This window comes from Halopseudomonas sp. MFKK-1, from assembly GCF_027474385.1.
GTDB lineage: Bacteria > Pseudomonadota > Gammaproteobacteria > Pseudomonadales > Pseudomonadaceae > Halopseudomonas > Halopseudomonas aestusnigri.
Genome location: NZ_CP114836.1, coordinates 3,546,152 through 3,660,033 on the forward strand (window position 1 = coordinate 3,546,152; position 113,882 = coordinate 3,660,033).

Below are 113,882 nucleotides of genomic sequence, written 5' to 3' on the forward strand. Positions count from 1 at the left end.
TCTGCTGGCACCGGTAACCAGTGCAACCTTTCCTTCCAGACTCATGCCCTGCTCCTCAAGCAAACTGCGCGCGGAACGCATCAAAACCCGCCACGCTTTCCAGACTGTGGTTGTTGACACCTTTGGCGCAACGCTTGTTCAGACCACCCAACACCTTGCCCGGTCCACACTCGACCAGATCGGTTACGCCCTGCTCGGCCATGTAAACAACCGACTCTACCCAGCGAACCGGACTGTACAGCTGCTCGACCAGCAACTGACGCAGCGCGGTCACATCCGACGCCGGCCGCGCAGTAACGTTCTGCACCAGGGTAATCTCCGGCGCGCGCCAGCTCAGCGCCGCAAAGTCCTCAGCCAGCTGCTCTGCAGCTGGCTGCATCAGCGCGCAATGCGACGGCACACTGACCGGCAACGGCAGCGCACGCTTGGCACCAGCCGCCTTGCAGCCATCAATCGCCCGAGCGACGGCGTCGACCTGCCCGGCAATCACAACCTGACCCGGCGCATTGAAGTTGACCGCACTGACTACCTCACCCTGAGATGCCGCAGCGCAGATATCAATGATCTGCTGATCCTCCAGCCCCAGAATAGCAGCCATGCTGCCCTGCCCTTCGGGCACAGCCTGCTGCATCAACTGGCCGCGACGTTCAACCAGACGCACCGCATCGGCAAAATCAAGCACATTGGCCGCAACCAGCGCCGAATATTCACCCAGGCTGTGCCCGGCAACAAAGCCAGGACGCACGCCGGATTCGGCACACCAGAGTCGCCACAGGGCAACAGACGCAGTCAGAATCGCAGGCTGGGTGCGATCGGTGCGATTCAGATCCGCTTCGGGACCGTTCTGGCTCAGCGCCCAGAGATCGTAACCCAGAGCACTGGATGCTTCGGCAAACGTCTCAGTGATAATCGCGTGCTGCTGGGCCAGTTCGCTCAGCATGCCGACGGACTGGGAGCCCTGACCGGGAAAGACAAAGCCAAGGGTGTTAGTCATAACATCATCCTGTTATCAAAAGATTGCAGAGAGTCTAGACACCTGCGTGTGACATCGGAATTTGGATGCCGGCAATGCGCCCGGGGTCACAGCACGGCCCCGCATTCACGCACCCGACCGGCAATACGCTCCGGCAAGCGGGCCTGACACGCCTTGAGCGTATGCCCTATGGCAGCCAGAATCGCCTCCTCATCTGCCGAACCGTGGCTTTTCATCACCACGCCGCGCAGACCAAGCAGGCTAGCCCCGTTATAACGTGCCGGGTCGTGGCGCTCGCGCGTGCTCCGGGTGGCATGCAGCACCAGCGGTGCCAGCCAGCGCAGCAGCCAGCTATCCGCCACCGCACTGCGAAGCTCCGCCTGCAGGTAGCCCGCGACCCCTTCGCTGGCTTTCAGCAGCACATTACCGACAAAGCCATCACAGACCACTACGTCCGCCTCACCCCGAAACAGGCCATCACCCTCGACCGAACCAACGTAATTGATCGCCGGGCAGACCTGCAGCAACGCAGCCGCCTGACGTACCTGGCGATTGCCCTTATGGGTTTCGCTGCCGATATTCAGCAGTCCAACCCGCGGCGCCGGGTTACCGCTCAGCTCAGCGGCCGCGGCAGCGCCCATGATCGCAAACTCGACCAACTGTTCGGCCGGGCAATCCACGTTCGCGCCCAGATCAAGGACATGACACAGGCGCCCCGATACCGGCAACGCGGCCATGATTGCAGGCCGACGAATACCCTCAAGGGTGCCCAGCACCGCACGCGCAAGCACCATCAGCGCACCGGTATTGCCCGCACTCAGACAGCCATCAACCTGCCCGTCCCGGACCAGCTCAAGAGCAACACGCATGGAGGCATCGCGCTTACCGCGCAGCACGCTGGCAGGCGGATCATCAGCGAGAATCTGTTCACGGGCAGGACGAAATGACAGACGATCAGAATCAACAGCAGCACTACTCAGCAGGGGCTCGACGATGTCGGCAGCACCAACCAGAGTAATATGCAGGAAGGGGTACAGCGAGAGACTGCGCAGCGCAGCAGGGACAATGCAGCGGGGACCGCGGTCCCCGCCCATCACATCAATCGCAATGCGGATTGACGTGGACAAGACTTATTCGTCGTTGTCCTTGTTGATCACCTGACGACCACGGTAGAAACCGTCAGGGGAAACGTGGTGGCGCAGGTGGGTTTCACCAGTGGTCTTGTCGACGGACAAGGCGGAGGCGGACAGGGCATCATGCGAACGACGCATGCCGCGTGCGGAACGGGACTTTTTGTTCTGCTGAACAGCCATGACTAATAAGCTCCTAAGCTCAGGTATCGCGTTTTAATTTGGCCAGCACGCTGAAAGGATTAGGCTTCTCAGACTTTTCCTCCAGCTCCGCCGTCTCAGGGCGATACCCTGGCGGATGCTGACATGTTTGTTGCGGATGCATCGGAACTGCAGGCAAAGCCAGGAGCAGCTCGTCCTCGATCAGCGCATGCAGATCGAGCGGTTCATCACCCACAATAACCGGTTCATAGTGACGCGGAAGCTGTTTTGCCGCCTCGTCGCTCGTTACAAACCCCACATCACACTCGCTGTCGATCGGCACGACAACCTGCTCAAGACAACGCTGACACAACAACGGCGCATCGACCTGATAATGACCATGCATGGTTGCTATGCGCTGCTCGTCCCGGGAAAAGTACAGTTCAACCTGAACTTCTCCAGTCGCGGCCTGCAACACCGCCGAAAAGCGCTCAAGACTGCTCACCTTCACTACGCCTTTCAGCGTAATTCTGCGGTCAACCAGTCGAGCCGGTTCGATGTGCGGGGGTATGGTTCCAGACATAAGCGCGCAATTCTAGGGGCACAAACCCCGCCTGTCAAAACTATTTAAGCCCTTGGGCATGCCGTTCGGCAGCTCGCACAACAATCATCCCAGCCGCTACCATAAGCACCTCAACCCAGCGGAGATACAACATGCAAAAACTGGTTCTTGCTTCCAGCTCACCCTACCGCAAGAGCCTGCTTGAACGCCTTCGACAGCCGTTCGAGTGCGCCTCGCCGGATATCGACGAAACCCCGCAGCCGGGCGAAACCGCCGAGCAACTCACCCAGCGCCTGGCCCGAACCAAAGCGCAGACACTGCGTAGCCGATTCAGCGATCATCTCATCATCGGCTCGGATCAGGTCCTGCTGCTCGATGGGGAACCCGTCAGCAAGCCATTGAGCCACGCCGCCGCAGTCGACCAACTGACCCGCAGCAGCGGCCGCACACTCACCTTTTCAACAGCCCTGTGCGTCCTGAACAGCGCAAACGGTCACGAACAAACCTGCATCGAGCCCGTGCACGTCACCTTTCGCGACCTGAGCCCCGAGGAGATCGAGCGCTACCTGCAACTTGAGCAACCCTACGATTGCGCGGGCAGTTTCAAGTCGGAGGGACTCGGCATCACCCTGATTGCACGCATGCAGGGGAATGACCCGACCAGCCTGATCGGCCTGCCACTCATCCGCCTGCGCGCCATGCTCGCGAACGAAGGCCTCAACCTGCCCTGAACTCAGCGCAGCGACGGACCTTGCAACCCGAGGCGCGTCGCCAGCTCCGCTCCGACACTGGTGCCCAGCTGGCGAGTAAAGCGTTGCAGCGGCGACTCCTGACGGGTGAAATCGACCAGATCCTCAGCACCGATCACATCACGCGCAACGGCAGACGTACTCGCCAAACCATCAACCAGACCAAGCTCCAGCGCCTGCTCACCCGACCAGACCAGACCGCTGAACATATCCGGCGTTTCTTTCAGACGATCTCCACGCCCCTCACGCACACTGCGAATAAACTGCTCATGGGTGGTGTTCAGCACCTGCTGCCAGAAGGCACGCTCATCGGGCTTTTCCGGCTGAAACGGATCCAGGAACGCCTTGTGCTCGCCGGCGGTATAGGTACGCCGCTCGACACCCAGCTTGTCCATGGTGCCGACAAATCCGAAGCCGGCAGCAGTCACCCCGATCGAACCCACAAGACTGGCCTTATCGGCATAGATTTCATCTGCAGCGGAGGCAATGTAATAGGCACCCGAGGCGCCAATATCGGTAATAACCGCATACACCTTCACATCCGGATGCAGTGCGCGCAGCCGCTTGATTTCGTCATAGACGTAACCGGACTGCACTGGACTTCCACCTGGACTGTTGATTCGCAGCACAATGCCCTTGGTGTTTTCATCTTCAAACGCCTCGCGCAAGGCTCCGACCAGGTTGTCGGCACTCGCCTCCTCCTGATCGGCAATCACGCCGCGCACCTCAATAACCGCCGTATGCGGTCCTACCGCGGCAGAGGACCCCAACTGCCCAAGGGGCGACAACAGCGCCAGCGCCACAAACAGATAGGTAAAGGTCAGCAGCTTGAAGAAAATCCCCCAACGGCGTGACCGCCGCTGCTCCTGCAGCGAGGCATTCAGCGTGCCCTCCAGCAAAGCCCACGCCTTGGCGTCCTCAACAGCACCCTTGGAGTCAGCCGTAGACACCATTTCACCTTCAGTCCAGCGATCACGATCCATTACAGCCTCTCAGTCCGATTACCTGCCAATCAGCACGCTGAGCACGCAGCCACAACGGCAACTCGGCAAACACATCAATACAATGCAAGGGCGCACAAGCCAGCAGCTGCGCCCGCGATTGAGCGCCATAGCTGACGGCGACCGAACGCATCCCGGCATTATGTGCCATCTCAATATCAAAACTGCTGTCGCCAACCATCAGCGAGCGCGCGGCAGAGGTCTCAAGCATATCAACCAACTGGTGCAGCATGGCAGGATCCGGCTTGCTCACCGCCTCGTCAGCACAGCGCGTTGCATCGAAATAATCGAGCATATCGTGCTGCTCGAGAATTCGAGCCAGGCCCTTACGCCCCTTGCCTGTGGCCACCGCCAACCTGAACCCCTGCTCACGCCAGGTATCAAGCGCCTCACGCACACCAGGGAACAATGACACGCTTGCCTGATCCTCAGACAGATAGATATCTCGGTAGGCCTCGACCACAACGACATGCAGATGAGACTGCTGCGGAAACAGCCTGGCCGCCGCCTCGGACAGACTCAGACCGATAATCCCGCGCACCGCATCCGAAGCAGGCACATCGAGCCCGACCGCTGCCGCTGCGCGTTGCATGACACTGACGATATGACCAACCGAATCAGCCAACGTGCCATCCCAATCAAAAATCAGCGTATCAATTGCCGACATTGGCCAGCCTGCGCAGCGTTTCATCCCACATCGGACCCGGCTCGGCCTCAACTTCCAGCATGCTGCCATCAGCCATTTCCACCGACAGCGAGCGCGCATGCAGAAACAAGCGCTTGCCGCCCAGCTCTCGCAACTCGCGGGAAAAGTCATCATCACCGTACTTGGGGTCGCCACCAATTGGATGCCCCGCATACTTGGCATGCACTCGAATCTGATGAGTGCGACCGGTAATGGGCCTTGCCTCGACCAGGGTCGCGTAATCGGCAAACCGCTGCAGCACCTTGAACTCGGTCAAACTCTCCTTGCCGGCCGGATCCACCTCAACCATACGCTCGCCGGAGCGCAGATTATTTTTCTGCAAAGGCGCATGCACCTTTTTTGTCGACCCGGGCCAGCGCCCGCGCACCAGAGCCCAATACCGCTTATTGACACCATCACCCCGCAGCGCCGCATGAAGATGCCGAAGCACACTGCGCTTTTTGGCAATCATCAGGCAGCCGGAGGTATCACGGTCAAGCCGATGAACCAGCTCCATTTGCGGACAATCCGGACGCAACTGGCGCATTGCCTCAATAACGCCGAAATGCAGACCGCTACCCCCATGAACCGCCAGGCCAGCCGGCTTGTTCACCACAATAATTCCCTTGTCTTCAAACAGGATATTCTGCTCGAGCGCATTGAGAATGCCCTGCCCGACCAGCACCGGCTCGTCAGGCGCCGGCAGACGCACCGGCGGGATGCGCAACTGGTCGCCCGCCTGCAGGCGGTAGTCCGGCTTGACCCGACCCTTGTTCACTCGCACCTCGCCCTTGCGCAAAATGCGATAGACAAGCGTCTTGGGAGCCCCCTTGAGGCGCGTAATCAGATAATTATCGATGCGCTGCCCCGCCTGATCGGCAGAGATATCATCGAATTGGACTTGGGCAGGCAGTTCTGGAGAGGTGTTTTTCATCGGCGCATCATACAATTTTTCATTCAATTGAAGCACTTAAAAAATACTGCTATAGTCCGGCGAGCTGCCGATTCTGCAGCCGGGGATCTCAGGTCAAAACCACCTGCCAAACCCCAGAAACAACCACATGCAGCCCGGTCGCAGCAGGCAACACCCGCCGCCGACAGGACTCATGCTTACACCCTGGCCATCGTGATGAAGGCCAGAACATTAACCCGCTACCGACCAACAACGGAGCGGCACCCGATTCAGATGGGTACGTGTTTAGGTGGAGATGCACAGCTTCAGGATGATGTGACGAGCGTAGACACTTGCCAAACAGCGTGTCCCCGTCCCCAGTCCAGCTGATTCCTCCCCAAGGATTCCCGGCAGCCGCGCAAGGTGCGACGGCTGTATGGCTCGAAGGCCCCCGCAGACAATGCGCTGACACCCTAGAGCCCCTTCCGGCAGCCACCCGCTGCCGCGCCCGCCAGAACCGTTCTGCCGGGGGTCCAGAAGCAGTTTCTCTGTATGCAGTAGCTGTAACAGATTGAACTGTCGCCATAACCTGGCGATGTGAACTCTGCATCTCGGCCGAGTGCCGATGACAGAAACACACCTGACACCGAACCAGAGAGTCGCAGGTGCCGTGCCCGTGTAGACCGGAAAGCATCGGAAACACAACGGTACTTCATGAAAAGAATGCTCATTAACGCAACTCAACCCGAAGAGTTGCGTGTCGCCCTGGTAGATGGTCAACGCCTCTACGATCTGGATATCGAATCCGGCGCTCGCGAGCAGAAAAAGGCTAACATCTACAAAGGCCGTATCACCCGCGTCGAACCCAGCCTGGAAGCCGCCTTTGTCGACTTCGGCTCCGAACGTCACGGCTTTCTCCCGCTCAAGGAAATCTCCCGCGAATACTTCTCCAAACAGGTTGAAGGTCGCGTCAACATCAAAGACGTTCTGAAAGAAGGCCAGGAAGTCATCGTCCAGGTCGACAAGGAAGAACGCGGCAACAAGGGCGCAGCCCTGACCACCTTCATCAGCCTCGCTGGCCGCTATCTGGTGCTGATGCCGAACAACCCGCGTGCCGGCGGCATTTCCCGACGCATCGAGGGTGAAGAGCGCAATGAACTGCGCGAAGCCCTGAACAGCCTCAACGTCCCTGCCGATATGGGCATGATCGTGCGCACCGCAGGCCTTGGCCGCAGCGCCGAAGAACTGCAATGGGACCTTGACTACCTCCTGCAGCTCTGGGAAGCCATCAAGGGTGCCTCCGAAGAACGCAAGAGCCCGTTCCTGATCTATCAGGAAAGCAATGTCATCATCCGCGCCATTCGTGACTATCTGCGCCAGGACATCGGTGAAGTGCTGATTGACAGCCCAGAGGTCAAGGAAGAGGCCCTCAACTTCATCAGCCAGGTCATGCCGCAGTACGCGAGCAAGGTCAAGCTGTATGAAGACCCCGTGCCGCTGTTCAATCGCTTCCAGATCGAAAGCCAGATCGAGACCGCATTCGAGCGCGAAGTGAAGCTGCCGTCCGGCGGCTCTATCGTAATCGACCATACCGAAGCCCTGGTCTCCATCGACATCAACTCCGCCCGCGCAACCAAGGGTGGCGATATCGAGGAAACCGCACTGCAGACCAACCTGGAAGCGGCTGAAGAGATAGCCCGCCAGCTGCGCCTGCGCGACATTGGCGGCCTAATTGTTATCGACTTCATCGATATGACGCCGGCCAAAAACCAGCGCGCCGTTGAGGAACGCGTTCGCGAGAGCCTGGAAGCCGATCGCGCCCGCGTTCAGGTTGGCCGCATCTCTCGCTTTGGCCTGCTGGAAATGTCTCGTCAGCGCCTGCGTCCGTCGCTGGGTGAAACCAGCGGTATCGTCTGCCCTCGCTGTAATGGCCGCGGCACCATTCGCGATGTCGAATCCCTGTCGCTGTCGGTTCTGCGCCTGATCGAAGAAGAAGCCCTGAAGGAACGCACCGCTGAAGTCCGCGCCCACGTGCCGGTACCTGTTGCCACCTTCCTGCTGAACGAGAAGCGCGACGCCCTGGCCAAAACCGAAGCCCGCACCCGCGTGCGCGTACTGGTGCTGCCAAACCCGCACATGGACACCCCGCATTTCGATGTCCAGCGCCTGCGCGACGACCACGAATCTGTCCTGAACGGTGAAACCAGCTACAACGCCACCAGCACGGTTGAAGTGGAAGAGCCGGCTCCGGTTAGCCAGACCCGCGCCATCGTACGCCAGGAAGCCGCCGTCAAGGCACTCTCCCCTGCACGCCCCGCGCCGACTCCGCCGGCTGCCGTTGAAGCGGTTCAGGCAGCCCAGCCGAACCTGTTCAAGGGCCTGATCAAGAGCTTGGTCGGCCTGTTTGCCAGCGAGCAGCCTGCGGCCGAGCCGGCCAAACAGGAAGAGCAAGCCAGCAGCGAACCGAAGCGTGAACGCAGCAGCCGTAATTCTGACGAGCGCCGCAACAACCGCAACCGTCGTCAGCGTGGCGAACGCGGGGAGCGCGGGGAGCGCGGGGAGCGTGCCGAACGGGGTGAGCGTAACGAACGCAACGAGCGCGGCAACCGTCAGGACACTGAGCGCAAACAACAGCCGCGCACCGAGCGCAGCAACGAAGCAGAAAGCACAGAAGCGCGCAACGAGGGTGGCAATCAGCAGCGCCGCCGTCGTCGTCCGGCTCCTGCTGCTGCGCCACAGGCGGATACAGAGCAGCAGAGCAGCCGCGAGGACAGCCCCGTCCAGGAGCGTCCGCAGCGCGAGCGTCGGCCGCAACCGCCGCGCCCCGAGCAGACTGAGCCGGCCGAGCAGATCGAAGATCAGGTCAGCGCCGCCGATGTGGCCGACGAAAGCGTCAGCGCGGAAACCGACGCCGGCGAAGGTGAACGCCCCAAACGTCGCTCTCGCAGCAGCCAGCGCCGCCGCAACAACCGTCGTCGTCCGCAAGCCGAAGGGACCGATACCGAGAGCCAGGGCGATAACGCAGACGCAGCAACCTCAGCCTCAGCTGACAGCAACCCGGACGCAGCCAGCATTGCAGCAGTAGCGACAGCAACCGCCAATACCGGGGACGCACCGGCCGAGGGCAAGGCTGATGACGAGCAGCAGGCCGAGGTTACCGACCTGCAATCACCGGTCGAAGCCAGCCTGAGTGAAGCGGCAAGCAAGGCAGAGGCCTCCATCGAGACAGCCGTTGAAGCCTTCAGCCAGGCTCAGCCGCAGGAAGCCAGCATCGAAGCTGAAGCCAAAGTCGAAGCTGAGGCCAAGACCGAGAGCCCGGAGAGCGAAGCACCGGTAGAAAGCACCGAGGCAGCGGTCTCCAGCGAGCCGGCAGCGGTCGAACAGCCAGCCGAAGAGCCAGCGCCTGTCGCGCAGGTAACTGCAGAGGTGGAACCCAAGGTAGAAGCCAGCCAGCAGCCGGCAGCAGAAGTACCTGCAGAAGCGCCCAAGGTCGAAGCCGTCGCCGAGCAGCCGGTTCAGGCCGAAAGCAGCATCCCCGCCCTGACAGAGAGCGGCCGCGCCTACAACGACCCACGCGAGATTCGCAAGCGCCAGCTTGAAGCCAAGCGTCAGGCCGAGGAAGAAGCGGCCAGGGCCGCACAGGTACAGCCTGAGCAACCTGCCGCGCAGGAAGCCGTTGTCGATCAGCCTGAAGCGCCGGCAGAGGCTGTCGAGCAAAAGGCTGCAGAGGTAGAGCCGAGCCAGCCTCAACAGGTTGATCTGCTCACCGATGCTGCTGCCGAGCAACCTGCAGATGCTGCAGCTGCCGACGAAGCCGTGCAGGCCGACGCTCAGGTAGAGCCATCGCCAGAACAGGCCGAGACGGAACAAGCGCCGCGCAAGCCTGAGCCGACAGGGGGCGACAAGCCCTGATAGTCGGCAACGAAAAAGGGGATGCATTGCATCCCCTTTTTTATGCGCCCAATATCTTCACCACCAAGGTTATAGACCGACCACCGGCGGCTCCTGCTCGAGCATTACACCGTAACGCTGCAACACGTCCTGCCTGATTTTCTCGGCCAGCCCGAGTACCTCGGCACCACTACCTCCGCCCGGATTGACCAGTACCAGCGCCTGCTCACTGTGCACGCCGACCGGCCCCTCTCGATAGCCTTTCCAGCCCGCCTGATCAATCAACCAGCCCGCCGCCAGCTTTACCTGTCCGTCAGCCTGCGGAAATTGCGGCATCGCCGGGAACCGGGTGGCGAGCTGATCTGCCGCCAAGCCCGGGACCAGTGGATTCTTGAAAAAACTTCCCGCATTGGGCACGACGGCCGGGTCCGGCAGCTTGCTTCGCCGAATCGACATGACCAGCTCGGCGACAACCCTTGCATCCGGCCGACTCAGGCCCGTCGACGCCCAGGCCGCAGCGAGCGGCGCGTAATCCACTCGCAACTGGGCACGCGTGTGCAAACGCAGGCGAACACGGAGAATGACAAAACGCCCGGCGGCACGCTTGAACACGCTGTCACGATAGGCAAAATCGCACGCATCACGGGTAAAGCAGCGAATTTCGCCGGTCTCGCGATCAAGGGCATCCAGGCTGTCAAACAGATCACGCACTTCGACACCGTAGGCGCCAATGTTCTGCACTGGCGCAGCGCCCACCGTACCCGGAATCAGCGCCAGGTTCTCCAGCCCGCTCAAGCCAAGATCCAGCGACCAGCCCACGAGACGATGCCAGTTCTCCCCTGCCTCGGCCTCGATCAGCACGTCACTGCCCCGGCGCTGCAAAATCCGCCGCCCCCGACTGCACATCACTACGACGAGCCCCGAAACAGGACCCGCCACCACGATGTTGCTACCACCTCCCAACAGGGTAACCGGCCAGCCACGCGCGTCAGCCTGCGCGAGCGCTTCGCGCAGCTCGACGTCAGATTCCACCCGCACCAGATACTCGGCGCGTTCGCGAATAGCCATCGTGTTGAACGGTTGCAGCTCAGCGTTGGTCTCCAGCGTCAGCATCCGTTGTGCGCCTCATCCAATAGCCCGGCGGAGGCCGCCTCCAGCATGTCCAGCACCTGCTCAAAGCCTTCATCACCACCGAAATACGGATCGGGTACCTCTGCGGGCAAGGACGGCGCATAACTCATGAACAGCCGAATTCGGGCAGCACAGTTGGCTGGCGCGACCCGCAACAGGTTCTCCAGGTTGCTGCGATCCATCGCCAGTATCAGATCGAACTGTTCAAAGTCGTCTGCGCACACGGCGCGGGCACGCTGGGCACTGAGATCGTAACCGCGGCGGCGGGCTGCCAGCTGGGCCCTGCGATCAGGCGCCTCTCCGGCGTGATAGCCGCCGGTACCGGCCGAATCCACCGTGTAGTGCGCCTGCAGCCCGCGTTCGGCGAGCATGGCCTCGAACACACCCTGCGCAGTAGGCGAGCGACAGATATTGCCCAGACAAACAAACAGAACTCGAGTCATGCCGACCCCAGCAGTGCCCGCACCCGCTCGAGATCCTCGGCGGTATCGACACCAGCCGGCAATGTCTGGCAGGCATCAGCGACGTGAATACGGGTACCGAACCAGAGCGCACGCAATTGCTCAAGTGACTCGGCCGTTTCCAGCGGACTGGCAGGCCAGCCAACGTAGGCATGAAGGAAGCTGACCTTGTAGGCATAGATACCCACGTGGCGACGGAACGGAATGGCATCCGGCAACGCCGCCGGGCCGTTTGCAAACTGATCACGACACCAGGGCATGGGCGCTCGACTGAAGTACAGCGCGTAGCCCTGATGATCACAGACCACCTTGACCGCATTGGGATTGAACAGGGTCTCGCTGTCGTGAATCGGCTCAGCAAGGGTAGCGATACCTGCGTCCTGCGCCGCGATCAGGTTGGCCGCCACCTGATCAATGACCGCAGGCGGAATCATCGGCTCATCACCCTGCACATTGACCACACAGGCGTCGTCCGGCAGACCCAACTGACTCACTACTTCCTGCAGGCGATCAGTCCCGGTCGGATGGTCCGCCCGGGTCATGATTGCCCTGGCGCCAAAACCAGCACAGGCATCCATGATGCGCTGATCATCGGTGGCCACAATCACCGAGGCCGCACCGCTCTTGCACGCCTGCTGCCAGACATGCTGGACCATCGGCTTGCGGTCAATCAGCTGCAATGGCTTGCCCGGTAATCGGGTGGAGGCATAACGTGCCGGGATGATGACGTGGAACATGTTCAGTCACCCAACTTTTCATCGGCATCCAGAGCCCGCGCTTCGGTTTCCAGCATCACCGGAATACCATCGCGCACGGGGAACGCCAGGCCGTCGGCGCGGCACCACAATTCCTGCTTGTCGTTACTCAGCACCAGCGGCCCCTTGCACAGGGGACAAGCCAGTACATCCAGCAATTTAGGGTCCATCAGTTACTCCTGCTTGATTTCATCGGAAGGAGAAGGCAACAGGCGGTACAGCGCCGCCGCGAAAGCCTCACTCAATTGAGCCTCAACACTCAGATACCACCAGTTTTCTTGCGCCTGCGGCGCGCACTTCACCGCATCCTTCTCGGTCATCACCACCGGGCGGTCCGTCGGAAGAACCGACAGTATGGACGCGTCGTAATGCGCGTGGTCGGGAAAGATACGGGTATCAAAATCAAAGGCCAGGTCATCGAGGGTGCGAAAAAAGCGCTGCGGATTGCCGATGCCGGCCATGGCTGTCACCTGACGTGGCCCGGACCAGCGCGCCGCGGCAACCCGCTCCCCGGTTACCAGATTGACCAGTGCCCGAGGCAACAGTTGCATGCCAAAGCCATCGACCGCATCGCCGGCGGCACCATTTCTGACCACCAGATCAACCGACTCCAGTCGCTCGGCCGGCTCACGCAGTGGCCCCTCAGGCAGACAGCGCGCGTTACCCAGCCCACGCTGCTGATCCAGCATGACCAGCTCGACAGTGCGCCCCAGCGCGTAATGCTGCAAACCATCGTCGCTGATAATCAGGTTTACATCCGTGGTGGCGAGCAGATGACGCGCAGCGGCGGGCCGATCAGGGTCAATCACCACCGGCACGCCACAGCGGCGGACCAGCAAGGCTGGCTCGTCACCACAGACCGCAGGATCATCGGTGGCAGACACGCTCCACGGATAGCTCGGTGGCCTGGCCCCATAGCCACGGCTGACCACCCCAACCCGATAGCCACGCGCACGCAGATACTCGACCAGCCACACCACCATCGGCGTCTTGCCAGTGCCGCCTACCGTGATATTGCCAACCACGATCAGCGGCACTGGCGGCTGCCACTGCGCGCGCGCACCGGTCAGATAAGCCTGTCTGCGACGCACCGCCAGACAGCGATACAGGGCAGAAAGAGGCCGCAGCAGAGCCAGCCAGGCAGCCTTGTCATACCAGGCACGCAGCAGTCGCTGCTCCAGCGAGGGCACGCTCACTGCTGCGCGTCCGCCTCGGCTTCACTGGTGGTCAGGCGCAGGCGATTGAAACCGAGCTGACCGGCGGCGTCCATGGCGGTAATGACATATTGGTGCGGGGTCTGGGCGTCTGCACTGATCACCAGAGGGATCTGGCTGTCACCTGCGGACTCTTTTTGCAGCGCCGCCATCAGGGTCTTGAGGTCGGAGCTGATCAGGGTGCGTTCATTCAACGCCATCTCACCTGCCGCGTTGATGGTAAGTTCCAGCTGTTTGACGGTGCGGTCTTCCACCCGCTCACCCGATACGGCCTCCGGCAGATCAAGCTTCAGCTGGGTTTCGCGGGTAAAGGTGGTGGACACCATGAAGAAGATCAGCAGCAGAAACACCACGTCGATCAGCGGTGTCAGGTTGACGCTGACCTCTTCTATCTTCTGCCGGCGAAAGTTCACGCTCAGGCCCCCTTTGCGCCGCTGGCAACCTTCCGGCCGTTGCCGTTGCCGTTGCCGTTAAAGTCGACCTCGCGGTTACCCTGCATGACTTCGACCAGCTTGGTCGCTTCCTGCTCCATGGCAACGACCAGCTCGTCCACCCGGCGCACGAAGAAGCGGTGGAAGAACACGGCAGGAATGGCGACCGTCAGGCCGGCTGCCGTTGTAATCAGCGCCTTGGAGATGCCACCCGCCAGCACGCCGGTGTTGCCCGTGCCCTGGATCATGATCGCACTGAACACGTCAATCATGCCGATCACGGTACCCAGCAAGCCGAGTAGCGGCGTAATGGCTGCAATAGTCCCCAGGGTATTGAGGTAGCGTTCCAGTTCGTGCACCACCTTGCCGGCGGCTTCCTGAATACACTCTTTCATGATCTCGCGACCATGACGCGAGTTGGCCAGCCCCGCAGCCAGAATCTCACCCAGTGGAGAGTCGGCGCGCAGCGTCTTGAGTTTTGTCGAGTCCAGTTGACCATCCTTGACCCATCGCCAGACCTGTCCAAGCAGATTGGCCGGCGCCACTCTGCCGCTGCGCAGCGTCCATAGACGCTCGATAACAATGGCCACCGCGATGACTGACGACAGGATGATGGGCAACATCAACCATCCGCCAGAACTGATCAATTCCCACACAAGCGATCCCTCCCCCAAAAACGTTGCCTACTCTAGCACAGCGAGCCGGCTCAAAGGCCCGCGCAAGCAGCGCACTACTGTTTGTTATTCATGCCAGAAACGCCGCGCCCTGTCGCGCCAGCGCCACTCCGGAACAAGCGGCCGATCCGGGCTCAGGATAAAGCTGACCGCACCGGCGCTGCCAGTATAAATTGCTTCACTGCCCAATTCGCGGTACCGATCCACAACCTGCTGATGGGGGTGTCCGAAGGGGTTGTGATAGGCCGCGCTGAAGACAACCCAGTGTGGCTCAAGACGCCTGATGAAGGCATAGCTGGAAGAGCTGCGGCTGCCATGATGGGGCGCCAGCAGCACATCAGCGGGCGCCAGCTGCGCCAGCAATTGCAGCTCGTCCGCCTTGCCGATATCACCTGGCAAGAGCACAGAGCGCTGGCCTGCCCATATCTGCAGAACGCAGGAGCGCGCATTGCCGTCCTCCCCTTCGTTCTGCGCCTGCAACAGGCGAAAGCGCACATCGTCCCAGACCCACTCCTGCCCGTTAGTACAGGGCACAGCCGCCAGCGCCGCAGGCAGCTGCTCGGCCTCACCGCTGATCACCCGGTGCGGTTGCAGCCGCTGCATGACGGCAACCGCACCGCCGGCATGATCGGTATCAGCATGACTCAACAGCAGCAGATCCAGCTGACGGACACCCAGACCAAGCAAGCCCGGGGCGACAACCGCCTCGCCCAGATCGAATCCGCTGGCATGCCGTGCGGCGGCGTCGTACAACAGATCGTGGCGGGCGGTCTTCACCAGAACCGCCAGCCCCTGCCCCACGTCCAGCACGACCACACGCGCCTCGCCCGCCAGCGGACGCTCGTGCTGGGGCAGCAACAAGGGGAGAACACACAACACCCCCAGCGGACGCAACAGCCCAACCGGCAACAGCCAGATCAGCACACCCAGCAGGCCTATCATCCAAGCCAGCCAGCCGGGGAACGGCAGATGCAGCACAGCGCCCCACTGTGCCACCCAGTCCAACGCAAGCATCAGCAGATTGAGCAGGCGGGCCGCCAGCAGAAGCAGCAGATCCACCCCGAAAAGCAGGTCAAGCACAGCGCCAAGCAAAGCTGCAGGCACAATCAGCAGACTGACCCAGGGGATTGCCAGCAGATTGACGCCCATGGCGACGGTACTGGCCGGCATCCCCCACAGCAGCAACCAGGGCCAAAGGCCTGCGAAGGCAATCCATTGCGAGCGTCCCCAGCGCCACCATGGGGCACGGACGTGCAGCCGCCCTCCCATCCCCAGCAACAGCAGCCCCACCGCCATAAACGACAGCCAATAACCCGCCCGCAGCGGTGCAGCAGGATTGACCAGGGTGACAATGACCATCGCCGCCAGCCACAGCTCAATGGCCGGCAACTGACGCCGCCAAAGCTTCAGCAGCAACACCAGCGAGCACATCAGCAGTGCACGCTGAACCGGTACCTCCATACCGGCAAGCCCGGCATATCCGGCCGCTGCCAGCAAGGCAACAGGTGCGCTCAACCACAGCTGAGGGCGTGACCAGCGTAGCGGAAGGTAACGCAGGACAAGGGCTGTAAGGGCAAACACCGCTGCCGCCAGCATGCCGACATGCAGGCCGGAGATAACCAGCAGATGGGTTGTACCGGTTGCCTGCAGTCGATCCCAATCCGCCTGGTCAAGCGCCTGACGGTCCCCCGTCAGCAAGGCCAGCAGCCGCCGCCCGCCCTCAACAGCCTCGAGCGTGCCGGCCAGGCGGGCCTGCAATCGATCGCGCCACTGCCCCCAGCCCGGAGCAGGTTCAATGCGCTGGCCGGCTGTCACACTGCCGACTGCACCAATGCCCTGGGCATACAACCAGGCTTCGTAATCGAACGTGCCGGGATTACGCATACCGCGAGGCCGCCGCAGGCGTACCTCAAACCGCCAGTGTTCCCCCGCCGCCAGCGGCTCACCATCCCACCAGTGCAGGCGCATGCTCGGCAAAGCCTGCCCACTCGTATCGCGTACATCGCGCAGCAGAAAACGCCAGCCTGTTTGCGTCTGTGCGGGTAACGAGTCGATGCGACCACTGAGCTGAATACGCTGATTATCCAGTGCCTCGGGCAAACGCCGATCAAGCAGCAGTTGATGACCGAACAGGGCCCAGCAAAAGGCCAGCAGGAACGCCATAACAGGCCGGACTGCCGCCGCTGGCCGGAGATAGCAGAACACCAGCAAAAGCACGAAGCCGAATGCAAACGGCTGCCAGGGCGGCAGAGCCGAGAACAGCAGCGGACAGAGCAGCCCTGCCAGCAGGCTGAACAGCAGCAGGCGCATTTCATTCACGCAAACATCCTGTTTTGCTTTAGCCGTCAGGCAGTAGTGCCCGCCCGACATTCCATGCATAATTGGCCCACGCCAGCCAGACCGAACCCTGCGATGCCGCGCCGTTTCCTCAAACGCATGATGCCCCACCCCGACCGTATCAAGGGCAGCAAATCCCTGCAGTTCATGGGTAATTTGCTGCATGATCCGAATCTGTGGCATCTCAACCGACACAGCGTCTCACGCGCCATGGCGGTTGGCCTGTTCGTAGCCTTGATGCCAATACCGATGCAAATGGCCGTTGCCGCTGCCATCGCCATTATCGCGCGCTCCAACCTGCCAATTTCGGTCAGCCTGGTCTGGCTGACCAACCCGGTCACCATGCCGCCGATTTTCTTCGCCCAGTATCAGGTCGGCGTATTGCTGCTTGGCGCATCCGAGCGCAGCATGCCGATGGAGCTGTCAGTGAACTGGCTGATGGCTGAACTGCATCACATTTGGCAACCCCTGCTGCTGGGGTCGCTGGTGGTCGGCACCGTCGTCGCAGCACTGGGTTACGTGCTGACGCTGTTGTATTGGCGCATGTGGGTGTCACGCAACTGGCAACGACGCAAATTGCGACGTCGTCGCCAATCGCAGGAGTGAAGCCTCAGGCCGACAGCAACTGGCCCTGACGCAGGGTGAGGGTACGATCCATCTGCGCAGCCAGCGCAAGATCGTGAGTTACCACCAGAAAGGCCGTTTGCAGGGTCTGACTCAGTTCCAGCATCAATTGCTGGACACTCTCGGCAGTATCCTGATCCAGATTACCGGTCGGCTCGTCGAGCAGTACACAGGCAGGCTTATTGATCAAGGCACGGGCAATGGCAACCCGCTGCCGCTCCCCACCTGACAGCTCCGCCGGCTTGTGCCCGATGCGCTTGCCCAAACCGACACGCTCCAGCATGGCTGTGGCACGCTCACGCGCCTCGGCAATCGGCGTGCGACCGATCAGCAGCGGCATGCAGACATTCTCCAGCGCACTGAACTCCGGCAGCAGATGATGAAACTGATAGACGAACCCGAGCTCCTCATTGCGCAGCCGGCCCCTCTCCACCTCTTTCAGGGCGGACAGCTGTCGCCCGGCCAGCCGCACCTCGCCTGATGTCGGTGTATCCAGGCCGCCAAGCATATTGAGCAGCGTCGTCTTGCCGGAACCGGAGCTGCCGACAATCGCCACCCGCTCACCACGCTGGAGTTGAAGCTGAACATTATTCAGCACCCGCAAATTCTGCGGCCCGACGGCGTAGTCCTTGCACAGATCCCGACATTCGAGAACCAGATCAGTCATAGCGCAGCGCCTCCGCAGGCTCGGTTCGTGAGGCCCGCCAGGCGGGATAGAGGGTAGCAAGGAAGCTGAGACTCAGTGCCGTCACACAGATGACGACCACATCACTCCAGATCAGCTGGGATGGCAGGTAGCTGATGAAATACACATCCGAGCTGAGGAACTGAATACCCAGCACGCGCTCAAGCCAGGCCACCATCTCGGAGACATTCAGCGCGGCAAGCACACCCAGAATACCGCCACTGAGGGTGCCCACCACACCGATCAGCGAGCCCTGCACCATAAATATCCCCATGATCGCCCCTGGCGTGGCGCCCAGGGTCCGCAAAATCGCGATATCCGCCTTCTTGTCGGTCACCACCATAACCAGGGTGGAAATGATATTGAACGCAGCGACTGCGACGATCAGCATCAGCAGAAGACCAATCATGGTCTTTTCCATCTTGATCGCGGCAAACAGGTTACCGTGCGTACGGGTCCAGTCCTGGGCGTAGTAGTCACCCGGCAGTTCACGCACCAGATCCCAGGCCACCTGCGGAGCCTCAAACAGGTTCTTCAATTTCAGCCGAACGCCCTGGACCTGGCCCGGTTCCCAGCGACTGAGCCGGGCAGCGTCATCAACGTGAATCATGGCCAGCGAGCTGTCCAGCTCGGCACCCACCTTGAAAACGCCGGTCACGGTGAAGCGCTTGAGTCGCGGAAAGACCCCCGCCGGAGTAACCGAGGCCTCAGGCAGTACGAATGTCAGCTTGTCACCCACCGCCACGTTGAAGCGCTTGGCTATCAGCTCGCCGATCACGATGCCGAACTCTCCTGCCGACAGATTATCCAGCGAGCCCGATTGCATGTGGTTTTCCAGAATCGAGACGCGCTTCTCTGCCTGCGGCTCGATACCGTTGACCAGCACCGGCGCAACGCTGCCGTTGTGCGTCAACATGCCCTGAAGCTGAATAAAGGGTGCAGTGCCAACCACCTTCGGATTCTGCTCGAAGCGCTCGGCCAGCGATTGCCAGTCACTGATCGGCTGGTAACCGTTGATTGTGGCGTGTGGCACCATACCGAGAATCCGTGTGCGCAACTCCCGATCAAAGCCGTTCATCACCGACAGCACCAGGATCATGACCATAACGCCCAGCGTCAGCCCGAGCATGGAAATCAGCGAGATGAAGGAAATGAAATGATTTCGCCGCTTGGCGCGGGTATAGCGCAGGCCGATAAAAAAGGGTAAAGGTCTGAACATGAAAAGCGGTTTACCTTATGCTCCAGCCGCAGCCGGTGGATTTTGAGCGACATGTTACACTGAACATCACAGTCTGGTCAGCGCCTGCCGACGGCGCGAATAGAGAATCGCCATGCACACAGACCACGAAGACAGCCGCGAGTTCTTTCGTATTCAGGATCACATCCACCTGGACTGCAAGCCCATTGCCGGACCGGAAGATGACCTGGGGGCCAGGCAAAGCGCCCTGTTCAATCTGCTTGCCGATCTGCACATGCTCGACTACGAGTCGCAGCATCTGCTGCGGCAGATCAGTGAGCGTGACAGGGCTCTGGCCCAATACCTCAAGATCATCAACAAACGCATCGATCTGCTTGGCAAGACGCTGGCCCTTGAGCTGGGCGATGACCTGGGCGAGCCGCAAGGCGTTACCCTGAGCGAAGGCGGTGTCGATTTCGAAAGCAGTGTGGCCTACCCGGCCGACAGCTGGGTAGCTGCGCGCCTGGTCCTGCTGCCTGCACCACTGGGCCTGGCCATTCCGGCCCGGGTCGTGCGCTGCGAACCAGCTGGCTCACCCGGCCGCTGGCATGTCGCACTGAACTTTGACCTGATCAATGACGCCCAGCGTCAGCTGCTGGCGCGGCATATTCTGCAGAAGCAGGCACAGGACATACGCGCCGCCAAATCCACCTGAAAGGACCTCCGAGATGAAAGCTACCCCTTCATTGCTGTTATGCGCCTGCCTGGCTCTGGCCGGCGCCGCCCAGGCAGATACCCTGCGCATTCCCGTCGGCGAGCAGGCCGGCAGCCAGCACACGCCCCTGCCGCAGCGTGGCGCCAGTTTTGACAGCGTCACTGCGCGCTGGGGCGAGCCGAGCAAGCGCCACGCCGCGGTCGGCCAACCGCCAATTACCCGCTGGGACTATCCGGGCTTCAGTGTCTACTTCGAGTATGACAAGGTCATCGACAGCGTGCGTCAGCATACGCCAAAGGCCCCCTGATCCGACATGACACTGATTTACGGCCACCGCGGTGCACGGGCAGAAGCTCCGGAAAACACCCTGCCCAGCTTTCGCAAGGCGCTCGAGGCGGGCGTTACCCGGGTCGAGCTGGACCTGCATCTTTCCGCCGATCAGCAGCTGGTTGTCATCCACGACCCGACCCTGAAGCGGACCACCGGCCTGCGCGGCAAGGTTGCCCAGCATACCGCCGCGGAGCTGTCGCGCATCGACGCGCGTTTCGGTCTGCCCGGCTGGAAGACGCCCTGTGCTATTCCCACCCTTGCCCAACTCCTGCAGCAATGCCCGGAAATCGAGCATTACCAGCTTGAGGTAAAGAGCGGTTCAGAGCGTCAGTCACGGATCGTGCTGGATGCCATCGCCACGCTGACCGAACGATACAACATGCACAACAAGGCCGTCGTCACCTCTTCCAGCCGAACATTGCTGCGCTATGCCAGGCGAAGCAACTTCATGCTGCCAACCGGGCTGGTCGAAGAATACGGACTGCTGGATCCGGTAAAAAGCGCTCGCCGCTACGGTTGCGACTATCTGATTCTGAACTGGAAACTATGCAGCCAACAGCGCCTGCGTGCAGCGCAGGCGGCCGGACTTCACGTGTCGGTATGGACAGTCAACGACGCTGCGCTCATGCAGCGACTTGCCGAAATGGGGGTCGACAGCCTGATTACCGACCTGCCGTCACTGGCGGTGAAGGTAATCAATCAGGGGCGCGCATAGCGCCCCGAACACTCAGAACAGCCTGTTCAGGCCATCCAGCGCAGCTACCCGGTAGGCTTCGGCCATGGTCGGATAGTTGAACGTAGTATTGACGAAGTAGTTGATGGTGTTGGCGCCATCTTTCTGGTTCATGATCGCCTGACCGATGTGCACGATCTCAGCGGCCTGGTCGCCAAAGCAATGGATACCCAGTACCTCGAGCGTCTCGCGGTGGAACAGGATCTTCAGCAGGCCGACCGGCTCACCACTGATCTGCGCACGCGCAATACTCTTGAAAAAGGCCTGGCCAATCTCATATGGCACACATGCATCGGTCAGCTCGCGTTCAGTTTTACCCAGCGAGCTGATTTCAGGAATCGTGTAAATGCCTGTCGGCACGTCATCGACAAAGCGCCAGCCGTCGTTGCTGACAATATTGCCCGCCGCTGAACGCCCCTGGTCAAAGGCTGCACTGGCCAGGCTTGGCCAGCCGATCACATCACCAACCGCGTAGATATTCGGCACGCTGGTGCGGTAGTTTTCATCCACTTCCAGCTGACCACGGCCATTGGGATGCAGAGCCACGTTCTCAAGGCCCAGTCCATCGGTATTGCCGGTACGCCCGTTACACCACAGCAATGCATCGGCCTTCAGCCGCTTGCCGGACTTGAGCTGCAGGACAACGCCTCGGTTGTCCAGCCCTTCGATCTTTTCATACTCCTCGTTATGGCGAATCAGCACACTGCTGTTGCGCAGGTGATAACTCAGCGCATCGGAGATCTCATCGTCGAGGAAGCTGAGCAGCCGATCACGGGTATCGATCAGGTCAACCTTGACCCCAAGACCACAGAAAATCGAAGCGTACTCGCAACCAATGACACCGGCACCATAGATGATCAGCGTGCGCGGTGTATGGTTGAGCTTGAGAATGGTGTCACTGTCATAGATACGCGGATGACTGAAATTAACGTCAGCCGGACGATATGGACGCGAGCCGGTGGCAATGATCACCTCCTTGGCGATCAGCTTTTCCACCGCGCCGGAGCCGTCTACCACCTCGATGGTATGTTCGTCGGCAAAGCTGCCCTTGCCAAAGAACACGTCAACCCGGTTGCGGGCGTAGTAGCTGGTGCGCGAAGCCACCTGCTTGTTCATCACCTTCTCGGCACTGCGCAGAACGTCCGGAAACGAGAACCAGCGCGGTTCACCAATCTGCCGGAACATCGGATTGGTATTGAACTGAATGATCTGCTTGACTGAATAACGCAACGCCTTCGACGGGATGGTGCCAAGATGGGTGCAATTACCGCCCACTTCACGACGTTCTTCAACCACAGCCACCTTGCGACCATGCTTGGCGGCATTCATCGCCGCGCCCTCACCCGCCGGGCCGGAGCCCAGCACCACTACGTCGTAGTTGTATACGGCCATTCAGTCTGTTCCTTGTATCTCGCAAAAAGAGGGTGCCACGCGTCACCAACAGCGACTAGTCGACCTTGGTCGCGTCGCGGGCAAGATCAGCATTAAGCGGACGCTGCGGCGCACCGGCGTTGGCACTGGCCTCCTCACACTTGGTGACATCACCACCACAAATGCCGCAGGCCTTGTCGACACCTACCGCACCGATCCCACCGCAGGAGCCGGCAATCGGCTTGCGGCCCATCATGACACCCACAGCCATGCCGGCCACACACAACAGCATCACTACAAAGGCCATTAACCAAACCATGTTTTACTCCTTGCCCGGGGTCAGGGCATCAAAGCGGGGCGTCACCCTGGACTCGAACGTGTCACCCTCGCGAACAACAAAAAACGCGGCGATATCATGCGCCAGCGCATATTTCCATCCTGCCTCTTCGCCCATGATCATGAGCACGGTAGATAGCCCGTCAGCCTTCGCGGCAGAAGGATCAAGCACGGTTACCGACGCCAGGCGATGCATCACCGGACGCCCGTTACGCGCATCGAAGGTATGCGAAAACCGCTGTCCGTCGAGCTCGAAATAATTGCGGTAATCTCCAGAGGTCGAGACCCCCTCGCCGTCAAGCGAGACAATGATCTGGGCAACACGGTTGTCGTCGCGCGGCTCTTCAATGGCAATACGCCAAGGCCGATCACCGGGCTTGCGGCCAACGGCCTTGAGCTCACCGGTCAACTCCACCATATAGCTTTTGATACCGAACTGCTCAAGTCGTTCAGCTACCCGGTCAACCATGTAGCCAGCTCCCACGCTGCTCAGGTCGACGGTTAACGCACGATCCTTGCAGAGCTGGGTGCCCTGCAGGTGCAGATGCTGCTGGCCAACCGATTGCATTGTCTCGGCAAGTGCCTGCGGGTCTGGCACGCTCTGTAACTGAGGGTCGCCGTGGAAGCCCCAAAGCTGGAGCAATGGCGCCACTGTAATATCGAATGCTCCGCCACTCTCCTTATGCAGCTGGTCTGTCAGAGCAACCAGTGTCAGAACCGACTCCGGCATATCCATACAGGTCCCGGCCGGTGCCGCATTGAAACGCGCCAGGTCGGAATCGGAGCGCCAGGTCGATACTTCATCGTCAAAACGCGCCAGCATGGCGTCAATATCGGCCTGCAGGGTCTCGACATCCGGCGAGTCATCAACCGGCACCCACTTGATCGAATAGGTACTGCCCATGGTTGCACCATATATTTCCGCAACCGGGTCCACAGAATTGAAACAGCCCGTTAGGGCTGTTGCCAGGGCAACAGCAATAACGGGCCGGATAACGCTCAGCCGCATACTAGCCGCCGAAGTCGTCGAGCAGGATATTCTCGGGTTCGACACCCAGGTCCTGCAGCATCTTGATCACGGATGCGTTCATCATCGGCGGTCCACACATGTAGAACTCGCAATCCTCGGGCGCCGGATGGTCCTTCAGATAGTTCTCGAACAGGACATTGTGGATAAAGCCGGTCGGGCCTTCCCAGTTGTCTTCAGGCAGCGGATCGGACAAAGCCAGATGCCACTCGAAGTTGTCGTTCTCGGCCGCCAGTTGATCGTACTCTTCGACATAGAACGCCTCGCGCAGCGAGCGCGCGCCGTACCAGAAGCTCATCTTGCGCGTGGAGTGCAGGCGCTTGAGCTGGTCGAAGATGTGCGAACGCATCGGAGCCATGCCGGCACCGCCACCGATAAACACCATCTCGGCGTCGGTATCACGCGCAAAGAACTCACCAAAGGGACCGTACACGGTAACCTTGTCACCCGGTTTCAGCGAGAACACCCAGGAGGACATCTTGCCGGGCGGCAGGTCATCACGACCGGGCGGCGGCGAAGCCACACGGATGTTGAACTTCACCAGACCCTTTTCTTCCGGATAGTTCGCCATGGAATAGGCACGAATAGTCGTCTCATCGACCTTCGATACGTACTTCCACAGGTTGAACTTGTCCCAGTCACCACGGAATTCCGGCTGAATGTCGAAATCCTTGTAGTGGACGGTGTGCGGCGGACATTCCAGCTGCACATAACCACCGGCACGGAAGTCAACGTTCTCACCTTCGGGCAGCTTCAGGGTCAGTTCCTTGATGAAGGTTGCGACGTTCGGGTTGGAAGCGACAGTGCACTCCCACTTCTTCACGCCGAAGACTTCTTCAGGCACTTCAATTTCCATATCCTGCTTGACCGGAGTCTGGCAGGACAGGCGCCAGCCTTCCTTCGCTTCGCGCTTGGTGAAATGCGACTCCTCGGTCGGCAGCATCTCGCCGCCACCGCTTTTCACAATGCACTTGCACTGGGCACAGGTACCGCCACCGCCACAGGCAGAGGACAGGAACACGCCATTGCTGGCGAGGGTATTGAGCAGCTTGGAGCCGGCAGCCACAGTGACCTTGCGCTCACCGTTGATGTCGATGGTGACATCGCCGCTGCTGACCAGCTTGGAACGGGCGATCAGAATGATGGCCACCAGCGACAGCACGATCGCGGTAAACATTCCGACGCCCAGATAGATTTCCATGTTCATCAGTTACAGCTCCTCTTACAGTTGAACGCCGGAGAAGGACATGAAGCCCAGCGACATCAGACCAACAGTAATGAAGGTGATGCCCAGGCCACGAAGCCCGTCCGGTACATCGCTGTACTTGAGCTTTTCACGGATGCCCGCCAGGGCAACGATGGCCAGCGCCCAGCCGATACCGGCACCGGCGCCATACACCACGCTTTCACCGAAGGCGTAGTCACGTTCAACCATGAACAGGGAGGCACCCATGATCGCGCAGTTAACGGTAATCAGCGGCAGGAACACACCCAGCGCGTTGTAGAGCGCAGGCACGAACTTGTCGAGCAGCATCTCGAGGATCTGCACGATCGCCGCGATGACACCGATATAGCTGAGCAGACCCAGGAAGCTCAGATCAACGTTCGGCATGCCGGCCCAGGCCAGCGCGCCATCCTTGAGCAAGTAGGTGTAGATCAGGTTGTTGGCCGGAACCGTGATAGTCAGTACCACAACCACCGCAATACCCAGACCCAGCGCGGTCTGAACCTTCTTGGAGATGGCGATAAAGGTACACATCCCCAGGAAGAAGGCCAGCGCCATGTTTTCGACGAAAATCGCCCGCACCAGCAGGCTGATGTAATGTTCAATCATGGCTTACATGGCCTCCTTCATGGCACGGCTTTGCGGCGCCATCTTGAACTCTGCAGCTTCCACCTGATCCTTCTTCCAGGAGCGCAGCGCCCAGATGATCAGACCAATGATGAAGAACGCAGACGGCGGCAGCAGCAGCAGGCCGTTGGGCTGATACCAGCCACCGGCACTGACCAGCGGCAGAACTTCGATGCCGAACAGCTTGCCGGCACCGAACAGCTCGCGGATGACCGCAACGCAGATCAGAATGAAGCTGTAGCCCAGACCGTTACCCACACCGTCAAGGAAACTCATGTGCGGGGGATTCTGCATCGCAAAGGCTTCGGCGCGACCCATCACGATACAGTTGGTGATGATCAGACCAACGAAGACCGACAGCTGCTTGCTGATGCTGTAGGCGTAGGCCTTGAGCACCTGGTCTACCACGATTACCAGCGACGCGATGATCACCATTTGCACGATCATACGAATCGAGCTGGGGATCTGGTTACGCACAATCGAGATAAAGAAGTTCGACAGTGCCGTTACCGAGGTCAGCGCGATACACATGACCAGGGTCACGCTCAGGCTGGTGGTAACCGCCAGTGCCGAGCAGATCCCGAGGATCTGCAGGGCAATCGGGTTGTTGCTGAAAATAGGCTCGAACAGAACCTGTTTTGCAGTGGCCTTAGCCATGATTATGCCTCCCCTGCACGAAGATGTTCGAGGAACGGACCAAAGCCGTCTTCACCCAGCCAGAAACGCACCAGGTTTTCTACGCCCCGGCTGGTCAGTGTGGCGCCAGCCAGACCGTCCACCTGGTGTTCGGCATTGGGGTTACTCGGATCAACCGAACCCTTGACTACGCTAATCGCAGGCTTGCCGGACTCGTCAAAGACAACCTTGCCGGTCCATTGCGCCTTCCAGTTCGGGTTATCCACCTCACCGCCCAGACCGGGGGTTTCGGCATGCTGATAGAAGCCCAGACCCACGACGGTTTTCAGATCGCTTTCCAGCGCCATAAAGCCGTAGAGGGTGGACCACAGGCCATAACCGTGGATCGGCAGAATCAGGGTCTTGATACTGCCATCGGGGTTTTCCACTACATACACAGTGGAGTAGTCAGCGCGGCGACGGATGCTGGCAATGTCCTGTTCGCCATCCAGCTGCTGGGACATGGCCGGATCTTTCGACGCTTTCTGCTGATCGAAGGTCAGCGCATCAAAGGCGTCACTGAACTCGCCGGTACGCAGATCAACCAGACGCGGAGTAATCAGGGAAAACTGCTCCTGGATACTGCGGCCCTCATCATACAGACCGGCGATCTGCAGAATGTTGCGCTGCTTGTCCTGCAGTTTGTTGGTCGTCTGTACCGGTTTGAGCGCAACCGCGGCGGCGGATACCACAACGGAGCAGACCAGACAGACAAGCAGCGCGACCGTCAGCGTGCGGGCAACGGATTCTTTCTTAGCGGACATTACGTGCAAGCCTCCGTTTGATGTTGGCCTGAACCACGAAGTGGTCGATGAGCGGAGCAAACAGGTTGGCGAACAGAATCGCCAGCATCATGCCCTCGGGGAACGCCGGGTTGACGACACGGATCAAGATAACCATCAGACCGATCAGGGCACCAAAGAACCACTTGCCGGTGTTGGTCATCGACGCCGATACCGGATCGGTCGCCATGAAGATCATCCCGAAAGCGAACCCGCCCACAACCATGTGCCAGTACCAGGGCATGGCGAACATCGGGTTGGTGTCGGAGCCAATCATGTTGAACAGCAGGCTGGTGGCGACCATACCGAGCATCACGCCGGCAACGATGCGCCAGTTGGCGATCTTGGTCAGCAGCAGCACCGCACCACCGATGAAGATGGCCAGGGTAGACACTTCGCCCATGGAACCCTGCATGTTGCCGTAGAAGGCGTCCAGCCAGGTCAGGCCGCTGGCAACGATCTGCTCAACGCCGCCGGAGGCAGCCATGCTCAGCGCTGTAGCACCCGCGAAGCCGTCGACAGCAGTCCAGACCGCGTCACCAGACATCTGCGCCGGGTAGGCGAAGAACAGAAACGCACGACCGGTCAGCGCCGGGTTGAGGAAGTTTTTACCGGTACCGCCGAACACTTCCTTGCCGATCACAACACCAAAGCTGATACCCAGCGCGACCTGCCACAGCGGAATGCTCGGCGGCACGATCAGAGCAAACAGGATGGAGGTCACGAAGAAGCCTTCGTTGACTTCATGCTTGCGGATGGAGGCGAATACCACTTCCCAGAAACCGCCGACCAGGAAGGTCACGGCATAGACCGGGAGGAAGTAGGCTGCACCGTGGATCAGGTTGTCCCACAGGCTGGCCGGATCAAATCCGGCGAACATGGCGATCAGCGCCAGACGCCAGTTGTCCTGGGCAGCCAGCAGATCCGGGTTGCCGGCATAGATGCTGTTGGCCTGAAAACCGATGTTGTACATCCCGTAGAAAATCACCGGGAACGTGCACAGCCATACGGTAATCATCATGCGCTTGAGGTCGAGACCGTCGCGCACGTGGGCAGTGGTCTTGGTGACGCTGCCCGGGCGGTAGAAGAAGGTGTCGATGGCTTCGTAGAGGGCATACCACTTCTCGTGCTTGCCGCCCTTCTCGAAGTTATGCTCGATCTTGTCGAGGAATGAACGCAGGCTCATGTCAGCCCTCCTTCTCGATGCGAGTCAGGTTATCCCGAAGAATCGGGCCGTACTCGTACTTGCCGGCGCAGACGTAGCTGCACAGCGCCAGATCTTCTTCATCCAGCTCCAGTGCACCCAGCTTCTGGGCCATATCGGTGTCACCGACTACCAGATAACGCAGCAACTGGGTCGGCAGGATATCCAGCGGCATCACCAGTTCGTAGTTGCCTACCGGGACCATGGCACGCGGACTGCCGTTGGTGCTGGTATCAAAATTGAACAGGCGCGACGGCGCCAGCTTGGAAACGAAGATATTCAGAACAGAGTGCTTGTTCACGCCAGCACGCAGATAGTGCAGCATCTGGCGCTCGTTGCCTTCCTTGAGAACCGACACCTGGGAGTGAAAGCGTCCCAGGTAAGCGATCGGACCACGAACGGCGCGACCACCGAACACCGAGCCGGAAATCACCCGGTTATTGCCGGCTTTCAGCTCGCCAGCGGTCAGCTCGTCCAGATTGGCACCTAGGCGAGTTTTCAGCAGACGGGGTTTCTCTACCTGCGGGCCAGCGAGGGCGACATAGCGATCAGTCCAGATACGACCCTGGGTGAACAGCACACCGAAGGCGATCACGTCCTGGTAGTTGATCTGCCAGACGCTCTTGCTCTCGTTAACCGGATCAAGGAAATGGATATGGGTACCGGGCAGGCCTGCAGGGTGCGGACCGGCAAAGCTCTCGGTACTGACACCACTGACCCCTTCGCCCGGCAGGCTGACACCATCAGCCTTGCACAGCCATACCTTGGCCAGCCGTGCCAGAACCTTCAGACCGTTTTCGAAGTCTGCAGCGTGCTCCTTGATGATGACAGCCGGATCGGCCGCCAGCGGATTGGAGTCCATTGCGGTGACAAAAATCGAACTGGGCTCAGCATCGACAGCCGGGGTCTTGCTGTAGGGGCGGGTGCGCAGCGCAGTCCACAGACCCGAGCCGATCAGCTGCTCGCGAATCTGCTGGGGCGCCAGGCCATCCAGCGCTTTGGCGTCATGGGCAGGAAAGGTCTCGGCGTCATCGCCGTCGATCTCGATAACGACCGACTGCAAAACACGCTTGTCACCACGATTGATTGCGCTGACGACACCAGCGGCAGGCGCGGTAAAGACCACACCAGGAGTTTTCTTGTCGCTGAACAGAACCTGTCCAAGTTTGACCCGATCTCCCTCACGCACTTCCATGGTCGGCTTCATGCCGTGGTAGTCGAAGCCGACGACGGCAACACTACGCACCGCACGAGCGTCTTCAATGCGCTGTTCGGGAGAACCGGTGATTGGCAGATCCAAGCCCCGTTTGATTTTTATCATACGAATAGCCTAATCACTGTTTGAAATCTTCACGGGCGGGGCTGCCAAAGCGAACGCAAATGCGTTGTCCCATCCGTGCTGACAGCCAACGCAGGCACGAATCGGAGCAGCCTCAAACCCCCATAAAAAATCCCGCCAAGTATAAAGAGCATGACTACTCAATGCTACCGAGCCCCGGGATTTTTCGGTTTTTAAATTGCCCCCATTGATGAAATCGATAACACCGGCAGCCCTTTCGGGGCGATCCTGAAATACGCGGAAACACTGATCTTCAGACCCAGCGATCAGTTTGTCCGAAAAGCGGTCCAAACAACATGAACTGATCACAAATCATCCAACCAGGGAGATTCACATGTCACTGCCGAGCATCTTCCTCAGCGCTTTGCTGCTGCTCGCTTCAACCAGCGCCGCAGCAACCACCGAGACGACGCTGACTACCCGCAATCAGCACCTGTTTCGCTACCTGTTCGTGGATGTCTACACCGCCACACTGTACGCCCCGAGCAACGGCAACCTGACCGGTATTCTCGACAGCGGTCAACCGGTTCGACTAACCCTGCAGTATCACCGCTCGATAGACCGGGATGACATGATCAAGGCCGCGCAGGTCACACTGGAGCGCCAGCACCCGGCATCCCGACTTGCCCAACTGCAAGCCGACATCGACCAGTTGCACACCCATTTCGTCGACGTCAGCGAGGGAGACACCTACAGCCTGGATCGCACTGCCGACGGAGAACTCCAGCTGTACCATAACAATCAGCTCAGTTTCAGCAGCAAGACGCCGGGGCTGGCCGATGCGTACCTTGGCATCTGGCTTGGCCAGAACGGGCTGTCTGACGACCTGCGCAGCGCCCTGCTGCGCTAGCAACACAGCAAAAGCAGAAACCAAGCAACAAAAAAGGCGCCGAAGCGCCTTTTTTGTTGCTGACATATCCGATAATCAGACCGGGAACGCCGGCGGATTGACGTGAGCCATATCTTCCAGAATGCGCACAACCTGGCAGCTGTAACCGAACTCGTTGTCGTACCACACATACAGAATCACGCGATTGTCGTTGCAGATCGTTGCTTCGGCATCGACCACACCGGCGTGACGCGACCCCACGAAGTCCGTGGAAACCACTTCCTGCGAGTTGGTGAAATCGATCTGCTTGTGCAGCTCGGAGTGCAGCGCCATGTGACGCAGGTAATCGTTGACCTCGTCGCGATTGGTCGACTTTTCCAGGTTCAGGTTCAGAATCGCCATGGAGACGTTCGGCGTCGGAACACGAATGGCGTTACCGCTCAGCTTGCCAGCCAGCTCCGGCAGCGCCTTGGCAACCGCCTTGGCTGCACCGGTCTCGGTGATAACCATGTTCAGCGCGGCACTGCGACCACGACGGTTGCCCTTGTGGAAGTTGTCGATCAGGTTCTGGTCATTGGTGTACGAGTGCACAGTCTCAACGTGACCATTGGCGATGCCGAACTTGTCGTTGATCGCCTTCAATACCGGCACGATAGCGTTGGTGGTACAGGACGCCGCAGAAATGATCTTGTCTTCGGGCGTGATGGCAGCGTGGTTGATGCCGTGAACGATGTTCTTCAGGTCGCCCTTGCCCGGCGCGGTCAGCACTACCTGGGACGCGCCCTTGCATTGCAGGTGCTGGGACAGGCCGGCCTCGTCGCGCCATACACCGGTGTTGTCCACAACGATGGCATCTTCAATGCCGTACGCGGTGTAATCGATGCTGGTCGGATCGCTGGCGTAGATAACCTGAATCAGGTTGCCGTTGGCCGTGATGGTGTTGTTCTCTTCATCAATGGTGATGGTGCCCTGGAAGGAGCCGTGAACCGAATCACGACGCAGCAGGCTGGCACGCTTGGACAGATCGTTGGCTGCGCCCTTGCGGACAACGATGGCGCGCAGGCGCAGGCCATCACCGGCACCGGCCTTCTCGATCATGATGCGCGCCAGCAGCCGACCGATGCGACCGAAGCCGTACAACACCACATCACGACCCTGACGGCGCTCGCCGGTCTTGCCGATAACACTGGCCAGCTCGACCCGCAGGAAGGCATTCAGGTCGTCGCTGCCGGAGGCACGGAACTTGTTGACCAGACGGGCAAGATCGATGGAGGCCGGGCCCAGGTTCAGGTCCAGCAGCTCCTTCAGAACCGGGAAGGTGTCATGAACCGACAGCTCATTGTCATCGATCTGACGAGCGAAACGGTGGGATTTCAGCAGGCTGATGACCGAGCGATTGACCAGGCCACGACCGTAGACGGAGGTGACAACGTTATGCTCACGGTACAGACGGCCAATCAGAGGAATCATCGCCTCAGCGGTGGCTTCACGGTCCGTCCAGTTTTCCAGACACTGCTCAAATTGGGCTTGAGTCACGGCTTTACCTTCCAAGTCTTGATAACTAAAGGGCGCATATTATGCTTTCAGCGCGCGCCATAGGCAATCTTCCGGACAAAATCCAGCCGGCGCGGGCACAAACGCAACGAGCACGGTAAACTGCCTGCCGTTGCCAGCCTAGCATCGGCCAGCACGCCACCGAACCGACCTCAAGAGTTATCGCATGCCCGCATCAAAGCTGCTGCTATCTCCTCCATTGACGGCCGCCACCGGCAACCGCCTGTACTGGTCCGGCCTGCAGGGCGCCGCTCGCGCCCTGGCCATCGCCGAAGGTGCCCAGCAGCACGACGGCCTGAGCCTGGTGATCACACCCGACACCGCTGCCGCCGACAGTCTCGAGCAGGAGCTGCGCTTTTTCGCACCACAGCTCCCCGTCATCAGCTTCCCCGACTGGGAAACCCTGCCGTACGACCGTTTCTCTCCGCACCAGGACATCATCTCCCAGCGCCTTAAAACGCTGTTCCAGCTGCCTCGCATCGGCCAGGGCATCCTTGTTGTACCCATGACCACGGTGCTGCACCGGCTGCCGCCGCGTGAGTTTCTGGGCGGCTCGGTCCTGCTGCTGGAGATTGGCCAGCAACTGGACATCGACCGGATGCGCATCAACCTCGACGCGGCCGGCTACCGCTGCGTCGACACGGTCTACGAACACGGAGACTACGCGGTACGCGGAGCGCTGCTGGATCTCTATCCAATGGGTAGTGCACTGCCCTACCGCATCGACCTGCTGGACGACGAGATCGAGACGCTGCGCACCTTTGATCCGGAAACCCAGCGCTCGATCGACAAGGTAGACCGCATCCACCTGCTGCCGGCCAAGGAGTTCCCGCTCGACAAGTCTGCGCTGACTGGCTTTCGCGCGCGCTTTCGCGAACGCTTTGAAGTGGATCATCGGCGTTGCCCGCTGTACATGGACCTCAGCGAAGGCCTTGTTCCACCAGGCATTGAGTACTATCTGCCGCTGTTCTTCGACGAACTGGCCAGCCTGTTCGACTACCTGCCGAACAATACCCGGCTGTTCACCCTGCCCGGCATCGAGCAGAACGCCGAGCACTTCTGGCAGGACGTACGCACCCGCCACAGCGAACAGGGCGTAGACCCAACTCGCCCGCTGCTGCCGCCAGGCGAATTGTTTCTGCCGGTAGAGGAAGCCTTTGCGCTGCTCAAACAGCATCCGCGCATTGTCTGCCATCAGGATCGTCCTGACGAATCGCAGGCCAGCGTATTTGATTGCCCGCTGCCGCCCGACCTGGCGATCGACAACAAGCTGGAAAACCCGCTGTCGGCTCTGCAGCGCTTCCTGCAGCAACATCCGGGGCGCACCCTGTTCGTCGCCGAAACCGCTGGCCGCCGCGAAGCACTGACCGAGCTGCTGGCCCGCATCCGGATCAAACCGGATGACGTCGACAGCTGGCCGGCCTTCAGCACCGGCAGCAGCGCCGTCGCCATCACTATCGCGCCGCTCGACCAAGGCATGCTGATCAACAGTGCCGCCGTTGCCCTGATTGCCGAAAGCCAGCTGTTCGGCCAGCGTGTCATGCAGCGCCGCCGCCGTGGCAAGGCGACCGATCTGGGCGACGCGGTCATCCGAAACCTGACCGAGCTGCGCGAAGGCGCGCCGGTGGTTCATATCGACCACGGCGTCGGCCGCTATCGGGGTCTTACCAACCTGACCGTTGAAGATCAGCAGGCCGAGTTTCTGGTACTGGAGTACGCCGACGAGGCGACGCTGTACGTGCCAGTCGCCAACCTGCACCTGATTGCCCGCTATTCCGGCAGCGATGACGACAGTGCGCCACTGCACCGCCTGGGCTCTGATCAATGGCAGAAGGCGCGTCGCAAGGCCGCCGAGAAAGTTCGCGACGTCGCTGCCGAACTGCTCGACGTATATGCCCGCCGCGCCGCGCGCCAGGGCTTCAGCTTCGCCGACCCGGAACAGGACTACCAGAGCTTTGCCGACGACTTCCCGTTTGAGGAAACCGCCGACCAGTTGGCCGCCATTGAGGCGGTATTCAAGGACATGACCAGCCCGCAGCCGATGGACCGCCTGGTCTGCGGCGATGTCGGCTTCGGCAAGACCGAGGTCGCCATGCGCGCGGCCTTCCTCGCAGTGCACAGCGGCAAGCAGGTTGCGGTGCTGGTGCCGACCACCCTGCTCGCCCAGCAACACTACAACAGCTTCAAGGACCGCTTCGCCAACTGGCCGGTGCGCGTGGAAGTCATGTCGCGCTTCAAATCCGCCAAGGAAGTCAAAGCCGCGGCCGCCGAACTGGCCGAGGGCAAGGTCGACATCATGATCGGCACCCACAAGCTGCTGCAGGGCGACGTCCAGTTCCAGGATCTCGGCCTGGTGATCATCGACGAAGAGCACCGCTTTGGCGTGCGCCAGAAGGAGGCACTGAAAGCACTGCGCAGCGAAGTCGATGTGCTGACCCTGACCGCCACCCCAATCCCGCGCACCCTGAACATGTCGTTTTCCGGCATGCGCGACCTGTCGATCATCGCCACACCGCCCGCACGCCGCCTGTCGGTCAAGACCTTTGTCATGGTCCAACAGAAGCCCGTGGTCAAGGAAGCGATCCTGCGTGAGCTGCTGCGCGGCGGCCAGGTCTACTATCTGCACAACGACGTCGAGACCATCGAAAAATGCGCTGCCGATCTGGCCGAACTGGTGCCGGAAGCGCGCATTGGCATCAGCCACGGCCAGATGCCCGAGCGTGCACTGGAACAGGTGATGCGCGATTTCTACCATCGCCGCTTCAATATTCTGGTTACCAGCACCATCATCGAAACCGGCATCGACGTACCCAGCGCCAACACCATCATCATTGAGCGCGCCGACAAGTTCGGCCTGGCCCAATTGCATCAGCTGCGCGGGCGCGTTGGCCGCAGCCACCACCAGGCCTATGCCTACCTGCTTACTCCGGAAGGCCGAAAGATAACCAGCGACGCAGAGAAACGCCTGGAAGCCATCGCCGCCGCCCAGGATCTGGGCGCCGGTTTCACTCTGGCCACCCACGACCTCGAAATTCGCGGCGCCGGCGAGCTGCTGGGCGAAGGCCAGAGCGGCCAGATTCAGGCGGTCGGCTTTACCCTGTACATGGAAATGCTCGAACGCGCCGTCAAGGCGATCAAGCAAGGCAAGCAGCCTGAGCTGGAACAACCACTGGGCGGCGGAACCGATATCAATCTGCGCCTGCCGGCGCTGATTCCCGAAGACTACCTGCCCGACGTGCACGCCCGCCTGATCCTTTACAAGCGCATCGCCAACGCCGCAGACGAGGATGCTCTGAAGGATCTTCAGGTTGAAATGATCGACCGCTTCGGCTTGCTGCCGGAACCGGTAAAAACCCTGTTCCGGATCACCTCGCTGAAACTGCGTTGCGAGCCGCTGGGCATTACCAAGATTGACGTGGGTGCCGAGCATGGCCGTATCGAGTTTGCTGCAGATACCCGCATCGATCCGATGGTGCTGGTGCGTATGATTCAGGACAACCCGCAGCGCTATCGACTTGAAGGCGCTACGGTATTTCGCTTCAATTCGCCCATGGGCAATGCCGAGCTGCGCCTGAACACGGTCGAAGCCCTGTTCGAGCGCCTCGCCAACATCCCGAAAGACACCCCTCAAGGCAAAGGAAAACGCCCATGAAACTGCTGAGCAAACTGCTCTCGATTGCCCTGCTGTCCACCCTGGCCGGCTTCTCGCTGGTGGCCAGCGCCGAAGAGTATCTGGTCGAAGTCGTCTTTTTCGGTCAGCCGTCGGCACCGTTGGTACAGGGCAGCAATCCGGAGCTTGATTGGGAAGTAGACGCGGTAGATCTGGAAAACACTGCGCGAACCGATGTTCGCGCCATCGACCAGACCCGCTACCGCCTCAGTGACCAGGCCCGCAAGCTGGAGCAGAACGGCTATCAGATCTACCTGCATCAGGCATGGTCACAACCACTGGATAACGACCTGGTCGTCGCCCTGCACCGCGGCAATCCAGAAAACGGGGTTTATCCGATTCAGGGGCTGGTTAACCTGCGCCAGGCAACCCTGACCGAACTGAAGGTAGCGTTCTGGCGCAACCGCTCAGCGGCGGAACTGCAACTGCAGTCCGAGACGCCACTGATTTCCGAGTTCCTGCATCAAACCCGCGCATTGCGCCCGGGTGAAGTTCATTACCTGGACCATCAGAGCCTTGGCATGCTGGTCACCATCAGCCGCTGATCACCTCAGCCCGCCGCACGCTCAGGCGTGTGGCGGGCCCTGCAATAGCCGCTGCAGCACAGCCTTGACCTGCTGCATGCCTGCCACGACAACCGCCTCGATAGCTTCCATGGTAATCACCTCGGTCGCCTTGCCGGCCGCCGGATTGACCACCAGCGCCAGACAGGCGTAGGCGAGCCCCAGCTCTCGGGCCAGCGCCGCCTCGGGCATACCGGTCATGCCGACCAGATCCGCGCCATCGCGCTCCAACCTTCGAATCTCGGCCGCAGTTTCCAGCCGCGGCCCCTGGGTTGCCGCGTAGACGCCAAACGGCAGACAACCGATATTCTGCGCCTTGAGGGCGGCCAGCAGCTGCTCGCGCACTGGCTCGTCGTACGGCGAGGTGAAATCAATGTGGGTGACGCTTTGCAGATCATCCTCGAAGTAAGTCGAGGCACGCCCCCACGTATAGTCGATCAGCTGATCCGGCACGCAGAACGTGCCGGTCTGCAACTGCGGGTGAATACCGCCGACCGCATTGACCGCAACGATGCGATCAACTCCGGCTTCCCGCAGCGCCCAGAGGTTTGCCCGGTAATTGACCCGATGCGGCGGTATCCGATGCGGATGACCATGCCGCGCCAGAAAACAGACCGCCTGCCCGTCAATACGGCCACGGACAACCGGCGCAGAAGGCGCACCCCAAGGAGTCTGAATCAGCTCTTCACTCTCGATTTCCAGACCGTCCAGGGCACTGAGGCCGGTACCACCGATAACACCCCAAATCCCGCTCACGCGTCATTCTCCTGCAGCTCACGCACAGAATCGCGCGGCCGCCCGTCGGCAAGCTGAGCGCCGCGCAACTCAAGCGCATCCGGCAAATGAATGGTCGACGTCGGAAATGCGACCTGGGCCTCATGCTTCTCGACGATCGCCAGAATCTTCAACAGCACATCCTCCTTCACCCGGTGGAACTCGGCCCATACCGGCGTCGTGAAGCAGTAGATAAAGAAATCCACCGACGACGGCGAGCAACGATCAAAGAACACCATCAGAGTCTGTTCCTGATCGATATCCTCATGCGCCTGCAGCATCTTGCGCACGTCCGCCACAATCGGCTCCATGCGCTTGATATCGTCATAGCGAATACCGATATGCTCGTAGATTCGCCGATGGGTCATGCGTGAGGGGTTTTCCACCACAATATTGGCGAACACCGCGTTGGGGATGTATAGCGGGCGCTTGTCGAAGGTGCGAATCCGGGTCAAACGCCAGCCGATATCCTCGACGGTACCTTCAATGTTGCGATCCGGCGAGCGTATCCAGTTGCCCACCACAAAGGGGCGATCCAGATAGATCATCAGCCCGCCGAAGAAGTTCGCAAGCAGATCCTTGGCAGCAAAGCCGACGGCAATACCACCAATACCACCAAATGCCAGCACCCCGGAAATGCTGTATCCGAGCGACTGCAACACGACCAGCGCCGCAGTGATGACCACAGAAGCCCTGAGCAACTTGCCAATCGCACCAACCGTCGTTTTGTCGGCCGGTATTTCCCGGTAGGCCGGATCAACAAGCCGCTGCTCAACCTGCTGCATCATGCGCAGGACAAACCAGGTCAGCAGCCCAATCAGCAGCAGCCGCTGCACCTGATCCAGCACCGCGGCCAGATCGTCATCCATCTGCAGCGCAGTGATCCGTGCGGCCCACAGCAGCCCCATACTCCAGATCAGCACCCAGGCCGGGCGCCGCGCCGCATCGACCAGCGCATCGTCCCAGATATTGCGGGTTTTCTCGGCGCGTGCCTGAACGTGATCCAGCACGCGCTTGGCAATGTAGGCGCAGACCAGCGACGCCAGCACTACCGCGAATACGTGGTAGATCCAGGCCTCGCCAATCAACGGAAGCTGTTCAAGCTGCAGCTGCTCCGGCAGCTGTTGGATTAAATCATTCAAACCAGATCAAACTCCCTCAACAAGGAAACAGCCTGACGCCATTCGGGCGTCGCACGGTAGTCTGCACCAGCAGGGGCGCCTGTCAGCATGCGAGCGATGCGGGGCGGGCTTTGCAACCCTTGTTTCTGCGCGTGTACCAGGCCTTCTTCCGCCGCCGCACGGTCATTGCAGATCAGCAGCATGTCGCACCCCGCCGCCTGCGCCGCGTCAATCCGCTCGGCCATACCGCCGACCGCATGCGCACCAGCCATGGTCAGGTCATCACTGAAAATGACGCCATCAAAACCCAGCTCTGCGCGCAGGATGTCCTGCAGCCAGCGGGTCGAGAATCCGGCGGGCAACGCATCAACCTGCGAATACACCACGTGGGCCGGCATGATGCCGTCCAGCTTGCCGGCCAGCCTCGCAAACGGTACGAGATCGGTACGCCGAATACCGTCCAGCGAGCGCTCATCCACCGGCAGCGCAAAGTGCGAATCCGCCTCGGCCCAGCCGTGGCCAGGGAAGTGCTTGCCGGTGGCCGCCATACCCGCCGCGTGCAGACCATCAATATAGGCACTGGCGAGACGTGCCACCCGATCAGGATCGCCGCCCAGCGAGCGATTACCGATCACCTGACTACGACCGTAATCAAGATCAAGAACCGGCGCAAAGCTGATATCGATACCACAGGCCAGCATCTCGGTCGCCATTACCCAGGCAGCAGCCCGGGCCACCGCGTCAGCCTGCGCGTCAGCCACCGCAGCGACGTCGGCCAGCGCGGGCAGCCTGAGTACGTCACGGCGCAGGCGCTGAACGCGCCCGCCTTCCTGGTCTATCGCTATCAGCATGTCCGGGCGCTCCTTGCGGATGGCCCTTACCAGCTCGGCGACCTGGCGCGGCGATTCTGTATTGCGCGCAAACAAGATCAAGCCGGCGACTTCCGGCTGACGCAACAACTGCCTGTCCTCTGCTTCCAGCCAAAGGCCAGGCAGATCCAGCATCAAGGCACCCTGTTTCAATATTGCTTCTCCTGAAAACGACAGCGCATCATCACTGCGCGTCAATCTGAACGCTACAACCGACCGGCGTGCGCTCGAACAGTTCCAGCATGTCGGCATTACGCAGACGAATGCAGCCATGGGACAGCGGCGCACCCATCGGCTGATCGTCGCCGGTACCATGCAGATAGATATAGCGGCGCTGAGAATCAACCCGGCCACCGCGGTTGAATCCGACCTGCTCACCGCAGAGCCAGAGAATTCGGGTCAAAATCCAGTCACGCTCGGGAAATTGCTCCGCCAGCGCCCGGGTCCATACCTCCCCGGTGGGACGCCGGCCGATGAACACGGCACCCAGCGGCTGACCATCGCCGATTCGAGCGCGCACCCGATGGGCGCCGCGCGGCGTGCAGCCAGACCCTTCCTGCTCGCCAGGGCCATTAAGCGCTGTGGATACGGCATAACGACAGACAACCTCGCCAGCGCAGAAGCCAACCAGGGTCTGATCGTTCAGGGAAATATGAATATGATCGAGCTGCATGTCACCTCCAGCGCTGCGCACACCTTAGCGGACAGCGCAGCGGAGGTAAATGCAGGTTACAGCGCCATCGCCTCGGGCCGGCTCAACGTCGCGCTCTCGGCGCGCATTCCGGCTGCCAGGAACGGAACCATCAGCCGCAACACATCGTCGACCGGACGCGGCTCGCCCAGCTCCGCCTCCGCAATCGCACGCAGCGCCTTCATGCTGGACATGGTGAAGGCCGCGCTGCCGAGCATAAAGTGAACGCGCCAGAACAGCTCCTGCGGAGGGATGCCCGGCACAGCACTGACCAGAAGCTGCATATAACGCTGAAATACCTTGCCATACACCTCGCTGAGGTATTTGCGCAGATGGCCCTGGCTCTGGTTGAATGCGAGCCCTAGCAACCGCATGAAGGTTGAGAGGTCATGGCCGTTGCGCGGCTTCACTGCCAGCGCCTGCTGAACCAGCATTTCGAGCAGAACCTCAAGACTGGGTGGCGCGCCCTTGTCACGCGACTCGCGCAGATCCAGTTCCTTCTCAAGGCTGCTGACGAAGGGGTCCAAGAACCGGACGAACACGGCCTGAATCAATGCCTTCTTTGAGCCAAAATGGTAGTTGACCGCGGCCAGATTGACGCCTGCCTTGCTGGTGATCAGACGTAGAGAGGTTTCCGCGAAACCCTTTTCGGCAAAAAGCTGTTCTGCGGCGTCAAGTATTCGCTTGACCGTGTCGGACTGCGCCATGCGCTCCCCCAAGTGAGGCAAACATTCGTTTCAAACATACGTTTAAAACGATTTTAGTGTCAACCCCAGACTACCTCCCCGCCCACGTAAATCCCATCCTCCCTTTGGCAAACCGGTGAACAGCGACACGAAAATTAGGGGTTGCCGGAGCAAAACAACTGTATATAATCTCAGTTACTGGATAAAAACACAGGCAACCCGCCATGCAGAAACTTACCGCGCGACAACAGCAGGTTCTGGCGTTCATCAAGGAATACATGGACAGCAACGGCTACCCGCCGACGCGCGTCGATATTGCCAAGACTCTGGGCTTCAAGTCGCCCAACGCAGCCGAAGACCATCTGCGCGCCCTGGCCCGCAAGGGCGCTATCGAGATGATCCCCGGCGCCTCGCGCGGTATTCGCCTGCCGGAATCGGATAGCGAAGCCAGTGATGACCAGCTTCCGGTGATCGGTCAAGTGGCAGCCGGTGCGCCGATTCTGGCGCTTGAAAATATCGAAGACCATTGCCGTATCTCCCCCGACTTTTTCACCCCCCGCGCCGACTACCTTCTGCGGGTCCATGGGGAAAGCATGAAAGACATCGGCATCATGGACGGCGACCTGCTGGCAGTACACCGTACCAGCGAAGTCCGTAACGGGCAGGTCGTAGTGGCCCGCATAGGAGAAGAAGTCACGGTAAAACGCTTTCAGCGCCAGGGCCGCAAGGTCTCGCTGATTGCAGAAAACCCGGACTTCAGGCCGATTGAGATCGACCTTGCAGAACAGGAACTTACCATTGAAGGTTTAAGCGTCGGAGTTATCCGCCGCTGAGGAGCTGATCATGCAGTACGCCCGCACCGAGCAACAGACCCTGACCCAGACCGACCTGTTTCACAACGCCCTGATGGCAACACGCCTGAAGCACCGTGCCTTTGCGCAGCCAGCACAGGCACTGCCGCAGGATGATGAACAGGATGGCAGTTACAGCGAGATGACCCTGCATGGCAGCGCCCGCCAGTGCCTGCAGTGGCTGGCCCCGGTGCTGCGCGAACTGAGCCAGAAAGACAGCCGGCGCTGGCTTACCCTGATCGACCCGCCCGCTGCACTCAGCCAGCAATGGCTTCGCGGCGCCAACCTCGACCCTCAACGCATCATGATCGTGCGCTCCAAGGCCGGCATGGACAGCCTCAAACTCTGCTGCGACCTGCTCAGGATGGGCGGCAGCCATACCGTTGTCAGCTGGCTTGATCACGACAGCTGCATTGCCCCGCGCCTGGAACGAGCGGCCCAGGCCGGCCGCTGCCACAGCCTGAACGTCCATCTGGGCTGAAAACAGATACAAAAAAGGCCAGCTCAATGCTGGCCTTTGAACTATCGCGGTGTCGATTAATGCAGGACACGGCTTTCAGGGATGGCGTCGCCGTCGTCATCCTCATCCATCATCTGGCCAGCGGCCTGCATACCGGCACTGATCATCGCCTTGGCAACTTCAATATAGCTTTCCTGCAGATATTCCCGCGCATCGCGGGAAAACTCGATCACCACCAACGGCTCACCCTCTTCGTCGGAACGGCGCAGAGCAACCTTGCCATTGGCGAGCTCGACGATTTCAAGGAAGGGTGAAGGCATTGCGGATATCTCCTGTCTGAACTGCGCGCAGTGTAACACAGCGCCGTACTCACGGCATCCGCGATACCGCCTTCACCATTCCTGCATGCCGTCGCGATAGGCACGTACGCGACGGGAAACCTCCTGCAGGGCTTCCTCGGCTTGCACACTGGTCCACTCGGTGACCGGCGTGGCACTGGTGGCAATCAGCGAGTTGGTCGAGTTGTCGACCGGCTGCGGCGGTGCCTGCAATCGCTGCCAGGCGGCAATGACACCGGCCAACCAGGTACCAGCGCTGTCAGCCAGCTCGGTGAGTTCCGCCAGCTCGGGACCGGGAAACCGACTGACTACCGCGGGTACCAGCACCGATTCGACCTGACGCGCATCAACCAGCGGCCAGCGGTACCGGTCTGCCACCTCATGAATCAGCGCCAATACGCCCCGGTAGAGATGAAAGACCGCATGCTCACGATGATACTGCGCCTGCGTCAGTGCATCGATCGCGTCGCTCTGCTCTGCCTGCTGCCAGGACTCGATCGCACGGCGGGCAAAATACAACGCCTGATTGGTGCGGGTATAGACTTCATTAGCCATAGTTGCCTGCCTTACCGCTTGGCCTTCTTGCTGCGGCCGTCATCCACCGACCACTGCTTGCCATCATGGAAAGCCCGCCATCCTGTGGGCTTACCCTCAACTTCGGTCTGCACGTACTGCTCCTTGGTCTTGCGGCTGTAGCGCACGACAGTCGGATTGCCGTCAGGATCAGCCACCGGCGCATCCAGCAGGAAGTGGTATTTCGGATCAATCTCCGCCTTGTGCGGAATCAGCTCCTTGACCAGAGGCGCCCGGGTTTCCCGGTTTTTCGGGAACTGGCTTGCAGCCAGGAACAGGCCGGAAGCACCGTCGCGCAGTACGTATACATCATCAACCTTTTCACACTTGAGTTCCGGCATCGGCACCGGATCCGCTTTCGGCGGCGCGGCCTCACCGTTACGCAGCAGCTTGCGGGTGTTCTTGCACTCGCTGTTGGTACAGCCGAAATACTTGCCGAAACGGCCGGTCTTGAGCTGCATTTCGCTGCCGCACTTGTCGCACTCAAGGGTTGGACCGTCATAGCCCTTGATCTTGAACTGACCTGTCTCGATCTCGAAACCCGAGCAATCCGGGTTGTTACCACAGACATGCAACTTGCGCCGCTCGTCGATCAGATAACTGTCCATCGCGGTGCCGCAGATAGCGCAACGATGCTTGCCACGCAGCACGCGAGACTCGCCTTCTTCGTCATCTGCCGCCACTTCATTGCCCGGCACCAGGTTAATGGTCGCCTTGCAACGCTCTTTCGGTGGCAGGGCATAACCGGAACAGCCGAGGAACACACCCGTCGAGGCCGTACGAATCATCATCGGTCGACCACAATCCTGACACGGGATATCGGTCATCGTCGGCTGATTCGCGCGCATCCCCTTATCTTCACCAGACGCAGAGGCGGCACTCAACTTGGCACTGAAATCGGCATAGAAATTATTCAGCACCTGCTTCCACAGCACTTCACCGTGAGCGACGTCATCCAGTGACTCCTCCATCTTCGCGGTAAAGCCATAGTCCATCAGGTTCGGGAAGCTCTCGTTCAGGCGCTCGGTAACGATATCGCCCATCTTCTCGGCGTAGAACCGGCGGTTATTCAGGGTCACGTAGCCACGATCCTGAATCGTGGAAATAATCGACGCATAGGTCGAAGGGCGGCCAATGCCACGCTTTTCCAGCTCCTTGACCAGGCTGGCTTCGGCGTAGCGCGCCGGCGGCTTGGTGAAGTGCTGCTTGGGGTCCAGGCCCTGCAGCGCCAGCACATCATCAACCTTGATCTCCGGCAACACCTCGTCTTCGCCGCCCTTGCCCTGCTGCGGCATCACCCGGGTATAGCCGTCAAACTTGAGAATGCGGCCCTTGGCACGCAACTCAAACTCGCCAGCGGCTACCTGGATACTGGTCGACAGGTACTTGGCCGGCGTCATCTGACACGCCACAAATTGACGCCAGATCAACTCATACAGACGTTCAGCATCGCGCTCCATGCCTTTGAGATCGGTCTGCTTGAGCTTGACGTCGGAAGGACGGATGGCTTCGTGTGCTTCCTGCGCGCCTTCCTTGCTGCTGTACAGGTTCGGCTTTTCCGGCAGGTAGGCGTCGCCAAAGTTGCTTTCGATATAGCTGCGCGCCATCGCAATGGCATCCGCCGACAGATTGGTCGAGTCGGTACGCATATAGGTGATGTAACCCGCCTCGTAGAGACGCTGGGCCATCATCATGGTTTTCTTCACACTGAAACCCAGGCGCGTACTGGCAGCCTGCTGCAGTGTGGAGGTAATAAAGGGCGCATTCGGACGCGAGCTGGTCGGCTTGTCCTCACGCTTGACCGCCTTGTAGGCCGCCTTTTCAAGCACCGCCAGCGCGGCATCGGTCTGCGCCTTGTTGGTCGGGCGGAAGGTCTCACCGTTCTGCTTGACCACCTCGAAGCGGACACTTTCTGCCTTGGGCGTGTTCAGGCGCGCATGCACCTCCCAGAACTCCTCAGGCACAAAGGCACGGATTTCGCGCTCACGATCAACGATCAGCTTGACCGCCACCGACTGCACGCGGCCAGCAGAAAGCCCGCGAGCAATCTTCTGCCACAACAGCGGCGAAACCATATAACCCACCACGCGATCAAGGAAACGACGCGCCTGCTGGGCATTGACCCGGTTCATATCCAGCTCACCAGGCTGCGAGAACGCCTCCTGGATAGCCTTTTTGGTGATTTCGTTGAACACCACGCGCTTGTAGCGTGAATCGTCGCCACCGATGCTCTCGCGCAGGTGCCAGGCAATGGCTTCCCCTTCGCGGTCCAAGTCCGTTGCGAGATAGACGGTGTCGGCATCCTTGGCCAAACGACGCAGCTCGTCGACGACCTTTTCCTTGCCGGGCAGAATTTCGTAGTGGGCCTTCCAGTCGTTCTCCGGATCGACACCCATGCGCTTGACCAGTTGCGCCCTGGCTTTCTGCTGCTTTTCCTGCTCGCTGGCAGCGGTCTTGCGCCCACCCCTGGGTTTGCTTTCGGTCTTGCCACTGCCGCTGGTGGGCAGGTCGCGAATATGGCCGATACTCGACTTCACCACATACTCGTTACCGAGATACTTGTTGATTGTCTTGGCCTTGGCTGGCGACTCCACAATGACCAGTGCTTTTCCCATGGATACTTTTTTTCCTGACCCGAACTGAACTCGAAACTGGCGACTCAGCCACATCACACGGCAAACTGCCGGATGGGCTGGAAGGGCCAGAGCCTACACGTCTTCGCTGATAAAGGTAAAGCGCGGATGTGACTCGCCGTCAACCTCGACCACTTCGTTGAACATGGCCAGCGGTCTTACCCAGAGGTCGAAGTCGCCGTACAGGGTTCGATACACGACGAGCGGCTCCTCGGTCTCCGAGTGCCGCGCCAGACCGATGACCTGATAGTCCTTTCCTTTATAGTGCCGATAACGTCCCGGACGCATTACTGCCCTCCTCTGTATCCAGTGTCAGCATCAATAAAAAAGCCGAGGCACAAGGCCTCGGCTTTCGCTACCACCTGCAGACTTCAGACACGCTCGAAGACTGTGGTGATACCCTGACCCAGACCAACGCACATGGTAGAGATACCGATAGTGCCGCCGTTCTGTTTCATGACGTTCAACAGAGTACCGGAGATACGTGCACCGGAGCAGCCAAACGGGTGACCCAGGGCGATCGCACCGCCGTGCAGGTTCACTTTCTCGTCCATCTTGTCCAGCAGCTTCAGGTCTTTCAGGACCGGCAGTGCCTGGGCAGCGAAGGCTTCGTTCAGTTCAACGAAGTCGACGTCATCCATGGTCAGGCCGGCGCGCTGCAGTGCCTTCTTGGTGGACGGTACCGGACCGTAACCCATGATCGCCGGATCAACACCGGCAACCGCCATGGAGCGAATGACCGCCAGCGGCTCAAGACCCAGGGCCTGGGCGCGCTCGGCAGACATCACGATCATGCAGGAAGCGCCGTCAGTGATCTGCGAGGAGGTACCCGCAGTGACGGTACCGCCTTTCGGGTTGAACGCCGGGCGCAGGGCAGCCAGGCTCTCGATGGTGGTTTCCGGGCGAATGGTTTCGTCCTCGGTGAACACCCGCAGGAAGCCGTTCTCGTCGTGGCCTTCCATCGGGATGATTTCATCCTTGAAGTTACCTTCGACGGTGGCCTTGTGCGCCAGACGGTGAGAACGCTCACCGAAGGCGTCCTGCTGCTCGCGGGTGATGCCATGCATCTTGCCCAGCATTTCAGCAGTCAGACCCATCATGCCGGACGCCTTGGCAGCGTACAGCGACAGTGCCGGGTTCGGATCAACACCGTGCATCATGCCAACGTGACCCATGTGCTCGACGCCACCGACGACGAACACATCACCGTTACCGGTCATGATCGCCTGAGCAGCGGTGTGCAGCGCACTCATGGACGAACCACACAGACGGCTGACGGTTTGCGCGGCACTGGTGTGCGGAATCGGGGTCATCAGCGACGCCATGCGTGCGATGTTCCAACCCTGCTCCAGGGTCTGGTTTACACAGCCCCAGATCACATCTTCGACTTCTGCCGGATCGATCTTCGGGTTACGTGCCAGTACGCCGGTAATCAGGTTGGCGGACAGGGTTTCAGCACGCACGTTGCGATACATGCCGCCCTTGGAACGGCCCATCGGGGTGCGGCCGAAATCGACAATTACGACGTCTCTCGGATTCAGGCTCATAGATTTACTCTCGCTCTGTACGTTCCGCGGTTAACCGAAGAATTTCTGACCGTTCTTCGCCATTTCACGCAGCTTTTCAGTCGGTGCGTACATGGCGCCGAACTCGGCGTATTTATCAGCAATGGCAACAAACTCGGCCACGCCGATGGTGTCGATGTAACGCAGGGCGCCACCACGGAAGGGCGGGAAGCCGATACCGTAGACCAGACCCATATCTGCGTCAGCCGCGGATTCGACGATGCCATCTTCCAGGCAGCGTACGGTTTCCAGGCACAGCGGAACCATCATGATTTCGATGATTTCCTCGTCGGTGAACTCGCGCTGCTCCAGAACCACTTCTTTCAGCAGTTCATAAGCCTTGGCGTCGACAACCTTCTTCGGCTTGCCCTTCTTGTCCATCTCGTAGGCATAGAAGCCGCTGCCGGTCTTCTGACCCAGACGGCCGGCGTCGTACATGACGTCAACAGCGGTGCGGGTCTTGTCGGCCATACGGTCCGGGTAGCCTTCAGCCATGACGTCACGGCCGTGGTGACCGGTGTCCATGCCGACAACGTCCATCAGGTAAGCCGGGCCCATCGGCCAGCCAAACTTTTCCATGACCTTGTCAACGCGCTGGAAGTCGGCACCCATGCCGATCAGGCGAGCAAAGCCACCGAAATACGGGAACAGGATACGATTGACCAGGAAGCCGGGGCAGTCGTTGACCACAACCGGGGTCTTGCCCATCTTCTTGGCGTAGGCAACGGTAGTAGCAACCGCTTTGTCGCTGGACTTCGCGCCACGGATAACCTCAACCAGCGGCATCATGTGTACCGGGTTGAAGAAGTGCATGCCGCAGAAGTTCTCCGGACGCTTGAGCGCCTCGGCCAGATAGGTGATGGAGATAGTCGAGGTATTGGAAGTGATGATGGTGTCTTCCGTTACCTGACCTTCCACTTCTGCCAGCACCGCGTGCTTGACCTTCGGATTCTCGACAACCGCTTCAACCACCAGGTCAACTTCCTTGAAGTCGCCGTAAGACATGGTCGGACGGATGGCGTTCAGCGCCTTGGCCATTTGCTCAGGCTTCATGCGGCCTTTGGCAACACGCTTGCCCAGCAGCTTGGAGGCTTCGTCCAGACCCAGCTGGATGCCTTCCTCGCGGATATCCTTCATCAGGATCGGAGTGCCCTTGACGGCAGACTGGTAGGCGATACCGCCACCCATGATGCCTGCGCCCAGTACGGCAGCCAGCTTCACATCACCAGCCTGCTTGTCGTACTTCTTGGCTTTGTGCTTGAGCACCTGATCGTTCAGGAACAGACCAACGAGGCTGGCAGCAACAGAGGTCTTGGCCAGCTTGGCAAAACCGGCAGCTTCAATTTCCAGCGCCTTTTCACGGCCGTGGTTGGCGGCCTTCTGGATGGTCTTGATCGCTTCAACCGGTGCCGGGTAGTTCGGGCCAGCCTGACCGGCGACGAAACCCTTGGAGGTTTCAAACGCCATCATCTGCTCGATGGTGTTCAGCTTGACCTTTTCCAGTTTGGGCTGACGCTTGGCCTTGTAGTCGAGCTCGCCGGCGATGGCACGCTTGATCACGTCAATGGCAGCCGCCTTGAGCTGGTCATCGGCAACAACCGCATCAACTGCACCGGCTTTCAGCGCCTTGTCGGCACGCTGCTCGGTACCGCCGCAGATCCACTCGATGGCGTTGTCCACGCCGATCAGGCGCGGCAGGCGAACGGTGCCACCGAAGCCCGGGTAGATACCCAGCTTGACTTCCGGCAGACCGATCTTGGCGCTGGCGGCCATGACACGGAAATCGGCAGCCAGACACATTTCCAGACCACCACCCAGCGCGATGCCATTGATGGCAGCAACGGTGGGAACGTTCAGGTCTTCAAATGCGTTGAAGATCTTGTTGGCTTCCAGGTTTCCGGCAACCAGATCTTCTTCCGGCAGCTTGAACGTACCAACGAACTCGGTGATGTCGGCGCCGACGATGAAAACGTCCTTGCCGCTGGTGACAACAACGCCGGTGACATCGGCATTGTTCTGGATGGCCTCTACCGCCGCCTGCAGCTCGGACAGAGTGGCGCTGTTGAACTTGTTGACCGACTCGCCCTGCAGATCAAATCTGAGCTCGACGATGCCGTCTTCAAGGCCTTGAACCGTGATGGCTTTACCTTCGTAAATCATCAACTGATCTCCACGCTATGAAAAGCACATGAGAAACACCGGCCAGCCACGTCTCTTTGCCGACACGTCGCCTGCCAGTGTCATGAACGATCCCGATAATCGGGGGACACGCTGAATCAAAAAATTCATACGACCGTTTGATTCGGGTGCGCACACCTTCTTTGAATTCAGCCCTGTTGTCAATTGGGGGACGGCATCAGCGCCGCCAAAACAGCTGTCTTCCCCCAACAAAAACAACAAATAAATTCTTTAAAAACAATTAGATAAAAAGAACACCCAATTCCAAACCAGACCATCAACTTTCTCTTCAAGCAATGCAGCCTGCAGCAAAAAACCCGTCTCCACAGCAGTCGCGGCTGCCGCCAGGCCATGAAAAAACGGACGGAAACAGTCTGCATCAACGCCCTGATCGGCGCTATGCTGAGAATAGACGAGGTTCGCCAGGCAGCCGCGGAAGCCCTCGAAGAAACGGGCTGCACCTTGCTCGACAAGACTGCTAGTATCGCTGCAAAAAAGGAGAAAGAGCCGATGCTGTACAAACATGTGCTGGTCGCGGTTGACCTGATCGAAGAGTGCCGCGCTGTCGCTGACCACGCCCTGCAGCTGGCCAAAGCCCTGGATGCAAAGCTGTCATTGCTGCACGTGGTAGAACCGCTGGCAATGGCATACGGCGGAGATGTACCCATGGACCTGTCGATGCTGCAGCAACAGCAGTTCGAGCAGGCAAAGGAGCGCATGCAGCTGTTTGCTGCGGATTACGGCCTGCCTGAAGAACAGCTGCAGATTGCCTTCGGCCATCCGCGCCAGGAAATCCACCGGGTCGCCACCGAGCAGGATTGCGACCTTATCGTCGTAGGCAGCCACGGCCGCCACGGCCTGGCGCTGCTGCTGGGTTCAACCGCCAACGACGTACTGCACGGCGCGCCCTGCGACGTGATCGCAGTGCGGCTGGGGAAGAAGGGCTAGCGCCCCTGCGGGAGCTGCAAGCCACAAGCCTCAAGCTGCAGGAGAAACCCGGAAGACAGCCTTCCCTCGCTTGTAGCTTGTAGCTTGTAGCTAGAGCGAGATGGCTTAGCCGCCCGCCATATCCTCCAGCTCCGCCCAGCGCTCCATGGCGGCGTCCAGTTCGGCCTGTTTGGCTTCCACTGCCGCCAGCACCGGGGCAGTCACCTCATGGGACTGCAGGTAGAAATCGGGATCACCGACCTGCACCTGCAAGGCTTCCAGCTCCGCTTCCAGCTTTTCCAGCACCGCAGGCAAGCCATCCAGTTCGCGCTGCAACTTGTAGCTGAGTTTGGGCTTGGCGGCTGCTGCCGGTGCTGCCGGAACCGGCTCAGGGGTCGGCTCGGCAACAGGCGCACTCTGGGGCTGCGCCTTTTCACCCCACTCCGCGAGTTGGTCAACACTGCCGCCCTGCCGCAGCCAGTCGGCATAGCCGCCGACATACTCACGCACCCTGCCCTGACCTTCAAACACCAGACTGCTGGTGACCACGTTATCCAGAAACGCCCGGTCGTGGCTGACGATCAGCACGGTGCCGTCGAAACCGGCGAGCACTTCTTCCAGCAGTTCCAGGGTTTCCACGTCGAGATCGTTGGTCGGCTCATCGAGCACCAGCAGGTTGGCGGGTTTGCTGAACAAGCGCGCCAGCAGCAGCCTTGCGCGTTCGCCACCGGACAGTGCCTTGACCGGCGTACGGGCGCGCTCGGCAGAGAACAGAAAGTCCCCGAGATAGCTGATGATGTGGCGGCGATCGCCATTGATCTCGATGAAGTCGCGCCCCTCGGAAATATTGTCGATCACGGTCTTTTCCGGATCGAGCTGATCACGTAACTGATCGAAGTAGGCGACCTCCAGCCGCGTGCCGCTATGAATGCGGCCACTGGTTGGCTGCAACTGCCCCAGCAGCAGCTTGAGCAGGGTACTTTTGCCGGAACCGTTGTTGCCGATCAGACCGATCCGATCCCCGCGAATCACATTAAGCGACAGGTCACGCACCAGCGGCGCGCGGCCAGGCCAGGCAAAGCTGACATTCTCGACCTCAATAACCCGCTTGCCGGACGCCTCGGCAGTTTCCAGCTGAAAGCTCGCCTTGCCCTGACGCTCAATACGCTGGGCACGCTCTTCGCGCATCGCCTTGAGCGCGCGCACACGGCCTTCGTTACGGGTACGGCGGGCCTTGATGCCCTGACGAATCCAGACCTCTTCCTGCGCCAGCTTCTTGTCGAACAACGCATTGGCTGTCGCTTCGGCTGCCAGCTGCTGCTCCTTGTGCTCCAGGAAGCTGCGATAGTCACCCTGCCAATCAATCAGCTGACCGCGATCCAGCTCAAGAATGCGGGTCGCCAAGGCCTGCAGGAATGCCCGGTCGTGGGTGATAAACAGCACCGCACCACGGAACTCCAGCAGCACGCTTTCCAGCCAGGCGATGGTATGAATATCCAGGTGGTTGGTCGGTTCGTCCAGCAGCAGCACGTCCGGCTCTGCCACCAGCGCCTGCGCCAGCAGCACCCGGCGGCGCCAGCCACCGGAGAGCTCCGACATCTGCTTGTCGGCCGGCAATCCGAGCCGGGTCAGGGTGGTATCGACCAGTTGATCAAGACGCCAACCGTCCTTCGCCTCCAACTGCCCCTGCACCTTCTCCAGCCGCGCCAGCTCGGCGTCACCCATATCACCGGAGATCAGATGATGATACTCGGCAAGCAGCTCACCGACACCAGCCAGACCGGACGCCACCACGTCATAGACGGTCTTGTCATCGGCCGCCGGCAGCTCCTGCGGCAACTGCCCCACCTTCAATCCCGGGGCAAACCAGATCTCGCCTTCGTCGGCTGTCTGCTCACCGGTCACCAGGCGAAACAGGCTGGATTTACCCGCACCGTTGCGACCAATCAGGCAGACCCGCTCGCCACGATCGAGCTGAAAGCCCACTTTATCCAGCAGCGGATTGAGCCCGTAGGCCAGAGATACATCGGAAAACGAAAGCAGCGGCATAACTCACCTGTTGGCTATCAAGCCGGACATTCTACCCTGTGCGGCGGCAACACATAACCGCCACCCGGCGATTGATTAAGGAAGCACTGATTAATTCCACATGCCCGCTGCGAGCGGAACCGAGCAAGTGCCCGCTTCCCCCTATGCCGATATCAGGCAAACCGCTAAGCTGTAGCAACAGCCTTGTCGTCCGTCGCACTCGCGACGAGCAGCTGACGTTCAATCGCGCTACACCGCCCTGCGGCAGGATCATCATGCGTTACCAAACCCGCTTCGCTCTTCGTCACACCCTTATCGTCATCAGCGCTCTGCTGCTGCCCGCGCTGTCGCACGCCGACGGTCGCATCGAAAGTCAGCGACTGGCCTATGACCGGGCCCTCGTCAGCATAGAAAAGCAGCAGTGGGCCGTGTTCCAGCAGCTCGAACCCGGTCTGCGCAGCTACATTCTTTACCCCTATGTGCGCCAGGCCTATCTGAATCAGACCTTTGCCAGCGCATCAGACGAAGATCTGGCCCGATTCGTTACCGGGCACAGCGACCTGCCGTTTGTCGCACGACTCAAGGACCGCTGGCTGACCCGGCTGGCCAGTGAGGGCAAGTGGGCACTGTTCGATCAGCACTACCTGCCCGGCGACAGAAACGCCAGCCAGGACTGTCGACGCGCCATGCACCAATGGGACCTGGGCGACCGCGCCGGCGCCATGCAGCAGGCCCGCACGCTTTGGACGGTTGGCCGCTCTCAGCCCAATGCCTGCGACCCCCTGTTTGAGCGCTGGCGCGCCGCTGGCGGCCTGACGGACGAGATCGTCTGGCAGCGTATTCGACTCGCCCTGCTCTACCGACAGGACGCGCTGGCGCGCTATCTGACCAAACTGATGCAACAGAATCAGGCACTGGCGACCCTGTTTGTCGACACTGCTACCCAACCGGCCAAACTGGCCGATGCCGACCGCTACCGGGGCCTGCCGGCCAGCAAGATGGCAGATATCGCCACAGTCTCGCTGCGCCGCATGGGCCGTGACGACGCCAGTGGGGCCCTCGCCCTGTGGCCACATTACCGCGACCTGCCGTACAGCGACGAAGACCGCCTGGCCATCACCCGTGACATTGGCGTGCGTCTGGCCAAGAAGATCGACCCGGCGGCGCTGCCGTTCATGGCCGCCAACGATCCACGCATGCAGGACGACGATGTCAGCGAATGGCGTGTGCGACTGGCCTTGCGCACCCGCCAATGGGATACCGCCCGACAGCTGACTGAACAGCTGCCGGCGTCACTGGCCGAACAGAGCCGCTGGCGCTACTGGCGCCTGCGCAGCACTCAGCTGTCCTCCAGCTCCGCCGGTGAGCTGGTCAGCGAATACAAGTCACTCGCCCAGGAACGGGACTTTTACGGATTCCTGGCCGCCGAGCGTGCCCGCCAGCCCTACGCCCTCAATCACCAGCGCGCCAGTGTCGCCGACGAGGTAATGCGCAGCGTGCAACAGGATCCGGGCATCCTGCGTGCCCGCGAGTTCCTTGATCGCAACGACGTTATCAGCGCCCGGCGGGAGTGGTATCACGCCGGCGAACGCTTCAATCGCGAGCAACTGATTGCCCAGGCGGTGCTGGCAAACGACATGGCCTGGTACTTTCCGGCCATCCGTGGAGTCAGCCAGGCGCAGTACTGGGACGATCTGGATATCCGCTTCCCGATGGCCTACCAGCAACCGATTCAGGATCAGGCCCGTGCACGCCAGATCAACTCCACCTGGGTCTACGCCATCACCCGTCAGGAAAGCGCCTTCATGGCCGACGCCCGCTCGCATGCCGGCGCCATGGGCTTGATGCAACTGATGCCCGCTACTGCACGGGAAACTGCGCGTCGCTACGCCATTCCCTATTCAGGCAACCACGACGCGCTGATCCCGGAACGCAATATCGCACTGGGCGCCGCCTATCTGTCCGGCCTCAGCCAGCAGTTCCGTGGCAATCGCGTCCTCGCGTCTGCCGCCTACAATGCCGGCCCGGGTCGCGTGCGGCAGTGGACACGAGGCATGGGCAGCCTGCCCGCCGATGTCTGGATCGAATCCATCCCGTTTGATGAAACCCGCAAGTATGTGCAGAGCGTGCTGAGCTACGCGGTGATCTACGGCCAGAAACTCGGCATTCAGCAACCAGTGATGGAGCAGCACGAGCGCTATCTGGAACCGTAAGGATGCCAAAGGGTTGGGGGCGCTACGCCCCCATGATGCGTGGGGTGGCCTAAGCCAAAGGCGTGTCCACCGCAATGGCTCAGGCGTCGAGAAGCTGCAGGCGCGTGCGCACGGTTTCTACCAGTTGATCAGGTTGGAACTTGGACAGAAATCCGTCACAGCCCACCTTCTCGACCATCGCCTTGTTGAAATTGCCAGACAGGGAGGTGTGCAGCACCACGTAGAGGTTCTTCAGGCGCGGATCCTGGCGAATCTCGGTGGTCAGGCGGTAGCCGTCCATCTCCGGCATTTCCGCGTCGGTAATCACCATCAGCAGCCGCTCGTTGATGTCTTCACCCGCATCAACCCAGGCTTTGAGCATCTTCAGGGCTTTCAGACCATCCGTTGCCACATGCAGTTTCAGGTCCAGCTGGGCCAGCGTGTCGCGCACCTGATTTACCCCGGTCGGCGAGTCATCCACTACCAGCACCTCACGTCCGCGGGCACGCTCAAGCAGCGGATCCTCCAGCAGCGCATCACTGACACGGGTATTGAACGGCACGATCTCGGCCAGCACTTTTTCCACGTCGATGATTTCAACCAGCCGCATATTCTCCAGACGGGTAATGGCGGTCAGATAATGCGCGCGACCTGCACCCCGCGGCGGGGGCTGCACGGCATCCCAGTTGAGATTGAGAATACGGTCCACCGTGCGCACCAGGAAAGCCTGAACCGACAGGTTGTACTCGGTCACGATGATGGTGCTGTCGGGTTCGGCCTTCTGCGGCTGAAGGCCTATGGCTCCGGAGAGATCAATGACCGGAATGGTCTGTCCACGCAGGTGAATCACACCAACGACGTGCGGATGGCGCTGCGGCATCTGAGTCAGAGCCGGCAGCGTGAGCACTTCGCGAATCTTGAACACGTTGAGGGCAAACAGCTGGGGGCCGGCCAGCTGAAACAGCAATATTTCCAGCCGGTTCTCGCCTACCAGGCGAGTCCGCTGATCGACCGTATCCAGTACCCCTGCCATAACTCGCCTCGCCAAACCGTAAACTCAGGGACTGGCAGGATGCCAGCCCGGTTCAGGCAGTATAGCGCCAGTCAGGCGAGGAAAGACAAGTCGTGCTCAGTAGTAGGCGTTTTCGGTTACCGAGTGGTCGGTAGCGTCACGCACCCCGTTAATCTCCGGAATCCGCGCGATCATGGTTTTCTCAATGCCTTCCTTGAGGGTCACGTCCACCATGCCGCAGCCCTGACAACCGCCGCCAAACTGCAGAATGGCAATACCGCCCTCGACAACATCGATCAGCTTGACCTCACCACCGTGGCTGGCCAGCCCCGGATTGATTTCAGTCTGCAGCAGATAGTTGATTCGGTCGTTCAACGGGCTGTCATCGTTGACCATCGGCACCTTGGCGTTTGGTGCCTTGATGGTCAGTTGACCGCCCATGCGGTCGGTGGCGAAGTCAACGAGTGCCTCCTCCAGAAAAGGCTCACTGACCGCATCGATCCAGACACGGAAGGACTCCAGCGCCAGCAGGCGGTCCTCGGGCTTCTCTTCACCAGGTTTGCAGTAGGCGATACAGGTCTCCGCGTAGGGCGTGCCCGGCTGCGTGATAAACACCCGGATGCCGACACCCTCGGTGTCCTGCTTTGACAGCAGATCAGCCAAATACTCTTCCGCTGCCTTGGTAAAGATAATGCCTGCCATGAAATGCCTCTTGCTCAATGACCAGAGGGTGCAAGTGTAAGGGATGCGGCTGCACGAATAAAGCCCTACCTTTTTGCTTGGTTATTACCGTCAGCGCACAGAGATTCAGCCTGCCCGCGCTCCGTGGTATGCTTTGCGGCTTTTCAGCGCGCCATTTCGGAGTACCCATGTCTGACCGTAGCACCCGCCTGACCGCCCTGCGTACAGCACTGCAGCAGCGCATTCTGATCCTTGATGGCGGCATGGGGACAATGATCCAGAGCTACAAGCTGGAGGAACAGGACTACCGGGGCGCGCGTTTTGCGGACTGGCCAAGCGACGTCAAGGGCAACAATGACCTGCTGCTGCTGAGCAAACCGGAGGTCATTGCCGAGATCGAAAAGGCGTATCTGGACGCAGGCGCCGATATCATCGAAACCAATACTTTCAACGCCACCCGCATTTCCCAGGCTGATTACGGCATGCAGGAACTGGCGTACGAACTGAACGTCGCCGGCGCACGTGTTGCCCGCCAGGTTTGCGATGCCAAGACAGCAGAAACGCCGGATCGCCCGCGCTTTGTCGCCGGCGTACTCGGCCCGACCAGCCGCACCTGCTCCATTTCACCGGACGTCAACGACCCCGGTTATCGTAACGTCACCTTTGACGAGCTGGTCGAGAATTACACCGAGGCTACCCGCGGCCTGATCGAGGGCGGCGCCGACCTGATCCTGATCGAGACCATCTTCGACACCCTGAACGCCAAGGCTGCGATCTTTGCGGTCCAGCAGGTGTTCGAGGAAGATGGCGTCGAACTGCCGATCATGATTTCCGGCACTATCACCGACGCCTCCGGCCGCACCCTGTCCGGCCAGACCACCGAGGCCTTCTGGAACTCGGTGCGCCACGCCAACCCGATCTCCGTTGGTCTTAACTGCGCCCTTGGCGCCAAAGAACTGCGCCCCTATCTGGAAGAGTTGTCGAACAAGGCCGGCACCCACGTATCCGCGCACCCCAATGCCGGCCTGCCGAACGAGTTTGGTGAATACGACGAAACTCCGGCACAGATGGCCGTCGTGGTCGAGGAATTTGCCGCTGCAGGCTTCCTGAACATTATCGGCGGCTGCTGCGGCACAACCCCCGGCCACATCCAGGCCATCGCCGAAGCGGTTGCGAAGTATCCACCACGCGCGATCCCCGAGATTCCGCGCGCCTGCCGCCTGTCCGGCCTCGAGCCGTTCACCATCGATCGCAACTCGCTGTTCGTTAACGTCGGCGAACGCACCAACATTACCGGCAGCGCCAAATTCGCCCGCCTGATCCGCGAAGAGAACTACGCCGAAGCGCTGGAAGTGGCCCAGCAGCAGGTCGAAGCCGGCGCCCAGATCATCGACATCAACATGGACGAGGGCATGCTCGACTCCAAGGCGGCGATGGTACGGTTCCTGAACCTGATCGCCTCCGAGCCGGACATCTCCCGTGTGCCGATCATGATCGACTCCTCAAAATGGGAAGTCATCGAAGCGGGCCTCAAGTGCATCCAGGGCAAGGGCATCGTCAACTCCATTTCCATGAAGGAGGGTGTTGAACAATTCAAGCAGCACGCTCGCCTGTGCAAGCGCTACGGCGCTGCGGTCGTGGTGATGGCCTTCGACGAAAAGGGCCAGGCAGACACAGAAGCACGCAAAACCGAAATATGTCAGCGCAGCTACGACATTCTGGTCAACGAAGTCGGCTTCCCGCCGGAAGACATCATCTTCGACCCGAACATCTTCGCCGTGGCCACCGGCATCGAAGAGCACAACAACTACGCCGTCGATTTCATCAACGCCTGTGCCTATATCCGTGACAACCTGCCCTACGCATTGAGTTCAGGGGGCGTATCCAACGTCTCGTTCTCGTTCCGTGGCAACAACCCGGTACGCGAAGCCATTCACTCGGTGTTCCTCTATTACGCCATCCGCAACGGCCTGAGCATGGGTATCGTCAACGCCGGCCAGCTGGAGATTTACGACGAGATTCCGCCGCTGCTGCGTGACCGGGTGGAAGACGTGGTGCTCAACCGGACTGCGGAAGCAACCGAAGCGCTGCTGGCGATTGCCGATCAGTTCAAGGGCGACGGCAGCGTCAAGGAAGCCGAAAACGAGGAATGGCGCAGCTGGCCGGTTGAAAAACGCCTTGAGCACTCGCTGGTCAAGGGCATCACGACCTGGATCGTCGAGGATACCGAGCTGGCCAGGCAGGCCTGCGCGCGCCCGATCGAGGTCATTGAAGGCCCCTTGATGGCCGGCATGAACGTGGTCGGCGACCTGTTCGGGTCCGGCAAGATGTTCCTGCCGCAAGTGGTCAAATCGGCCCGCGTCATGAAGCAGGCCGTTGCCCATCTGATTCCGTTCATCGAGGAAGAAAAAGGCGACACCCCCGAGGCCAAGGGCAAGATCCTCATGGCTACGGTCAAGGGCGACGTACATGACATCGGCAAGAATATCGTTGGCGTGGTGCTCGGCTGCAACGGCTATGACGTGGTTGATCTGGGCGTGATGGTCCCGGCGGAAAAAATCCTGCAGACCGCCATCGACGAAAAGTGCGACATCATCGGCCTGTCCGGACTGATCACGCCGTCGCTGGACGAGATGGTCCACGTTGCCCGCGAAATGCAGCGTCGCGACTTCCACCTGCCGCTGATGATCGGTGGCGCCACCACCTCAAAGGCCCATACCGCAGTCAAGATCGAGCCGCACTACCAGAACGACGCCGTGGTCTACGTGACCGACGCCTCGCGCGCGGTCGGTGTCGCAACATCACTGCTGTCCAAAGAGCTGAAGAGCGGCTATGTCCAGCAGGTTCGCGAAGACTATGCGGTGGTGCGTGAGCGCACCGCCAACCGCTCGGCCCGTACCGAATACCTGAGTTATCAGCAGGCGCTCGACAACCGCCTGCAGCTCGACTGGAACGACTACACACCGCCAGCCCCCCGCGTACACGGCGTCCAACTGCTGGACAACATCGACCTGCGCACGCTGGCTGAGTACATCGACTGGACACCGTTCTTCATCGCCTGGGACCTGGCCGGAAAATACCCGCGCATCCTGCAGGACGACGTGGTTGGCGAAGCCGCCACCTCGCTGTTCAACGATGCTCAGGCGCTGCTGGAAAAAATCATCCGAGAGAAGCGCCTGACGGCCCGCGCCCTGTTCGGCTTCTGGCCGGCCAACCAGGTCGATGGCGACGACATTCAGCTGCGCGACGAGCAGGGTACCCCCCTCGCCCGCCTGCACCACCTGCGCCAGCAGAACATCAAGCCGGACGGCAAGCCCAACCTGTCGCTGGCCGACTTTGTCGCCCCTGAAAACAGCGGCAAGACCGACTATGTAGGCGGTTTTATTACCACTGCCGGCATCGGCGCCGAAGAAATGGCCAAGGAGTATGAGGCCAAGGGCGACGACTACAACGCGATCATGGTCAAGGCACTGGCAGACCGCCTGGCGGAAGCCTGCGCCGAATGGCTGCACGAACAGGTGCGCAAGACCTACTGGGGCTACGCCGACGACGAGAAGCTGGCAAACGATGATCTGATCCGCGAAAAATACCGCGGCATTCGTCCGGCACCGGGCTACCCTGCCTGCCCGGACCACACCGAAAAGGCCACCCTGTTCAGCCTGCTTGACCCGCAACAGCAATGCGGCGTCAGCCTGACCGAGCACTTTGCCATGTACCCGGCGGCATCGGTCAGCGGCTGGTACTTCTCGCACCCGCAGAGCCAGTACTTTGCAGTTGGCAAAATCGGTCGCGATCAGGTCGAGCGCTACAGTCAGCGCAAACAGCAGGAGCTGGACGGTGTCGAGCGCTGGCTCGCCCCGAACCTGAACTACGACCGCTGAACCGATGGCCCTGCTGCCGGCGCGCGAGCGGCTGACACGCATCACCACCCTTGGTCTGCCGATCATGGGTGGCATGCTCAGCCAGAGCCTGCTCAACCTGATTGATGCCGCCATGGTCGGCAGCCTGGGCAGCGAGGCACTGGCCGGCGTCGGCCTGGGGAGCTACGCCAACTTCATGGCTGTTGCGCTGGTCATGGGCCTGGGTGCCGGGGTGCAGGCCATGGTCGCCCGCCGCAAGGGCGCCGGTGCAACCGGCGAGATCGCCGGACCACTGAATGAAGGCCTGCTGATCGCCCTGCTGCTGGCCATTCCCCTGACGCTGATTGGCTGGACCCAGGCTGACGCCATCATTCGTTTTCTGGCCGACGACCCGGCAGTCGTAGAGGTCGGCACCCATTATTTTCAGTGGCGCGTGCTGGCGATTGCAGCCGTTGGCGCCAACTTCGCGTTCCGCGGCTACTGGAACGGTATCCACAACGCCGGCCGCTATCTGCAGATCCTGGTGATCATGCATCTGGCCAACATTGGCATAAGCTACAGCCTGATCTTCGGCCACTTCGGTCTGCCGCAGATGGGCGCCGAAGGCTCCGGCGCCGGTACGGCGATCGCTATGCTGATCGGCTGCGCGCTCTACTTTGCCACCACCCTCTACAGCGGCCGCAAACACGGCTTTCTGCGCGCCCGCCCCCGCTGGCGGGACATCCGCGCCATGCTCCGGCTGGCGGTGCCGAACTCACTGCAGCAATTCTTTTTTGCCACCGGTATCACTACGTTGTTCTGGATCATTGCCCAGATAGGCACCGACGAACTGGCAATCGCTCACGTGCTGATCAACCTGGCATTGTTCCTCATCCTTCCCGGCGTGGGCCTGGGTATGGCCGCAACCACGCTGGTAAGCCATAGTCTGGGCCAGAATGATGCAGAGGAAGCCTATCGCTGGGGTTGGGACGTGGTGCGGGTAGCAGCATGCACCCTGTTTCTGCTTGGCATGCCCTTCTGGCTGGCGCCGCACCTGATTCTCGGCCTGTTCACCCCAGATGCAGACCTGATCGCCCTCGGCGAATGGCCACTGCGCATCACGGGCCTGGGCATGAGTCTGGATGCAACTGCCCTGGTACTAACCCAGGCGTTGCTCGGAGCCGGTGCAAGCCGCACCGTGATGGGCGTCAACATGGGCAGTCAGTGGCTGCTGTTTCTGCCCTGCGCCTATCTGATTGGCCCGGTGCTGGGGGGCGGGCTGCTGGCGGTCTGGCTGCTGCAATCAGTCTATCGCTGCATCAACTCGCTGATATTTGCCTTCATGTGGCGCAGACGGCACTGGGCCGCAATCGATATCTGACCTGCGCCAAGGCGCAGGAGCGACTAAGCTGCTGAGAACGGATAACGTGGAGGCAGCATGAACGACTCACGGGACAAGCCACAACATGAAGAACCGATGCGCCTGCGCGACACCTTGCAGAGCGTGCTTGCCGCGGCCTTGGGCGTGCAGAGCAATCGCGCCAGGGAGCGCGACTTCTCAAAGGGCAAACCCAGCCATTTCATCGCCCTTGGCGTGGCTTTTACCCTGCTGTTTGTGATGGTAGTTCTGGGCGTCGTAAAGCTCGTGCTCTACCTCGCCGGAGTCTGAATCCGGCGCACCTACTGGCCGCTTACCCAGAATACCGCCGCCACCACTACGATAACGATCAGCGCAACCGATGCCACCGCATCGAGTGAAGACTGGTTGTTCTGTGACTGCTGGTCAGCCATGGCCTGGCCCCCTGATTATTGTTATGGTCACCCCCCAGTAAAGACCATGGTACCGGGCCGTACAAGGCGGTTTTCTATGTGCATTTTCAATCTAAAGATATAGATAAACATTCCTTTTGTGCATATTCAAAAACTGCTATTGTCTGCCCGCCCAAGCCTGATGGGCCATGACTAGCGAAGGGCCGTCAGTGCCCGATGAACAGGTTTCTGTATGTATATCTACGACGAATATGATCAGCAGATCGTCGAGGACCGCGTAAAGCAGTTCCGCGATCAGACCCGCCGCTTTCTCGCAGGCGAGCTGAGCGAGAGTGAGTTCCTGCCGCTGCGACTGCAGAACGGCCTGTACGTCCAGCGCTACGCCCCAATGCTGCGCGTTGCCATTCCCTACGGGCTGATTTCCGCCCGGCAGGTACGCAAGCTGGCCTTCATCGCCCGTACCTACGACAAGGGCTATGTTCACTTCAGCACCCGCCAGAACGTCCAGTTCAACTGGCCGGCCCTGGAGGATGTGCCGGACATTCTGGCCCACCTGGCTGAAGTGCAGATGCATGCCATTCAAACCAGCGGCAACTGTATCCGCAACACCACCACCGACCAATTTGCCGGCGTTGCCGCAGATGAGCTGGTCGATCCGCGTCCGTGGTGCGAGATCATTCGTCAGTGGTCCACTTTCCATCCCGAATTTGCCTTCCTGCCGCGCAAGTTCAAGATCGCAGTCAACGGCGCCGAGGCGGATCGTGCCGCCATCGGCGTACACGACATTGGTCTGAACGTCGTGCGCAACGCCGCTGGCGAAATCGGCTTCCGCGTCCTGGTTGGTGGCGGCCTCGGCCGCACCCCGATGGTGGGCTCGCAGATCTGCGAGTTCCTGCCTTGGCAGCACCTGCTGACCTACCTCGATGCCATCCTGCGTGTGTACAACCGCTATGGCCGTCGTGACAACAAGTACAAGGCGCGCATCAAGATTCTGGTCAAGGCATTGACCCCTGAAGTGTTTGCCGAAAAGGTCAACGCCGAATGGGCGCACACCAAGGATGGCCCGGCCACCCTGACCCAGCAGGAGCTGGATCGCGTTGCCGGCCACTTCTCCGCCCCTGCCTACGAGCAGTTCAGCGGTGACGATGCGGGCTACCTGGCCAAGCGCGAAGCCGAAAAGGGCTTCAACAACTGGGCCATGCGCAACGTTCAGGCGCACAAGGTGCCGGGCTACGCCGCCGTCACCCTGTCGCTGAAACCGACCGCGGTTGCCCCGGGCGATGCTGACGACAAGCAGCTTGAAGCCATTGCCGACCTGGCCGACCAGTTCAGCTTCGGCGAACTGCGCGTTACCCACCAGCAGAACCTGGTGCTGGCCGACGTGCGCCAGAGCGACCTGTATGACCTCTGGCAAGCCTGCCGCAAGCACGGCTTCGCAACCCCGAACATCGGCCTGTTGACCGACATCATCTGCTGCCCCGGCGGCGATTTCTGTGCCCTGGCCAACGCCAAGTCGATTCCGATTGCCGAAGCCATCCAGCGCACCTTTGATGACCTGGATTACCTGCACGACATCGGCGATCTGGACCTGAACATCTCCGGCTGCATGAACGCCTGCGGCCACCACCACGTCGGCCACATCGGCGTACTGGGTGTCGACAAGAAAGGTCAGGAGTTCTATCAGGTCTCCCTCGGCGGCAACAGCGGCCGTGATGCCAGCATCGGTCAGATCCTCGGCCCGTCCTTCTCGGCCGAAGACATGCCCAGCGTGATTACCAAGGTAATCGATGTGTACATCGAGAACCGCACCCCCGAAGAACAGTTCCTCGATACCTTCAAGCGTATCGGCATGGCACCTTTCAAGGAGCGCGTGTATGCAGCGACTAATTAAGAACGGTGCAGTCGTTAACGACAGCTGGCACGTTCTGGACAAGGACGCCACGCTGGACGGCCTGCCCAACAGTGACAGCATCATCGTCCCGCTGGCCCTGTGGCTGGAACACAGCCATGCGCTGAAAGCCCGCGACGGTGGTCTGGGTGTCTGGCTGGACAGCGACGAGGAAGTGGAAAGCATCGCCGGCGATCTGGATCAGTTCCAGGTCATCGCGCTGAACTTCCCGGTCTTCAGCGACGGCCGCAATTACTCCAACGCCCGCCTGCTGCGTGATCGTTACCAGTACCAGGGCGAGGTACGCGCCATAGGCGACGTACTGCGCGACCAGCTGTTCTTCATGCAGCGCTGCGGCTTTGACGCCTTTGCCCTGCGTGCCGACCGTAATGCCGAGGAAGCACTGGAAAGCCTGAAAGACTTTTCCAACTGCTACCAGGCTGCGACGGACCAGCCCTTGCCGCTGTTCCGCCGCCGCGCCTGATACGCAAATAAAAAAAACCGGGGCACACTGCCCCGGTTTTTTTGTGCCTGCTGCAGGGCTGCCGATCAGCCCAGATTAACGACTACCCGACCGATCATCTTGCCGGCCAGAATGCGCTCGATCTCGGCGGGCAACTGCTCCAGCGTCACCTCGCGCTCAAGATTGTGCAGATCGGTCTTCCATTGCAGTGACAACCGATCCCACATCGAGGCCTTGACCACCAGCGGCAGCTCTACCGAGTCGACGCCCAGCAGGTTCACATTGCGCAAAATGAACGGGAACACACTGGCTGCAAACCCACCGCCAGCGGTCATTCCGCAGGTCGCAACACTGGCGCCATAACGCAGTGACTTGACCACATTGAACAGAATGTCGCCACCGACGGTATCCACCGCGCCAGCCCACTGTTCCTTGAGCAACATTTTCTCGACACCCGCCGCCAGCGCAGCGCGATCAACGATCTGGCTGGCACCCAGGCTCTTGAGCATATCCACCTGATCAACCTTGCCGGTCGAGGCTGCCACCTCGTAACCCAGAGATGCCAGCATGGCCACCGCAATGCTGCCTACACCACCGGTGGCGCCGGTTACCAGCACCGGGCCCTGCCCCGGCGTCAGGCCCGCCTGCTCCAGCTTGTCGATACACAGCGCCGCCGTCAGGCCGGCAGTACCCAGCACCATGCTGTCACGCAGCGACAGCCCTTCCGGACGCTTGATCACCCAGCCGGCCGGCACGCGGATGTATTGACCAAAGCCGCCAGCGGTATTCATGCCGAGGTCGTAGCCGGTGACGATTACCTCATCACCGACTGCCAATTCAGGCACCGAGCTGGCCTCCACCACACCGGCTGCATCAATACCAGGGGTATGGGGGAAGTTCCGCGTCACACCCTTGTTACCGGTGGCCGAGAGCGCGTCCTTGTAGTTCAGGGAGGAGTAGCGCACACGAATGAGCACATCCCCTGCAGGCAGCTCATCCACATGCCGTTGCTTGATCTCGGTGACATACCGGCCGTCCTGCTCCGACAACACCAGCGCCTTGAATTCAGACATATCCACTCCTACCAGAAACGTTGATTGTTGAAGCGCGACACCCAGGTCAGCAACAGTCGGTCCGCCGCCTGGGCCAGCCCGCCGGACAACCGGTCCTGCAGGCGCTTGCGCTGCTCAAACTGCACCTCAAATACATCAGCCTGCCTGACCCGCTCACACAGGTACTGGTCACTGGTCTTGATCTCGTCGGCCAGCCCGCGCAGCAATGCCTCGCTGCCGAACCAGACCTCACCTGTGGCGACCGTCTCAATGTCCAGGCTTGGGCGATAGCGCGCAACAAACTGCTTGAACAGGCGGTGAATGTTTTCCAGGTCATCCTGAAACTTTTCCCGCGCCTTGTCACTGTTCTCGCCAAATACCGTCAGTGTGCGCTTGTACTCCCCCGCAGTCAGCATTTCAAAATCAATATCGTGCTTTTTCAGCAATCGATTGAAGTTGGGCAACTGCGCGACAACGCCGATCGAGCCCAGCATGGCGAAGGGTGCCGCCAGAATCCGATCAGCGATACAGGCCATCATATAGCCGCCACTGGCTGCCACCTTGTCGACGGAGATGGTCAGCGGGATACCCGCCTCGCGCACACGCACCAGCTGCGATGACGCAAGCCCGTACGCATGCACCATGCCGCCACCACTTTCCAGGCGAACAACGACCTCATCCTGCGGACGCGCCAGCTCCAGCACCGCCGTCACTTCATGGCGCAGATTTTCCAGCGCACTGGCCTTGATGTCGCCATGAAAGTTGAGCACATAAACGCGCCCGCGCTCATCCTGGGCTGCATCCTTGTCGCGGGCCTTCGCCTCCTGCTTGAGCTGCTTCTGCCGGGCCTTGCAAGCGCCCTTGCTGAGCACCATCAGCCCAAGCTGCTCGTGCATGCGCTGCAGACGGTCGTTCAGGCGTGTCACACTCAGTGTACCCTCGGTACGCTTGCTGCGCGCCTTGCCGGCAGCAATCATCGCCAGAATCAGCGCCACTACCACCAGCACCGTCAGGGCCTTGGCAAGAAAATAGACATATTGATCAAACCATTCCACAGTGTTCTCCCGTCTCTGCACAACCCGCTAAGCACAGCAAGCATACAGGATCATCAGGGCATGGGCGCAGGCCGTCCGGGGAAAATTCAAACGCCCGTATGATTTTTGGTTGACAGCTTCGCGAGCTTGCCCCTAACCTCCGTCTACATAACATTACAAGGCGGCAGATTGTGGGCAGTATCTATCTGATCAGGCACGGACAGGCATCACTTGGCGCAGCCAACTACGACGTCCTGTCCCCCCTCGGCATCCGCCAGTCACAGCTGTGCGGCGAACATTTCGGCGCGCTCGGCCTGCAGTTTGATGCCTGCTACGCCGGCACCCTGCAACGCCAGATCGATACCGCCCGCCACGCGCTCGACGCGATGAATCAGTCCTCCCTCGCGGTCCAGAGCGACGCCAGCTTTAACGAATACCACTCTGACCAGGTGCTTGAAAGCTACCTGCCGCAGGTGCTCGAAGCCATCCCCGACGCCGAGCACTACCTGAAGAACGCAGGACAGTTCCGCAAGGAGTTTCAGCGCGTATTCAGTCACGCCGTGACACTCTGGATCACCGACACCCGCGAGCGCCCGGGCTGCCCTTCCTGGCAGAGCTATGTCGAGCAGGTTGGCACAGGCCTGCGCCGGGTTATCGATGACAACCGCGGCAGCGGCCAGAACATCGCCGTATTCGCATCGGGCGGCACCATTACCGCCGCCCTGCAACTGATCACGCAAATGCCGGCCACCAGCGCCTTTGAGCTGAACTGGCAAATCGTGAATACCTCTGTAAGCCGCCTGCAGTACCGTGCAGACAAGCTGAGTCTGGCCTACTTCAACAGCCAGGCACATCTTGAGATTCACCGCCAACCCGAGTGGATCAGCTTCAGATGAGTCGCAGTGCGCATCCCGCGCCCTGCATTACCTAGCAAAGGAACCACCAATGACTACCGTTGCAGAAATCACCAGCCAAATGGAATCCAAGTTCAACTCAGCCGCTGCAGCCGGTCTGGATCTGGTATTCCAGTTCAACATCACCGACGACGAAAACTTCAACGTGACCGTCAAGGACGGCAGCTGCGCTGTAGCTCAGGGCGAAGCCGCCGATCCGAACGTGACCCTGATCATGGACAAGGAAACCCTGGTCGGCGTGATGACCGGTGAAACCGACGGCATGCAGGCCTTCATGGGCGGCAAACTGCGCGCCGAAGGCGACATGATGCTGGCACTCAAGCTGGGCGAACTGTTCCCGGCCTGATCCCATGCAGACCGGCAGGCCGCCGCTCATTGGCACCTGCCGGTCCCTGCACCACAATTGCACTTCGTACTGCAGACCTGCACCAGCAATCCTCACTTCTTCGCCTGCCCCCTGACCAAAAACTCAAAGAAGCAACATAAGCCTCTGTTTTTATTGATAAATAACAAACAGGCACGACGATTGCTCTGTAAATACCAACTTGTATCCAAGATGGTATTCAGACATGACACAACAGACCCTCGGCTTTACCCTCTCCGACTGGCAACAGGCATATCAACAGGAAGGTCTCGCTCCTGCAGCACTGCTCGGTGCCCTGCGCAACGAGCTGAGCACCGACGATAACGCCTGGATCAGCCTTGCCAGCGAGGCCCAGCTCAACGAGCAGTTAGCCGCTCTGGATGAGCGCCTGCAACAGGTGGAAGGCAACGTCGCATCGCTGCCACTGTACGGCGTCCCCTTCGCGGTAAAGGACAACATCGACGCAGCTGGCTGGGACACCACTGCCGCCTGCCCGGCCTTCGCTCACCAGGCTAGTGCCGATGCCACCGTCGTTGCCCGCCTGCGCGCGGCAGGAGCCATTCTGATTGGCAAGACCAATCTGGACCAATTCGCCACCGGCCTGGTCGGCACCCGTTCCCCGTATGGCGCCGTCAGCAACAGCTTCAACGCCGATTACGTCAGCGGTGGCTCCAGCTCCGGCTCCGCCAGTGTGGTTGCCCGTGGCCTGGTACCCTTTGCGCTCGGCACCGACACCGCCGGGTCCGGCCGCGTGCCGGCCGGCTTCAACAATATTGTCGGCCTCAAACCGACCCGCGGCTGGCTCTCCAATACCGGACTGGTACCGGCCTGCCGAACCCTCGATTGCATCTCGGTATTCGCCCTGACTGTTGCCGACGCCCAGGCAGTCGCCACCATCGCAGGCGGCTTCGATCCCAGCGACGCCTACAGCCGCGCCAACCCCTGTAGCGCGCCGGTCGGCTTGCCGGTCAGGCCGAAACTGGCCATACCGGCCAATCCCGAGTTCTTCGACGACACGCAGATGCAGACATCCTATGAGGCAGCGCTCGAGAAGTGGCGCGCGTTTGGCGCAGAGCTGGTCGAGATTGACTTCAGCCCCTTTGCGGACCTGGCGGCACAGCTGTATCAGGGCTCGTGGGTGGCCGAACGCACCGTCGCTGTTGGCGAGATGGACCCGGATAAAATGGATCCGGTCGTACGCGGCATCGTCGACGGCGGTCATAAATACAGCGCCTGCGAGGCCTATCAGGCCGAATACATCCGTGCCGAGTTGTCACGCCAGATCAGCCTGATCCTGGCCGACTTTGATGCCCTGCTGGTGCCAACCTCGCCGACCATTCGCCGGATCAGCGAGATGGCGGAGGAACCGGTACTCTACAACAGCCAGTTCGGCACCTATACCAACTTCACCAACCTGGCCGACCTTTGCGCACTGGCCTTGCCCGCAGGGATGCGCGAAGACGGCCTGCCCGCCGGCGTCACCCTGATTGCACCGGCCTGGCACGATCACGCCCTGGCCGAGCTGGGCAAACGCTGGCAGCAAGCCCAGGCACTGCCACTGGGCGCAACCGGCAAGCCCTGTCCGGGTGCGCAACAGACTATTCAAGCGCCGGGTAGCGTGCGCGTAGCGGTGGTCGGCGCGCACCTGACCGGCATGCCGCTGAACTTCCAGCTGACCAGTCGCGACGCCGTGCTGGTCGAACAAACCCTGACCTGTCCGGATTACCGGCTGTATGCCCTGCCCGGCACCGTTCCCCCCAAGCCTGGTCTGGCGCGGGTTGCGCAGGATGGCGCACAGATTATTGTCGAGCTGTGGGATATCCCGCTGGCCCGCTTCGGGGAATTCGTCGCCGAGATTCCGCCGCCGCTGGGCATTGGCAACCTGCAGCTGGCAGATGGTCGCTGGGTGAAGGGCTTTATTTGTGAACCGGCCGCACTCGCCGACGCCCGCGACATTACCGCCTTCGGCGGCTGGCGTGCATTCATTGCCAGCCTCAGTGCAGCCTGAGCAGGTCACACCGTGCAACTGAGCCAGCCATCCAACACAGCAGCTCGGCGGGAGAACCTCGCCGAGCGCATCCACGCGCGGCTCAAGGAGGACATCCTGTCCTTCCGGCTGCTGCCCGGTGACCGCTTTTCCGAGGGCGAAATCGCCGCACGCATGAACGCCAGCCGCACACCGGTGCGCCAGGCACTCTACCAGCTTGAGCGCGAAGGCTATCTGGAGGTGCGTTTTCGCAGTGGCTGGCAGGTCAGAAGCTTCGACTTTACCCGCTTCGAGGAGCTCTATGACCTGCGCATCGTGCTGGAGATGGAAGCGCTCAGGCGTCTTTGCACCGGCCAGCCCGGCACGGCAGCAGAGCACATACTGAAAACCCTGCATGACACCTGGTGCGTAGCGCCCGCGCTGCGCACTGGTGACGGCCAGCAGGTGTTCGTCATGGATGAGCACTTTCACTGCCAACTGGTGGAAGCCGCCGGCAACGGCGAGATGACGCGTCTGCACGCCGAGATCTGCGAGCGCATACGCGTTGTTCGCAAACTGGATTTCGAGCGTGCCGAGCGGCTCGACAAGACCTGGGAAGAACATGGGCAAATCCTGCGGCACATTCGCGCCGGCGAACTGCAACAGGCCCAGCACCTGCTGACCGCGCACATAGAGGCAAGCAAGGCAGAAGTACGCAAGGTCACCCTGCACATGCTGCAACAAGCTCGCCAGCGCGCCCTGCAGGCAACAGACAGCATCCCTTCTGCGCCGGATACTCTCGCCCCCTCAGACACTCATTGATCAAGGCAATGGCCGGCCAACACCGGACCTGATGCATTCGCGGTTTTCTTGTTCGCACCCTGCCACTGCTTTAAATTAGGCGACCAAGCCGTGTCGCAGACAGCCTTGCTATCAGCAACTGCCCGACACCCACTGACAGCCTCGTGAGCCGGGGCAGCACGACAACAAGGATTCATCATGGAAAAGACCCAACTGTTCGACCTCGACGGCAAAGTTGCCCTGGTAACCGGCGCCAGCCGCGGTATCGGCGAGGCGATTGCCAAGCTACTGGCCCAGCAGGGTGCGCACGTGATCATCTCCAGCCGCAAGATCGATGACTGCCAGGCCGTTGCCGACGCCATCGTCGCCGCCGGCGGCAAAGCCTCCGCACTCGCCTGCCACATCGGCGACATGGATCAGATCGTTGCCACCGTTGCCGCCATTCGCGAGCAGTTCGGCAAGCTGGATATCCTGGTTAACAACGCCGCTGCCAACCCCTACTTCGGCAACGTGCTGGACACCGATCTGGGCGCCTTCCAGAAAACCGTAGACGTCAACATCCGCGGCTACTTCTTCATGTCGGTTGAAGCGGGCAAACTGATGCGCGAAAACGGCGGCGGCAACATCCTCAACGTAGCCTCCGTCAATGGTGTGGTTCCCGGTCAGCTGCAGGGTATCTACTCGATCACCAAGGCAGCAGTCATCAACATGACCAAGGTATTCGCCAAGGAGTGCGCTCAGTTCGGCATTCGCTGCAACGCCCTGCTGCCGGGCCTGACCGACACCAAGTTCGCCTCCGCCCTGACCACCAACGACGCTATCCTCAAGCCGGCACTGCAGCGCATCCCGCTGGCCCGTGCAGCGGATCCGACCGAAATGGCAGGCACCGTGCTGTATCTGGTCAGCGACGCCTCAAGCTACACCACTGGCGCTGCGATCAACGTCGACGGCGGCATGCTCGCATAAACCTGCGGCATAAAGCAGAAAGGCTGCCCTGGGGCAGCCTTTTTTGTTTCCGCAACGGTATTACTGAAAGCGCTTGAGCGCGGCTTTGGCCTGTGTATTGAGCGGCTCGGGGGTCAAACCGGTCGGCCCGATTTCCAGCGAAAAGCGGGCGCCATCTACCAGCGGAACAAAACGCACCTCGAAGGCGTCCGCATGCACCAGCGACGCGCCGCCCGCACGGTCCAGCCACAGCCAAAGGTCACGCCAGACCGGCGTCGAGTTCAGATTCGCCGCCAGCGCAGAACTGGCCCCGCGCTGCTGCTCAAGGGCAAGATAACGACCCAGCAGGCGGTGCAGTCGATATCCATCTTCCAGACCAATCAGCGAAGCCAGCCCCTGCCAACGCAAAACCTGAACTTCCAGCTCCCACAGATCACCGGCCAGACGCACGCGCTGCTCGCCCGCCGAGGTCGTAATCACTGCATCGTATTGCTGGGGCGCAACCTGGGTAAAACTCAAGGTCCCTGCGGTGCCCTTGCCGTCAATGACACGGAAAGACTGGAGGTCCCAGGCCGCCAGCCCGAGAACCGCGGCCAGTGCCAGCGCTGCCAGCAGCAAATTGCCGCGCAGCCAACCCGCCAGCCAGCGCAGGCGCCAACCCTGACTCAACGTCAGCAGCACCAGAACGGCGGCAATGATTGCCGCAATCAGGGCCAATCCCGGAAATTGCATCGTGGCTCCTCGCCCGAATCAGCTTGGCACTGGCGGGGCTTCAACACCCGCCTGCCGCGCAAGATAGCAATCAATAAGCCAGCGCGAGATGGTGCCGCGCGGCGGTATCTTCGGCAACTCATCTATTGACCACCAGTAGGCCGCTTCAATCTCGCCCTCCTGAGGGATGATGTCGCCACCTGCATATTCGGCGTGGAAACCCAGCATCAGCGAATTGGGGAACGGCCAGCTCTGGCTGCCCAGGTACTCAAGGTTGCTGACCTCAAGATTGACCTCTTCCTTCACCTCGCGGTGCAGGCATTGCTCTACCGACTCGCCCGGCTCGATAAAACCGGCCAGCGTACTGAAAAATCCGGGAGGAAAATGCGGAGAACGGGCCAGCAGAATCTCACTGCCACGGGTGATCAGCACAATGATGCAAGGTGCCAGCTTGGGATACTCGCGCCGTTCACAGCGCACGCACTCCATCGCCCGCTCCTCTTCACGCGGCTGCATGGGCTCGCCGCAGCAGCCGCAGAAACGGTGACTCTGATACCAGGCATTCAGTTGCTGGGCGACGCCCAACAGACGAAACAGCTGATCGTCGACCTGCCCGACCAGCGTGCGCAGTCCGTGCCAACTCAGGCCCGGCATGTCCAGGCTGTCGCTCAGGTGAATCAGCTCGCAGGCCCGACCGTCGAGCAGACCAAGAGGCAAACGGTGGCTCACATCGCCAAAGTACAACGCCTGATCCGGGTCATGCAGCAAGCTGCCGTCGTACATGGCAAATTGATTCTGATAAAACACCACGACCACGCCCTGCTGCTGCGCAGCAGCATCCAGGCGCGAGGCGGGTTGAAACACACGAAAGGATCTCATTCGGACGTATTCCCCGATACAGCGTATCCCAGCTCAGCCATGCTGTCCTCGGCCAGCGCCAGCACATCGCCTGAAGCTACCGTTGCACGCTCAGCTGACTCCAGATAGAACTCGATACTGGTCAAGGCATCGGCCAGCACCTCCAATTGGGCATCCGTCGGTACCTGCTTGCGCTCGAGCATGGTTTCACGGATGAAGTTCGCTGCCATGCTGATAATTCTGGCGGCACGCCCCATGCCCAGGAACAGCAGACCGCCGCGAACCGTCTCCAGCGAGGGCGGCACGTTGAGCAAATGCATGGCGTCGTTACCGGATTCCATGTACGCCGTGATGGACCGTTTCGCCAGTGCCAGGCCGGCTTGTGATTCCTCGATCAGAACGATGCGGGCCTCTTTCAGCTCCAGCGGTTCGGCAAACTCACCCTCGGCACCGGCAGCCGTATCGCCTGCAAAAGCCGAAGAGTCGAGTCGATTGACTGCTGTTTCAGCGCGCAACACCGCATCGGCGACCTGTTCCAGCACAGCAACGTCACCAGGCTGCCAACCGGCAAGACGACCGGAAATGGCGTGAATCGCCTCGGACTCGGCCTTGAGGTCAAGCATCGACAGCGTTTTCCACAGTCGCTCCAATCCAGACGACAGGCTTTCCAGTGACTGTTCGGCATCCCCGGCATTGCGCGCCAACAGATCCAGCAGATCCTTCAGGGCGTTAACCTCTTCCCGCAACGCTTCGGCCACAGAGCGCATGACATCAATGCCGGGACCATGCAGCTTGGCAAAGGCGTCGTTCAACTCGTATTCGGTAAAGCCGGGATCCGGCAACTGATAGGCCGTGCTCACTTCGGCGCAACGATCACAACCGGCATCGGCCAGTGCAACGAGAAACAACAGCTCGCGCAACAGCCCTTCATTGAGTCGGTGCTCGGCGGCATTGAGCAGGGCTCCCCGAATTTCGCGATCCAGCAGCGCGAACAGGCGCTTGCGCGCGGGGGTCAGATTCAGCGGCGTTTGCTCAATGGCTTCCAGGGCCGCCCCGGCAACCCAGCACAGGGTCGCCATGCGTGAGGCAAGGCTGCCCTCAAAGCGTGCCAGCGCGCGCTGCATCAGCGGTACAGACGCCGCCAGCCCGTCATCGCGCAGCAACCCCAGCAGACCCAGTTGATACATCTGGCGCAGTCGGCCGGCGACCTTGGGTTCAACGGGCCCGGTTGCACCCTTGCGGAACCCGGCTGGCAAGCCGGCCACCGGCAGCGGATAAAAATGACTGTCAGGCAACGCGGGGACACCCGGCCGGTGCTGACGCATCTGATTGATCATCGGCAGCAGCAACTCGGGGCGTTCACGCCCCTGCTGGCGTGCCTGATCCAGATAGCGCTCCAGCAAAAACAGTGCATCGCACAACGACGACAGCGGCTCATTGCGCTCTTCCCCGTCGTGAACGGGAATATCCATCGCCAGACTGATCATCTCGTCCAGCAGCAATGCAGCGCCCTTGAGCTCTATCAAGGCCAGGGTACCGCGCAACTGCTGAAGCCCTTCGATGGACTGCTGCAGCAGGCTGCCGTCCTGACGATCCTCGAGGAACTGCTGCAACAGGTTTTCCACTTCACCCATGCTGGCGAAGAGTTCGTCCCTGACAAGATCCAGTGAAGTGGTACCGGTCAACATGGCATTCAGTCTCCCACCATCCCTGCGTAGCGCGGTTGTCGATCAGTCTGCAAACTCGGGCGTCTGCTTGCTCATATGCGCCATGACCGCAACCTTGAGGTCATCGGACTGCAGCATTGCGGCGTTCCAGGTCGCGATGTAGTTCAGGCCGTCTTCCACACTGTGGTCACGGGCAAAGCGGATCATTTCCTTGGTGCCACGAATAGCGAGCGGCGACTTGGAAGCAATTTCCCGGGCCAGCTCCATGACACCCGCCATCAGCTGGACGTGATCGCTCCAGGTACGATTGACCAGGCCGATACGGGCCGCCTCATGACCATCGACGAAGCGACCGGTATAGGCCAGCTCCCGCATCATGCCATCGCTGATAAGACGCGGCAAACGCTGAAGGGTGCCGACGTCTGCGGCCATCCCCATATCGATTTCCTTGATCGAGAAACTGGCGTCCTCGGTGCTGTAACGCATATCGCAGGCGGAGATCAGGTCAATCGCCCCACCGATGCAGTAGCCGTGAATAGCGGCGATGACCGGCTTGCGGCAGCGATCGATCACGTTGAAGGACTCTTGCAACTGCAGCACGTTGCGACGAATGGCCTCTGCCTTGCGACCGATGTCCTTGTCCATGCCACTTGAGGCTTCGGCAAGCATCTGCAGGTCGATCCCCGCAGAGAAGTGTTTGCCCGCTCCGGATATCACAGCACAACGAACCTCGGGGGTTTCATCAACCCACTTGAAAACGTCGATGATCTCCAGCCAGAACGCGCGGTTCATGGCATTGATCTTCTCCGGGCGGTTGATCTGGATGTGGGCGACCTTGCCAACTTGCTCAACCAGCAGCGTCTCGTATTGCGACATATACGGCCTTTTTCTTGTAGGTAACAACCGGCACCTGACACGAATCCGATTCGAATCAAATACCACCTTGGACTATTTGCATTGGCATGACTATATCAAGCTGACACTCAAACTCCATAACCAATTACTCAGCAAGCTCGCCTAAGATACTGAAAATGCGACGCGCTTGGACTACCAGGCAGCTTCCAAAGTAGGGCAAACAAAGACCTGCGTCGGGGCAGCCATGAAGGAAGCAGTAGTTTATGCTTGCCTCGGGTCAGCGAGAGCATGTCGAACAGCCCCCTTGCCGGAACGGCAGACAAGGGGGCTGTTCGACACACTTTCCCCTAATAGAAACAGGACCTTCACCATGTCTGAAGCCATGTTGCCGGCGCTGGCGCACAACTTTCTGGGCCAGGCGCCCGGCTGGTACAAGCGCACCATCATTGCCTTCCTGCTGCTCAACCCCCTCGCAATGTGGCTGCTGGGCCCTTACATGACCGGCTGGCTGCTGATCATCGAGTTCATCTTCACCCTGGCGATGGCGCTTAAATGCTACCCATTGCTGCCCGGCGGCCTGCTCGCACTGGAAGCCCTGGCCATCGGTATGACCTCACCGGAAGCCCTCTACAAGGAGGTGCTCGGAAATTTCCCGGTGATTCTGCTGCTGATGTTCATGGTCGCCGGCATCTATTTCATGAAGGACCTGCTGCTGCTGACCTTCACCAAGCTGATCCTTGGGGTGCGTTCCAAATCGACCCTTGCGCTGCTGTTCAGTCTGGTCGCCGCAGTGCTTTCGGCCTTCCTCGACGCACTCACGGTAACCGCAGTGATCATCACCGTCGCTGTCGGCTTTTACGGTGTGTATCACAAGGTGGCCTCAGCCGGCCCGAGCGAAGGCGCCAGCGTTGACCCCGACGAAAACCCGCTGCACCGCGAGCACCTGGAAGAGTTCCGTGCCTTTCTGCGCAGTCTGCTGATGCACGGCGCGGTCGGCACTGCCCTGGGCGGTGTGTGCACGCTGGTCGGTGAGCCTCAGAATCTGCTGATCGCAGGTGTTGCCGGCTGGGACTTTATTCAGTTCTTCACCCTGATGGCCCCGGTCAGCATGCCGGTGCTGGCCGCCGGCCTGCTGACCTGCCTGCTGCTGGAGAAAACCAGCTGGTTCGGTTACGGCGCACGCCTGCCGCGCCCGGTTCGCAGGGTGCTTGAGGACTTTGCCGCCGCCGAGCAGGCCAAGCGCCGGGCGCCGCAAAAAGCCGCCCTGCTGATTCAGGCCATCGCTGCCGTGCTGCTGGTCATTGGCCTGGCACTGCACCTGGCTGAAGTCGGCTTTATCGGTCTGATGGTGATCATCCTGATTGCCTCGTTCAACGGCATCATTGACGAACACCAGATCGGCAAATCCTTCCAGGAAGCCCTGCCGTTCACCTCGCTGCTGGTCGTGTTCTTTGCCATCGTGGCGGTGATCCACGAGCAGCACCTGTTCAGCCCGATCATCCACGCGGTACTGGCATTGCCACCCGAACAACAGCCCAGCATGTTCTTTATCGCCAACGGTGTACTGTCGATGATCAGCGATAACGTGTTCGTGGCCACCGTCTACATCAGCGAGGTCAAACAGAGCCTGGATGCGGGTGAAATCACCCGCGCCCAATTCGAGCAACTGGCAATCGCCATCAACACCGGCACCAATTTGCCGAGTGTTGCCACCCCGAACGGCCAGGCCGCCTTCCTGTTCCTGCTGACCTCGGCGATCGCGCCGCTGGTGCGTCTGTCCTATGGCCGCATGGTATTCATGGCCCTGCCCTACACCCTGGTGCTGGGCGGCGTCGGCCTGATTGCCGTCACCTGGTGGCTTTAGAGACAAGAATGCCCCGCTGATGTCAGCGGGGCATTCTTTTACGTCAGCACTTACTCAGCTCACTGCTCGGGCGCACCGCGCCACAGGGCAAACCCCGCCGACTTCTCGACCGCCGCCAGGCGCTGATCATGGGCCTCCAGCTCTTCGGCGCTGGCACGCAGAACCCGCAGCTGCTCGCGCAGAGCAGGGTCTATCCGCCGAATCGCGCTCACCGAGCTGCCATCCCCACCCTCACCCTGACCGTGTGCTGCCAGCGACAGCGCCGTCTGGCCACCGGTCATGGTCAGGTAAACGTCGGCAAGAATCTCGGCGTCGAGCAAAGCGCCGTGCAGCTCGCGCTGCGAGTTGTCTACCCCGTAGCGCTTGCACAGCGCATCCAGGCTGTTGCGCTGACCGGGGTGTTTCTCCCGCGCCATGGCCAGGGTGTCGAGTACGCTGCAGTGATCGGCAATCAGGCCATGCCCGCGATTGAGGCGGGTCAGCTCACTGTCCAGAAAGCCGACGTCAAACGCGGCGTTATGGATGACCAGACGCGAGCCGGTGATGAAGTTCATGAAATCATCGGCGATATCGGCAAACACCGGCTTGTCGGCGAGAAACTCCAGCGAAATCCCGTGAACGGCCTGCGCGCCTTCGTCAATCTCACGCTGCGGATTGATATAAACGTGGTAGTGACGGCCGGTCAGGCGTCGATCAATGACCTCGACACAGCCGATCTCGATGATCCGGTGACCTTCCTTGTGCTCGATACCCGTCGTTTCGGTATCCAGAACCACTTCACGCATGCTCAGCCCTTCCGTTCTTTCAACACGTGTTCAACACCGAGGTTGGCCAACTGGTCGGCCAGCTCGTTTTCCGGGTGGCCGGTATGACCGCGCACCCAACGCCACTCAATCTCATGCTGACTGACCAGCGCATCGAGCTGCTGCCAGAGATCCACATTCTTGACCGGCTGCTTGCTGGCGGTCTGCCAGTTGCGCTTCTTCCAGTTGGGCATCCACTCGCGGACCCCTTTCATGACGTACTGCGAGTCGGTGGTCAACACCACCGAAGCCGGACGCTTGAGCGCCTCCAGTCCGCGAATGGCAGCCGTCAGCTCCATGCGGTTATTGGTGGTCTCCGGCTCACCGCCGTACAGGCGCTTCTCGTGCGGCCCCAGCCGCAGCAGCACGCCCCAGCCGCCGGGGCCGGGATTACCCTTGCATGCCCCGTCGGTATAGATCTCGATTGCTTGACTCATCTACCTTCCCGTTTGTGCGCCCGCCGGCTGCCCGCTGCCAGAGGGGGCATCGTCAACGCCGGAAACACCCGCCCGCGCTCACGCTGCGGCGTTATTCCAAGCATCTGGCGCCGCGCCAGCAGACAATAGAAACCGCCCCCCGGCAGACAGCGACGCTGCCCCAGCGACTCCATGAAATCGAGACGTTGTAACCAGGTGGAGGATGCGAGCGGCGGACGATAGCACCCATCGATGCGTTTCTCCACCGCAAAGCCGAGCAGCTCCAGCCAATCGACCAGCCGGGCCGGACTGACGAACCCCGCCTCGCCAAACCAGCTGCGGCCCAAATAGTGCTGCCAGCCCCAGGTACTCATCGGATTGAAGCCAAAGATCAGCAGATGACCGCCGGCACGCACCGCCTGACTTGCCTCGCGCAGCAACGCCCGGGGCGACAGACTGAAATCCAGCCCGTGATGCAGCACCACCACATCCAGGGCCTGCGGCGCAAACGGCCAGCAGGCCTCATCCACCGCGATACTCTCGCCCTGGCTGAGCATATCCAGATGCCAGCAGTGACGCAGCACCTTGACCTCCGGTGCCAACAGGCCCGGGGCCAGGCCGTACTGAACCAGATGCTGCCCAAAGCAATTGGGCAGCAACTCGCGCTGCGCGCTGCACTCGGCCTGCAACAGCATGCGTCCGGCCGGCTGCTCCAGCCATTGCCGTGCCTCCTGCAGCAGACGCAACATGTCCGCCTGACTGATCGAGCGCCTGGCTTCGCTGATCTCCATTACCTCTCCACGGTACTTGCCATCGACACAATTCGCTAAGATAGCTCTACACGTTAAGGAAAAGCTGCCTCATGTCTACCTTTATCGCGCTACCCGCTTTCAATGACAACTACATCTGGCTGCTGGTCGACGAACAACGCCAACAGGTTGCCGCCGTCGATCCCGGTGACGCCAAGCCGGTCATCGCCTGGCTGGGCCGCCACCCGGAATACAGCCTGAGCCATGTACTGGTCACCCATCACCATCCCGACCACGTCGGCGGCATCAACGCACTCAAGGCCGGCACCGAATGCAAGGTCTGGGGCCCCGCCGCCGAAACCATCCCCGGCCGTGATCGCGCCCTTAACGACGGCGACCGCGTTACCCTGTTCGGCCACACCCTTGAGGTGATCGGCGTACCCGGCCATACCCTCGGCCACATTGCCTTCTTCTGCGACAATACAGGTGACCCCTGGCTGCTCAGTGGTGACACCCTGTTCGCGGGGGGCTGCGGCAGGCTGTTCGAGGGCACCGCCGAGCAAATGCACCAGTCGCTGTCGCGTCTCGCTGCACTGCCCGACAACACCCGCATTTACTGCGCCCATGAATACACCCAGTCCAATCTGCGCTTTGCCCGCGCGGTCGAGCCCGACAACACCGATATCAAGATTCGACTGGAGGTCGTGGATGACCTGCGCGCGGCCGGTCGCATGACACTGCCAACCGACCTGGCACTGGAAAAACGCACCAACCCCTTCCTGCGCTCTGACTGCGACGCTGTGACGCAAGCGGCCAGCCAGCAGACCGGCGCAGCCGTGGCACCCGGGGTTGAGACGTTCGCCGCAATTCGGGCCTGGAAAGACCGCTTCTGACCGAAGGCGCCTTGACCCTCCCGCGGCTGGTCCATAGAATCGACCTCATTTTGGGGGTCGTTCATGCGTCGTGTGGTATCTGCCATCTTGCCCAGAGTGCTGTCAGCAGCGTCCCTCGGTGGTCTGCTGCTGATTGCCGGCTGTCAGACCACCGACCACAGCGGACTGAGCCAGAGCGAAGCCGATTACCGCTCACCGGTCACAGAACGCACAGCATCCCCATTCCGCACGCCCAGCGCACAAGCCGCCGCATCGCAAGCCGTACAGACCAAACCGCATACCCTGTGGGGGCGTATTCGAGCCGGTTTCAGCCTTGACCCGGCGACCATCGACAACCCCCGAATCGACCAGCAGCGCATCGCCTTCGCCAACCAGTCACGCTACTTCGAGCTGACCTCCGCGCGAGCGCAGCGTTACCTCTATTACGTTGTCGAGCAGCTGGAAAGCCGCGACATGCCGCAGGAGCTGGCACTGCTGCCATTCATCGAAAGTGCCTATAATCCGCAGGCCATCTCCAGCGCCCAGGCCGCCGGCCTGTGGCAGTTCATTCCGTCCACCGGACGCAACTTCTCGCTGCGTCAGGACTGGTGGTACGACGGTCGCCGCGACGTAACCGCCTCCACCCAGGCGGCGCTTGATTACCTCAGCCTGCTGCACGACTACTTCGATGGCGACTGGCTGCTCGCGCTGGCCGCCTACAACTGCGGCGAAGGCTGCGTGGGCCGAGCCATCAAGCGCAACGAAGCGCTCGGCCTGCCAACCGACTACTGGAATCTGCAGCTGCCGCGCGAAACCATGAACTACGTGCCCAAGCTGCTGGCTCTGGCGCAGATCGTCGACAGCCCGACCGCCTACGGCACCGTGCTGCCAAGCCTGGCCAACGAACCCTATTTCGCCGAGGTTACCCTCGATCAGCAGATCGACCTGCGCAAGGTCGCGGAGCTGGCCGACGTCTCCACCGACGAGCTGCTGAGCCTGAACCCCGCGTTCAACCAGCGGGTCACCGCGCCCAACGCCGAATACCAGTTGCTGATTCCGGTCGACCGGGTTGACCAGTTCACCGAAGCGCTTGCCGAGCTGCCGGACGATGAGCGCATCAATTACCGGCACTATCGCGTTCGCAGTGGCGACACCCTCTCGCAGATTGCCCGTCGTCACCAGCTGACCGTCAGCGCTATCCGCGACGTCAACGACATCAACGGCAGCCTGCTGCGCGTCGGCCAGACCCTGATGCTGCCCCAGTTCAATGATGCCCCGGCCAGCGAACCGGTCAGCCGCCAGCGTATCGCAGGCGTCGAGCAGCTGCGCTACCGGGTAAAGCCAGGCGACAACCTGTGGAGTATCGCCCGCAGCCACGGCACTACCGTGAATCGCATCAAGCGCGACAACAATCTGCAGGACAGCGCCCTGACCGTCGGTCACACCTTGATGCTGGCGTCGGCAGCACAGACGCAGGCCCAACCCGCCACAGCCAATGGACGGCGCATTGCCTATACCGTCAAGTCGGGCGACTCGCTGTACACCATCGCCCAGCGCTTCAATGTCAACGTCGAGCGGATTCGCGACTGGAACCAGCTTGGCCGCTACCTGCAGCCGGGCCAGCAGTTGACCCTGTTCGTCCCTTGAGCCGTCGGGCTTCCGCCCGGCTGCATCAGCATGGTAGCGTTGGCACATTGCTGACGGCTGCCGCTGATTCAAATGCGCCAGCCGTTATCCCACGGCCCTACCACCGCGCGGAACTCCATGTCGCTGCTGTCCCGATCATCAGTCCTGATACTGCTCCTTGCAACCGCTCTACCCAGCTGGGCCACGCTGTATCGCCAGCACGGCTATTCACTCTACGGCCAGCCCCGCTACCCGGAAAACTTCGAGCACCTCGACTATGTCAACCCGGACGCACCGAAGGGGGGCACCCTGCGGGTCATGGGCAGCGGCACCTTCGATACCCTGAACCCCTATACCCTCAAGGGCACCAGCCCGATCAACACCGGCGACTTTGCCCAGCTCGGCATCAGTGAGCTGAACGAGCCACTGATGGTCGGCAGCGGCCTGTATGACCCGTCCGGCGACGAGCCCTACTCCGCCTACGGTCTGATCGCCGAAAGCCTGGAGTTTGCCGACAATCGCAGCTGGGTAGTCTTCAACCTGCGCCCCGAGGCACGCTTTCACGACGGCCGGCAGATCACCGCCGAGGACGTAGCATTCTCCTATCGTCTGCTCAAGGAACAGGGCCACCCCAACTATCGCTCCGTACTGCAGGATGTCAGCCGCATCGACATTCTCGGCGAACGACGTATTCGCTTTGTCTTCAAGCGCCCCGGCAATTCGCTGCTGATCCTGCGCCTGGGCGAGCTGCCGGTGCTGCCGGCGCATTACTGGCAAGGCCGCGATTTTGCCAGCACAACCTTTGAGGCCGGCCTGAACAGCGGCCCGTATCGGGTGGTCAGCGTCGATCCCGGCCGCCGCGTGGTGTTCGAGCGGGTCAAGAGTTACTGGGGGCGAGACCTGCCGATCAACCGCGGCAAGTACAACTTCGATCGCATGGAGGCCGAGTTTTACCGCGACAACAACGTCGCCTTCGAGGCTTTCAAGGCCGGCGAGTTCGACCTCTACAACGACCACAAGGCCAGCAACTGGGCCAATGCCTTCCAGTTTCCGGCAGTCGCGCGCGGCGACATCATCAAGCGCGAAATAACCCACCAGATTCCCAGCCCGACCCAGGCGATGTTCTTCAACACCCGGCGAACGCCCTTTGATAACCTGCCCCTGCGCAAGGCGCTCGGCATGCTGTTCGACTTCGAATGGTCCAACCGGGTGCTGTTCTACGATGCCTACCAGCGCTCGCAGAGCTACTACCCGAACAGTCCGTTCAGTGCCACCGGGATCCCGGCCGGACAGGAGTTTCTCTACCTGTCGCCGCACCGCAATCAACTGCCACCGGAACTCTTTCTTGAGCCATTCAGTCTACCTGTCACCGACGGCCGGGGAATCCCGCGCGAGACACTGCGCGAAGCGGTGGAGCTGTTTGCCGAGGCCGGCTGGAAACTGCGCAGAGGGCGCCTTGAAAATGCCGATGGTGATCCGTTGCGCTTCGAGGTACTGCTGGTCAACTCGAGTCTGGAACGGATCCTGCAGCCTTATCGAGCCAATCTTGCACGGCTGGGTATCGACATGCAGATCCGCACCGTCGACCGGGCGCAATACAAGGCCCGGCTGGATCAGTTTGATTACGACATGATTCTGACTACCCTGCCGCAGGGGCTGTCGCCCGGACTGGAGCAGATCAGCTACTTCCACTCCAGCCAGCGCAATGTCAAAGGCAGTCGCAACTATGCCGGCATCAACAATCCGGTGGTCGACGAACTGGTCGAACGCCTGGGCGCCGCCAGCAGCCGCAGTGAGCAGATCGCGGCCGCGCGCGCCCTCGACAGGGTACTGCTGTGGAATCACTATACAATTCCGAACTGGTATATAAACTACCACCGCATTGCCTATCGGAACTGGCTGCGCACCCCGGACATACCGCCGTATACGCTGGCCATCCGCAGCTGGTGGAAAGACCCGGCAAGCAACTAGAAAAACAAGGGATCTGAATGCAACACTCGCTGAAATCCTGCTGTCTGGCACTGCTGACCTGTTGGGCAGGTGCCCTTAACGCCGCACCACAGCACGCCTTGACGCTCTACGATGAAGCACCCAGGTACCCCGCCGACTTCAGCCACTTCGAGTACGTCAATCCCGATGCCCCCAAGGGCGGTACCCTGCGGCTGTCCGGCTTCGGCGGCTTTGACTCGCTCAATCCCTACATCAGCCGCGGCACCTCGGCCGACCAGCTCGGTCTGATCTACGACACCCTGACCTTCCATGCCCTGGACGAGCCCTTTACCGAATACGGCCTGGTCGCCGAAAGCATGGAAAAGGCCGATGACGGCAGCTGGGTGCGCTTCACCCTGCGCCCGGAAGCGCGCTTCCATGATGGCGTCGCCATCACCGCCGACGACGTGGTATTCACCTTCAATACCCTGATCGAACACGGTGCCCCGTTTTATCGCGCCTACTATGGCGATGTGGATCGCGTGGTCGCCGACAACCCGCAGAGCGTCACCTTCCACTTCAAGCACACCGGCAACCGCGAGCTGCCACTGGTGCTCGGTCAGCTCCCGGTGCTGCCCAAACACTATTGGCAAGGCCGCGACTTCAGCAAGGGCTCGCTGGAACCGCCACTGGGCAGCGGTCCCTACCGCATCGGTCAGGTGCGCCCCGGTCGCAGCATCAGTTTTGAGCGCGTCGAAGACTACTGGGCCAAAGACCTGCCGGTGATGCGCGGCTTCTACAATTTCGACACCGTGGTGGTCGACTACTACCGCGACGGCAACGTCACCCTGGAGGCCTTCAAGGCCGGCCAGTTCGACTTCAACCAGGAAATGGCCGCCAAGAACTGGGCGACCGGCTATGCCAGCCCGGCGCTGGACGCCGGCCAGATCGTCAAGGAAGAGATCCCCAACAACAATACCCAGGGCATGCAGGGCTTTGTATTCAACCTGCGCAAACCCTACTTCCAGGACGCCCGGGTGCGCCAGGCGATCACGCTGCTGTTCGACTTTGAATGGTCCAACGCCACGTTGTTTCACAACGCCTACACCCGCACCTCCAGCTACTTTGACAACTCCGAGCTGGCTGCCCGTGGCGAGCCCGACGCCAGTGAGCTGGCACTGCTGGAACCACTGCGCGACCAGTTGCCGGCTGCCGTATTCGGCCCGGCATGGGTGCCGCCGAAAACCGATGGCAGCGGCGCCATCCGCGAGCAGCGCCGCACTGCCTACGCTCTGCTCAAGGACGCCGGCTGGCAGATCGTTGACGACCAGTTGGTCAACGCCGACGGTGAGCCCCTGCAGTTCGAGTTTCTGCTGGTGCAGCCCGAGTTTGAGCGGGTTCTGCTGCCATTCAAACGCAATCTGGCCTCGCTCGGCATTACCATGGAGTTGCGCCGGGTCGATGTCTCCCAGTACATCAATCGGCTGCGCTCACGTGAGTTCGACATGGTGGTCACCGGCTTTGGCCAGTCCAACTCGCCCGGGAACGAGCAACGCGAATACTGGCACTCCTCCAGCGCAGACAATCCCGGCAGCCGCAATCTCATGGGTCTGAAAGACCCGGCCGTTGATGCTCTGGTCGAGGGGCTGGTGCAGGCCGACTCCCGCGAATCGCTGATCACCCATACCCATGCGCTGGACCGGGCCCTGCGTTCGCTGCATCTGCTGGTGCCCAACTGGTATACCAGCGTCTATCGGGTCGCCTACTGGAACAAGTTTGGCCATCCGGCGACGCCGCCAAAGTATGATCTGGGGCTGTTCACCTGGTGGGTCGACCCGGACAAGGAAGCGCGCCTGCGCGGCGAATTGGGCAGGCAACAGGACGACAGCACCGGGCAGCAGCAAGGCGACCAGCCGGCAGGGGATGAATAAGCATGCTGGCCTACATCGTTCGTCGACTGCTGCTGATCATCCCCACCCTGTTCGGCATTTTGCTGATCAACTTTCTGATCATTCAGGCTGCCCCCGGCGGGCCAGTCGAGCAGATGATCGCCAACCTTGAAGGCTTTGAAGGCGGCGCCACCAGCCGGGTCTCCGGCGGCGGCAGCGAGGTTGCCAGCGGCGGCAGTTACCGCGGCGCACAGGGTCTCGACCCGGACATCATCGCCGAAATCGAACGCATGTACGGCTTCGACAAGCCGGCCCACGAGCGCTTCTGGCTGATGATCAAGGGCTACCTGCAATTCGACTTCGGTGACAGCTTCTTCCGCGACGCCAAGGTCACCGACCTGATCATCGAGAAGATGCCGGTCTCGATCTCGCTAGGGCTGTGGACCACCCTGCTGACCTACCTGATCTCCATTCCGCTGGGCATCCGCAAGGCGATCAAGCACGGCTCGGCCTTCGACGTCTGGACCAGTTCACTGATCATCGTCGGCTACGCCATCCCCGGCTTTCTGCTGGCCATCCTGCTGATTGTGCTGTTTGCCGGCGGCAGCTATCTGGACTGGTTCCCGCTGCGCGGGCTGACCTCCAACAACTTCGATCAGATGAGCACCGGCGAGCAGATCCTCGACTACTTCTGGCATCTGGTGCTGCCGATCTTTGCCATGGTGGTGGGCAGCTTCGCCACCCTGACCATGCTGACCAAGAACTGCTTTCTCGATGAAATCGGCAAGCAGTACGTGGTCACTGCCCGCGCCAAAGGGCTTTCAGAGCGCCGCGTACTGTATGGTCACGTGTTCCGCAACGCCATGCTGCTGATCATTGCCGGCTTCCCGTCCGCGCTGATCAGCATCTTCTTTACCGGCGCGCTGCTGATCGAGGTGATCTTCTCCCTCGACGGCCTCGGCCTGCTCGGCTTTGAAGCGGCCATCAATCGCGACTACCCGGTGATGTTCGGCACCCTGTACATCTTCACGCTGGTCGGTCTGGTGGTGAAGCTGATCGGTGACATTACCTACACCCTGGTCGATCCGCGCATTGACTTCGACAGCAGGGAGGGTTGAGATGAAATTGTTCAACCTCTCTCCGCTCAACCAGCGCCGCTTCGCCCGTTTCCGTGCCAACCGCCGTGGCTGGTGGTCACTGCACCTGTTTCTGGTGCTGTTCCTGCTCAGCCTTGGCGCCGAACTGATCGCCAACGATAAACCGCTCGCTGTCGGCTATCAGGGCGAGCTGTATTTCCCGGTCTTCAAGCGTTATCCGGAAACCGCCTTTGGCGGCGAATTCCCGATTGAAGCGGACTACCGCAGCCCCTATGTTCAGCAACTGATCACCGAGGACGGCGACGGCTGGATGCTCTGGCCGCCAATCCCGTACCACTACGACACCATCAACTACGATCTGCGCGTTCCGGCGCCGGCGCCGCCCTCGGCGGACAACTGGCTGGGTACCGACGATCAGGCCCGCGATGTGATGTCACGGGTGATTTACGGGTTCCGTATTTCGGTACTGTTCGCCCTGACCCTGACCATTCTCAGCTCCATCATCGGCGTCATCGCCGGTGCCGTGCAGGGCTTCTACGGCGGACGTATCGACCTGATCGGCCAGCGCTTTATCGAGGTCTGGTCAGGCCTGCCGGTGCTGTACCTGCTGATCATTCTGGCCAGTTTCGTTCAGCCGAACTTCTGGTGGCTGCTCGGCATCATGCTGCTGTTCTCGTGGATGGCACTGGTGGACGTGGTACGCGCCGAGTTTCTGCGCGGCCGCAACCTGGAATACGTGCGCGCCGCACGCGCCCTGGGCGCCAGCAACCAGACCATCATGTTCAGGCATATCCTGCCCAACGCCATGGTCGCCACCCTGACCTTCTTCCCGTTCATTCTGACCGGTGGCGTCATCACCCTGACCTCTCTCGACTTCCTCGGCTTCGGCCTGCCGCCGGGTGCGCCGTCGCTGGGCGAGCTGATCGCCCAGGGCAAAGCCAACCTGCAGGCACCCTGGCTCGGCATTACCGCCTTTGTCGTGCTGTCACTGATGCTCAGCTTGCTGGTGTTTATCGGCGAGGCCCTGCGCGATGCCTTCGACCCAAGGAAATGAGATGAGCGAACAACCGTTGATCAGCATCCGCAATCTCAGCGTCGCCTTCCGTCAGGGCAACGATCAGACCATGGCGGTCAAGGACGTCAGCTTTAACATCCGCCCCGGCCAGACCCTGGCACTGGTCGGCGAAAGCGGCTCGGGCAAGTCAGTGACCGCGCACTCCATCCTGCGCCTGCTGCCCTACCCGACCGCATCGCACCCGAGCGGCAGCATCGAGTTCGGCGGGCAGGACCTGCTCAAGGCCAACGAGAACACCCTGCGCAAGGTACGGGGCAACCGTATCTCCATGATCTTTCAGGAGCCAATGAGCTCGCTGAACCCATTGCACACGGTCGAACGGCAGATTGGCGAGGTACTTGCCCTGCACAAGGGACTGAACAAGCTCCAGGCGCGCGAGCGCACCCTTGAGCTACTGGAACTGGTGGGTATCCCCGAACCACGCAAACGCCTCGGTGCCTACCCGCACGAGCTGTCCGGTGGCCAGCGCCAGCGGGTAATGATCGCCATGGCGCTGGCTAACGAACCGGAACTGCTGATTGCCGACGAACCCACTACCGCGCTTGACGTCACCGTGCAGCTGAAAATCCTCGAACTGCTGCGCGAATTGCAGCAGAAACTGGGCATGGCACTGCTGCTGATCAGTCACGATCTGAATCTGGTGCGTAAAATTGCCCACCGGGTATGTGTCATGTACCGCGGTAACGTCGTCGAAGAAAACGATTGCGCCACCTTGTTCAGCTCACCGCAGCATGAATATACCCGTCAGCTGCTTGCGGCCGACCCGCGCGGCGAACCGGTCCCCGTTGATCCGGACGCCCCGGAGATTCTGCGGACAGAGCAATTGCGGGTCTGGTTTCCGATCAGGAAAGGGGTGCTGCGGCGCACCGTGGATCACGTCAAGGCAGTGACCGACATCAGCTTCAGCCTGCCCCGCGGGCAGACTCTGGGCATTGTCGGTGAAAGCGGCTCGGGCAAGACCACGCTGGGCATGGCCCTGCTCAGACTGATCGACAGCCAGGGGCTGATCGAATGCGACGGCACCCGGCTTGATGGCCTGAGCCAGCAGCAGGTTCGCCCGCTGCGCCGTGAGTTTCAGGTGGTCTTTCAGGACCCGTATGGCAGTCTGAGTCCGCGCATGTCGGTGGGCCAGATCATCAGCGAGGGGCTGGAGATTCACCGTATCGGCACTGAGGCCGAGCGCGAACAGATGGTGATTCAGGCGCTGGAAGAAGTCGGCCTGGATCCGGAGACCCGCCACCGCTACCCGCACGAGTTCTCCGGCGGCCAGCGGCAGCGGATCTCGATTGCCCGGGCACTGGTGCTCAAGCCCAAGCTGATCCTGCTCGACGAACCAACGTCGGCACTGGATCGCACCGTGCAGGGCCAGGTGGTAGAACTGCTGCGCAGTCTGCAACAGAAGTACAATTTGACGTATTTGTTTATCAGTCACGACCTGGCAGTGGTCAAGGTTCTCAGCCATCAATTGATGGTGATCCGCCAGGGCGAAGTAGTCGAACAGGGACCGGCAGGTGAAATCTTCGCTTCACCGCAGCATGACTATACTCGTCAGCTGCTGGAAGCGGCCTTTGCCCTGCCGCAAACCGATAACAGGGCCGATACGGCCATGCACTAAACAGGAAAGTACTATGGGATTTCTCAGCGGAAAGCGCGTACTCATCGTTGGCGTTGCCAGCAAACTGTCCATTGCCTCCGGCATCGCCGCGGCCATGCACCGCGAGGGCGCCGAACTGGCCTTCACCTATCAGAACGAAAAGCTGAAAGGCCGGGTTGAAGAATTCGCTGCCGGCTGGGGCTCCGGTCCTGAGCTGTGCTTCCCCTGCGATGTCGCCGATGACGCCGAGATCGAGCAGGTATTCGTCGAGCTGGCCAAGAAGTGGGACGGCCTGGACTGCATCGTTCACTCCGTTGGCTTCGCTCCGGGCGACCAGCTGGATGGCAACTTTGCCGAAGTCACCACCCGCGAAGGCTTCCGCATCGCCCACGACATCAGTGCCTACAGCTTCGTCGCCCTGGCCAAGGCCGGCCGTGAACTGATGAAAGGCCGCAACGGCAGCCTGCTGACCCTGTCGTACCTCGGCGCCGAGCGCACCATGCCGAACTACAACGTGATGGGTATGGCCAAGGCCAGTCTGGAAGCTGGCGTTCGCTACCTGGCTACCAGCCTGGGCCCGGAAGGCACCCGCGTCAACGCGATCTCTGCCGGCCCGATCCGCACCCTGGCCGCTTCCGGCATCAAGAGCTTCCGCAAGATGCTGGCCCACAACGCTGCGCAAACGCCGCTGCGTCGCAACGTTACCATCGAGGAAGTCGGCAACGTCGGCGCCTTCCTCTGCTCCGACCTGGCCTCCGGCATATCCGGTGAAATCACCTACGTTGACGGTGGCTTCAACATCACCGCCATGGGTGGTCTGGAAGAGTAAGCCGCCGCTTTTTGCGGACAATAAAAAACCGGGCCCAACCAGCCCGGTTTTTTTGTGCCCTCAGGGTCTGTACCGCGTGGCCCCGATGGCGGACACGCTTCGCTTAGTCCGCCCTACCATACCGCCCCGCCCCGCACCGCACCGTAGGGCGGACTAAGCCAAAGGCGTGTCCGCCATACCCCGGCGCAGCTCAGTCCATCGAGATCGCGCCGATCTTGTGGATCGACAGGTCGGCGCCCTGATATTCCTCTTCATCTGTCAGGCGCAACCCGGCTACCGCCTTGATCACGCCGTACACCAGCAGACCACCGGCAAAGGCGATGACCACACCGGCCAGCGAGCCAATCAGCTGCGACATGAAGCTCACGCCGCCCAGACCTCCCAGCGCTTCGGTGCCAAAGATACCGGCCGCCAGACCGCCCCACACACCGCACAGGCCGTGCAGCGGCCAGACACCCAGCACGTCATCAATCTTGAAGCGGTTCTGGGTCAGGATAAAGGTCCAGACAAACAGGCCACCAGCAACCGCACCGGTCGCCAGCGCGCCCAGCGGATGCATCAGGTCGGAACCGGCACACACCGCCACCAGCCCCGCCAACGGGCCGTTATGAATAAAGCCCGGGTCGGCACGCCCCACCAGCAGCGCCACCAGGGTGCCACCGACCATCGCCATCAGTGAGTTGACTGCCACCAGACCGCTGATGCCCTCCAGCGTCTGCGCAGACATCACATTAAAGCCGAACCAGCCAATCGTCAGAATCCATGCGCCCAGTGCCAGAAACGGAATATTGGATGGCGGCATCGCCACCACATGACCACCGCGATAGCGGCCGTTACGCGCTCCCAGCAGCAATACCGCCCCCAGCGCAATCCAGCCGCCAACGGCGTGCACAACAACCGAGCCGGCAAAGTCGTGGAAGCCGGCACCAAACTGCGCTTCCAGCCAGCCCTGGAAGCCGTAGTTGCCATTCCAGACGATACCTTCAAAGAACGGATACACCACACCAACGATCAGCAGCGAGGCGCACAGCTGCGGCGCAAACTTGGCCCGTTCGGCAATACCACCGGAGATGATCGCCGGAATGGCTGCGGCAAAGGTCATCAGGAAGAAGAACTTCACCAGCGCGTAACCGTTGTTCTGCGACAGGGTTGCCGCATCGGCAAAGAAGGTAGCCCCATAGGCAATCCAGTAGCCGACAAAGAAATAGGCAAGACACGAAATCGCGAAATCACTGATGATTTTCGACAGCGCGTTTACCTGATTCTTTTGCCGAACCGTACCTACCTCAAGAAACGCAAAACCGGCGTGCATGGCCAGAACCATGATCGCGCCCATCAGAATAAACAGGGTGTTTGCACCGTGGATCAGGGTTTCCACAGCACTGTTCAGGTTTTCCATTCAAGCAGCCTCTATCAAGTCAGAAAATGCACCCGTTGCGTGCGCATGCGAGACGAGTGAACCGTTGTAGTGCAATCAAAAAGATTCCACACAAACCACCCTGATCGGCACGCATTCCGAGCAATCTGAAATAATTTTTATTTTTCAATTACTTGTATGCCAATCCTGACCGCCATTCAGCAAAACAGGCACCAAATTGATGCGGACGAACCAGCTCACCTCACCGTGATAGTGCAATCGCCATACCAAAGAGGCAGAATCATGCACTGAAAGCGTTCGACGGGTGCCCTGGCACCCGAAAGCGCATGCCCGGCACACGCAGGCAGTCGCCTGCCGGTCGCTTGGCTACAATCTTGCATAAGTTCAGCGCCCGACGTTCCGACCCCGGAGAAAGATGTGTTTACTGGACAGCCACTGCCTTACTTCCAACCCCTGATCGATACCGCCACCGGCCGCATTGCCGGTTATGAGGCGCTGGCGCGCCTGCGCGACGATGAGGGCAATATCAGCAGTGCCGGCCCACTGTTTACCGACCCTTCAGTCTCGCAGGCCGAGCTGCTGGAACTGGATCGCAACATCCGCAGGCAGGCGCTGGAACGCTTTCGCGATACCCCCGAAGGCTTTATCAGCCTGAATATTTCACCGGCCTGGGTCAGCCAGCTGCTGCCGGGCAAGCCACTGCCCAGCCTGCAGCTGCTTGAGGAGCTGGGGCTACCAACAGACCAGATCGTTTTCGAAATCACCGAACTGCAGGGCAGCATCGAGCAGCTGCGTGATGTAGTGCAGCGCTACCGTGCCGCCGGCATACGCATTGCCATCGATGATTTTGGCGCGGGATATTCGATGCTCGACCGGGTGCTGGCACTGGAACCCGACATTCTCAAGCTGGATATCCAGCTGTTCCGCCAGGCGGCAGCGGGCAACAGCAACAGCGGCGACTTTGTACGCGCGCTGGCACTGATGGCGGAAAAGAGTGGCTGCTGGATCATCGCCGAGGGCGTGGAAACCGAACAGGAGCTGCACTTTGCACTGGAGTGCGGCGCGCGTTACGTGCAAGGCTATCTGTTCGGCCGCCCGGAGGAGAACTTCCTGCCCAGCGACGCCGTGCAGAAGCAGTTCTCAATCATGCGCGATCATTACGTACGGGCCAAACTGGCCGAGCGAGAGAAGCTGGCGACCCTGCGCAGCTCGCTGGCAGAGCTGTTTGCCGAACTGCGCCAGTGGCTGGCCCGCGGCGCACAACCGGCGCACCTGCCGGACCCGCGCAACTACCCATGGCTGCTGCGCTGCTTTCTGTGCGATGCCGAAGGCACCCAGATTTCGCCGAACTTCGAATGGCGTGGTGACGCCTGGCACACCGACCCGCGCTATCTGGACCATAACTGGTCCTGGCGGCCGTACTTCTATCAGATTCTCGCCGAGGCCGGAGAGGACAGCCGGGTCATCCTGTCGAACCGCTACCGCGATGCCACCACCAATCAGTACTGCATGACCTCGGGCCTGTTCATCGACGACAGCCGGCACCTGTTGCTGGTCGACATCGACGCGTCATTCCTCTGATCAACGCCGCTCCCGCGGCAAACTGATGCTGACCAGCAGGCCGCCTTCGGGCGCCTGCTCGAGTGACAGTGTGCCACCGTAGGCGGCAACCAGATCTCGCACAATGGCCAGCCCCAGGCCGTGACCCGGGGTCTGCTGATCAAGCCGCAGGCCGCGACTCAAAACCTGATCACGCGCATCACGATCAATACCGGGGCCGTCGTCTGCCACCTCAACGCAGAGGTGCTGGGCGTCCAGGCGCCAACTTAGCCTGACCCGGGCCCGCGCCCATTTGCAGGCGTTATCCAGCAGATTGCCGAGCAACTCGAGCATGTCTTCCCGGTCAAACGGCCAGCGCGTGTCCGACGCGCCGTCCAGCCTGATCTCGGGCACCGCCGGATACAGGCTGGCCAGCGTCTGCACCAGCGCCGGCAGATCGGTCGCAGGATCAAAGCGCTGTGCCCGCGACTGATCGGTTGCCAGTCTGGCACGCTGCAGCGTGCGCTCCAGCTGGTTACGCATGGCCTGCAGCTGCGCCTGCAGCTCGGTCAGTTGCTCCGCAGGCAAACTCGGTGCGAGGGCATCAAGCCGGCTCTCGATCACCGCCAGCGGTGTTTTCAGGGCGTGCCCCAGGTCGCCGGCACTGTTGCGCGCACGCAGCAGCAGCGCCTCGATCTGCGCCCCAAGATGATTGATTTCTGCCACCAGCGGCTGCAACTCCTGCGGCACCTGCTCGCTCAGATGCAGACGTTCACCGCTGCGCCATTCGGCCAGTTCCTGCTGTACCCGCCGCAGCGGCAGCAGCGAGCGCCGCAGCAGCCACTGCTGTATCAATACCGCCAGCAGCGTCACCAGCACAGCCAGAGCACTGATCCAGATGCTGGCCCGCCGAAACTCGGTCATCAACGGCTGATAATCGAGCGCCACGCTGATGGTCACCGGCTCCCCCGCCTTGCGGTATTCACCAGACCACACCAGCAGTTCCTGCCCCTGCGGGCCGGGCAGAAGACCGCTCTGCAAACCATCCCCGGGCAGCGGCAGACGATGATCCCAGAGCGAACGCGAACGCCATTTCTCGCGCCCCTGAACCACGAAATAGCGCCCGGAATACGGTCTGCGGTAATCCGGATCAATCTTGTCCAGATCAAGAAACAGGCCGTCGGGGCCAACCGTCAGCGCCGCCAGCAGGCTGTCGGTTTCGCGCTGCAGCAGCAGGGTCAGATAATTGCGCTGGGCGCGGTCATACAGCCATACACTGCCCTGCACGATCAGCAGCACACTGCACAACAGCAGCGGTACCAGCGTGGCCGCCAGCCTGCGGCTGATCGACCTCATTCGCCGCGCCCGACCAGTACATAGCCCTGGCCACGGCGCGTTTCGATCGCTTCGCGACCCAGCTTGCGGCGCAGATGATTGATCAGTACCTCGATCACATTGGAGTCGCGCTCATCCTCGTAGTCATACAGGTGCTCGGCCAGTTGCGTCTTCGACAGCACCTTGCCCGGATTGAGCATGAAGTAGCGCAACAGTTTGAATTCACTGGCAGACAGGCTGAGCGGTTCGGCATCTCCGACCCGCACCTGCTGCTGCGCCTCGTCCAGCTGCAACCCGGCGACGCTGAGCAGCGCCTGGGGCACCCGACCGTGGGCGCGGCGCAGCAACGCCTGTACCCGCAGCAGCAGTTCCTCGTTGTGAAAGGGTTTGGTCAGATAATCGTCGGCCCCGGCCTGCAGCCCCTCGACCCGCTCGGTCCAGCGGCTGCGCGCGGTCAGAATCAGTACCGGCAGGCTACTGCCGGCTGCACGCCAGCGCTGCAGCACGGCCAGCCCGTCCATACCGGGCAGGCCAAGATCGAGAATGGCAAGATCGTAGGGCTCCTGCTCGCCCAGTACCGCGGCATCGCGGCCATCGGTACGCCAGTCCACCGCATACCCGGCGCGTTTCAGCACGCTGCACAGGCTATCGGCCAGCGCCACATTGTCTTCCACCAGCAGCAGGCGCATCAGTCGTCCTCTTCCGCATCCAGCAGCTCGCCGCTGACAGCATCGTATTCCAGCTCCATGACCCGGCGATCACGGGTCACCAGCTCCAGTTCATAGATATAACGCCCGTCGTCCAGCTCCAGCTCGGCTTCCAGAAAACGGCCGGGGAACCGCGTCAGCGCGTCTTCGATAAACACCGGCAGGGGTAGGATGCGCCCCTGCTCGGTTAGTGCCAGTGCTTCGTCCTGACTGAGGTCGTGTGCTGCCGCCCCCCCTGGCAGCAGCACCAGCGCACCCAGCAACAGGGCCGGCAGAGAACTGCGCGACCGATCAGTCGTCGCGGCGGTGTTCGAGCACATCACCATTGGACGCATCCAGGTCAATATCCCACTCCTGCCCCTGGGCGTCGCGGATTTCGACTTCATAGATAAAACGGCCATAGTGCTTGTCCAGGTCGGTATCAGTGATGGTGCCGGGTTGCACCGCCAATGCCTTTTCGTTCAGGCTTTCCAGGGATTGAATGGTACCCTGTTCCACCAGCCCGTTGACTTCATCCATGCGAACATCGTCGTCGGCCAGCAGTGCAGAACTGCCCAGCGCCAGGATTGCAGAACAGGAAAGAGCGAGAATGTGTTTGTACATGTTGGATTCCTCCGTTGCGTTTAGACAGTCTCAGACTATAGCGCCGAGCTGAAACCAACCTTAAAATTGGCCGCGCACTCCAAGGGACCCCTTACCGCATGACAGCTATCCAGGTTCGCGCTCCGGCATTGACGCTGCGAGCAGGGCATCGCGCCATTGAGCATATCCGCAACAACGGGTTACAGCCAGCCGACGTCCATATGATCCCCGGTGCGGCTGGCGGCCCCAAGGCGCTGGGCATTCAGGGGCTCGACCTGGCCCTGTTCGGCGAGTGGCTGCCACGCGCGCCCCAGCCGCGCAGCCTGATCGGCGCCTCGATCGGCAGTTGGCGCTTCGCCAGTGCCTGCATGCTTGACCCGGTGCACACCCTGCGCCAGCTGGGCGAACTCTATACCGCCATGCGCTTCCCCAAGGGTGTCACCATCCAGACCATCAGCGCCGCCTGCGGCCAGATGATCGACGAGCTGCTGCAGGGGCAGTTTGAGGCCATCCTCAGCAACCCCAACTACCGTCTCAATATCGTCGTGGTGAAAAGCCGCGGGCTGCTGCGACATGATTCGCGCGCGCGTTTGGCGCTGGGCCTGGGTGGTGTCATCGGCGCCAACCTGCTGGGCCGCCGCCATCTGGGGCGCTTCTTCGAGCGCGTCATTCTGCACGATCCGCGGCAATTGCCGGAGCTGGCAGAACTGCGCGACTTCACCAGCGCGCACGTGGAGCTGACGCCGCAGAATCTGCGCTCGGCCCTGCTGGCGTCGGGCTCGATACCCATGGTCATGGAAGCCGTACGCGACATACCCGGCGCCGCGCCCGGTGTTTACCGCGACGGCGGCCTGCTGGATTACCACCTCGACCTGCCCTACACCGCCCCCGGCGTGATCCTCTACCCGCACTTTATTGATCGGGTGGTGCCCGGCTGGTTCGACAAGACCATTCCCTGGCGCAAGCACAATGCAGAGCAGCTGCGCGACGTGCTGCTGCTGGCCCCCTCACCCGAGTATCTTGAGCGCCTGCCGCATCGCAAGCTGCCCGACCGCAAGGACTTCAACCGCTACGTCTATGACAACGACGGCCGTGAAGCCTACTGGCGCAAGGCGATGAGCGAGAGCCAGCGCCTCGGCGATGAATTTCTCGAGCTGGCCGACTCCGGCCGCCTGATCGACCGCATCAAACCGCTGTGAGCGAGCAACACGAGACACTGCCCTGCCCGCTCTGCGGCGCCGCAAGCCACTGGCTGCTGGATGATCGCAAGCGCAGCTACTGGCAGTGCGAGCAATGCCTGATGGTGCATGTACCGCCCCGCTGGCAGCTGACAGCCGAGCAGGAAAAGGCCGAGTACGACCGCCACGAAAACCACCCGGATGATCCGGGCTATCGACGCTTTCTCTCACGCCTGGCAGAGCCCCTGCTAGCGCGCCTGCCAGCCGCCGGCAGCGGCCTGGATTTCGGCTGCGGCCCGGGGCCGGCGCTGGCCATGATGCTGCGCGAACAAGGCCATCAGGTTGCCCTGCACGATCTCTACTATCACCCCAACCCCGAAGCCCTGCGCCAGCAATGGGATTTCATCACCGCAACCGAGGTGGTCGAGCATCTGGCCGCCCCGCGTGAGGTGCTTGAGCAGCTGTGGCAGTGCCTGAAACCGGGCGGCTGGCTCGGCCTAATGACCAAGCGGGTTATCAGTCCGGAGGCCTTCAGCCGCTGGCACTACAAGAGCGATCCGACCCACATCAGCTTTTTCAGCGAACAGAGCTTCCGCTGGCTGGCGGCAAAATGGCAGGCAGAGCTGGAACTGATCGGTGCCGATGTCGCGCTGCTGCGCAAGCCAGAGCTCAGCGCCGACTGAAACGCGCGGCAAAACCCGGCGGATCAGCCACAAACGACTGGATGCAACGCTGACAGATGCAGGCCCGGTTGCGCTGCGCCTCAGGCACCAGTGCCAGCAGCCCTTGCGGTACCGTCAGCGCAAAGCACCAGCAGCTGCCGCTGTCAGCGGCACAGGCATTGCTGCCGGCACAGAATGGACACCGCGCGGGGTCTGGCGGAGGGTTCGCCATGCGTGACTCAGAGACTGCCCAATACCCGGCGCGCGCCCTTGAAGCTGCGCTGCCAGAAGGAGGATTCGAGTTCGTCCACACGCACCACGCCACCGCTGCTGGGCGCATGCAGAAAACGCCCATCGCCGATGTAGATGCCCGCATGGTTCACCCGCCCGCCGTTCATCGCAAACAGCACCAGATCACCCGGCGCGAGCGAGTTTTCCGGGGGTCTGGATACCTTCATGTTGTAGAGGTCCGAGGTGGTGCGCGGCAGACTTACACCCGCCGCTTCGCGGTAGACGTACTGAATCAGGCCGCTGCAGTCGAATCCGGTTGCCGGCGAACTGCCGCCCCAGCGGTAGGGAGTGCCGACCAGACTGAACGCCTGGAACACCACATCGTGACGCTTGAGTTCATAGTCGGGGATGGACTCAACCGGGCTCGGCACGCTCACGGTGACCGGCGCCGGCGGGGCACTGGAGCAGCCTGCCAGCAGGGCAGCAATCAACAATGTCAGCAGTCCAGCGAGCCGCATCCGGCCACCTCCAGCACAGGGGTTCTGATCAAAAAATGCACCGGGATCGGCGCGAGGTCAAGAATTTACTTTAACTTCATGTGCCAAGCGAGCAGCTTTTATGGAGAATTCAGAAAACACAGTTCAATGGTTGACGGTATACGCCAGCATCATGGACAGCTGGCACAGCGGCCGTCCACTTTCCGCCCGCCACTGATTGAAGGCGGCCTGCACGGTGGCCTGATCGCGCTGACTGGTCGGCGCCTTGTCGATGATGCCCTGCGCCTTCAGCGCAGCCACCACATCGTCGGTAGCCACCCAGGTATCCTTGCCGACCATGCGCAGCAGTCGCGGTGCCGACAACCCGCCCAGTTGGGCGCCGCGCTTGGCCAGCAACCGCCAGAGCCCGATGATATCGTCCACCGGCCAATCGGCGATCAAATTGCCGACCGAGCCGTATTCGGCACGCAGATCCAGCACCAGCTGGGCATTGCGGGGCACACTGCGCAGCTTGCCCAGGTGACGAATGATCCGGGTGTCGGCCATCAGCCGCTCCAGGTGCTCGGCGCTCATCAGCACCACCTTCTCCGGATCAAAGCCAAAGAACACCTCTTCAAAGGCCGGCCACTTGGCATCCACCACACTGTGCTTGAGGCCGGCGCGGAACACCCGCAGAGCGATCATCGACAGATAGCGGTCGTCGCTGATCGCGCGTAACTGCTCGGCGCTCCTGACCTGAGGCAGGCGCGCTTCCAGAGCAGCAGCCGATCTGAAGCGGTTGAGACAGTACTCGTGCAGCCAGCGGTAATCCTGCATCGGCTAATCCCGGGCTCAGAGGTTCATTACGCTCAGAACGCGCGAGGCAGCCTGCTCGTCGATACGCAGACTGGCAAAATCGAACAACGCGGTGTCGGCCAACTGCGAGGGCTGGACGTTTTTCAGCGCCCGGAAGATATTTTCCACCCGCCCCGGGTTGGCCTTCTCCCAGCCCTGCAGCATTTCCTTGACTACCTTGCGCTGCAGGTTCTCCTGCGAGCCACACAGGTTACACGGGATGATCGGGAAGTTTTGCAACGTGGCATACGCTTCGATATCCACTTCGTTGCAGTAGGACAGCGGGCGAATCACCACGTTGCGGCCATCGTCGGAGCGCAGTTTGGGCGGCATCGCCTTGAGGTTGCCGCCGAAGAACATGTTGAGGAAGAAGGTCTCAACGATGTCGTCACGATGGTGACCCAGTGCCATCTTGGTCGCACCGATCTCGTCGGCGAAGGTATACAGGTTGCCGCGGCGCAGGCGCGAGCACAGCGAACAGGTCGTCTTGCCCTCCGGAATCTTCTCCTTGACGATCGAATAGGTGTCGCGCTCAAGGATGTGATACGGCACGCCAATACTCTCGAGGTAGGCCGGCAGCACCTCTTCAGGGAAGCCCGGCTGCTTCTGGTCCATATTGACCGCCACCAGCTCGAACTTGATCGGCGCCACCTTCTGCAGGTAAAGCAGCATGTCGAGCATGGTGTAGCTGTCCTTGCCGCCGGACAGGCAGACCATCACCTTATCGCCGTCTTCGATCATGTTGTAATCGGTCACTGCCTCGGCAGTCAGACGACGCAGACGTTTCTGCAGCTTGTTCTGGTTAACGCTCAGGTGGCTCATGGACGGGGTACCGGCTCGGCAAAAACGGGCATTCTACTGAAATCTGCTGTACATAAAAACAACAACCCCGGTCAGCAGTGCTGACGGGGGTTGTTGCTGGCTCAGGCAGGCCGGGAATGACGCCGAGGGGTCCCCAAACCACTCAGCGAAGATAAACGGGACCGACGCCGAATCCCCAGAAGATGACCGAGGTCGCAATCATCGCAACCAGCACCACCAGACCCACGGCAAGCACGGAGCTGGAAAACAGGAAGCCCTCGTCACTGGGTATGTCCATAAAGATCGGAATACCCTGATACAGCAGGTACACCGTGTAGGAGATCGCTGCCGTGCCCACCAGCATGCCCAGCCAGAGGCTCGGATACAGCGCAGCAAGGCCGGCAATGAACAGCGGCGTGGCGGTGTAGGCGGCGAAGATCACACAATCGTTGAAGGTTGGATTGGCATCATAGGTGCGCGCCATCCAGTGAATGAAGGCGCCCATCACGGCAACGCCGGCCAGCATGGCGATATAGGACAGCACCGTCATCTGCAGGGCACTGGCCTGCGTCAGCTTGACCGGGTCCTCCGTGCCTATCGTCCAGCCCACCTGGGTGGTGCCGATATAGGCCGAAATGACCGGAATGGCGGCAAGCACAAGCACATGGGTGAGATACATGTGGCCAATGCTTTCGTCTTCGCCCTTGATTTCCTTCCATTCCTCATCGGGATGAGTGAATAGCCCCAGTACGTGATGGATCATGGTCTGACCTCCTGGTTATTATTCGGCTCCGCACGACAACAGCCGGCAGAGCAAGCGGACTGCGGGGTTACCCGCGCCCTGCATTGACTATAGCCAAAAAGAAAATGAAGTAAGGTGGTTTGCTTAGAGAGATTGGCGACTTCAGCTTTTGCCGTAATAGCGTTGCAGAATTAGCATGGCCTGGTTGATTTCCTGTGCACGCGCGGTGCTGCCACCCCGGTCAGGATGATGGACGCTGAGCATGCGTCGGTACTGCCGCCGGCAAGCCACGGCGTCGGCGCCCGGCTCCAGCCCCAGCACGGCCAGCGCGGCATCCACCTCTGGCGCGGAAACCGGCGCGCGGCGACGCCAGAAGCTGTCGATCAGCTGCTCCACGTCATCCCGGTTGGTCGTACGCCACTGCGCCCAGTCGAGGTAATAACGCCGCAGTGGGTCATCGACCTGCAGCGCCTCAGTGCCGGAGGCGCGTGGCTGAACCTGAATATTCAGGGCATGAATCTGCAGCGTCAGGCCGTCGTCACCCAGCTGGTCGGCCAACTGATAAAGCTGGTGAAACAGCAGAAAGTGCACCCGAAACAACTGCAACGGGTCGCGCAGCACTCCCGGTTCGGCAAACAGTGAATCAGGAAAGCGCTCGGCCAGTGCCTGCAACAGGGCATATTCGCTCAGCCCTGCCGGATGGCCGTGCAGCAGTTGCAGCAGGCCCTCATCAAAGGCGTCGGGGAGCAGCATGTCGGGTTGCACATCAATCATGTGCCCGAGTGTAACAGAGCCGCCACATACCCTCCCCTCCACGCCTGTCATCACTCTGCCATCAGACTGACAACCCCATGTCATCGCCTGTGTGTATCACTGTCATCCTTCGTGAACCCAGTACAGGCAACAGACAATGAAAAAATGGATGATGGCTGCGACCAGCGCGGCCCTGCTGGCCACCCTGGCCGGCTGCAAGAGCAGCAGCAGCGACGATAACGATGCCCCCGAGGTGGTCACACCCGACAGCATCACGCTGAATTATCTCGGCCGCTACAGTGCCAACATCTTCGGCGCCAGCGCCGCTGAAATTCCGGCCTTCGATCCGGTCAACCAGCGCATCTTCATCGTCAATGCGCAAAAGGGTGCGGTCGATGTGCTCAACGCTGCCGACCCGGCCAACCCGGTGCTGCTGCAGGAGTTGACAGTCGAATCCATCACCGAAGGCGCCGTGGTCAACAGCATCGCCTACAAGGGTGGCTATCTGGCCGTGGCCGTCGAAGCACCCACCAAAACCGACAACGGCTGGGTCGCCCTGTTCGACGCTACCAGCCTGGAAATGCTTGGCTATGAGCAGGTCGGGGCCCAGCCGGACATGGTCACCTTTACCCCGGATGGCGAGTATGTGCTGACAGCCAACGAAGGCGAGCCGAGCACCGACTATCAGATCGACCCGGTAGGCTCGATCAGCATTCTGGGCGTCTCGGAAGGTCAGCTGGTTGAGGTTCGCACCGCCGGATTCAGTGCCTTCAACACCCAGGCCGATGCGCTGCGCAGCGCCGGCGTGCGGATCTACGGCCCGAATGCCAGCGTCGAGCAGGATCTGGAGCCGGAATACATTGCCATCTCCAGCGACAGCGGCACTGCCTGGGTATCGCTGCAGGAGAACAATGCGCTGGCCAAGGTCGACATCGCCACGGCCACTGTCACCGATATCCTGCCGCTGGGCTACAAGGATCACGCCACCGCAGGCAATGGTCTGGACGTCAGTGATTCCGACGACGCCATCAACATCGACACTTGGCCGGGCGTACTCGGCATGTACCAGCCAGACAGCATCGCCGCCTACGAGGTCGACGGCGAAACCCTGCTGGTCACCGCCAACGAGGGCGACTCCCGCGCCTGGGGTGAAGACGACCAGGCTTACTGGGATGGCGATGCCAGCAAGGGCTTTGTTGAAGAATTCCGCGTCAAGCATCTGGTTCACGTCAGCGGCTTCGACCGCCGTGCCGGCGACGACCTGCCGCCGCAGCTGCGCGACCTGGCCGCCGGCGCCCTGCTCAACCCGACCACCTTCGCCTACTGTGGCGCGACCGCTGCCGATCCGGGTGACTGCCGCGCCGATGAGAACCTGGGCCGCCTGACCGTGGCCTGGACCGACGGCTACCGCAAGGACGCCAACGGCGATCCGGTGCTGTTCGACGCGTCCGGCAACCAGAACCTCGCCGGTGACCGGCTGATGTACGACAACCTCTACGCCTACGGCGCTCGCTCGTTCTCGATCCGTGACGGCGAGGGCCAACTGGTGTGGGATTCCGGCGACCAGCTCGAGCAGTATTTCGCCAGTGATGCGTGCATGCTCGGCGCCAACCGCACCATTCCGTGCACCGACTATTTCAACGCCACCCATGATGAAGGCGATACCTTCGACAACCGCAGCGACAACAAGGGTCCGGAACCGGAAGGCGTTACCGTCGGCCAGCTTGGCAACAAGACCTTTGCCTTCATCGGTCTGGAGCGCATTGGCGGTGTCATGGCCTGGGACATCACCGACCCGACCGCTCCAGTGCTGGTGGATTACCTCAATACCCGCGAAGACTGGACCACCGAAGACCCGTCCACCGTGCTGGCGACAGCCGGTGACCTGGGTCCGGAAGGTCTGGTATTCATTGCCCCGGAAGATTCGCCCAACGGCGAGGCGCTGCTGGTCATCGGCAACGAGGTCAGCGGTACCACTGCGGTGTATCAGATCAATCAGATCGTGAACTGATCAGCACCTGACCACACTTGCCGACCGGGTTACCGGTCGGCAAGCCCCACCTCAGGCAACCTCGCCCACCTCGTCAGCCTCCAGCGCGCTCGCAGCCTCACGGCGCTGGCGCACCGCCTGCAGAAACTCATCGCCCCAACGGCGAATGTCGTTGTACTGCACCACGCCAAACAATTCGCGCAAGCGTGCCAACCGCTCGGCCTTGCCCAGCGTCAGGCCGATGTAGAGGGTGTCGCGCAGGTCATGGGGATCATGCGGATTGGTCAGCAGCGCCCCGTGCAGCTCGGCCGCCGCGCCGGCAAACTCCGACAGCACCAGCACCCCACTGCCCTGGCAAAGCCCCTGGGTTGCGACATATTCCTTGGCGACCAGATTCAGGCCGTCGCGCAGCGGGGTAATCCACATCACATCGGCCATCAGGTAATAGGCCACCAGATCCTCAAACGGCACCGCGCGATAGAAGAACTGCACCGGCGTCCAGCCGACCCTCGAGAAGCGCCCGTTGATACGCCCGACCGCCTGCTCGATCTGGCTGATCAGCTCGTCATAGACCGTCATCTCCCGGGCGGCCGGCACGCAGATGGTAATCAGCGTGACCTTGCCGATCAGCTCCGGGTGGGCATCCAGCAGCGCTTCAAAGGCCAGCAGCTTGGCATAGGTGCCCTTGGTGTAATCCAGCCGCTCGACCGACAGCACCACCCGCACCCCCTGCAGTTGCTCACGCAGCTCGCCGATCAACTGCTGGCAGTGGTCGCTGTCGATCACATTCTGCACCCGGCCGATATCCAGCCCGACCGGATGCGCGCCCAGACCGATCTCGCGGCCGTGCACACTGATGCAGCTGGTCATGCGGTCCAGCCCGACGGCGCAGCCGTAGGTCAGATAGCGCGGCGCGCAGCCCTTTTCCTCCAGCACCTCCAGCGGCGCGACGCCGCGGGCCACGTCGACAAAGTTCTCGGCCTGACGCGGTATGTGAAAGCCGATGTAATCGCACTGCAGCAGGCTGCCGATGATCTCGCGCCGCCACGGCAGCACGTTGAATACGTCAGCCGACGGGAAGTAGGTATGGTGAAAGAAGGCGATATTCAGGTCCGGCCGCAGCGAGCGCAGAAACGCCGGCACCATCCACAGGTTGTAGTCGTGCAGCCAGACTACCGCGCCCTCAGCCGCCTCTGCCGCAGTGCGCTCGGCAAACAGCCGGTTCACCTTGAGGAACACCGCCCAGTCCTCCTCGCGGAACACCGCCCGCTCCCAGAAAGTGTGCAGGGTGGGCCAGAACGCCTCCTTGGAAAAGCGCTTGTAAAACACGTCGACATCGTCCTTGGTCAGAGCAACCCGCGCCGCCACCAGATTGGGGTAACGCTCGGCATCCACCTTGGTGTGCACCTCGAAGGCCTCGCGCTGGCGCGGGTCGTGAATCGACCAGGCCACCCAAGAGCCGGGCTGGTCGCCACCGAAGAAACTCAGCAGGGTTGGCAGGATGCCGTTGGGCGAGGTGGGTGGACGGCGCAGCAGCTTGCCGTCCTCGATCACTTCCTCGTAAGGCAAGCGGTGATACACCATCACCAGGTCCGCCTTGCCCTTGATCTGCAGATCACGCAGCTCGGAATCCACACCGAGCGGGCCCAGAAAGCCGAAGTGCGAAACCGCCTCCAGAATCCCGCCGCAGCCGCTCAGGCGCGCATGCAGCACCTTGGCCCGATCAGCGGTGGCGTCCAGCAGCCCCTGCTCCGATTCGCCAACGCACACGCCCATAAAGCCCTGCTCGTACATGGACAGGTCATTCAGGGTATCGCCGGCCACCAGAACTCGATCCATCGACTCACCCAGATGCTCGACCAGCCGCCGCAGCGTCGAGCCCTTGTTTACGCCCTTGGGCAGGCAGTCCAGATACATGCCGGCGGAAAACAGCAGATCACAGCCCAGCTCATCCGCTGCCTTGTGTACCCGCTCGGTCACCGCACCGGGTTCGCAGAACCAGGAGCAGCGGCGCTGCTGGGGTACTTCCTGACGTTCCAGCCCAGGGAAGCCGGCCATCCGCTGGGCGACCACCTGCTCGCCCGGCCAGCGCTGCTCTATTTCGCTCTGCACCGGGTAGACCGGCTGCAGGGTGTCGCCATCAACCAGGGTCGCACCCACATCACAGATGATGTAGTCCGGTCGCGGAATGGCCGGATCGGAAAGCAATGGCACCACTACCTCCAACCCCCGCCCCGTCACGAACACCAGAGTGATACCGGGGTGTGCGTTGATCAGTTGATACAGGCGCTGCCGGTTGTCCGGATCGCCTGCCAGAAAGGTTCCATCAAGGTCGGTTGCCAACATCATGGGCGTGATCTCCATCTTGCTGCTCGAATTCATCGCGGGCGGCCTCTCGACCGTCCGCCGCGTGATTACTGCCTGCCAACTCGTCACCACTTGCCTCTTCCAGCATCATTTCCAGTACCGCGGTCGAGGTGCGCACCATCGGGACCTGATGCGCCGCGCCATCGACAATCCGGTCATCGCCCTGACGCAGATGACGCAGGGCATAGACCGCAATCAGTGAGAACATCAGGGCAAAAAACAGCGGCAACGCCGATGCAGCCGTGATTCCCATCAGGGCACCGGCCAGCGCCGGGCCAACCGCAGCCCCAAGGCCATGCAGCATCAGCAGAGAAGCGTTGCCCGAGAGAATATCTTCCTGGTGTAAGTGATCGATCAGATGCGCCACAACCGCCGGATACACCGAGAAGGCACCCGCGCCGAAAATCGCCGCCGCCACCAGCAACCAGAGACCGAACGGACCGAGCAACGCCATCAGCACCCCGCCTGCCGCCGCCAAACCGGCGATGATCACCAGTGCCCGGCGCCGGTCGATACTGTCGGACAGGCGCCCCATCGGCCACTGGGCGAATGCGCCAGCAAGGATCACCAACGACACAAAGCCGGCGATCTGCGCGGTATCCATTTCCATGCGCGCGGCATAGACCGCCCCCAGCCCCCAGAATCCGCCCATGCCAAGGCCCGACAGCACCGCGCCGGCACAGGCCACCGGCGCCGCCTGCCAGAGCCTGGCGAGCTTCAGTGGCGGGGTATCGTCAATCACGGGTTGCGGCAGGCGGGTGGCCGACACCGGCATCACCGCGAGTACGATGAAGGTCGCGGCTACGGCAAACAGGGTAAAGGTCAGCGGGCTGTCCCAGTTCAGCATCTGCTGGGCCAGCGCCAGCGCGCCGAGGTTGACTGCCATGTAGCAGGCAAACACCTGGCCGCGGCGCTCGGGCGGCGCCTGGGTGTTGAGCCAGCTTTCGATCACGGTATAGATGCCCACCAGCGCCACGCCGGTGATCACCCGCAGCAACAGCCACAGGCCAGGTTGAATCCACAGCAGATGAATGAGTACACAGGCCGCTTCGGCAGCGGCGAGAAAGGTGAAGGCGCGCACATGCCCCATGCGCCGGATCAGCCGCGGGCACAGCCAGGTGCCGAGGATGAAACCGGCAAAGTAGGCCGAGCCGAGTAAACCCAGGGTCTGATCACTGAACTGCTCGGCACTGCCACGCAAGGCCAGCAGAGTATTGAGCAGTCCGGTGCCCAGCAGCAGCAACGCAATGCCGCAGAGCAGTGCCGCGATGGGCAACAAAAGCCTGATCATGGAGCCGCGTCTCCCAAACGGTGGATCGGTTCCAGGCAGGTAGGGGGGTGCAAATAGGGGTCTTGGTGACCCACGGATATTTATATTCAGCTGTAAACACCCTACCCCATCAGGTCCGCGATGACCAGCGCATGACCGGAAGCGGTCCTGGCCGGTTTGCGCGAAGGGGCCGTCGGGTTACACTCGCCGAAAGGTTCCTCGCAGAGACACAGACTTCCGCATGGCCACACTCAAAGATCACGCCCGCACACTGTGCACTCCCCTGCTCGCCCCGCTGGAACGCGGCGACGAGCCATTCCACTACGCGCCCAAAAGTCGCCTGATTCTGGTCATCATGTGCGCCCTGTTTCTGACCATCGCCATCGGCCTGGCGGTCTTGCTGCCCTCCGGCAGCGATCCGTTCTTCCTGCTGCCGGTCGCCGTGTTCGGCCTGATCGGCCTGGCAGGTTTGCTGATTGCCTGGCTGGGCAGCGACCGCGCCGTGTCGCGGCTGTGGAACAGCCGGCAAGGTTGAGCGCCATGCCTCGCAAACAGTTACTGATCGTCGCCCACGCGCCGTCGCCGAATACCCGGCGACTGGCCGAAGCGGCGCTGCGCGGCGCCAGCCATGCCGATATCGAGCAGGTAGACGCACGCTGGGTACCGCCGCTGGAGGCGCAACCTGACGACGTACTGGCGGCCGATGCGATTCTGCTCGGTACGACCGAGAATCTCGGCTACATGAGCGGCGCGCTGAAGGACTTTTTCGACCGCTGCTATTACCCGGTGCTGGAGGAAAAACAGGGGCTACCCTGTGCGCTGTATATCCGCGCCGGTATGGATGGCACCGGCACTCGCCGCGCTGTCGAGTCGATCGTCACCGGGCTGCGCTGGAATTGGGTGCAGGAACCACTGACCCTGCGCGGCGACTGGCAGGACGGATTTGAGCAGCAGGTAGAAGAATTGGGGCTGTATCTGGCTGCCGGTCTCGACAACGGGGTGTTCTGAGTCGATGGACCGCGTAATCGCCCGCACCGAGGAATGCTACCGGCTGGCAGAGCAGCACTTTCGCCGCCGTTTTCCGCGCCCCGATATTGAACTGGATCTGCGTGGCCAGCGCGCAGGGGTTGCCTATCTGGATCGCAACCTGCTGCGGTTCAACGGCCGCATGTACCGCGAGAACCAGGAGCACTTCCTGCAGCACACAGTGGCGCACGAGGTCGCGCACCTGATTGCCCATCAACTGTACGGGCATCGCATTCGCCCGCACGGCCGGGAGTGGCAGGGCCTGATGACCGGGCTGTATGGTCTGCCCGCCAACCGCTGCCACAACTACGCGGTGCCAACCCGGCGGGTCACCCGTTACCTGTACCGCTGCGCCTGCCCGGACCCGATGCCCTTTACCGCGCAACGCCACGCCCGGGTTGCCCGTGGCTCGCGTTATCTGTGTCGCCGTTGCGGCAGCCAGCTGCAGTTTACCGGCAGTCGGCAGCAGGGATAACGTCTTCGGCTCTGCGCAGCACTTCCACATAGGGGCGCAGGCTGTACCCGAGCTGCGGCTCCAGGCTATCTGCCCAGCGGCGCATCGTATCCTGATCCAGCGGTAACTCGCCGGCCTGCGGAATGAACAGCACGATATTGCCCTCCTCGACTTCCACCTGCAGATAGCGATCACCAAACAGCTTCTGCAACCGCTCTGCCGCGTAGGGCTGCCCGGTATGGCCCACCTGCCACTGGTTCACCACCATCAGCCCGCCCGGGCGCAGCGCCGCATGGCACTGTTCGAGAAAGTCCATACGCAATTGCAGGGCGGTGATCCCGCCCTCCATGTACAGGTCGAGCAGCACCAGGTCGGCACTGGCCTGCGCGCGCTCAATGACCTTCTCGGCGCTGTCGATCAGCACGGTCAGTCGCGGATCATCCGGCAGGCCGAACCAGCGCCGGGCTACCTCCACCACACCTGGGCGCAGCTCCACGGCGGTGATCTGCTGCGATTGCAGATGGGTCAGCACCGCGCTGACCAGCGAGCCGCCACCGAGGCCCAGCGCCAGCACCCGCTGCGTATCCTCCAGCCAGTAGCCGGCCAGCAGCATGGCGCGGGTGTAGTCGTACTCCAGCCAGGCCGGATTGCCGATCAGCCCGCAGCTTTGCTCGGTCTGCTCGCCAAAGAACAGATAGCGCAGCTCGCCAAGCTCGGTCACCCGGATCAGCCCGAAATCATCGCGCAGGCGCTCGACCTCCCGCTCCTGCTCGCCACGCGGGCGCAACCCGAGCCATTCACCGAGCTGTCTGATGCGCTGCAAAATCGTCATGTCGTGCTGGTTGACCTCTATTCTGTCTGAAATGTGGGGGCGCGGCGGACACGCTACGCTTAGTCCGCCCTACGTATTATCACCGCCGTGACCCAGCATCGTCATCGACTGTTTCGCCAAGCCCTGCGACAGGCCACCGGGGTTGAACGGCGGACACGCTGCGCCTGGTCCGCCCTACGCATTATCCCCGCATTGGCACGGCATCGTCGTCGAGCCCTGCGACAATTCGCCTGTAGGGTGGTCAACGCACCGCGTTGGCCACCGGGGTTGAGCGGCGGACACGCTGCGCTTAGTCCGCCCTACGCATTATCCCCGCATTGGCACGGCATCGTCGTCGAGCCCTGCGACAGGTCGCCTGTAGGGTGGTCAACGCACCGCGTTGGCCACCGGGGTTGAGCGGCGGACACGCTGCGCTTAGTCCGCCCTACGCATTATCCCCGCATTGGCACGGCATCGTCATCGAGCCCTGCGACAGGTCGCCTGTAGGGTGGTCAACGCAAAGCGTTGGCCACCGGGGTCGAACGGCGGACACGCTGCGCCTGGTCCGCCCTGCGCAAGTGGACCTGCAGCGTGGCGGTTAAAAAAGCGTCTGCGGCGCATTGAGCAGCAGGCCTGCGAGGGCCTAGAATTGGCCGTCTGGCAAGCTCTTGCCACCTCCCCCAGCCAATCTCCCTTCGGGTATCTCTTCATGCATGAACCGGGCAGCATTCTGCAGGTTGTTGTCGTCCTTCTGCTCGCCACCGTGATCGCGGTGCCATTGGCCAAACGCCTGCGTCTGGGCGCTGTGATTGGTTACCTGGCGGCGGGTGTGATCATCGGCCCCGGTGCACTGGCACTGATCGCGCACCCGGAAAGCATGAGCCATGTCTCCGAGCTGGGCGTTGTCCTGCTGCTGTTTATCATCGGCCTGGAACTGTCGCCCAAACGCCTGTGGGTCATGCGCCGCGCGGTGTTCGGCACCGGACTTGCTCAGGTGCTGCTGTGCGCAAGCGTGATGGCACTGCTCGCCTTGCTGGTGTTTGCCCAACCGCTGCAGACCGCGCTGATTCTCGGCCTGGGACTGGCTCTGTCGTCCACCGCATTCGGCCTGCAGCTGCTGGCCGAACGGCGAGAGCTCAACAGCCCGCACGGCCGCCAGGCCTTTGCCGTACTGCTGTTTCAGGACATCGCCGCCATCCCGCTGATCGCGCTGATTCCGTTGCTGGGCGTACAGCCAGAGGGCAGCGCTGACGGCAACCCGCTGCTGCGAACCGCCGAGGTGCTCGGCAGCATCGCCGTGATCGTGATCGGCGGACGCTATCTGCTGCGCCCGCTGTTTCGCGTGGTCGCCCGTACCGGTCTGCAGGAGGTCTCCACCGCCACCGCCTTGCTGGTGGTGATCGGCACCGCCTGGCTGATGGACATGGTTGGCGTGTCGATGGCACTGGGCGCGTTTCTGGCCGGCCTGCTGCTGGCCGATTCCGAATACCGTCACGAGCTGGAGTCGCAGATCGAGCCATTCAAGGGGCTGCTGCTGGGCCTGTTTTTCATCACCGTGGGCATGCAGGCGGACCTCTCACTGCTGGCCAGCAACGGCAGCGCGGTGGCCCTGCTGACCGCACTGGTGATCGGTCTCAAACTGCCGCTGATCTATCTGGTTGGCCGCAGCGTAGCCGGGCTCGATAGCGCCAACGCGCTGCGTCTCGGCCTGGTGCTGGCCGCCGGTGGCGAGTTCGCCTTCGTGGTCTTCCAGCTGGCTGCCGGGCACCAGCTGCTGAGCCCCGCTCTGCACGGCATGCTGGTGCTGGCGATCACCCTGTCGATGGCCATCACCCCGCTGCTGATTCTCGCCCTGTCACCGCTGCTCAGCCGGGCCGCAAACAGCATCAGGCCGGTTCCACCAGAGTACGAACAGATCGAATCCGACAGCCCCCGCGTGGTGATCTCCGGCATGGGCCGGATGGGCCAGGTGATCGCCCGCATGATGCGCGCCCAGCGTGTGCCATACATTGCGCTGGATACCTCGGTCGACAGTATCGACATGTCGCGCAGCCTCAGCGCCGACATGCCGATCTTCTACGGCGACCCGTTGCGCCCCGAGATCCTGCGCGCGGCCCAGGTCGACAAGGCGCAGTTCTTCATCATCACCAGCAGCGACCCGGACGTGACCCTGCGCACCGCCGAAACCGTGCGTCGCCTGTACCCGGCGATCACCATCATCGCCCGCGCCCGCAACCGTCAGCACGTGCACAAGCTGATCGACCTGAATGTCCTGGCCGTGCGCGAAACCTTCCATTCCAGTCTGGAAATGAGCCGGCAGATTCTGACCGGCATGGGTCTCAGCCCGGAGCAGGCCGACTCGCGTATCGCCCGCTTCCGCCGGCACGATGAAGCGGTGCTGGCGGCCCAGCACAGGGTCTACGATGACGCCGCCGCGGTAATGCAGACAGCCCGTCAGGCCCGTGCGGAGCTGGAAACGCTGTTTGATGCCGACCGCATCGAGGTCAACAGCGTGCAGGATGCCGTAGCCGGGGCAACCCAGACAGCCGACGCGGATGGCAGCCAACGGCAATAGCGACGACCCGTACTGTTATCGCAGCGCGATAGCCCCTAGAATGCGCGGCTAACTCAGGAGCAATTACATGGCCGACATCGGGCGATTCAACAAACTGCAGATCATCAAGCAGACCGGCTTCGGGCTGTACCTGGACGGCGGTGAAGACGGCGAGATCCTGCTGCCCAACCGCTATGTGCCAAAAGACCAGCCCACCGAGGTCGGTGACTGGCTGCGGGTATTTATCTACTTCGACAGCGAAGACCGGATCATCGCCACCACCACGCGCCCGCGCGCGCAGGTCGGCGAGTTCGCCAACCTCAAGGTGGTCGCGCGCAATCAGGTCGGCCTGTTCCTCGACTGGGGTCTGCCCAAGGACGTGCTGCTGCCGTTTGCCGAACTGAAGAAGCCGCTCGAAGAAGGCCAGTACTGCGTTGCCTACCTGTACCTCGACAAGCACACCAGCCGGGTACTGGCGACCACCCGACTCGACCGCTATCTGGACAAGACCCCGGCCCGCTACAAGGTCGGTGATGCGGTCAACCTGCTGCTGGTCGAGCGCACCGACCTGGGCTACAAGGCCATCATCAACAGCGAACACTGGGGCCTGCTGCACCGCAACGAAGCGTTCCGGCCGGTCAAGCTCGGCCGCAAGGAACAGGGCTACATTCGCGAGATTCGCCCCGATGGCAAGATCAACCTCAGCCTGCAACCGGTGGGTGGCCAGGCCGCAGACCTGCTCCAGCAACAGATTCTCGAACGCTTGCAGGCCAATGGCGGTCAGCTCGCCCTGAGCGACCGCAGCAGCCCCGAGGCCATCAGCGAGGCTTTCAACGTCAGCAAGAGCAACTTCAAAAAGGCGCTCGGCGGCCTGCTGAAAAAAGGCGTTATTCGGATTCATCCGGAGCATATCGAACTCGCCAACTAGGCAACGGCCCTCAAACGGCGGACACGCTACGCTTAGTCCGCCCTACGGAACGCCGCCCGACGTCGGGCGGAGTAAGCCAACGGCGTCTCCGCCATCGCGGCATCAGGCCTGCGCTCGTGCTGACCCTGTGCACCCAACGGTGGACACGCTGCGCTTGGTCCACCCTACGCATTACCGCTCCGCCGCAGGCCATAACGCCTGAGCGACAGACCGGCCTGATCCTCAAACGGTCATCATGCGTTCGCTGTTTTGTCACCTCCCGGGGCTAGTCTGCCGATCTTCGCGCACGGCAGCCGCCAGCGCCTACTCCCGATACAAGGACGAACAGATGACCCACTGGAAAGTGCTTTCGGCCGTGCTGCTCGGCAGCGCACTGCTCACCGCCTGCAAATCCTCCAGCAACGACGGCGATGCAACCGTCACCCCGGAACAGGCGCTCGCCACCAAGCTGGCAGCCTTCCCGATGGAGGGCGTCGAGCTGCCCTTCACCATCCTGCGTGATGACCTGATCGACGGCAAAACCGAAGCTCCCTTTGAAATCCGCAATGGCGGCTACGGCTCAGCCATGACCGCCCACCCGAGCCGGCTGGGCGAGTTCTACGCCATGACCGATCGCGGCCCCAACGCCGATTTTGTCGGCGGCGAATACGGCTCCGGAAAGTCCTTCCCGGTCGCCGATTACACCCCGCGTATCGGCCACTTCCGCATCACTGCAGACGGCGGCGTCGAACAGCTGGCAACCATCCTGCTGAAGCGGCCCGACGGTACCCCGATCACCGGCCTGCCCAACACCTCGGCGCTGGGCGGCACCGGTGAAACACCCTACAACCCGGATGGCACGCCGATCGTGGTCGACCCGACACTGCCCTTTGATGCGGAAACTAACCCCATCAAGCTGGACGATTACGGTCTGGACGGCGAAGGACTGGTCGCACTGCGCGACGGCACCTTCTGGGCAAGCGACGAATACGGTCCGCACATGGTGCACTTTGATGCCGAAGGCCGCGAAATCGACCGCATCAACCCCTTTACCGCAGACACCCGCACCCGCATCAACCTGCCTGCCGAGTACGCCTATCGCCGTGCCAACCGCGGCATGGAAGGCCTTGCCATCACCCCGGACGAAAGCACCCTGGTCGGCCTGATGCAGTCCACCATGGACCTGCCGAGTAAGGCAGTGCGTTCACTGACCATCACCCGCATCGTCACCGTAAACATCGCGACCGGTGAAATCGGCCAGTATCTGTACCAGCAGGAAAAGCCCGCCAACTCCAACTCGGAAATGGTCGGTCTGAGCAGCA

108 protein-coding genes (2 of these 108 running past the window's edge) are annotated in these 113,882 nt (G+C 61.1%); 42 read left to right on the forward strand and 66 right to left on the reverse strand.

Annotation, left to right across the window (positions count from 1 at the left end; translation table 11 throughout):
- The 5 genes from fabG to O5O48_RS16405 form a co-directional block, all read right to left on the reverse strand.
- Positions 1–45: the 5' end (the start) of a 3-oxoacyl-ACP reductase FabG gene (gene fabG / locus O5O48_RS16385; protein ID WP_088275437.1), read on the reverse strand. Its footprint begins 696 nt before the window's first position; the window shows 45 of its 741 coding nt (coding positions 1–45); the start codon lies at positions 43–45; the stop codon falls past the left edge of the window.
- Between the two features lie 10 nt (positions 46–55).
- Positions 56–994: an ACP S-malonyltransferase gene (fabD, locus tag O5O48_RS16390; protein WP_233049419.1), complete on the reverse strand. Its 939-nt coding sequence runs from the start codon at positions 992–994 to the stop codon at positions 56–58.
- An 86-nt stretch (positions 995–1,080) separates the two neighbouring features.
- Positions 1,081–2,067 carry a phosphate acyltransferase PlsX gene (plsX, locus tag O5O48_RS16395; protein ID WP_269688723.1) on the reverse strand — a complete coding sequence of 329 codons (987 nt, stop codon included), beginning with the start codon at positions 2,065–2,067 and terminating at the stop codon, positions 1,081–1,083.
- Positions 2,068–2,103: 36 nt separating this feature from the next.
- Positions 2,104–2,286, reverse strand: a complete 183-nt coding sequence (gene rpmF, locus O5O48_RS16400) for a 50S ribosomal protein L32 (protein ID WP_088275389.1) — start codon at positions 2,284–2,286, stop codon at positions 2,104–2,106.
- 19 nt (positions 2,287–2,305) lie between these two features.
- Positions 2,306–2,749, reverse strand: a complete 444-nt coding sequence (locus O5O48_RS16405) for a YceD family protein (protein ID WP_160003160.1) — start codon at positions 2,747–2,749, stop codon at positions 2,306–2,308.
- Positions 2,750–2,958: 209 nt separating this feature from the next.
- Here O5O48_RS16405 and O5O48_RS16410 point away from each other — a divergent pair, with 209 nt between their 5' ends.
- On the forward strand, positions 2,959–3,537 hold the full coding sequence (locus tag O5O48_RS16410; protein ID WP_269687632.1) for a Maf family protein: 579 nt from the start codon (positions 2,959–2,961) through the stop codon (positions 3,535–3,537).
- Positions 3,538–3,539: 2 nt separating this feature from the next.
- Here the strand turns inward: O5O48_RS16410 and sppA are convergent, their stop codons facing one another.
- The 3 genes from sppA to rluC are packed head-to-tail and all read right to left on the reverse strand — an operon-like array spanning position 3,540 to position 6,175.
- Complete coding sequence (sppA, locus tag O5O48_RS16415) at positions 3,540–4,508, reverse strand: signal peptide peptidase SppA (RefSeq protein ID WP_269688724.1); 969 nt, start codon at positions 4,506–4,508, stop codon at positions 3,540–3,542.
- Between the two features lie 19 nt (positions 4,509–4,527).
- On the reverse strand, positions 4,528–5,223 hold the full coding sequence (locus tag O5O48_RS16420) for an HAD-IIIA family hydrolase (RefSeq protein WP_269687633.1): 696 nt from the start codon (positions 5,221–5,223) through the stop codon (positions 4,528–4,530).
- The gene (gene rluC / locus O5O48_RS16425; protein WP_269687634.1) at positions 5,210–6,175 is read right to left on the reverse strand and encodes a 23S rRNA pseudouridine(955/2504/2580) synthase RluC; all 966 of its coding nucleotides are present in this window, start codon (positions 6,173–6,175) and stop codon (positions 5,210–5,212) included. The genes O5O48_RS16420 and rluC overlap by 14 nt, the downstream gene beginning before the upstream one ends.
- Before the next feature lie 672 nt (positions 6,176–6,847).
- Between rluC and rne the strand changes: the two genes are divergently transcribed.
- The gene (gene rne, locus O5O48_RS16430; RefSeq protein ID WP_269687635.1) at positions 6,848–10,045 is read left to right on the forward strand and encodes a ribonuclease E; all 3,198 of its coding nucleotides are present in this window, start codon (positions 6,848–6,850) and stop codon (positions 10,043–10,045) included.
- Between the two features lie 69 nt (positions 10,046–10,114).
- On the opposite strand, the gene murB is transcribed toward rne, so the two are convergent.
- From murB to O5O48_RS16470, 8 genes are all read right to left on the reverse strand, one after another.
- Positions 10,115–11,137, reverse strand: a complete 1,023-nt coding sequence (murB, locus tag O5O48_RS16435) for a UDP-N-acetylmuramate dehydrogenase (RefSeq protein ID WP_269687636.1) — start codon at positions 11,135–11,137, stop codon at positions 10,115–10,117.
- The gene (locus O5O48_RS16440; protein ID WP_088276458.1) at positions 11,131–11,598 is read right to left on the reverse strand and encodes a low molecular weight protein-tyrosine-phosphatase; all 468 of its coding nucleotides are present in this window, start codon (positions 11,596–11,598) and stop codon (positions 11,131–11,133) included. Before O5O48_RS16440 ends, murB begins: the two co-directional genes overlap by 7 nt.
- The gene (gene kdsB, locus O5O48_RS16445; RefSeq protein WP_228246198.1) at positions 11,595–12,353 is read right to left on the reverse strand and encodes a 3-deoxy-manno-octulosonate cytidylyltransferase; all 759 of its coding nucleotides are present in this window, start codon (positions 12,351–12,353) and stop codon (positions 11,595–11,597) included. Before kdsB ends, O5O48_RS16440 begins: the two co-directional genes overlap by 4 nt.
- A gap of 2 nt (positions 12,354–12,355) precedes the next feature.
- Positions 12,356–12,541, reverse strand: coding sequence for a Trm112 family protein (locus O5O48_RS16450; protein ID WP_088276460.1), 186 nt, complete (start codon positions 12,539–12,541; stop codon positions 12,356–12,358).
- A gap of 3 nt (positions 12,542–12,544) precedes the next feature.
- Positions 12,545–13,561, reverse strand: a complete 1,017-nt coding sequence (gene lpxK / locus O5O48_RS16455; protein ID WP_228246273.1) for a tetraacyldisaccharide 4'-kinase — start codon at positions 13,559–13,561, stop codon at positions 12,545–12,547.
- A 2-nt stretch (positions 13,562–13,563) separates the two neighbouring features.
- Positions 13,564–13,998, reverse strand: coding sequence for an ExbD/TolR family protein (locus tag O5O48_RS16460; RefSeq protein ID WP_088276463.1), 435 nt, complete (start codon positions 13,996–13,998; stop codon positions 13,564–13,566).
- 2 nt (positions 13,999–14,000) lie between these two features.
- The gene (locus O5O48_RS16465; RefSeq protein ID WP_269687637.1) at positions 14,001–14,672 is read right to left on the reverse strand and encodes a MotA/TolQ/ExbB proton channel family protein; all 672 of its coding nucleotides are present in this window, start codon (positions 14,670–14,672) and stop codon (positions 14,001–14,003) included.
- 84 nt (positions 14,673–14,756) lie between these two features.
- Positions 14,757–17,000 carry a DNA internalization-related competence protein ComEC/Rec2 gene (locus O5O48_RS16470; RefSeq protein ID WP_269688725.1) on the reverse strand — a complete coding sequence of 748 codons (2,244 nt, stop codon included), beginning with the start codon at positions 16,998–17,000 and terminating at the stop codon, positions 14,757–14,759.
- A 102-nt stretch (positions 17,001–17,102) separates the two neighbouring features.
- Here O5O48_RS16470 and O5O48_RS16475 point away from each other — a divergent pair, with 102 nt between their 5' ends.
- Positions 17,103–17,633, forward strand: a complete 531-nt coding sequence (locus O5O48_RS16475) for a DUF2062 domain-containing protein (protein ID WP_088276617.1) — start codon at positions 17,103–17,105, stop codon at positions 17,631–17,633.
- A 4-nt stretch (positions 17,634–17,637) separates the two neighbouring features.
- Here O5O48_RS16475 and lolD read toward each other — a convergent pair whose 3' ends face one another.
- Together lolD and O5O48_RS16485 are read right to left on the reverse strand one after the other, a co-directional pair.
- A complete protein-coding gene (gene lolD / locus O5O48_RS16480) occupies positions 17,638–18,318 on the reverse strand; it encodes a lipoprotein-releasing ABC transporter ATP-binding protein LolD (protein ID WP_269687638.1) in 681 nt (226 codons plus the stop codon).
- The gene (locus O5O48_RS16485) at positions 18,311–19,555 is read right to left on the reverse strand and encodes a lipoprotein-releasing ABC transporter permease subunit (RefSeq protein ID WP_233049411.1); all 1,245 of its coding nucleotides are present in this window, start codon (positions 19,553–19,555) and stop codon (positions 18,311–18,313) included. Before O5O48_RS16485 ends, lolD begins: the two co-directional genes overlap by 8 nt.
- Positions 19,556–19,667: 112 nt before the next feature.
- On the opposite strand from O5O48_RS16485, the gene O5O48_RS16490 reads away from it, so the two are divergent.
- Genes O5O48_RS16490 through O5O48_RS16500 form a run of 3 tightly spaced genes read left to right on the forward strand, consistent with a single transcriptional unit; the run spans position 19,668 to position 21,273 of the window.
- Positions 19,668–20,228, forward strand: a complete 561-nt coding sequence (locus O5O48_RS16490) for a PilZ domain-containing protein (protein WP_228246194.1) — start codon at positions 19,668–19,670, stop codon at positions 20,226–20,228.
- 13 nt (positions 20,229–20,241) lie between these two features.
- Entirely contained in the window at positions 20,242–20,535 is a 294-nt protein-coding gene (locus tag O5O48_RS16495) for a phosphodiesterase (protein WP_088276472.1), read from the forward strand.
- A 6-nt stretch (positions 20,536–20,541) separates the two neighbouring features.
- Positions 20,542–21,273, forward strand: coding sequence for a glycerophosphodiester phosphodiesterase (locus tag O5O48_RS16500; protein WP_269687639.1), 732 nt, complete (start codon positions 20,542–20,544; stop codon positions 21,271–21,273).
- A gap of 12 nt (positions 21,274–21,285) precedes the next feature.
- Here O5O48_RS16500 and sthA read toward each other — a convergent pair whose 3' ends face one another.
- The 9 genes from sthA to O5O48_RS16545 are packed head-to-tail and all read right to left on the reverse strand — an operon-like array spanning position 21,286 to position 29,859.
- On the reverse strand, positions 21,286–22,683 hold the full coding sequence (gene sthA, locus O5O48_RS16505) for a Si-specific NAD(P)(+) transhydrogenase (protein ID WP_088276476.1): 1,398 nt from the start codon (positions 22,681–22,683) through the stop codon (positions 21,286–21,288).
- A gap of 55 nt (positions 22,684–22,738) precedes the next feature.
- Positions 22,739–22,981: a (Na+)-NQR maturation NqrM gene (gene nqrM, locus O5O48_RS16510; protein ID WP_228246193.1), complete on the reverse strand. Its 243-nt coding sequence runs from the start codon at positions 22,979–22,981 to the stop codon at positions 22,739–22,741.
- Positions 22,982–22,984: 3 nt separating this feature from the next.
- A complete protein-coding gene (locus tag O5O48_RS16515; protein ID WP_410172318.1) occupies positions 22,985–24,007 on the reverse strand; it encodes an FAD:protein FMN transferase in 1,023 nt (340 codons plus the stop codon).
- Position 24,008: 1 nt separating this feature from the next.
- Positions 24,009–25,232: an NADH:ubiquinone reductase (Na(+)-transporting) subunit F gene (gene nqrF, locus O5O48_RS16520; RefSeq protein ID WP_373315049.1), complete on the reverse strand. Its 1,224-nt coding sequence runs from the start codon at positions 25,230–25,232 to the stop codon at positions 24,009–24,011.
- Between the two features lie 15 nt (positions 25,233–25,247).
- Positions 25,248–25,856 carry an NADH:ubiquinone reductase (Na(+)-transporting) subunit E gene (gene nqrE / locus O5O48_RS16525; protein WP_083726043.1) on the reverse strand — a complete coding sequence of 203 codons (609 nt, stop codon included), beginning with the start codon at positions 25,854–25,856 and terminating at the stop codon, positions 25,248–25,250.
- A 6-nt stretch (positions 25,857–25,862) separates the two neighbouring features.
- Positions 25,863–26,534 (reverse strand): NADH:ubiquinone reductase (Na(+)-transporting) subunit D, encoded by a 672-nt coding sequence (locus tag O5O48_RS16530; RefSeq protein ID WP_373315048.1) that lies wholly within the window; start codon positions 26,532–26,534, stop codon positions 25,863–25,865.
- Positions 26,535–26,536: 2 nt separating this feature from the next.
- A complete protein-coding gene (locus O5O48_RS16535; RefSeq protein WP_228246191.1) occupies positions 26,537–27,316 on the reverse strand; it encodes a Na(+)-translocating NADH-quinone reductase subunit C in 780 nt (259 codons plus the stop codon).
- The gene (locus O5O48_RS16540; protein WP_228246190.1) at positions 27,306–28,520 is read right to left on the reverse strand and encodes an NADH:ubiquinone reductase (Na(+)-transporting) subunit B; all 1,215 of its coding nucleotides are present in this window, start codon (positions 28,518–28,520) and stop codon (positions 27,306–27,308) included. Before O5O48_RS16540 ends, O5O48_RS16535 begins: the two co-directional genes overlap by 11 nt.
- A gap of 1 nt (position 28,521) precedes the next feature.
- On the reverse strand, positions 28,522–29,859 hold the full coding sequence (locus O5O48_RS16545) for a Na(+)-translocating NADH-quinone reductase subunit A (RefSeq protein WP_228246189.1): 1,338 nt from the start codon (positions 29,857–29,859) through the stop codon (positions 28,522–28,524).
- 352 nt (positions 29,860–30,211) lie between these two features.
- Between O5O48_RS16545 and O5O48_RS16550 the strand changes: the two genes are divergently transcribed.
- Complete coding sequence (locus O5O48_RS16550; protein ID WP_269687640.1) at positions 30,212–30,727, forward strand: chalcone isomerase family protein; 516 nt, start codon at positions 30,212–30,214, stop codon at positions 30,725–30,727.
- A 75-nt stretch (positions 30,728–30,802) separates the two neighbouring features.
- On the opposite strand, the gene O5O48_RS16555 is transcribed toward O5O48_RS16550, so the two are convergent.
- Entirely contained in the window at positions 30,803–32,242 is a 1,440-nt protein-coding gene (locus tag O5O48_RS16555; protein ID WP_228246187.1) for a glyceraldehyde-3-phosphate dehydrogenase, read from the reverse strand.
- Positions 32,243–32,426: 184 nt separating this feature from the next.
- On the opposite strand from O5O48_RS16555, the gene mfd reads away from it, so the two are divergent.
- Positions 32,427–35,912 carry a transcription-repair coupling factor gene (mfd, locus tag O5O48_RS16560; protein WP_269687641.1) on the forward strand — a complete coding sequence of 1,162 codons (3,486 nt, stop codon included), beginning with the start codon at positions 32,427–32,429 and terminating at the stop codon, positions 35,910–35,912.
- Complete coding sequence (locus O5O48_RS16565; protein ID WP_088276498.1) at positions 35,909–36,475, forward strand: CsiV family protein; 567 nt, start codon at positions 35,909–35,911, stop codon at positions 36,473–36,475. Before mfd ends, O5O48_RS16565 begins: the two co-directional genes overlap by 4 nt.
- Positions 36,476–36,496: 21 nt before the next feature.
- On the opposite strand, the gene O5O48_RS16570 is transcribed toward O5O48_RS16565, so the two are convergent.
- Genes O5O48_RS16570 through O5O48_RS16590 form a run of 5 tightly spaced genes read right to left on the reverse strand, consistent with a single transcriptional unit; the run spans position 36,497 to position 40,655 of the window.
- Positions 36,497–37,249 carry an S-methyl-5'-thioinosine phosphorylase gene (locus O5O48_RS16570; protein WP_228246185.1) on the reverse strand — a complete coding sequence of 251 codons (753 nt, stop codon included), beginning with the start codon at positions 37,247–37,249 and terminating at the stop codon, positions 36,497–36,499.
- A complete protein-coding gene (locus O5O48_RS16575) occupies positions 37,246–38,409 on the reverse strand; it encodes a mechanosensitive ion channel family protein (protein ID WP_269687642.1) in 1,164 nt (387 codons plus the stop codon). The genes O5O48_RS16570 and O5O48_RS16575 overlap by 4 nt, the downstream gene beginning before the upstream one ends.
- On the reverse strand, positions 38,406–39,392 hold the full coding sequence (nagZ, locus tag O5O48_RS16580; RefSeq protein ID WP_269688726.1) for a beta-N-acetylhexosaminidase: 987 nt from the start codon (positions 39,390–39,392) through the stop codon (positions 38,406–38,408). The genes O5O48_RS16575 and nagZ overlap by 4 nt, the downstream gene beginning before the upstream one ends.
- A gap of 49 nt (positions 39,393–39,441) precedes the next feature.
- Complete coding sequence (locus O5O48_RS16585; RefSeq protein ID WP_088276502.1) at positions 39,442–39,930, reverse strand: L,D-transpeptidase; 489 nt, start codon at positions 39,928–39,930, stop codon at positions 39,442–39,444.
- Positions 39,931–39,986: 56 nt separating this feature from the next.
- Entirely contained in the window at positions 39,987–40,655 is a 669-nt protein-coding gene (locus tag O5O48_RS16590) for a TetR/AcrR family transcriptional regulator (protein WP_088276504.1), read from the reverse strand.
- Between the two features lie 203 nt (positions 40,656–40,858).
- Between O5O48_RS16590 and lexA the strand changes: the two genes are divergently transcribed.
- Positions 40,859–41,467, forward strand: coding sequence for a transcriptional repressor LexA (lexA, locus tag O5O48_RS16595; RefSeq protein WP_269687643.1), 609 nt, complete (start codon positions 40,859–40,861; stop codon positions 41,465–41,467).
- A gap of 10 nt (positions 41,468–41,477) precedes the next feature.
- Positions 41,478–41,966: an SOS-induced cell division inhibitor SulA gene (gene sulA / locus O5O48_RS16600; RefSeq protein ID WP_233049404.1), complete on the forward strand. Its 489-nt coding sequence runs from the start codon at positions 41,478–41,480 to the stop codon at positions 41,964–41,966.
- 56 nt (positions 41,967–42,022) lie between these two features.
- On the opposite strand, the gene O5O48_RS16605 is transcribed toward sulA, so the two are convergent.
- From O5O48_RS16605 to O5O48_RS16635, 7 genes are all read right to left on the reverse strand, one after another.
- Positions 42,023–42,265, reverse strand: a complete 243-nt coding sequence (locus O5O48_RS16605) for a hypothetical protein (RefSeq protein WP_088276508.1) — start codon at positions 42,263–42,265, stop codon at positions 42,023–42,025.
- 72 nt (positions 42,266–42,337) lie between these two features.
- The gene (locus tag O5O48_RS16610) at positions 42,338–42,838 is read right to left on the reverse strand and encodes a DUF6586 family protein (protein WP_228246696.1); all 501 of its coding nucleotides are present in this window, start codon (positions 42,836–42,838) and stop codon (positions 42,338–42,340) included.
- Positions 42,839–42,849: 11 nt separating this feature from the next.
- Positions 42,850–45,471 (reverse strand): type I DNA topoisomerase, encoded by a 2,622-nt coding sequence (topA, locus tag O5O48_RS16615; RefSeq protein WP_233049402.1) that lies wholly within the window; start codon positions 45,469–45,471, stop codon positions 42,850–42,852.
- A 93-nt stretch (positions 45,472–45,564) separates the two neighbouring features.
- Positions 45,565–45,777: a DUF1653 domain-containing protein gene (locus O5O48_RS16620; RefSeq protein WP_088276511.1), complete on the reverse strand. Its 213-nt coding sequence runs from the start codon at positions 45,775–45,777 to the stop codon at positions 45,565–45,567.
- Positions 45,778–45,860: 83 nt separating this feature from the next.
- Positions 45,861–47,036, reverse strand: coding sequence for an acetyl-CoA C-acyltransferase FadA (gene fadA / locus O5O48_RS16625; RefSeq protein ID WP_228246698.1), 1,176 nt, complete (start codon positions 47,034–47,036; stop codon positions 45,861–45,863).
- A 30-nt stretch (positions 47,037–47,066) separates the two neighbouring features.
- On the reverse strand, positions 47,067–49,214 hold the full coding sequence (gene fadB, locus O5O48_RS16630; protein ID WP_228246699.1) for a fatty acid oxidation complex subunit alpha FadB: 2,148 nt from the start codon (positions 49,212–49,214) through the stop codon (positions 47,067–47,069).
- A 249-nt stretch (positions 49,215–49,463) separates the two neighbouring features.
- The gene (locus O5O48_RS16635; protein WP_228246700.1) at positions 49,464–49,757 is read right to left on the reverse strand and encodes a hypothetical protein; all 294 of its coding nucleotides are present in this window, start codon (positions 49,755–49,757) and stop codon (positions 49,464–49,466) included.
- Between O5O48_RS16635 and O5O48_RS16640 the strand changes: the two genes are divergently transcribed.
- Positions 49,743–50,180: a universal stress protein gene (locus O5O48_RS16640; protein ID WP_088276515.1), complete on the forward strand. Its 438-nt coding sequence runs from the start codon at positions 49,743–49,745 to the stop codon at positions 50,178–50,180. The genes O5O48_RS16635 and O5O48_RS16640 overlap by 15 nt on opposite strands.
- Positions 50,181–50,285: 105 nt before the next feature.
- Here O5O48_RS16640 and O5O48_RS16645 read toward each other — a convergent pair whose 3' ends face one another.
- A complete protein-coding gene (locus O5O48_RS16645) occupies positions 50,286–52,208 on the reverse strand; it encodes an ATP-binding cassette domain-containing protein (protein WP_269687644.1) in 1,923 nt (640 codons plus the stop codon).
- Positions 52,209–52,462: 254 nt separating this feature from the next.
- Between O5O48_RS16645 and O5O48_RS16650 the strand changes: the two genes are divergently transcribed.
- Positions 52,463–54,400, forward strand: a complete 1,938-nt coding sequence (locus O5O48_RS16650) for a transglycosylase SLT domain-containing protein (protein ID WP_269687645.1) — start codon at positions 52,463–52,465, stop codon at positions 54,398–54,400.
- 79 nt (positions 54,401–54,479) lie between these two features.
- On the opposite strand, the gene O5O48_RS16655 is transcribed toward O5O48_RS16650, so the two are convergent.
- The gene (locus O5O48_RS16655) at positions 54,480–55,412 is read right to left on the reverse strand and encodes a chemotaxis protein CheV (protein ID WP_088276518.1); all 933 of its coding nucleotides are present in this window, start codon (positions 55,410–55,412) and stop codon (positions 54,480–54,482) included.
- A 96-nt stretch (positions 55,413–55,508) separates the two neighbouring features.
- The gene (gene nfuA / locus O5O48_RS16660; protein ID WP_088276519.1) at positions 55,509–56,093 is read right to left on the reverse strand and encodes a Fe-S biogenesis protein NfuA; all 585 of its coding nucleotides are present in this window, start codon (positions 56,091–56,093) and stop codon (positions 55,509–55,511) included.
- 128 nt (positions 56,094–56,221) lie between these two features.
- On the opposite strand from nfuA, the gene metH reads away from it, so the two are divergent.
- The 5 genes from metH (at position 56,222) to O5O48_RS16685 (ending at position 64,053) form a co-directional block, all read left to right on the forward strand.
- Positions 56,222–59,953, forward strand: a complete 3,732-nt coding sequence (gene metH, locus O5O48_RS16665) for a methionine synthase (protein ID WP_269687646.1) — start codon at positions 56,222–56,224, stop codon at positions 59,951–59,953.
- A gap of 4 nt (positions 59,954–59,957) precedes the next feature.
- On the forward strand, positions 59,958–61,292 hold the full coding sequence (locus O5O48_RS16670) for an MATE family efflux transporter (RefSeq protein WP_269687647.1): 1,335 nt from the start codon (positions 59,958–59,960) through the stop codon (positions 61,290–61,292).
- Positions 61,293–61,349: 57 nt separating this feature from the next.
- Complete coding sequence (locus tag O5O48_RS16675; RefSeq protein WP_228246705.1) at positions 61,350–61,580, forward strand: DUF2970 domain-containing protein; 231 nt, start codon at positions 61,350–61,352, stop codon at positions 61,578–61,580.
- 333 nt (positions 61,581–61,913) lie between these two features.
- On the forward strand, positions 61,914–63,572 hold the full coding sequence (locus O5O48_RS16680) for a nitrite/sulfite reductase (protein ID WP_269687648.1): 1,659 nt from the start codon (positions 61,914–61,916) through the stop codon (positions 63,570–63,572).
- Entirely contained in the window at positions 63,556–64,053 is a 498-nt protein-coding gene (locus tag O5O48_RS16685; protein ID WP_228246706.1) for a DUF934 domain-containing protein, read from the forward strand. The genes O5O48_RS16680 and O5O48_RS16685 overlap by 17 nt, the downstream gene beginning before the upstream one ends.
- Positions 64,054–64,118: 65 nt before the next feature.
- On the opposite strand, the gene O5O48_RS16690 is transcribed toward O5O48_RS16685, so the two are convergent.
- Both O5O48_RS16690 and sohB read right to left on the reverse strand, forming a co-directional pair.
- Complete coding sequence (locus O5O48_RS16690; protein WP_269687649.1) at positions 64,119–65,105, reverse strand: YhdH/YhfP family quinone oxidoreductase; 987 nt, start codon at positions 65,103–65,105, stop codon at positions 64,119–64,121.
- A gap of 8 nt (positions 65,106–65,113) precedes the next feature.
- Positions 65,114–66,139, reverse strand: a complete 1,026-nt coding sequence (gene sohB, locus O5O48_RS16695; RefSeq protein ID WP_269687650.1) for a protease SohB — start codon at positions 66,137–66,139, stop codon at positions 65,114–65,116.
- A gap of 170 nt (positions 66,140–66,309) precedes the next feature.
- On the opposite strand from sohB, the gene O5O48_RS16700 reads away from it, so the two are divergent.
- From O5O48_RS16700 to O5O48_RS16720, 5 genes are all read left to right on the forward strand, one after another.
- A complete protein-coding gene (locus O5O48_RS16700; RefSeq protein ID WP_233049395.1) occupies positions 66,310–67,014 on the forward strand; it encodes a histidine phosphatase family protein in 705 nt (234 codons plus the stop codon).
- A 49-nt stretch (positions 67,015–67,063) separates the two neighbouring features.
- Complete coding sequence (locus O5O48_RS16705) at positions 67,064–67,378, forward strand: SCP2 sterol-binding domain-containing protein (protein ID WP_088276529.1); 315 nt, start codon at positions 67,064–67,066, stop codon at positions 67,376–67,378.
- Between the two features lie 223 nt (positions 67,379–67,601).
- Positions 67,602–69,404, forward strand: coding sequence for an allophanate hydrolase (gene atzF / locus O5O48_RS16710; protein WP_269687651.1), 1,803 nt, complete (start codon positions 67,602–67,604; stop codon positions 69,402–69,404).
- A 12-nt stretch (positions 69,405–69,416) separates the two neighbouring features.
- On the forward strand, positions 69,417–70,184 hold the full coding sequence (locus O5O48_RS16715) for a GntR family transcriptional regulator (protein ID WP_228246711.1): 768 nt from the start codon (positions 69,417–69,419) through the stop codon (positions 70,182–70,184).
- A gap of 177 nt (positions 70,185–70,361) precedes the next feature.
- The gene (locus O5O48_RS16720; RefSeq protein ID WP_088276532.1) at positions 70,362–71,129 is read left to right on the forward strand and encodes an SDR family oxidoreductase; all 768 of its coding nucleotides are present in this window, start codon (positions 70,362–70,364) and stop codon (positions 71,127–71,129) included.
- 60 nt (positions 71,130–71,189) lie between these two features.
- On the opposite strand, the gene O5O48_RS16725 is transcribed toward O5O48_RS16720, so the two are convergent.
- The 4 genes from O5O48_RS16725 to O5O48_RS16740 are packed head-to-tail and all read right to left on the reverse strand — an operon-like array spanning position 71,190 to position 75,220.
- Positions 71,190–71,840, reverse strand: coding sequence for a hypothetical protein (locus tag O5O48_RS16725; RefSeq protein WP_233049393.1), 651 nt, complete (start codon positions 71,838–71,840; stop codon positions 71,190–71,192).
- Between the two features lie 18 nt (positions 71,841–71,858).
- A complete protein-coding gene (gene nudC, locus O5O48_RS16730) occupies positions 71,859–72,698 on the reverse strand; it encodes an NAD(+) diphosphatase (protein ID WP_269687652.1) in 840 nt (279 codons plus the stop codon).
- Complete coding sequence (locus O5O48_RS16735) at positions 72,695–74,365, reverse strand: ferrous iron transporter B (protein WP_088276536.1); 1,671 nt, start codon at positions 74,363–74,365, stop codon at positions 72,695–72,697. Before O5O48_RS16735 ends, nudC begins: the two co-directional genes overlap by 4 nt.
- A gap of 42 nt (positions 74,366–74,407) precedes the next feature.
- Complete coding sequence (locus O5O48_RS16740) at positions 74,408–75,220, reverse strand: crotonase/enoyl-CoA hydratase family protein (protein WP_269687653.1); 813 nt, start codon at positions 75,218–75,220, stop codon at positions 74,408–74,410.
- A gap of 349 nt (positions 75,221–75,569) precedes the next feature.
- On the opposite strand from O5O48_RS16740, the gene nhaB reads away from it, so the two are divergent.
- A complete protein-coding gene (gene nhaB / locus O5O48_RS16745) occupies positions 75,570–77,063 on the forward strand; it encodes a sodium/proton antiporter NhaB (protein WP_228246716.1) in 1,494 nt (497 codons plus the stop codon).
- Positions 77,064–77,122: 59 nt separating this feature from the next.
- Here nhaB and dnaQ read toward each other — a convergent pair whose 3' ends face one another.
- From dnaQ to O5O48_RS16760, 3 genes are read right to left on the reverse strand one after another with little or no spacing between them, the layout of a single operon-like run.
- Positions 77,123–77,848 carry a DNA polymerase III subunit epsilon gene (dnaQ, locus tag O5O48_RS16750; protein ID WP_233049390.1) on the reverse strand — a complete coding sequence of 242 codons (726 nt, stop codon included), beginning with the start codon at positions 77,846–77,848 and terminating at the stop codon, positions 77,123–77,125.
- A gap of 2 nt (positions 77,849–77,850) precedes the next feature.
- The gene (gene rnhA / locus O5O48_RS16755) at positions 77,851–78,303 is read right to left on the reverse strand and encodes a ribonuclease HI (protein ID WP_088276540.1); all 453 of its coding nucleotides are present in this window, start codon (positions 78,301–78,303) and stop codon (positions 77,851–77,853) included.
- Positions 78,300–79,073 (reverse strand): class I SAM-dependent methyltransferase, encoded by a 774-nt coding sequence (locus tag O5O48_RS16760; RefSeq protein WP_269687654.1) that lies wholly within the window; start codon positions 79,071–79,073, stop codon positions 78,300–78,302. Before O5O48_RS16760 ends, rnhA begins: the two co-directional genes overlap by 4 nt.
- A 71-nt stretch (positions 79,074–79,144) precedes the next feature.
- Here O5O48_RS16760 and gloB point away from each other — a divergent pair, with 71 nt between their 5' ends.
- The 8 genes from gloB (at position 79,145) to fabI (ending at position 89,942) form a co-directional block, all read left to right on the forward strand.
- Positions 79,145–79,924 carry a hydroxyacylglutathione hydrolase gene (gene gloB, locus O5O48_RS16765; RefSeq protein WP_233049389.1) on the forward strand — a complete coding sequence of 260 codons (780 nt, stop codon included), beginning with the start codon at positions 79,145–79,147 and terminating at the stop codon, positions 79,922–79,924.
- A 63-nt stretch (positions 79,925–79,987) separates the two neighbouring features.
- Positions 79,988–81,550 (forward strand): lytic transglycosylase, encoded by a 1,563-nt coding sequence (locus tag O5O48_RS16770; protein WP_269687655.1) that lies wholly within the window; start codon positions 79,988–79,990, stop codon positions 81,548–81,550.
- A gap of 117 nt (positions 81,551–81,667) precedes the next feature.
- Positions 81,668–83,500: an extracellular solute-binding protein gene (locus O5O48_RS16775; RefSeq protein WP_269687656.1), complete on the forward strand. Its 1,833-nt coding sequence runs from the start codon at positions 81,668–81,670 to the stop codon at positions 83,498–83,500.
- Between the two features lie 17 nt (positions 83,501–83,517).
- Entirely contained in the window at positions 83,518–85,389 is a 1,872-nt protein-coding gene (locus O5O48_RS16780) for an extracellular solute-binding protein (RefSeq protein WP_269687657.1), read from the forward strand.
- Positions 85,390–85,391: 2 nt separating this feature from the next.
- On the forward strand, positions 85,392–86,465 hold the full coding sequence (locus tag O5O48_RS16785; RefSeq protein ID WP_088276547.1) for a microcin C ABC transporter permease YejB: 1,074 nt from the start codon (positions 85,392–85,394) through the stop codon (positions 86,463–86,465).
- A 1-nt stretch (position 86,466) separates the two neighbouring features.
- Complete coding sequence (locus tag O5O48_RS16790; RefSeq protein ID WP_269687658.1) at positions 86,467–87,498, forward strand: ABC transporter permease; 1,032 nt, start codon at positions 86,467–86,469, stop codon at positions 87,496–87,498.
- A 1-nt stretch (position 87,499) separates the two neighbouring features.
- The gene (locus tag O5O48_RS16795) at positions 87,500–89,134 is read left to right on the forward strand and encodes an ABC transporter ATP-binding protein (protein WP_088276549.1); all 1,635 of its coding nucleotides are present in this window, start codon (positions 87,500–87,502) and stop codon (positions 89,132–89,134) included.
- 13 nt (positions 89,135–89,147) lie between these two features.
- The gene (fabI, locus tag O5O48_RS16800; RefSeq protein ID WP_088276550.1) at positions 89,148–89,942 is read left to right on the forward strand and encodes an enoyl-ACP reductase FabI; all 795 of its coding nucleotides are present in this window, start codon (positions 89,148–89,150) and stop codon (positions 89,940–89,942) included.
- 190 nt (positions 89,943–90,132) lie between these two features.
- Here the strand turns inward: fabI and O5O48_RS16805 are convergent, their stop codons facing one another.
- Positions 90,133–91,341: an ammonium transporter gene (locus O5O48_RS16805; protein ID WP_269687659.1), complete on the reverse strand. Its 1,209-nt coding sequence runs from the start codon at positions 91,339–91,341 to the stop codon at positions 90,133–90,135.
- A 396-nt stretch (positions 91,342–91,737) separates the two neighbouring features.
- On the opposite strand from O5O48_RS16805, the gene O5O48_RS16810 reads away from it, so the two are divergent.
- Entirely contained in the window at positions 91,738–92,901 is a 1,164-nt protein-coding gene (locus O5O48_RS16810) for an EAL domain-containing protein (protein ID WP_269687660.1), read from the forward strand.
- On the opposite strand, the gene O5O48_RS16815 is transcribed toward O5O48_RS16810, so the two are convergent.
- The 4 genes from O5O48_RS16815 to O5O48_RS16830 are packed head-to-tail and all read right to left on the reverse strand — an operon-like array spanning position 92,902 to position 95,504.
- Complete coding sequence (locus O5O48_RS16815; RefSeq protein WP_269687661.1) at positions 92,902–94,215, reverse strand: sensor histidine kinase; 1,314 nt, start codon at positions 94,213–94,215, stop codon at positions 92,902–92,904.
- Positions 94,212–94,883, reverse strand: a complete 672-nt coding sequence (locus O5O48_RS16820; RefSeq protein WP_269687662.1) for a response regulator transcription factor — start codon at positions 94,881–94,883, stop codon at positions 94,212–94,214. Before O5O48_RS16820 ends, O5O48_RS16815 begins: the two co-directional genes overlap by 4 nt.
- Positions 94,883–95,227: a PepSY domain-containing protein gene (locus O5O48_RS16825; protein WP_269687663.1), complete on the reverse strand. Its 345-nt coding sequence runs from the start codon at positions 95,225–95,227 to the stop codon at positions 94,883–94,885. The genes O5O48_RS16820 and O5O48_RS16825 overlap by 1 nt, the downstream gene beginning before the upstream one ends.
- Positions 95,193–95,504 (reverse strand): PepSY domain-containing protein, encoded by a 312-nt coding sequence (locus tag O5O48_RS16830; protein ID WP_088276557.1) that lies wholly within the window; start codon positions 95,502–95,504, stop codon positions 95,193–95,195. Before O5O48_RS16830 ends, O5O48_RS16825 begins: the two co-directional genes overlap by 35 nt.
- A 98-nt stretch (positions 95,505–95,602) precedes the next feature.
- On the opposite strand from O5O48_RS16830, the gene O5O48_RS16835 reads away from it, so the two are divergent.
- Together O5O48_RS16835 and O5O48_RS16840 are read left to right on the forward strand one after the other, a co-directional pair.
- Complete coding sequence (locus tag O5O48_RS16835; RefSeq protein ID WP_269687664.1) at positions 95,603–96,682, forward strand: patatin-like phospholipase family protein; 1,080 nt, start codon at positions 95,603–95,605, stop codon at positions 96,680–96,682.
- The gene (locus O5O48_RS16840) at positions 96,679–97,344 is read left to right on the forward strand and encodes a class I SAM-dependent methyltransferase (protein WP_269687665.1); all 666 of its coding nucleotides are present in this window, start codon (positions 96,679–96,681) and stop codon (positions 97,342–97,344) included. The genes O5O48_RS16835 and O5O48_RS16840 overlap by 4 nt, the downstream gene beginning before the upstream one ends.
- Here the strand turns inward: O5O48_RS16840 and O5O48_RS17770 are convergent.
- From O5O48_RS17770 to O5O48_RS16865, 6 genes are all read right to left on the reverse strand, one after another.
- The gene (locus O5O48_RS17770) at positions 97,331–97,678 is read right to left on the reverse strand and encodes a cysteine-rich CWC family protein (protein WP_350227375.1); all 348 of its coding nucleotides are present in this window, start codon (positions 97,676–97,678) and stop codon (positions 97,331–97,333) included. The two genes, O5O48_RS16840 and O5O48_RS17770, sit on opposite strands and share 14 nt — an antisense overlap.
- Positions 97,563–98,072 carry a C40 family peptidase gene (locus O5O48_RS16845; protein ID WP_228246728.1) on the reverse strand — a complete coding sequence of 170 codons (510 nt, stop codon included), beginning with the start codon at positions 98,070–98,072 and terminating at the stop codon, positions 97,563–97,565. Before O5O48_RS16845 ends, O5O48_RS17770 begins: the two co-directional genes overlap by 116 nt.
- Positions 98,073–98,195: 123 nt before the next feature.
- A complete protein-coding gene (locus tag O5O48_RS16850) occupies positions 98,196–98,867 on the reverse strand; it encodes a DNA-3-methyladenine glycosylase I (protein WP_269687666.1) in 672 nt (223 codons plus the stop codon).
- A gap of 15 nt (positions 98,868–98,882) precedes the next feature.
- On the reverse strand, positions 98,883–99,707 hold the full coding sequence (gene ttcA / locus O5O48_RS16855) for a tRNA 2-thiocytidine(32) synthetase TtcA (protein WP_088276563.1): 825 nt from the start codon (positions 99,705–99,707) through the stop codon (positions 98,883–98,885).
- A gap of 142 nt (positions 99,708–99,849) precedes the next feature.
- Positions 99,850–100,449: a Yip1 family protein gene (locus O5O48_RS16860; RefSeq protein WP_088276564.1), complete on the reverse strand. Its 600-nt coding sequence runs from the start codon at positions 100,447–100,449 to the stop codon at positions 99,850–99,852.
- A gap of 141 nt (positions 100,450–100,590) precedes the next feature.
- Positions 100,591–101,202 carry a DNA-J related domain-containing protein gene (locus O5O48_RS16865; protein ID WP_235005793.1) on the reverse strand — a complete coding sequence of 204 codons (612 nt, stop codon included), beginning with the start codon at positions 101,200–101,202 and terminating at the stop codon, positions 100,591–100,593.
- A 136-nt stretch (positions 101,203–101,338) separates the two neighbouring features.
- Between O5O48_RS16865 and O5O48_RS16870 the strand changes: the two genes are divergently transcribed.
- Entirely contained in the window at positions 101,339–103,192 is a 1,854-nt protein-coding gene (locus O5O48_RS16870) for a choice-of-anchor I family protein (RefSeq protein ID WP_269687667.1), read from the forward strand.
- 51 nt (positions 103,193–103,243) lie between these two features.
- On the opposite strand, the gene ggpS is transcribed toward O5O48_RS16870, so the two are convergent.
- A complete protein-coding gene (ggpS, locus tag O5O48_RS16875) occupies positions 103,244–105,520 on the reverse strand; it encodes a glucosylglycerol-phosphate synthase (protein WP_269687668.1) in 2,277 nt (758 codons plus the stop codon).
- On the reverse strand, positions 105,498–106,829 hold the full coding sequence (locus tag O5O48_RS16880) for an MFS transporter (RefSeq protein ID WP_269687669.1): 1,332 nt from the start codon (positions 106,827–106,829) through the stop codon (positions 105,498–105,500). The genes ggpS and O5O48_RS16880 overlap by 23 nt, the downstream gene beginning before the upstream one ends.
- 220 nt (positions 106,830–107,049) lie before the next feature.
- Here O5O48_RS16880 and O5O48_RS16885 point away from each other — a divergent pair, with 220 nt between their 5' ends.
- From O5O48_RS16885 to O5O48_RS16895, 3 genes are read left to right on the forward strand one after another with little or no spacing between them, the layout of a single operon-like run.
- A complete protein-coding gene (locus tag O5O48_RS16885) occupies positions 107,050–107,343 on the forward strand; it encodes a hypothetical protein (protein ID WP_228246734.1) in 294 nt (97 codons plus the stop codon).
- Between the two features lie 5 nt (positions 107,344–107,348).
- A complete protein-coding gene (locus tag O5O48_RS16890; protein ID WP_269687670.1) occupies positions 107,349–107,816 on the forward strand; it encodes a flavodoxin family protein in 468 nt (155 codons plus the stop codon).
- A 4-nt stretch (positions 107,817–107,820) separates the two neighbouring features.
- The gene (locus O5O48_RS16895; protein WP_269687671.1) at positions 107,821–108,309 is read left to right on the forward strand and encodes a SprT family zinc-dependent metalloprotease; all 489 of its coding nucleotides are present in this window, start codon (positions 107,821–107,823) and stop codon (positions 108,307–108,309) included.
- Here O5O48_RS16895 and O5O48_RS16900 read toward each other — a convergent pair.
- Complete coding sequence (locus O5O48_RS16900) at positions 108,284–109,120, reverse strand: methyltransferase domain-containing protein (protein ID WP_269687672.1); 837 nt, start codon at positions 109,118–109,120, stop codon at positions 108,284–108,286. The two genes, O5O48_RS16895 and O5O48_RS16900, sit on opposite strands and share 26 nt — an antisense overlap.
- 688 nt (positions 109,121–109,808) lie before the next feature.
- Between O5O48_RS16900 and O5O48_RS16905 the strand changes: the two genes are divergently transcribed.
- From O5O48_RS16905 to O5O48_RS16915, 3 genes are all read left to right on the forward strand, one after another.
- On the forward strand, positions 109,809–111,674 hold the full coding sequence (locus O5O48_RS16905) for a monovalent cation:proton antiporter-2 (CPA2) family protein (protein ID WP_269687673.1): 1,866 nt from the start codon (positions 109,809–109,811) through the stop codon (positions 111,672–111,674).
- Positions 111,675–111,741: 67 nt separating this feature from the next.
- On the forward strand, positions 111,742–112,581 hold the full coding sequence (locus O5O48_RS16910; RefSeq protein ID WP_269687674.1) for a CvfB family protein: 840 nt from the start codon (positions 111,742–111,744) through the stop codon (positions 112,579–112,581).
- A 328-nt stretch (positions 112,582–112,909) separates the two neighbouring features.
- Positions 112,910–113,882: the 5' portion of an esterase-like activity of phytase family protein gene (locus tag O5O48_RS16915; protein ID WP_269687675.1), read on the forward strand. The gene runs 476 nt beyond the window's last position; 973 of the gene's 1,449 nt are visible here — the first part of the coding sequence; the start codon lies at positions 112,910–112,912; its stop codon lies beyond the right edge, outside the window.

What these genes read in the sequence shown, in the direction of transcription:
- fabD (WP_233049419.1), bottom strand. Translation starts at nt 994, where the DNA reads ATGACTAACACCCTTGGCTTTGTCTTTCCCGGTCAGGGCTCCCAGTCC.
- plsX (WP_269688723.1), bottom strand. Translation starts at nt 2,067, where the DNA reads ATGGGCGGGGACCGCGGTCCCCGCTGCATTGTCCCTGCTGCGCTGCGC.
- rpmF (WP_088275389.1), bottom strand. Translation starts at nt 2,286, where the DNA reads ATGGCTGTTCAGCAGAACAAAAAGTCCCGTTCCGCACGCGGCATGCGT.
- O5O48_RS16410 (WP_269687632.1), top strand. Translation starts at nt 2,959, where the DNA reads ATGCAAAAACTGGTTCTTGCTTCCAGCTCACCCTACCGCAAGAGCCTG.
- sppA (WP_269688724.1), bottom strand. Translation starts at nt 4,508, where the DNA reads ATGGTGTCTACGGCTGACTCCAAGGGTGCTGTTGAGGACGCCAAGGCG.
- O5O48_RS16420 (WP_269687633.1), bottom strand. Translation starts at nt 5,223, where the DNA reads ATGTCGGCAATTGATACGCTGATTTTTGATTGGGATGGCACGTTGGCT.
- rluC (WP_269687634.1), bottom strand. Translation starts at nt 6,175, where the DNA reads ATGAAAAACACCTCTCCAGAACTGCCTGCCCAAGTCCAATTCGATGAT.
- rne (WP_269687635.1), top strand. Translation starts at nt 6,848, where the DNA reads ATGAAAAGAATGCTCATTAACGCAACTCAACCCGAAGAGTTGCGTGTC.
- murB (WP_269687636.1), bottom strand. Translation starts at nt 11,137, where the DNA reads ATGCTGACGCTGGAGACCAACGCTGAGCTGCAACCGTTCAACACGATG.
- O5O48_RS16440 (WP_088276458.1), bottom strand. Translation starts at nt 11,598, where the DNA reads ATGACTCGAGTTCTGTTTGTTTGTCTGGGCAATATCTGTCGCTCGCCT.
- kdsB (WP_228246198.1), bottom strand. Translation starts at nt 12,353, where the DNA reads ATGTTCCACGTCATCATCCCGGCACGTTATGCCTCCACCCGATTACCG.
- O5O48_RS16450 (WP_088276460.1), bottom strand. Translation starts at nt 12,541, where the DNA reads ATGGACCCTAAATTGCTGGATGTACTGGCTTGTCCCCTGTGCAAGGGG.
- O5O48_RS16470 (WP_269688725.1), bottom strand. Translation starts at nt 17,000, where the DNA reads ATGCGCCTGCTGCTGTTCAGCCTGCTGGCAGGGCTGCTCTGTCCGCTG.
- O5O48_RS16475 (WP_088276617.1), top strand. Translation starts at nt 17,103, where the DNA reads ATGCCGCGCCGTTTCCTCAAACGCATGATGCCCCACCCCGACCGTATC.
- lolD (WP_269687638.1), bottom strand. Translation starts at nt 18,318, where the DNA reads ATGACTGATCTGGTTCTCGAATGTCGGGATCTGTGCAAGGACTACGCC.
- O5O48_RS16485 (WP_233049411.1), bottom strand. Translation starts at nt 19,555, where the DNA reads ATGTTCAGACCTTTACCCTTTTTTATCGGCCTGCGCTATACCCGCGCC.
- O5O48_RS16490 (WP_228246194.1), top strand. Translation starts at nt 19,668, where the DNA reads ATGCACACAGACCACGAAGACAGCCGCGAGTTCTTTCGTATTCAGGAT.
- O5O48_RS16495 (WP_088276472.1), top strand. Translation starts at nt 20,242, where the DNA reads ATGAAAGCTACCCCTTCATTGCTGTTATGCGCCTGCCTGGCTCTGGCC.
- O5O48_RS16500 (WP_269687639.1), top strand. Translation starts at nt 20,542, where the DNA reads ATGACACTGATTTACGGCCACCGCGGTGCACGGGCAGAAGCTCCGGAA.
- sthA (WP_088276476.1), bottom strand. Translation starts at nt 22,683, where the DNA reads ATGGCCGTATACAACTACGACGTAGTGGTGCTGGGCTCCGGCCCGGCG.
- nqrM (WP_228246193.1), bottom strand. Translation starts at nt 22,981, where the DNA reads ATGGTTTGGTTAATGGCCTTTGTAGTGATGCTGTTGTGTGTGGCCGGC.
- O5O48_RS16515 (WP_410172318.1), bottom strand. Translation starts at nt 24,007, where the DNA reads ATGCGGCTGAGCGTTATCCGGCCCGTTATTGCTGTTGCCCTGGCAACA.
- nqrF (WP_373315049.1), bottom strand. Translation starts at nt 25,232, where the DNA reads ATGAACATGGAAATCTATCTGGGCGTCGGAATGTTTACCGCGATCGTG.
- O5O48_RS16530 (WP_373315048.1), bottom strand. Translation starts at nt 26,534, where the DNA reads ATGGCTAAGGCCACTGCAAAACAGGTTCTGTTCGAGCCTATTTTCAGC.
- O5O48_RS16535 (WP_228246191.1), bottom strand. Translation starts at nt 27,316, where the DNA reads ATGTCCGCTAAGAAAGAATCCGTTGCCCGCACGCTGACGGTCGCGCTG.
- O5O48_RS16540 (WP_228246190.1), bottom strand. Translation starts at nt 28,520, where the DNA reads ATGAGCCTGCGTTCATTCCTCGACAAGATCGAGCATAACTTCGAGAAG.
- O5O48_RS16545 (WP_228246189.1), bottom strand. Translation starts at nt 29,859, where the DNA reads ATGATAAAAATCAAACGGGGCTTGGATCTGCCAATCACCGGTTCTCCC.
- O5O48_RS16550 (WP_269687640.1), top strand. Translation starts at nt 30,212, where the DNA reads ATGTCACTGCCGAGCATCTTCCTCAGCGCTTTGCTGCTGCTCGCTTCA.
- mfd (WP_269687641.1), top strand. Translation starts at nt 32,427, where the DNA reads ATGCCCGCATCAAAGCTGCTGCTATCTCCTCCATTGACGGCCGCCACC.
- O5O48_RS16565 (WP_088276498.1), top strand. Translation starts at nt 35,909, where the DNA reads ATGAAACTGCTGAGCAAACTGCTCTCGATTGCCCTGCTGTCCACCCTG.
- nagZ (WP_269688726.1), bottom strand. Translation starts at nt 39,392, where the DNA reads ATGCTGGATCTGCCTGGCCTTTGGCTGGAAGCAGAGGACAGGCAGTTG.
- O5O48_RS16585 (WP_088276502.1), bottom strand. Translation starts at nt 39,930, where the DNA reads ATGCAGCTCGATCATATTCATATTTCCCTGAACGATCAGACCCTGGTT.
- O5O48_RS16590 (WP_088276504.1), bottom strand. Translation starts at nt 40,655, where the DNA reads ATGGCGCAGTCCGACACGGTCAAGCGAATACTTGACGCCGCAGAACAG.
- lexA (WP_269687643.1), top strand. Translation starts at nt 40,859, where the DNA reads ATGCAGAAACTTACCGCGCGACAACAGCAGGTTCTGGCGTTCATCAAG.
- sulA (WP_233049404.1), top strand. Translation starts at nt 41,478, where the DNA reads ATGCAGTACGCCCGCACCGAGCAACAGACCCTGACCCAGACCGACCTG.
- O5O48_RS16605 (WP_088276508.1), bottom strand. Translation starts at nt 42,265, where the DNA reads ATGCCTTCACCCTTCCTTGAAATCGTCGAGCTCGCCAATGGCAAGGTT.
- O5O48_RS16610 (WP_228246696.1), bottom strand. Translation starts at nt 42,838, where the DNA reads ATGGCTAATGAAGTCTATACCCGCACCAATCAGGCGTTGTATTTTGCC.
- topA (WP_233049402.1), bottom strand. Translation starts at nt 45,471, where the DNA reads ATGGGAAAAGCACTGGTCATTGTGGAGTCGCCAGCCAAGGCCAAGACA.
- O5O48_RS16620 (WP_088276511.1), bottom strand. Translation starts at nt 45,777, where the DNA reads ATGCGTCCGGGACGTTATCGGCACTATAAAGGAAAGGACTATCAGGTC.
- fadA (WP_228246698.1), bottom strand. Translation starts at nt 47,036, where the DNA reads ATGAGCCTGAATCCGAGAGACGTCGTAATTGTCGATTTCGGCCGCACC.
- fadB (WP_228246699.1), bottom strand. Translation starts at nt 49,214, where the DNA reads ATGATTTACGAAGGTAAAGCCATCACGGTTCAAGGCCTTGAAGACGGC.
- O5O48_RS16640 (WP_088276515.1), top strand. Translation starts at nt 49,743, where the DNA reads ATGCTGTACAAACATGTGCTGGTCGCGGTTGACCTGATCGAAGAGTGC.
- O5O48_RS16635 (WP_228246700.1), bottom strand. Translation starts at nt 49,757, where the DNA reads ATGTTTGTACAGCATCGGCTCTTTCTCCTTTTTTGCAGCGATACTAGC.
- O5O48_RS16645 (WP_269687644.1), bottom strand. Translation starts at nt 52,208, where the DNA reads ATGCCGCTGCTTTCGTTTTCCGATGTATCTCTGGCCTACGGGCTCAAT.
- O5O48_RS16650 (WP_269687645.1), top strand. Translation starts at nt 52,463, where the DNA reads ATGCGTTACCAAACCCGCTTCGCTCTTCGTCACACCCTTATCGTCATC.
- O5O48_RS16655 (WP_088276518.1), bottom strand. Translation starts at nt 55,412, where the DNA reads ATGGCAGGGGTACTGGATACGGTCGATCAGCGGACTCGCCTGGTAGGC.
- nfuA (WP_088276519.1), bottom strand. Translation starts at nt 56,093, where the DNA reads ATGGCAGGCATTATCTTTACCAAGGCAGCGGAAGAGTATTTGGCTGAT.
- metH (WP_269687646.1), top strand. Translation starts at nt 56,222, where the DNA reads ATGCTTTGCGGCTTTTCAGCGCGCCATTTCGGAGTACCCATGTCTGAC.
- O5O48_RS16670 (WP_269687647.1), top strand. Translation starts at nt 59,958, where the DNA reads ATGGCCCTGCTGCCGGCGCGCGAGCGGCTGACACGCATCACCACCCTT.
- O5O48_RS16675 (WP_228246705.1), top strand. Translation starts at nt 61,350, where the DNA reads ATGAACGACTCACGGGACAAGCCACAACATGAAGAACCGATGCGCCTG.
- O5O48_RS16680 (WP_269687648.1), top strand. Translation starts at nt 61,914, where the DNA reads ATGTATATCTACGACGAATATGATCAGCAGATCGTCGAGGACCGCGTA.
- O5O48_RS16685 (WP_228246706.1), top strand. Translation starts at nt 63,556, where the DNA reads ATGCAGCGACTAATTAAGAACGGTGCAGTCGTTAACGACAGCTGGCAC.
- O5O48_RS16690 (WP_269687649.1), bottom strand. Translation starts at nt 65,105, where the DNA reads ATGTCTGAATTCAAGGCGCTGGTGTTGTCGGAGCAGGACGGCCGGTAT.
- O5O48_RS16705 (WP_088276529.1), top strand. Translation starts at nt 67,064, where the DNA reads ATGACTACCGTTGCAGAAATCACCAGCCAAATGGAATCCAAGTTCAAC.
- atzF (WP_269687651.1), top strand. Translation starts at nt 67,602, where the DNA reads ATGACACAACAGACCCTCGGCTTTACCCTCTCCGACTGGCAACAGGCA.
- O5O48_RS16720 (WP_088276532.1), top strand. Translation starts at nt 70,362, where the DNA reads ATGGAAAAGACCCAACTGTTCGACCTCGACGGCAAAGTTGCCCTGGTA.
- O5O48_RS16725 (WP_233049393.1), bottom strand. Translation starts at nt 71,840, where the DNA reads ATGCAATTTCCGGGATTGGCCCTGATTGCGGCAATCATTGCCGCCGTT.
- nudC (WP_269687652.1), bottom strand. Translation starts at nt 72,698, where the DNA reads ATGAGATCCTTTCGTGTGTTTCAACCCGCCTCGCGCCTGGATGCTGCT.
- O5O48_RS16735 (WP_088276536.1), bottom strand. Translation starts at nt 74,365, where the DNA reads ATGTTGACCGGTACCACTTCACTGGATCTTGTCAGGGACGAACTCTTC.
- O5O48_RS16740 (WP_269687653.1), bottom strand. Translation starts at nt 75,220, where the DNA reads ATGTCGCAATACGAGACGCTGCTGGTTGAGCAAGTTGGCAAGGTCGCC.
- nhaB (WP_228246716.1), top strand. Translation starts at nt 75,570, where the DNA reads ATGTCTGAAGCCATGTTGCCGGCGCTGGCGCACAACTTTCTGGGCCAG.
- dnaQ (WP_233049390.1), bottom strand. Translation starts at nt 77,848, where the DNA reads ATGCGTGAAGTGGTTCTGGATACCGAAACGACGGGTATCGAGCACAAG.
- rnhA (WP_088276540.1), bottom strand. Translation starts at nt 78,303, where the DNA reads ATGAGTCAAGCAATCGAGATCTATACCGACGGGGCATGCAAGGGTAAT.
- O5O48_RS16760 (WP_269687654.1), bottom strand. Translation starts at nt 79,073, where the DNA reads ATGGAGATCAGCGAAGCCAGGCGCTCGATCAGTCAGGCGGACATGTTG.
- gloB (WP_233049389.1), top strand. Translation starts at nt 79,145, where the DNA reads ATGTCTACCTTTATCGCGCTACCCGCTTTCAATGACAACTACATCTGG.
- O5O48_RS16770 (WP_269687655.1), top strand. Translation starts at nt 79,988, where the DNA reads ATGCGTCGTGTGGTATCTGCCATCTTGCCCAGAGTGCTGTCAGCAGCG.
- O5O48_RS16775 (WP_269687656.1), top strand. Translation starts at nt 81,668, where the DNA reads ATGTCGCTGCTGTCCCGATCATCAGTCCTGATACTGCTCCTTGCAACC.
- O5O48_RS16780 (WP_269687657.1), top strand. Translation starts at nt 83,518, where the DNA reads ATGCAACACTCGCTGAAATCCTGCTGTCTGGCACTGCTGACCTGTTGG.
- O5O48_RS16785 (WP_088276547.1), top strand. Translation starts at nt 85,392, where the DNA reads ATGCTGGCCTACATCGTTCGTCGACTGCTGCTGATCATCCCCACCCTG.
- O5O48_RS16790 (WP_269687658.1), top strand. Translation starts at nt 86,467, where the DNA reads ATGAAATTGTTCAACCTCTCTCCGCTCAACCAGCGCCGCTTCGCCCGT.
- O5O48_RS16795 (WP_088276549.1), top strand. Translation starts at nt 87,500, where the DNA reads ATGAGCGAACAACCGTTGATCAGCATCCGCAATCTCAGCGTCGCCTTC.
- fabI (WP_088276550.1), top strand. Translation starts at nt 89,148, where the DNA reads ATGGGATTTCTCAGCGGAAAGCGCGTACTCATCGTTGGCGTTGCCAGC.
- O5O48_RS16805 (WP_269687659.1), bottom strand. Translation starts at nt 91,341, where the DNA reads ATGGAAAACCTGAACAGTGCTGTGGAAACCCTGATCCACGGTGCAAAC.
- O5O48_RS16815 (WP_269687661.1), bottom strand. Translation starts at nt 94,215, where the DNA reads ATGAGGTCGATCAGCCGCAGGCTGGCGGCCACGCTGGTACCGCTGCTG.
- O5O48_RS16820 (WP_269687662.1), bottom strand. Translation starts at nt 94,883, where the DNA reads ATGCGCCTGCTGCTGGTGGAAGACAATGTGGCGCTGGCCGATAGCCTG.
- O5O48_RS16825 (WP_269687663.1), bottom strand. Translation starts at nt 95,227, where the DNA reads ATGGTGATGTGCTCGAACACCGCCGCGACGACTGATCGGTCGCGCAGT.
- O5O48_RS16830 (WP_088276557.1), bottom strand. Translation starts at nt 95,504, where the DNA reads ATGTACAAACACATTCTCGCTCTTTCCTGTTCTGCAATCCTGGCGCTG.
- O5O48_RS16835 (WP_269687664.1), top strand. Translation starts at nt 95,603, where the DNA reads ATGACAGCTATCCAGGTTCGCGCTCCGGCATTGACGCTGCGAGCAGGG.
- O5O48_RS17770 (WP_350227375.1), bottom strand. Translation starts at nt 97,678, where the DNA reads ATGGGCGTTTTCTGCATGCGCCCAGCAGCGGTGGCGTGGTGCGTGTGG.
- O5O48_RS16845 (WP_228246728.1), bottom strand. Translation starts at nt 98,072, where the DNA reads ATGCGGCTCGCTGGACTGCTGACATTGTTGATTGCTGCCCTGCTGGCA.
- O5O48_RS16850 (WP_269687666.1), bottom strand. Translation starts at nt 98,867, where the DNA reads ATGCAGGATTACCGCTGGCTGCACGAGTACTGTCTCAACCGCTTCAGA.
- ttcA (WP_088276563.1), bottom strand. Translation starts at nt 99,707, where the DNA reads ATGAGCCACCTGAGCGTTAACCAGAACAAGCTGCAGAAACGTCTGCGT.
- O5O48_RS16860 (WP_088276564.1), bottom strand. Translation starts at nt 100,449, where the DNA reads ATGATCCATCACGTACTGGGGCTATTCACTCATCCCGATGAGGAATGG.
- O5O48_RS16865 (WP_235005793.1), bottom strand. Translation starts at nt 101,202, where the DNA reads ATGATTGATGTGCAACCCGACATGCTGCTCCCCGACGCCTTTGATGAG.
- O5O48_RS16870 (WP_269687667.1), top strand. Translation starts at nt 101,339, where the DNA reads ATGAAAAAATGGATGATGGCTGCGACCAGCGCGGCCCTGCTGGCCACC.
- ggpS (WP_269687668.1), bottom strand. Translation starts at nt 105,520, where the DNA reads ATGATGTTGGCAACCGACCTTGATGGAACCTTTCTGGCAGGCGATCCG.
- O5O48_RS16880 (WP_269687669.1), bottom strand. Translation starts at nt 106,829, where the DNA reads ATGATCAGGCTTTTGTTGCCCATCGCGGCACTGCTCTGCGGCATTGCG.
- O5O48_RS16885 (WP_228246734.1), top strand. Translation starts at nt 107,050, where the DNA reads ATGGCCACACTCAAAGATCACGCCCGCACACTGTGCACTCCCCTGCTC.
- O5O48_RS16890 (WP_269687670.1), top strand. Translation starts at nt 107,349, where the DNA reads ATGCCTCGCAAACAGTTACTGATCGTCGCCCACGCGCCGTCGCCGAAT.
- O5O48_RS16895 (WP_269687671.1), top strand. Translation starts at nt 107,821, where the DNA reads ATGGACCGCGTAATCGCCCGCACCGAGGAATGCTACCGGCTGGCAGAG.
- O5O48_RS16900 (WP_269687672.1), bottom strand. Translation starts at nt 109,120, where the DNA reads ATGACGATTTTGCAGCGCATCAGACAGCTCGGTGAATGGCTCGGGTTG.
- O5O48_RS16905 (WP_269687673.1), top strand. Translation starts at nt 109,809, where the DNA reads ATGCATGAACCGGGCAGCATTCTGCAGGTTGTTGTCGTCCTTCTGCTC.
- O5O48_RS16910 (WP_269687674.1), top strand. Translation starts at nt 111,742, where the DNA reads ATGGCCGACATCGGGCGATTCAACAAACTGCAGATCATCAAGCAGACC.